The organism is Butyrivibrio sp. M55 (assembly GCF_900116865.1).
Lineage (GTDB): Bacteria > Bacillota > Clostridia > Lachnospirales > Lachnospiraceae > Butyrivibrio.
This window is the reverse complement of record NZ_FPCD01000011.1, coordinates 1-101,867: the sequence shown is the minus strand read 5'-3', so window position 1 is coordinate 101,867 and position 101,867 is coordinate 1. Positions and strand designations below refer to the sequence as shown.

The 101,867-nt window shown below is 41.5% G+C and carries 90 protein-coding genes and 1 tRNA gene; 8 read left to right on the top strand and 83 right to left on the bottom strand.

All coding sequences use genetic code 11. From position 1 onward, the window contains the following. The coding region (locus BM398_RS12265) for a transposase domain-containing protein (RefSeq protein WP_027209126.1) at positions 1–219 on the top strand (219 nt) is incomplete at its 5' end. A 96-nt stretch (positions 220–315) separates the two neighbouring features. Here BM398_RS12265 and BM398_RS17655 read toward each other — a convergent pair. From BM398_RS17655 to BM398_RS12220, 9 genes are all read right to left on the bottom strand, one after another. Further along, the gene (locus BM398_RS17655) at positions 316–756 is read right to left on the bottom strand and encodes an IS3 family transposase (RefSeq protein ID WP_442857306.1); all 441 of its coding nucleotides are present in this window, start codon (positions 754–756) and stop codon (positions 316–318) included. Positions 757–878: 122 nt separating this feature from the next. Continuing rightward, positions 879–1,322 carry an HTH domain-containing protein gene (locus tag BM398_RS12255; protein WP_092337918.1) on the bottom strand — a complete coding sequence of 148 codons (444 nt, stop codon included), beginning with the start codon at positions 1,320–1,322 and terminating at the stop codon, positions 879–881. A 728-nt stretch (positions 1,323–2,050) separates the two neighbouring features. Then, complete coding sequence (locus tag BM398_RS12250) at positions 2,051–3,742, bottom strand: recombinase family protein (RefSeq protein ID WP_092337917.1); 1,692 nt, start codon at positions 3,740–3,742, stop codon at positions 2,051–2,053. Then, a complete protein-coding gene (locus tag BM398_RS12245; protein ID WP_092337921.1) occupies positions 3,729–4,601 on the bottom strand; it encodes a KilA-N domain-containing protein in 873 nt (290 codons plus the stop codon). Before BM398_RS12245 ends, BM398_RS12250 begins: the two co-directional genes overlap by 14 nt. A 34-nt stretch (positions 4,602–4,635) precedes the next feature. Then, complete coding sequence (locus tag BM398_RS12240; RefSeq protein WP_092337916.1) at positions 4,636–4,989, bottom strand: helix-turn-helix domain-containing protein; 354 nt, start codon at positions 4,987–4,989, stop codon at positions 4,636–4,638. 53 nt (positions 4,990–5,042) lie between these two features. Beyond that, positions 5,043–5,282 carry a hypothetical protein gene (locus tag BM398_RS12235; protein WP_092337915.1) on the bottom strand — a complete coding sequence of 80 codons (240 nt, stop codon included), beginning with the start codon at positions 5,280–5,282 and terminating at the stop codon, positions 5,043–5,045. Positions 5,283–5,425: 143 nt separating this feature from the next. Then, positions 5,426–6,877, bottom strand: coding sequence for a virulence-associated E family protein (locus tag BM398_RS12230; RefSeq protein ID WP_092337914.1), 1,452 nt, complete (start codon positions 6,875–6,877; stop codon positions 5,426–5,428). After that, a complete protein-coding gene (locus BM398_RS12225; protein ID WP_092337913.1) occupies positions 6,849–7,460 on the bottom strand; it encodes a CHC2 zinc finger domain-containing protein in 612 nt (203 codons plus the stop codon). Before BM398_RS12225 ends, BM398_RS12230 begins: the two co-directional genes overlap by 29 nt. Before the next feature lie 16 nt (positions 7,461–7,476). Beyond that, positions 7,477–8,787, bottom strand: a complete 1,311-nt coding sequence (locus BM398_RS12220; RefSeq protein WP_092337912.1) for a plasmid recombination protein — start codon at positions 8,785–8,787, stop codon at positions 7,477–7,479. A 589-nt stretch (positions 8,788–9,376) separates the two neighbouring features. Between BM398_RS12220 and BM398_RS12215 the strand changes: the two genes are divergently transcribed. Further along, positions 9,377–10,222: a helix-turn-helix domain-containing protein gene (locus tag BM398_RS12215; protein WP_092337911.1), complete on the top strand. Its 846-nt coding sequence runs from the start codon at positions 9,377–9,379 to the stop codon at positions 10,220–10,222. 407 nt (positions 10,223–10,629) lie between these two features. Here BM398_RS12215 and BM398_RS12210 read toward each other — a convergent pair whose 3' ends face one another. The 4 genes from BM398_RS12210 to BM398_RS12195 form a co-directional block, all read right to left on the bottom strand. Next, positions 10,630–11,142 (bottom strand): hypothetical protein, encoded by a 513-nt coding sequence (locus tag BM398_RS12210; RefSeq protein ID WP_092337910.1) that lies wholly within the window; start codon positions 11,140–11,142, stop codon positions 10,630–10,632. Positions 11,143–11,222: 80 nt separating this feature from the next. Then, positions 11,223–11,765: a hypothetical protein gene (locus tag BM398_RS12205; RefSeq protein ID WP_092337909.1), complete on the bottom strand. Its 543-nt coding sequence runs from the start codon at positions 11,763–11,765 to the stop codon at positions 11,223–11,225. Between the two features lie 299 nt (positions 11,766–12,064). After that, positions 12,065–13,057 carry a CPBP family intramembrane glutamic endopeptidase gene (locus BM398_RS12200; protein ID WP_092337908.1) on the bottom strand — a complete coding sequence of 331 codons (993 nt, stop codon included), beginning with the start codon at positions 13,055–13,057 and terminating at the stop codon, positions 12,065–12,067. A 113-nt stretch (positions 13,058–13,170) separates the two neighbouring features. Continuing rightward, entirely contained in the window at positions 13,171–13,887 is a 717-nt protein-coding gene (locus BM398_RS12195; RefSeq protein WP_092337907.1) for a hypothetical protein, read from the bottom strand. Positions 13,888–14,040: 153 nt separating this feature from the next. Between BM398_RS12195 and BM398_RS12190 the strand changes: the two genes are divergently transcribed. Together BM398_RS12190 and BM398_RS17185 are read left to right on the top strand one after the other, a co-directional pair. Further along, positions 14,041–14,277 (top strand): hypothetical protein, encoded by a 237-nt coding sequence (locus tag BM398_RS12190; RefSeq protein WP_139233818.1) that lies wholly within the window; start codon positions 14,041–14,043, stop codon positions 14,275–14,277. Then, positions 14,268–14,420 carry a hypothetical protein gene (locus tag BM398_RS17185; protein WP_175531932.1) on the top strand — a complete coding sequence of 51 codons (153 nt, stop codon included), beginning with the start codon at positions 14,268–14,270 and terminating at the stop codon, positions 14,418–14,420. The genes BM398_RS12190 and BM398_RS17185 overlap by 10 nt, the downstream gene beginning before the upstream one ends. 344 nt (positions 14,421–14,764) lie before the next feature. On the opposite strand, the gene rlmD is transcribed toward BM398_RS17185, so the two are convergent. The 53 genes from rlmD to glpK all read right to left on the bottom strand — a co-directional run bounded on the left by rlmD (position 14,765) and on the right by glpK (position 75,489). Then, on the bottom strand, positions 14,765–16,441 hold the full coding sequence (gene rlmD / locus BM398_RS12185; protein ID WP_092337905.1) for a 23S rRNA (uracil(1939)-C(5))-methyltransferase RlmD: 1,677 nt from the start codon (positions 16,439–16,441) through the stop codon (positions 14,765–14,767). 9 nt (positions 16,442–16,450) lie between these two features. Further along, positions 16,451–16,717, bottom strand: a complete 267-nt coding sequence (locus BM398_RS12180; RefSeq protein ID WP_051625188.1) for a hypothetical protein — start codon at positions 16,715–16,717, stop codon at positions 16,451–16,453. A 51-nt stretch (positions 16,718–16,768) separates the two neighbouring features. Then, positions 16,769–19,207 carry an ATP-dependent helicase gene (locus tag BM398_RS12175; RefSeq protein WP_092337904.1) on the bottom strand — a complete coding sequence of 813 codons (2,439 nt, stop codon included), beginning with the start codon at positions 19,205–19,207 and terminating at the stop codon, positions 16,769–16,771. 14 nt (positions 19,208–19,221) lie between these two features. Next, positions 19,222–19,866 (bottom strand): DUF1836 domain-containing protein, encoded by a 645-nt coding sequence (locus tag BM398_RS12170; RefSeq protein WP_092337903.1) that lies wholly within the window; start codon positions 19,864–19,866, stop codon positions 19,222–19,224. A 10-nt stretch (positions 19,867–19,876) separates the two neighbouring features. Next, positions 19,877–21,577 (bottom strand): DNA repair protein RecN, encoded by a 1,701-nt coding sequence (gene recN, locus BM398_RS12165; protein ID WP_092337902.1) that lies wholly within the window; start codon positions 21,575–21,577, stop codon positions 19,877–19,879. Positions 21,578–21,593: 16 nt separating this feature from the next. Then, positions 21,594–22,046 (bottom strand): arginine repressor, encoded by a 453-nt coding sequence (gene argR / locus BM398_RS12160; protein ID WP_092337901.1) that lies wholly within the window; start codon positions 22,044–22,046, stop codon positions 21,594–21,596. Between the two features lie 33 nt (positions 22,047–22,079). Continuing rightward, positions 22,080–22,931, bottom strand: coding sequence for an NAD(+)/NADH kinase (locus BM398_RS12155; RefSeq protein ID WP_092337900.1), 852 nt, complete (start codon positions 22,929–22,931; stop codon positions 22,080–22,082). A 28-nt stretch (positions 22,932–22,959) separates the two neighbouring features. After that, the gene (locus tag BM398_RS12150) at positions 22,960–23,862 is read right to left on the bottom strand and encodes a TlyA family RNA methyltransferase (protein ID WP_092337899.1); all 903 of its coding nucleotides are present in this window, start codon (positions 23,860–23,862) and stop codon (positions 22,960–22,962) included. A gap of 6 nt (positions 23,863–23,868) precedes the next feature. After that, positions 23,869–25,719, bottom strand: a complete 1,851-nt coding sequence (gene dxs / locus BM398_RS12145; RefSeq protein WP_092337898.1) for a 1-deoxy-D-xylulose-5-phosphate synthase — start codon at positions 25,717–25,719, stop codon at positions 23,869–23,871. A 6-nt stretch (positions 25,720–25,725) separates the two neighbouring features. Next, complete coding sequence (locus tag BM398_RS12140) at positions 25,726–26,670, bottom strand: polyprenyl synthetase family protein (protein WP_092337897.1); 945 nt, start codon at positions 26,668–26,670, stop codon at positions 25,726–25,728. Further along, entirely contained in the window at positions 26,670–26,903 is a 234-nt protein-coding gene (gene xseB / locus BM398_RS12135; protein WP_092337896.1) for an exodeoxyribonuclease VII small subunit, read from the bottom strand. Before xseB ends, BM398_RS12140 begins: the two co-directional genes overlap by 1 nt. Before the next feature lie 14 nt (positions 26,904–26,917). Next, a complete protein-coding gene (gene xseA / locus BM398_RS12130) occupies positions 26,918–28,138 on the bottom strand; it encodes an exodeoxyribonuclease VII large subunit (protein WP_092337895.1) in 1,221 nt (406 codons plus the stop codon). Further along, entirely contained in the window at positions 28,128–28,529 is a 402-nt protein-coding gene (gene nusB / locus BM398_RS12125; RefSeq protein WP_026514247.1) for a transcription antitermination factor NusB, read from the bottom strand. Before nusB ends, xseA begins: the two co-directional genes overlap by 11 nt. Positions 28,530–28,554: 25 nt before the next feature. Beyond that, positions 28,555–28,908, bottom strand: a complete 354-nt coding sequence (locus tag BM398_RS12120; protein ID WP_026655171.1) for an Asp23/Gls24 family envelope stress response protein — start codon at positions 28,906–28,908, stop codon at positions 28,555–28,557. A gap of 146 nt (positions 28,909–29,054) precedes the next feature. After that, positions 29,055–30,497: a transglutaminase domain-containing protein gene (locus BM398_RS12115; protein WP_092337894.1), complete on the bottom strand. Its 1,443-nt coding sequence runs from the start codon at positions 30,495–30,497 to the stop codon at positions 29,055–29,057. A 33-nt stretch (positions 30,498–30,530) separates the two neighbouring features. Then, a complete protein-coding gene (locus BM398_RS12110) occupies positions 30,531–32,408 on the bottom strand; it encodes a transglutaminase domain-containing protein (protein WP_092337893.1) in 1,878 nt (625 codons plus the stop codon). A gap of 31 nt (positions 32,409–32,439) precedes the next feature. Beyond that, positions 32,440–34,044 (bottom strand): peptide chain release factor 3, encoded by a 1,605-nt coding sequence (locus BM398_RS12105; RefSeq protein WP_026655174.1) that lies wholly within the window; start codon positions 34,042–34,044, stop codon positions 32,440–32,442. A gap of 90 nt (positions 34,045–34,134) precedes the next feature. Then, a complete protein-coding gene (locus tag BM398_RS12100; protein WP_092337892.1) occupies positions 34,135–36,219 on the bottom strand; it encodes a polyribonucleotide nucleotidyltransferase in 2,085 nt (694 codons plus the stop codon). Positions 36,220–36,414: 195 nt separating this feature from the next. Next, positions 36,415–36,681, bottom strand: a complete 267-nt coding sequence (gene rpsO / locus BM398_RS12095) for a 30S ribosomal protein S15 (protein WP_024864377.1) — start codon at positions 36,679–36,681, stop codon at positions 36,415–36,417. A 160-nt stretch (positions 36,682–36,841) separates the two neighbouring features. Beyond that, entirely contained in the window at positions 36,842–38,401 is a 1,560-nt protein-coding gene (locus tag BM398_RS12090; protein ID WP_027208251.1) for an ABC-F family ATP-binding cassette domain-containing protein, read from the bottom strand. Then, positions 38,402–39,316: a bifunctional riboflavin kinase/FAD synthetase gene (locus BM398_RS12085; protein WP_092337891.1), complete on the bottom strand. Its 915-nt coding sequence runs from the start codon at positions 39,314–39,316 to the stop codon at positions 38,402–38,404. It lies immediately after the preceding gene. Between the two features lie 22 nt (positions 39,317–39,338). Continuing rightward, positions 39,339–40,298, bottom strand: coding sequence for a tRNA pseudouridine(55) synthase TruB (gene truB / locus BM398_RS12080; RefSeq protein ID WP_092337890.1), 960 nt, complete (start codon positions 40,296–40,298; stop codon positions 39,339–39,341). A 76-nt stretch (positions 40,299–40,374) separates the two neighbouring features. Then, positions 40,375–41,325 (bottom strand): DHH family phosphoesterase, encoded by a 951-nt coding sequence (locus tag BM398_RS12075; protein ID WP_092337889.1) that lies wholly within the window; start codon positions 41,323–41,325, stop codon positions 40,375–40,377. Continuing rightward, complete coding sequence (gene rbfA, locus BM398_RS12070; RefSeq protein WP_026514257.1) at positions 41,315–41,710, bottom strand: 30S ribosome-binding factor RbfA; 396 nt, start codon at positions 41,708–41,710, stop codon at positions 41,315–41,317. The genes BM398_RS12075 and rbfA overlap by 11 nt, the downstream gene beginning before the upstream one ends. An 11-nt stretch (positions 41,711–41,721) precedes the next feature. Next, a complete protein-coding gene (gene infB, locus BM398_RS12065) occupies positions 41,722–44,601 on the bottom strand; it encodes a translation initiation factor IF-2 (protein ID WP_092337888.1) in 2,880 nt (959 codons plus the stop codon). A gap of 15 nt (positions 44,602–44,616) precedes the next feature. Beyond that, positions 44,617–44,928, bottom strand: a complete 312-nt coding sequence (locus BM398_RS12060; RefSeq protein WP_092337887.1) for a L7Ae/L30e/S12e/Gadd45 family ribosomal protein — start codon at positions 44,926–44,928, stop codon at positions 44,617–44,619. A 1-nt stretch (position 44,929) separates the two neighbouring features. Then, a complete protein-coding gene (gene rnpM / locus BM398_RS12055) occupies positions 44,930–45,190 on the bottom strand; it encodes an RNase P modulator RnpM (protein ID WP_026655182.1) in 261 nt (86 codons plus the stop codon). A gap of 1 nt (position 45,191) precedes the next feature. After that, a complete protein-coding gene (gene nusA / locus BM398_RS12050) occupies positions 45,192–46,403 on the bottom strand; it encodes a transcription termination factor NusA (protein ID WP_092337886.1) in 1,212 nt (403 codons plus the stop codon). A 26-nt stretch (positions 46,404–46,429) separates the two neighbouring features. Then, complete coding sequence (gene rimP, locus BM398_RS12045; RefSeq protein WP_092337885.1) at positions 46,430–46,894, bottom strand: ribosome maturation factor RimP; 465 nt, start codon at positions 46,892–46,894, stop codon at positions 46,430–46,432. Between the two features lie 225 nt (positions 46,895–47,119). Next, positions 47,120–47,191, bottom strand: a tRNA-Glu gene (locus tag BM398_RS12040). A gap of 160 nt (positions 47,192–47,351) precedes the next feature. After that, entirely contained in the window at positions 47,352–51,881 is a 4,530-nt protein-coding gene (locus BM398_RS12035; protein ID WP_092337884.1) for a PolC-type DNA polymerase III, read from the bottom strand. Between the two features lie 54 nt (positions 51,882–51,935). Next, complete coding sequence (gene ispG / locus BM398_RS12030; protein ID WP_026655187.1) at positions 51,936–52,994, bottom strand: flavodoxin-dependent (E)-4-hydroxy-3-methylbut-2-enyl-diphosphate synthase; 1,059 nt, start codon at positions 52,992–52,994, stop codon at positions 51,936–51,938. A 20-nt stretch (positions 52,995–53,014) separates the two neighbouring features. Continuing rightward, positions 53,015–54,067: an RIP metalloprotease RseP gene (gene rseP, locus BM398_RS12025; RefSeq protein ID WP_092337883.1), complete on the bottom strand. Its 1,053-nt coding sequence runs from the start codon at positions 54,065–54,067 to the stop codon at positions 53,015–53,017. A 9-nt stretch (positions 54,068–54,076) separates the two neighbouring features. Continuing rightward, positions 54,077–55,228 carry a 1-deoxy-D-xylulose-5-phosphate reductoisomerase gene (locus BM398_RS12020; protein ID WP_092337882.1) on the bottom strand — a complete coding sequence of 384 codons (1,152 nt, stop codon included), beginning with the start codon at positions 55,226–55,228 and terminating at the stop codon, positions 54,077–54,079. 104 nt (positions 55,229–55,332) lie between these two features. Next, on the bottom strand, positions 55,333–56,160 hold the full coding sequence (locus tag BM398_RS12015) for a phosphatidate cytidylyltransferase (RefSeq protein WP_092337881.1): 828 nt from the start codon (positions 56,158–56,160) through the stop codon (positions 55,333–55,335). Positions 56,161–56,212: 52 nt separating this feature from the next. Further along, entirely contained in the window at positions 56,213–56,938 is a 726-nt protein-coding gene (locus BM398_RS12010) for an isoprenyl transferase (protein ID WP_026655192.1), read from the bottom strand. Positions 56,939–56,963: 25 nt separating this feature from the next. Next, on the bottom strand, positions 56,964–57,515 hold the full coding sequence (gene frr / locus BM398_RS12005; RefSeq protein ID WP_026655193.1) for a ribosome recycling factor: 552 nt from the start codon (positions 57,513–57,515) through the stop codon (positions 56,964–56,966). 33 nt (positions 57,516–57,548) lie between these two features. Further along, positions 57,549–58,241 (bottom strand): UMP kinase, encoded by a 693-nt coding sequence (gene pyrH, locus BM398_RS12000; protein WP_092337880.1) that lies wholly within the window; start codon positions 58,239–58,241, stop codon positions 57,549–57,551. Between the two features lie 24 nt (positions 58,242–58,265). After that, positions 58,266–59,258, bottom strand: coding sequence for a polymer-forming cytoskeletal protein (locus BM398_RS11995; protein WP_242949809.1), 993 nt, complete (start codon positions 59,256–59,258; stop codon positions 58,266–58,268). Positions 59,259–59,294: 36 nt separating this feature from the next. Continuing rightward, complete coding sequence (locus BM398_RS11990) at positions 59,295–60,248, bottom strand: polysaccharide deacetylase family protein (RefSeq protein WP_092337879.1); 954 nt, start codon at positions 60,246–60,248, stop codon at positions 59,295–59,297. A gap of 116 nt (positions 60,249–60,364) precedes the next feature. After that, positions 60,365–61,570: an NADP-dependent isocitrate dehydrogenase gene (locus BM398_RS11985; RefSeq protein WP_026655197.1), complete on the bottom strand. Its 1,206-nt coding sequence runs from the start codon at positions 61,568–61,570 to the stop codon at positions 60,365–60,367. 27 nt (positions 61,571–61,597) lie between these two features. Continuing rightward, positions 61,598–62,278 carry a GntR family transcriptional regulator gene (locus BM398_RS11980; protein WP_092337878.1) on the bottom strand — a complete coding sequence of 227 codons (681 nt, stop codon included), beginning with the start codon at positions 62,276–62,278 and terminating at the stop codon, positions 61,598–61,600. 11 nt (positions 62,279–62,289) lie between these two features. Next, complete coding sequence (locus BM398_RS11975) at positions 62,290–63,726, bottom strand: 2-isopropylmalate synthase (RefSeq protein WP_092337877.1); 1,437 nt, start codon at positions 63,724–63,726, stop codon at positions 62,290–62,292. A 130-nt stretch (positions 63,727–63,856) separates the two neighbouring features. After that, a complete protein-coding gene (locus BM398_RS11970) occupies positions 63,857–64,792 on the bottom strand; it encodes a TIGR03943 family putative permease subunit (RefSeq protein WP_092337876.1) in 936 nt (311 codons plus the stop codon). Positions 64,793–64,825: 33 nt separating this feature from the next. Continuing rightward, a complete protein-coding gene (locus tag BM398_RS11965) occupies positions 64,826–65,344 on the bottom strand; it encodes a cysteine hydrolase family protein (protein WP_092337875.1) in 519 nt (172 codons plus the stop codon). Between the two features lie 27 nt (positions 65,345–65,371). Beyond that, complete coding sequence (locus tag BM398_RS11960) at positions 65,372–65,737, bottom strand: DUF1667 domain-containing protein (RefSeq protein ID WP_092337874.1); 366 nt, start codon at positions 65,735–65,737, stop codon at positions 65,372–65,374. 80 nt (positions 65,738–65,817) lie between these two features. After that, positions 65,818–67,281, bottom strand: a complete 1,464-nt coding sequence (locus BM398_RS11955) for a methyl-accepting chemotaxis protein (RefSeq protein ID WP_092337873.1) — start codon at positions 67,279–67,281, stop codon at positions 65,818–65,820. A gap of 100 nt (positions 67,282–67,381) precedes the next feature. Next, positions 67,382–69,439: an ABC transporter permease subunit/CPBP intramembrane protease gene (locus BM398_RS11950; protein ID WP_092337872.1), complete on the bottom strand. Its 2,058-nt coding sequence runs from the start codon at positions 69,437–69,439 to the stop codon at positions 67,382–67,384. Next, on the bottom strand, positions 69,432–70,202 hold the full coding sequence (locus BM398_RS11945) for an ABC transporter ATP-binding protein (protein WP_092337871.1): 771 nt from the start codon (positions 70,200–70,202) through the stop codon (positions 69,432–69,434). The genes BM398_RS11950 and BM398_RS11945 overlap by 8 nt, the downstream gene beginning before the upstream one ends. Before the next feature lie 36 nt (positions 70,203–70,238). Next, positions 70,239–71,102, bottom strand: coding sequence for a CPBP family intramembrane glutamic endopeptidase (locus BM398_RS11940; RefSeq protein WP_175531931.1), 864 nt, complete (start codon positions 71,100–71,102; stop codon positions 70,239–70,241). 146 nt (positions 71,103–71,248) lie between these two features. After that, positions 71,249–72,517: an NAD(P)/FAD-dependent oxidoreductase gene (locus tag BM398_RS11935; protein WP_092337869.1), complete on the bottom strand. Its 1,269-nt coding sequence runs from the start codon at positions 72,515–72,517 to the stop codon at positions 71,249–71,251. Further along, entirely contained in the window at positions 72,514–73,962 is a 1,449-nt protein-coding gene (locus tag BM398_RS11930; protein ID WP_092337868.1) for an NAD(P)/FAD-dependent oxidoreductase, read from the bottom strand. The genes BM398_RS11935 and BM398_RS11930 overlap by 4 nt, the downstream gene beginning before the upstream one ends. A 24-nt stretch (positions 73,963–73,986) precedes the next feature. After that, a complete protein-coding gene (gene glpK, locus BM398_RS11925) occupies positions 73,987–75,489 on the bottom strand; it encodes a glycerol kinase GlpK (protein ID WP_092337867.1) in 1,503 nt (500 codons plus the stop codon). 180 nt (positions 75,490–75,669) lie between these two features. On the opposite strand from glpK, the gene BM398_RS11920 reads away from it, so the two are divergent. After that, a complete protein-coding gene (locus BM398_RS11920; RefSeq protein WP_026655213.1) occupies positions 75,670–75,963 on the top strand; it encodes a hypothetical protein in 294 nt (97 codons plus the stop codon). A 48-nt stretch (positions 75,964–76,011) separates the two neighbouring features. Here BM398_RS11920 and BM398_RS11915 read toward each other — a convergent pair whose 3' ends face one another. The 6 genes from BM398_RS11915 to BM398_RS11890 all read right to left on the bottom strand — a co-directional run bounded on the left by BM398_RS11915 (position 76,012) and on the right by BM398_RS11890 (position 86,101). Then, complete coding sequence (locus tag BM398_RS11915) at positions 76,012–78,624, bottom strand: hypothetical protein (protein WP_092337866.1); 2,613 nt, start codon at positions 78,622–78,624, stop codon at positions 76,012–76,014. A gap of 198 nt (positions 78,625–78,822) precedes the next feature. Beyond that, the gene (locus tag BM398_RS11910; RefSeq protein WP_092337865.1) at positions 78,823–79,623 is read right to left on the bottom strand and encodes a hypothetical protein; all 801 of its coding nucleotides are present in this window, start codon (positions 79,621–79,623) and stop codon (positions 78,823–78,825) included. Further along, complete coding sequence (locus BM398_RS11905) at positions 79,613–83,542, bottom strand: S8 family serine peptidase (RefSeq protein ID WP_092337864.1); 3,930 nt, start codon at positions 83,540–83,542, stop codon at positions 79,613–79,615. Before BM398_RS11905 ends, BM398_RS11910 begins: the two co-directional genes overlap by 11 nt. A 197-nt stretch (positions 83,543–83,739) precedes the next feature. Further along, positions 83,740–84,186, bottom strand: a complete 447-nt coding sequence (locus BM398_RS11900; protein ID WP_092337863.1) for a helix-turn-helix domain-containing protein — start codon at positions 84,184–84,186, stop codon at positions 83,740–83,742. Positions 84,187–84,288: 102 nt separating this feature from the next. Beyond that, positions 84,289–84,861 carry an SGNH/GDSL hydrolase family protein gene (locus tag BM398_RS11895; protein ID WP_175531930.1) on the bottom strand — a complete coding sequence of 191 codons (573 nt, stop codon included), beginning with the start codon at positions 84,859–84,861 and terminating at the stop codon, positions 84,289–84,291. Between the two features lie 49 nt (positions 84,862–84,910). After that, positions 84,911–86,101 (bottom strand): hypothetical protein, encoded by a 1,191-nt coding sequence (locus BM398_RS11890; protein ID WP_092337861.1) that lies wholly within the window; start codon positions 86,099–86,101, stop codon positions 84,911–84,913. A gap of 154 nt (positions 86,102–86,255) precedes the next feature. Between BM398_RS11890 and BM398_RS17180 the strand changes: the two genes are divergently transcribed. Continuing rightward, positions 86,256–86,426, top strand: coding sequence for a hypothetical protein (locus tag BM398_RS17180; RefSeq protein ID WP_175531929.1), 171 nt, complete (start codon positions 86,256–86,258; stop codon positions 86,424–86,426). Positions 86,427–86,606: 180 nt separating this feature from the next. Next, positions 86,607–87,959, top strand: a complete 1,353-nt coding sequence (locus BM398_RS11885; protein WP_092337860.1) for a right-handed parallel beta-helix repeat-containing protein — start codon at positions 86,607–86,609, stop codon at positions 87,957–87,959. A gap of 76 nt (positions 87,960–88,035) precedes the next feature. Here BM398_RS11885 and BM398_RS11880 read toward each other — a convergent pair whose 3' ends face one another. From BM398_RS11880 to BM398_RS11835, 10 genes are all read right to left on the bottom strand, one after another. Then, on the bottom strand, positions 88,036–88,560 hold the full coding sequence (locus BM398_RS11880) for a hypothetical protein (RefSeq protein WP_092337859.1): 525 nt from the start codon (positions 88,558–88,560) through the stop codon (positions 88,036–88,038). 201 nt (positions 88,561–88,761) lie between these two features. Then, positions 88,762–89,943: a pectin acetylesterase-family hydrolase gene (locus BM398_RS11875; protein ID WP_092337858.1), complete on the bottom strand. Its 1,182-nt coding sequence runs from the start codon at positions 89,941–89,943 to the stop codon at positions 88,762–88,764. A 219-nt stretch (positions 89,944–90,162) separates the two neighbouring features. Then, on the bottom strand, positions 90,163–90,834 hold the full coding sequence (locus tag BM398_RS11870) for a DUF6320 domain-containing protein (RefSeq protein WP_092337857.1): 672 nt from the start codon (positions 90,832–90,834) through the stop codon (positions 90,163–90,165). A 5-nt stretch (positions 90,835–90,839) separates the two neighbouring features. Further along, the gene (locus tag BM398_RS11865; RefSeq protein ID WP_092337856.1) at positions 90,840–92,108 is read right to left on the bottom strand and encodes a hypothetical protein; all 1,269 of its coding nucleotides are present in this window, start codon (positions 92,106–92,108) and stop codon (positions 90,840–90,842) included. 27 nt (positions 92,109–92,135) lie between these two features. Continuing rightward, the gene (locus BM398_RS11860) at positions 92,136–94,745 is read right to left on the bottom strand and encodes a right-handed parallel beta-helix repeat-containing protein (protein ID WP_092337855.1); all 2,610 of its coding nucleotides are present in this window, start codon (positions 94,743–94,745) and stop codon (positions 92,136–92,138) included. Positions 94,746–94,940: 195 nt separating this feature from the next. Next, the gene (locus BM398_RS11855) at positions 94,941–96,092 is read right to left on the bottom strand and encodes a GGDEF domain-containing protein (protein ID WP_175531928.1); all 1,152 of its coding nucleotides are present in this window, start codon (positions 96,090–96,092) and stop codon (positions 94,941–94,943) included. Between the two features lie 147 nt (positions 96,093–96,239). Next, complete coding sequence (locus tag BM398_RS17175; protein WP_175531927.1) at positions 96,240–96,377, bottom strand: hypothetical protein; 138 nt, start codon at positions 96,375–96,377, stop codon at positions 96,240–96,242. Between the two features lie 176 nt (positions 96,378–96,553). Then, positions 96,554–98,191 (bottom strand): EAL domain-containing protein, encoded by a 1,638-nt coding sequence (locus BM398_RS11845; protein ID WP_242949810.1) that lies wholly within the window; start codon positions 98,189–98,191, stop codon positions 96,554–96,556. A gap of 118 nt (positions 98,192–98,309) precedes the next feature. Next, positions 98,310–99,716: a glycoside hydrolase family 5 protein gene (locus BM398_RS11840; RefSeq protein WP_092337852.1), complete on the bottom strand. Its 1,407-nt coding sequence runs from the start codon at positions 99,714–99,716 to the stop codon at positions 98,310–98,312. 88 nt (positions 99,717–99,804) lie between these two features. Further along, on the bottom strand, positions 99,805–100,689 hold the full coding sequence (locus BM398_RS11835; protein ID WP_092337851.1) for a PilZ domain-containing protein: 885 nt from the start codon (positions 100,687–100,689) through the stop codon (positions 99,805–99,807). 145 nt (positions 100,690–100,834) lie between these two features. Between BM398_RS11835 and BM398_RS11830 the strand changes: the two genes are divergently transcribed. After that, positions 100,835–101,536 (top strand): YggS family pyridoxal phosphate-dependent enzyme, encoded by a 702-nt coding sequence (locus BM398_RS11830; protein WP_092337850.1) that lies wholly within the window; start codon positions 100,835–100,837, stop codon positions 101,534–101,536. A gap of 96 nt (positions 101,537–101,632) precedes the next feature. Here BM398_RS11830 and BM398_RS17170 read toward each other — a convergent pair. Further along, on the bottom strand, positions 101,633–101,867 hold a 235-nt coding region (locus BM398_RS17170), incomplete at its 5' end, for a hypothetical protein (RefSeq protein ID WP_175531926.1).

Here is a 101,867-nt window from a genome sequence, read left to right as displayed (position 1 = left end):
GGCGCTGATGCAAGTGCACTCACTTATTCCATGGTCGAAACTGCCAAGGCTTGCGGAGTAGATGTTTACTACTATCTCAAGTATCTGTTGATCAAATGTCCATCATCTCAGATGAGCGACGAGGAGCTTGAAAAGCTATCTCCATGGAATCCAGAATGCAAAGAAGCTCTTGATGAGCTGTTCAGGAAGCATCAAGATGCCATCTTTGATGCGATGTAATCTTTATCATATGTGAATTGTCAAGGTACTCCGGGTTCATAAGAACTCGGGGTATATTTTATGGGCAAAAGCCCTTGTACCCGATAACAATGGTGGTTATTTTACAACCCACCGGATTATTGCGCGCTTACGCTGAAAAGCCAGTACTTGCATTGTGTAAGCATCAATAATCACTGATAGATAGCAGAAAGCGTCATTTAACCTAATGTAGGTTATATCTGTTAGTAGCACCTGTCGTGGTCCATGGCTCTTGAATTGACGTTGTACATGGTTCGGAGCAACAGCATTTGTCTTGAGCGCTTTTGCCATGCGCCTGTAGGGATTCGCTTTTCGAATAGGACATTTTAAGCCATACTTTCGCATAAGCCTGATGACTTTCTTGTGATTCATGGGCGTGCCCATTCTGACAAGCCTAATGCATATGCTTCGATATCCTTTGGCGTATCCTCTAAAGTCATATGCTTGTTTTATAAGAGCAAAATCCCGAAGATCACTAGCTTCACTCTGGAGACGGTGTTGTGAAGCAACCTCTGATATGTAGCGATAATACCCGGAGCGCGATACACCTGCGAGTTCGCAGAGTTCCTTTACATCCAGACAACTGTCATTAGAGCTGACTTCTCTTTGGATGGCTTTAAATATATATTCCTTCTGATGAACTAGTTTCCCGGAGGATGAAGATATATATTTTGAATTTTTTTAAAAAACTCAACCTGCTGTTCAAGATGTACGATCCTTTGTTGCATCTCCTTAATGGATGTTGAAGTTCTCTGAGCATCAAGATTCTTTTTGGCAAAGGCCTCAGTGCGCTCGGCTTGTGATAATCCTCTTGGTGCTTTTAATCCTTCAGGAGAAGCTGCTTCTGCAAGAATTCGTCTGCGTATGTTATCAATAGCAGCTCTTGAGAACAGAGTAGGATCATATCCAGCAGCCTTAAGGATCTTTATTGTAGAAAGTCCATGGTGCCTCACTTGATCAACAAAAAACTCTTTAAACTCAAGCGTAAATGTTACTTTATTAGGCATAGCAACATGCGTATAAGGATTCTGAGAAAGAATTTTGACTTGTTCATCTGTGTAGCTTGGTTTCTTTTTTGGATTCATGAGATGTCCCCCTTTGCTAATTATATCAGCAAAGACAGCTGAATCCGTGTCCACTTCTTGGAATCTCTTCATTTTTTACATAAATGTACCGCCAGATTCGTGTCCACATGTCGGATTCATTGCTTAAAAATCCTGCCAAAATGATTTTTCATTGTGTCCACTTCTTGGGGTCTATTTTAATCCTTTCCGCCTGTCGAAATTATTGATTATACAATAACCAACAGGTAGATTTTAGCCTTCTGCACTGTTGGTATTATCGTTTTCGCAATAATCAACAGGTAGATTACGCCCTTTTGTACTGTTGGGATTATTACTTTTACAATAACCAACAGATAGACTCTGACTTTTTGCACTGTTGGTATTAACGTTTTCACAATAATCAACAGGTAAATACTACATTTTCTCACTGTTGAAAAGTCTAGAAAAAAGCATTTCAACAGGTTTCAGCCTATATAAATCCCAAAAATTTGATCAAACTAACTTGTATTTTATTCAAAATTGAAAAAATCCGATTCCAGCAGCAATGTACTACCGGAGTATGGACTAGATGTGCGGCCGTACCAGACGGCCGACACAAATAGAATAATTATAGATATAAATTTAATAATAGCATTCAGCTCTCGCATGAACCATGGCTTCACACAACGTTTTCACAAGGAAGTTCCGCTCTTGCCCCAAAATGCGGGGCTCGCCGGAACAACAGTCTTCTGTAAACTCAATCTGCGCTTTCAGCTTGATTTCGTTAACAGACAGACAGTTTCGACATGATTTTCTTTGTCCAAACCTATCGATATATCCTCCGCAATAAGCGGAAGATTAAATTTTATGGACTTGAGCCACTGACCTTCCGATGTCCTTTCCTCAAAAATATTTACTTCACTAATAATCTGCTCAATAAAATCTCTGCGTTCCTGTGAATCCATCTTATCCCAGAAACGGTCTATATAGACAATCGTTTTATAAATATTTTCTGTAGACATTTTCTCCGAGATAGCCGCTTTACGCTTGGCTCTTGCATCCATTATAAGATCTTCCAGCTCTTCAATATGATCATATAATCTGTAAAGGCTATTCTCAAGATCGGTTTTTCTTCTCTTATAATGCTTATCATCCACATCTAAGCTATCTATATCACTAATAATGATATCTCTCTTGCTATTACACTGCCTAAGCTGTTTACCATATGCTTCTATTTCAGCATCCATATCCGAAACATCTACTTTACTGTCAATTTTACTCTTCATGAATTTTGCAGACCTGTCATCCTGAACAAGCTGCGTTATTGCCTCTATTACAGCCGCATCAAGAAGTTCTTCATTGATTTGACGTTTATAATCGCATCTATGTCCTCTGTCGCTCCTTCGATGCTTGCAACCATAATAATAGAAGTGCTTGTAAAACGTTCCATCTTTTTTACGCTTTGTACATTTGTTGGCATACATCCCAGCACCGCAAATAGGGCATTTTACAATGCCTGAAAGAAGATGGATTGTTTCATCTTCCACACGATTGTATCGCTTATATTTCTCGGCATTTCCATTACGAATTATCTGTGCCTGCTCCCATAGTTCCTCAGAAATAAGCGGTTCATGCTTACCATCAACCAAGATATAATCATCCTTATTTACCAGATGATAGTCATTTCTGGTACCACGGACTTTTTCTATTCTGCGGCGACCATATGCAATCTTACCACAGTAAACCGGATTCTTTATAATTCTCTTAATTAGAGAAGCACTAAAAAGAGGGGTCTTTCCATTCTGTCTTGGCATCTTCACAATACCATGATTTTCAAGATATCTGGCTATACCAGCTGCCCCCATTCCTTGATTTACATTAAGATCATATATAGTCCTAATTGCATCAGCCTCTTCTTCATTTACAACTAGCGCTCCATCAACCAGCTTATAGCCATACGGTGCAAAACCTCCATTCCACTTACCTTCGCGTGCCTTCTGCATACGCCCTTCCATGGTCTGCACTCGGATATTTTCACGTTCAATCTCAGCTACAGCTGAGAGAACTGAGATCATAAGCTTTCCTGCATCCTTAGATGAATCAATTCCATCTTCAACACAGATCAGATTAACATCAAAATCCTGCATTGTCTGTAATGCACTAAGTGTATCTGCTGCATTTCTGCCAAAACGTGATAGCTTGAAAACAAGCACATATGACACGTTATCTTTCCCATTTTTTATATCATCCATCATCTGGTTAAAAGCTATTCTGTTTTCTATTGATTTACCGGAAATACCTGCATCTTCATATTCTCCGACAATTTCATAATCGTTATACTCACAAAAAGCCTTCATTTTAGCTTTCTGCGCATCAAGGGAATAACCATCAACTTGAACGGCAGTCGATACACGAGTATAAAGATAAACTTTTGTCATCATTGAAGTATTAGTCTTTGTCATTATTCTCCTCTATCTTCTCATCAATTATGGAAGCAGTCTCAATCATTGTTGCTTCATCCAAAATATTCATCTGATACTTCGCTATATCCTTTAGTATCTCAAACCTTGTAGCTTTGTCCCGTCCTTCACGTATCATCTGCGAATTATGAGTTTCAAGATTTGAAAGTACAGTCAGCTCGTTAATTGTTGCATAATCCCTGACATTGCTCTTTTTGGCAAGTTCAGGATTTGCATCACGCCATGCTTTTGCCGTGAATCCAAAGAGCGCAACATTAAGAAGATCTGCTTCCTCAGCATATGCCAGCCATTCAATGTTATCTCTGTAATTACCTGTCGGAATTAAGTATTTCTTGATTGCATCAGTTTGTATCAGATAGTTATTCTTTGATAAAAACCTCTTTGCGGACCACTCCAGACTTTTAATATCATTTTCCTCATCTTTGAGCCTTTGAAACTCTTTGATAAGATATAATTTGAATACTGGACTTATAGCTGAAGCAAATTCGAATGCAATGTCTTTATGGGCATAAGTACCGCCATATTTTCCTCTTTTAACATACAAACCAATCGCGTTTGTCTTATCTACCCAATCAGAAACACTTGGAGTAAACGTTACAAGCCCTGCCTCTTTTTTAAAGTGTTCAGATTCGAACACTTTAAAATCAGGGTTGTAAATATATTCCCACGTTGATAAAAATTCAAGCGTAGACCTATTTCTTAACCAGTTTCTTATAACATCTGCTGCTCGTGAGCCTTTTGCCTTTGCAGCTGCCATATCTGTAATACAGATATAATCATCAATGTCTTCTACTGACACTGTAATTGGTATATCCTGCACTGTTATTATTCTGTTTTTCATATAACAATCCTTTCCCTTATCATAATTCACAAATTCAGATATTCTCCAAGTCCTCAAGCTTTTTTAAAGCCTTAAGGTATGCCTTAAGCCTTTTTTGCTGCTCCTGAGCAAGATTATGATACTCAACAAGCATCTCCCTATCCTCAAAGCTAATCTCCATATCAGTGTGCTTGGTATAGTCATCATCTATACCATTCCCTGTAAGAAGTTGCTCCGGAGTAATATCCAGAACTGCACATATATCCATAATCTTATCCGCTGAAGGGTTAGTCTTTTTTGTCTTCCAGTCGCTGACTGTGCTGCCTGACAAACCTACCATCTTGCAAAAAGACGTCTGTGAAATATCTCTTTCCTTAAGTATTTTGAATATTCTTTCGCTTATTGTCATTTTCATTCTCCGTATATACGAATATTTCTCTCTTCGTTACTACGACAATAATATCACCAGCAGAAACCATATTCAATATCGTTATGCGCCCGTCTACATTTTTCTCTGTTAACATGCCTCATGTATGCTTTATACATTTTCATGACTTTATTCCTGTAAAAGAGCACCTCTGGATCAGGTAGGTCATCCAAGCCTACCTCATCAGCATATTTGGCGTATATGCCCGCCATAAACTCGCTAAATTTACTCCATTCATCACGTTTATCTAATACCACGATATTCTTATTTTTCATCTTATTCCTCCCAATAATAAAACCGGCAAGGAATCAGTTATAAACCAACTCCGTAAACCGGCTCTAAAAAACTTTTTTATTACTATAGTTACATAAATACTTTTTTATTTTGTCGGTTTAATGGTTTATCGGTTTATAATCCATCAAACAAACGGGCAATCCATCTGTTCCGTCACAGATACGAAACCATTTGGATCCACTTCACATTCTAGGTTCTCTTCCCTTACCCATGCTTTCTGCGTGCCATAATCGGGAAAATTATGAGTCGAAATCCTTTTCCAACCGGAGATATGGTCAACAATCTGTGAAATCTGGTTTGCCTCATATTTTTTTGCTATATCAAAATCCTTATTGTGTCCCAAAGCTTCAAAGAAAAGCATCTTCACACAAACATAGTTCTCCTTTGTGGAATCCAAGAAATCTCTGATTTCTGTTTCTATCGGATCTTCCGGTACAAAATCTTCCTGTAGGGCTTCCAATTCTTCCTGCAATTCTTTACTGAGTGTCAGAGAATAGTCGCCGCTTTTGTAAACCGCCATCATCTCAGCCCACATCTGCTCGATATACTTCCTTGATTCTTCCTCATTTTCAAGAATATGAACCTCAGCAAGATCAGCGTGGCATTCAATAGGAATAAACCTTCTGTTTCCCGATTTATCCGGCGGAAGGAACTGTCTCTTGTTGGAAGTTCCAGCAAAAACACACTTTCTTGGATGCTCCGTGGCATATTTGTCATATCGGATTCGATATACATCCACCTGTCTTGTGATGAAGGATTTTATCTCCTCTGCATTTGCTGCTCTTATTGCTGCCAACATCTCAGCCATTTCTATGATCAGATGACCTTGAAGCTTTTCAAAAACATCCTCCCCATCAAGCTTTTTCACATCATCCGTGAAATATCTGTCCGATATTGCCAGAAATCGTAAGAATGTTGATTTACCGGCACCCTGACCGCCCACAAGACAGAGCATATAGTCAAACTTATGACCTGGATCATATACTCTTTCTATTGCCCCAAGCATGAACATCTTTAGTGCCTGATAATTAAGCTCCGATACATCTGCTCCCAGAAAATGATGTAGTCCAAACTTAACTCTGGGATGTCCATCCCACACCAGCGATTCCCAATAGGTCTTGATGGGATGATAAGGATTATCAAAAGACACTGTTTTAATCGCCCTTTCTATCATCCTGTCAACCTTTAGACTGTAGTGTTTTTCAAGATAGGTTATAAGATTTGCCACATCTACATCCGTCAGAACTTCCGATGTTCTTCTCCAAGGCATTGCCTTTATGATGTCTACTCTTTCATTAAGTTCATTAAACCTGATTGCATCCTTTAACACCGGATCTTCCCTGAGCGCTATCTTACAGTTATTGTTTGTCTGCTTGGTTATTCCCTTTGCATCTGTTTCAAGCATCATCCTCACTCGCTGTCTTTCTTCATAAAGCTCGTCTGCTTCCCCCATAGAATTCTGTCCTTTATCATCAGAAATCTGCTTTGTCATCTGCTCCATAAATCCGGATGTGAAAAGAATACTTGCCATCTTTTCCATTTCCTCTTTAGTTAAAGTTTTTAATTCGTTCCCCAATAGCTTTTATCTCCTCCCCATAAATCTCCATGATCTCAAGTTGCTTTTCTCTGTCTCCAAATATAAGGTCATCAAGGAGTTCGTTAATAAATTCCAGTTTTTCCAGTGATTCCACGAAAAAAGGATGCCAGTCGGCATCCCCTTCGCTTGGTCCATATTCTTTTCTCCAATACCACAACAGACTATGATACTTCGACAGGATATTTATTGCATCCCTCCTCATGATATCAAAGGCTCTTTCAACTTCTCGACTTATGCACTGTTCCCTTTCAAGTCTCAACTGTTCTTCTGACTTGATGTCGTTTCCGCTAAAGTTTTTGAATGCAATTCCCAGATTGAAGTCTTCGTTGATTTTCTTTGCTGCTTTGATTACCGGTAATCCAAAATAATTTGATACAAAGTCAATCGCATCTCCATCAGCTCCGCAGCCAAAGCAATGATAACGACTATCAACCTTCATGCTGGGATTCTTATCATCGTGAAACGGACAGCAACACATTCCTTTATTGTTAATCTTTATCCCATAGTGGCTAACTGCATCATAAGCTGTCACCCTTTTCTTAACCTCATCAAATATCCCCACGTATCATCCCTCCTTTTTAACACCGATCATGGCTTCTTTTCTTTGACGGAACATCAAGGCTTCTTTCTTTTTTGCTGTTTATGGCTTCTTTCTTCCTCTTAATATTTTCTATAATGCTTGGTCTGAGTTCATTCTCTATCTTTCTGAGAAGCTGATTCTTTTTTGATTCTGAAGAAAAAGTCCTCTTTACACTTTCCACAACTCTGCTCTTAATACCCGTAAACCTCCGTTGAAGTTTTGTTAGCTGTTCAACCGCAAATCCTCCAAGAACCTTTGTCTTTAAATCTGTAGAGCCATTGATCTCATTCTTTAGCTTCGTGATTTCTTTGTCCGATTCTTTCCTCACATTCTCGGTAACTTCATCTATCATATCCTCACAGGCTTTGTGATAAGCCACTGCTGTTATATCGCTGATAAATGATTCCACATCATCAAGTTCAAGCTCTTTCTTCGTTTTTTCATCATCCAGCTTGCCAATATCATTCTCCAGTCCTGCTTTCTGTTCTGTCAGCAGACTGTTATCAATGATAAGCTTACTGTTTTCATTTCGAAGATTATCGAGTTTTTCGGATATCTGACCGGCGATAAACTCCTGCTTTTCCATATATTTCTTTCCTCCGTAGATTGGTACTTCCTCAATCATAAGCCCGTGTTCCTTACAGATATCCACCAGAAGCTTTCTACATTCTGCGTCATAACTCATCTTACGATTGTTATATTTACCTTCCTTCTTCGAAGTATCAGGAAGCTCAAATCCCATCTCTTTTAGTGCCTGTTCCTGCTTAGGTTGTCGTTCACCATATCTGTTTGTCACATCAAAAACATGCCTCTCATGAATGTGCGGTGTGTTCTCATCAAGATGGAGCGCCCAGTCAAGAGTGTGAACATGGTCACCATACCTTCGATTGATCTCATCAAAAAATTCGGTAGTGATGGATGCCAGAACATCCGGATCAGCATGCATGTTCATATCCCCTATCTGATAAATTGTTTCCTCAGGACAAGTCTTGCCATTTGCCCTAAGATCATCTGTCGTCCTACATCTTTCCCTGTGACCTGCTTTAATATTACGTTCATTCTGTCCATCGACATAATCCTTATAGACTAGGTCATAAAAACCTTTTTCAACATCTGTAAAGGAAATGTTGTTTTCACCAAGTTCCTCGTGACGGATTATCTCCCTGTCGATGCAATTCCAATACAGATTGTTTTTGGTGTACTCTCTTTTTAGTTCTTCTGCTTTTTCCAGTTCGAACTCTCTATCATTGTGTTTGGGATTATAAGTTCCATGTGCTCCCGATCTACCATTATGTCTTGAAACTCTCATATCACTTTTATCCTCCATAAAATACGCGATAGTCATAATAGTTGTTTTAAAAAATTTGTTCGGCCGAAAAGCACCGTCTTCAAGGGCTATAAAGGCCCGAGTCGACAAAAAATACCCAGTATGGTATGTCGATTCCAACATACCTACTGGGCGGGGTTTCACCCTCGACCTGACAAAGGAGCTTCGCCCCCTTGACCCCTTTTCAGTGAAAATGGCTGCACCATTTTCTCCGAAAATTGCTTTCCGCAACCACTCGCTTTCTATTCTTTAGCAGTAATCTTTTTGCTTAAGTTGCCGTCTCCCCTCCTGAGTTCCTAACAAGTATCCTCTAAGATCATGTTAGCCATTTAGACTGTTTTGGGCTTTGTCGTTTGCTGCACCTTGGCTCGCTCTGTCCATCAGACGTCTTCGCTTAGCTTTCCCCGGGTTGAGTATTCATTCGGAACGGTCATTCGCTTTTTCTATCTTTATTAAAAAGAAAAAACGACCCACTCCTTCCTATACACGAAACGTCGTGATTGCAAATCAAAAAGATATAAAAACGACATATCGGTGTGATATCATATTTTTAATATGAGAGGTATTTTTTATGGAATCAGTAAATGTACGCTTAAAAGATTTAAGATATTTGAACGGTGAGGCAAAGCTCACTCAGAAAGACGTTGCCGACAAGCTAGGCATAGCTGCGACCTCAATTGCTGATTACGAAAAAGAAGGTCACTATGTTCCAAGTAACGTACTGATAAAATATTGCAATGCTTTTCATGTTTCTGCTGATTATCTTCTGGGACTTACCAATACCCTCAAGCAGCCACATTATGAGATACATGAACTTGGACTTACTGATGGTGCTCTTGATAAACTTAGAAGTGAAGAAGTAGATTCCGCTCTTTTGTCTGAAATAATCGAGCATAAAAACTTTGACAATATGCTTTTGGACGCAGCCATCTATGTTAACGGATTTGTGGATGAATCAATTCAGAAATTTAATGATACTGTTCAAATCGAACGCATAAAACAAGAAGGTGCCGATATTAAATCAAGAGAAGTTCAGAAGAAACTTCTTGAAGCTGACTATGTCAGAATGAATCAGGATTATCTTTTCTCCGGCAGGATGGCAAATGCATTACTCTCCATTCTTCGAGACATAAAGTTCAATCATAAAAATGATTCTTCAACCTCAGATTATCAGGATGGTTATTCTGATCAAAAGGCATTGATGAAGATAATATTTGATGAATATAACAAAGAAAAAGAGAAGATGTCTTTTGGTAAGCTGATTCACAAGAGCCTGCTTCACATACTTGGCGTAAAAATAAGCGACTCCGAGCTAGACAGAGTCGCTAAAAGTAATGATCCAACCGAACTTGGAAATATGATGGAACAATCTCCACTTATAGAGCCTGATGCAAGAAAGCGAAGAAGGAAAAAGTAGCACAGGATTTCCCATGCTATTTGATTCATTATGTACAATATTAAGCTTCTTTTCGAAAGAATAACTCTCTTTTTTCCGAGATCGTTTTAGACCTTCATCGCCTAACATATTATAGTTATTTACCCATTCTAGAATATGATGTGAACTAGCTACACTGTACTTTTTTGCTAAATAGTCCTTTCCACCTTCTCCTTTGAGGTATGCTAAGACTACCTTTTTCTTAAAATCAAAATCATATTTTGCCATAAAAATACCGACCTCCCAAAAGTTAGATTTTTGGTCTAACTTTTTGGGGTCGGTACACTTTGATCACTTTAGCGAGGTCCTTTTTTTGTGTAGAGCGTAAAGGTATTCTATTGCTTCACAATACAGCTCGTGCGCAAGCATTTCGTAAACGTAAATGCTATTTACTTGTCTATATAATCCCACACATTTATGGATAAGCCGGTATCCTCTTCTTCATCAATTATTCCGGGCACAAACTGCGTAGAATGTGTATCTCCCGTGGCACGGTCGATGTAAAAATACTCGTGCGAACCGGTATATGATCTAAAATCAATCCTTATCTCATCTGCGCCTTCCTCAGAGCTGACAACGCAATAAACGGAAGCTTCTCCGTCATACTCCTCCAGACTCGGGTTTTCTTCAGTACAGATATACTTCCATACCGCATCACGGGCCTGCTCATCGGTAAGCACCTTGGTGCCGGATTCACCTGAATCTCCTGCTGCACCTTCCTGCTCTGCTGCCACATCTGTGCTCTCATCGACAGCGTTAGTATCCGCAGCTTCACTATCTCCTGCTGCCGATTGAGATTCCACAGCAGACGGCGCATCAGTTATCTCAACATCATTTTTCTTTTCACATCCCACAACAATCAAACTCATTGCCACGATTGGCACAAGTATTCTCATCTTCATACATAAATCTCCTCGTAAAATAAAACTCTCTCGCATTTGCATCAGTTTTATCAGTTTTTTCCATTACAATCCATAATTCTTTAAGCTTCATTATCTTTGTAAAGCATTCCAGCATCATTGATTTTTTCATAAACAGTAATCAATTCATCTAACCCATCCAAATTTGTTTCAGTATAACCATTATGTTTTAAAACACAAACTATCAGTTCCAATAGTTTTTTCCATTCATTCAAAAACTGTTCAATTGGCATTTTTATCGAATTATTGTTATTCAATAAATCCTCCAAATCTCCCACAGTACAATCCCAATGTGATAATATATTTATTTCTCCTGCACTCCATTCTATTTTCCAATCACATCGAAATGTATCAGGAAGCCAACATATATTTAAACTTCCCTTTTCACTCTCCATAATTTTCTTTAAAATTTTAACAAGATCTTCTATCATATAGCTAATATCATATTTATAAGATAATGGTACATAAATATGGTTCCAAACCAAAAAGGCATCTTCTGTATTTAAGGGAAAACTATCCTCGACAGCATCCGATAAGCTTTCGATACATTCATCATTAGTTCTATTTAAGTATTTTGGGTTACTAACCTGTATAAAAAAATTCATTTCATTTTCTCCTCGTATTTGTATTATAAAAACTCTTATCACTCCATTGGATAACCATGCCACGTTCCAGTTCCATTATTCCTAATCCACATTTTACTTGCTGGTTTCGTTGTTCCATACATTCACACAGACCAAACATCGCCTACATTAAACCCTTTATCGATTTTTCATATTATAAAATTTTTCCTGCAAAGATTGCAATATAAAAGCAGCCTTCCGGAATGAGCCTAATTCCCTGCCCAAACCAAAAGGCTGCATATTTGCTGTGTTAAACACTCCGATTTATATGTAAAACTGAATTAAGCAGCTTTTTCTTGTATTACATTCTCAGCATCAATAATTGGCTGCAATTTGCTGTCTCTGATAAGATAAAGTCCAAGAATTACAGATACTACACAAATAAGGATTGATTTGATAATAATGCCGTTTCCAAGCCATTCGCCAATGAGAACATCCATATCACTTCTGTTTGCGAAGACCATTGGATAGATCATAAGGCTTATATCAAACAAATAGTGAAGTACCATATTGCCCCAAAGATTTCCTGTTCTAATATAAAGTGCAGCAAGGAAAAAACCTATTCCAACAGCATAGATTATCTGTGCATAGATGGGCGTAGGATCAACTGCCCCATCCAAATTAGTAAAATGCAATGCTCCAAAGAATATCGAAGATAATGCCATAGCAACAATATAAGAAGCTTTATTGTTTCCAAAAGCGTTTCTTAGGAATGTAAATAAAAAACCTCTAGCGATAAGTTCTTCACTAATTCCAGCTCCTATAAACATGGTAATAAAAAACGATACCACCAATTTGCTATCCATAAGCGGTGTTCCGTACTCAGTAAATGATTTATACAAGTTGGTGATAAGGTAAAAAGCTGTAACCGCCGTCATCACACCACCAATCACAAATGTATCCTTAAAACTCTTAAACGAAAAAGCAAAAACCTCTTTATGTCCAAAAATAATTACAGATAATACAAGAATTAGTATCAGCGCTATCCTACCAAATATACCAGGTATATATGCAGACGCAACCAAAGCGAGTGCTATAGTCACTATTATTCCCAATAAATATTTTACAGTTTTCATTTTGTTCTCCTCTTGTGTTACTATTACAGTCATACTATGTCTAACATAGTATGTTATACTACGGCTAACATGGTATGTCAACATGACTTTTGCATAAATATAAAACAGCCTTCCAGATGAGCTTAACTCCCTGCTCATTCCGTAAGGCTGCCTATTTGCTACATTATTTTCTTTATCTTCTTTTCTTAGCTCTTCCATACACTTTAGTCTCAAAACGTGTCAGAACTGCACCGGTAATAAGACCAACAGTCCGATTCTTTACTCGGTTTGCAAATCTGTATGAAACAAGAGACGCCCCGGTCGCAATATCCTTAATCCCATGCAGACTTAAGCGTAGACCTATCCAGAGGCTTATAGGTATTCAGATATTTCTCATATTCCTGCATTGTGATTTCTTTGTCATTAAGAAGGAACATACTGTTCTCATCGTAGTTATCCTTATCCGGATAACCGGCTGAAATCTCGAAACTCTCTACTTTCTCCCCATTTGAGCCATATAATGCAAATTCAATATTTTGTCTTCCAACATGCCCAAAATCTGTGTGAACCACGTATGCCTTGCCCTCGCCTGCATAGATATCGCAAATAGTTGCTATTCCGCCGCCGCAATCAAGACATGTAAATTCACCATTAATGACATCATAAATATCGAAACCGTAATATGGTCCTACAACCAAAAGCTCGTCTTCACCGTCACTATCTACATCATAGTAATATGCCTCCGGTTTCTCACCTAAATCGTCAAAAGACTCTGCATATATCTCTAAGAAAGTCTGCCCATCAACAGAAAGATCGTCACTTAAAAATAACTGATATGGTGTAAAATCGTCATCTGCTGCAGTTGCCTGCTCGCTTGCAGCTTCTGCCGCCTGTGCCTCATCTCCGGCAGATGTTGTTTCAAGTTCATTGGAAGCAGCATCGTTTGCTCCTCCGATGTTTTCCGAATCTTGAGCTTTATCATTCCCAACGCATCCAACCATACCTATAATCATAAGACAAGTTAATACTAACGCTATATTTCTTTTCATGTTAAATAAATCTCCTTTAAAAAATCAAACACAACCACTTATATTTATAATAGCATGATGATGCCAGATTCGGAATTGCATTTGTTGCAAAAACACACTTATAATCTTTATTATCGAATGAAGGGTTGTAAAGATGGTGATATTTGGGGCGCGATGACTGAGTATAATATTGGTGTTGAAGATGGCTCAATAAATGGCTCCAAAGAATTTTTGGAACATTTTGGTAAAGGTGATGCGGAAAAAGGCATGGAAAAGTTAAAAAAAGAACTTGATAAAGAAACTCCGATAACTAATATTCTTAGTAGAAATACAACGCCACAAGCAGTCGAAATCCAAAAAGCAGATTTTTTGGATTATGTGTCTGACCAAAGTGGAGTTGATTGGGAATAACAATTGATAATTTCTTACCGGATGCTGAGCAAAACGCATTAGATTCCTATAGCAATGTTATGGAAGCTACAAATGCAGATGCTCTCAAGGAGCGCTATAATAAAGCGCTTTCTATATGTGATGAGCTCAATGAAGGATTATAATGGTTATTTTTACGTTTGATATATCATAATGCGATGGTTCAACCAGATTAAAAAGAAATTTGGTTGAACCATTTTTATGTATACTTGTCAAACTAAATGCAACACCAAACACCTGTCAGAGTAACTGCAATTCAAATTGCAGTTACCTTGAAAAATAACTTCTTCCAAATTTATTTAATGTGCTTTTGCAAGAAAATGCATAAAGCAATATAATGTGCCGTTATTGCTCTAAATTGTAAGAAAACACCCCATCTTAATAAACAAACTTATTAAGATGGAGTGCCACAAAACTTAAATTTGAATTATCTAATTTACAGGCACCTGTCCAGGATACCTCTTATTACTTAAATCATCTTAAAATGCTTAAGTGCTTCCTCAATAGCCTTTTCCTTATCAGGTGGACACTGAGGCTGTTTTCCGTCCGAATTTCCTGTCTGATTATAATTCTCATGTTCGAGTATTCCGTGTTTTCTCTTTACTTGTGCGATATAGAGATTAGGTACACTAAATTGATAATTATTCTCAACCCATTCTCTGATTTTATTATAAGTGGCCTTTGCCTCTGCACTTGTAATGTTAAGATCCTTTGAAGCTACTTCCACTTCTATGTGTTGTTCAGCACTTTTGAGTTTGGACAATAAACATACCGTCTCAACATGGCTCGTCCATGGGAACTGATCATGAGCGACAGCTCTGGTCATGACATAGCCGTTCTCCTGAAATATTTCGAGGTCGCGGGCAAGGCTTGTGGGCTTGCACGAAACGTAGATAATATATGGCACGCCGTAGCTGATAATCTTGGTGAGTGCCTTAGGATTGATTCCATCGCGGGGCGGATCGAGAATAATAAGATCTGGCTTTTCTTCAATCTCATCAAGGACTTTGAGCACATCACCTGCGATAAAGTGGCAATTGTCCAGATGGTTGAGCCGCGCGTTCTCTTTAGCGGCCTCGACAGCTTCATCGACAATCTCGACACCGATAACCTTGTTGGCAACGGGTGCAAGAAGCTGGGCAATTGTGCCGGTTCCGGAGTACAGATCAAAGATAACCCCGTCGTTTCCAATCTTGCCCTGATCGTACAGGCTCTTTATATATCCGCGTACAGTCTTGTACAGGACTTCCGCACTCAGACTATTCGTCTGAAAGAACGAAAACGGACTGATCTTGAATTTAAGTCCCAAAAGATACTCATAGAAATAATCCTGACCGAAAAGAATCTCGGTACCCTCGTCTATAACCGCATCCGCAAGACTGTCATTCTTAGTATGCAGAATGCCCACAATCCTACCGCTTAAGCTAAGATTAAGAAGCGCGTCCTTAAATCCCTCAAGATTGTGTTCTTCCTTTGTCGTAGTAATAAGATCGACAAGAATATCTCCCGTCTTTACGGCACGTCTTACAAGCAGGTGTCTCAAATAGCCTTCCTGCTTCATTCTGTGATAAAAAGATATTTCCTTCCTCTCATACATGGGAGTGAAATAATCAAGCGTAGCGCTCAGAATTGCCTTGTAATCATCATCAACAATACGGCATCCCGAGACAGTCACGATGTCATAAAAACTTCCTTTTTTGTGCATACCAAGACAAAGAGGTCCGCCTACGACTTCATCACCGAAGCTGAACTCCATCTTATTTCTGTATGCAAATTTTACGGGGCTGGTCTTTATGCCTTCCCATGTAACTTTTGAGCTCTGTCTCTCAATAGCAGGCTTAAGTATACTTCTGACCTGCTGTTCCTTGAGCCCGAGCTGCTTTACGTAAGGCATGGTAAGATAACTACAGCCTCCGCATTTTCCGAAATGGATGCAGGGGCTTTCAACGTAGTCCGGAGATTCTTCCAAAACTTCGAGAAGTCTTCCCTCAGCTCTGTCTTTTCTCACTTTTTGAATTTGTACAGAGACCTTCTGATCGGGAAGGACGCCCTTAACGACGACCTTTCCCTCCGAAGTCTCAATTATTCCCTTATTGGGAAATTCCACTCTTTTAACTGTTCCTGATATAACTTCTTTTTTCTTCACGGCCTGTTCTTAGCTTTCTCTCATAAATTCTTCGTCATCGAAATCATCGTCGAAGTCATCAAAATCATCATCATAGAAATCATCTTCGTAAGCCGGTGTCATGTAGCGGTATACCATATAAGCAATGATGGCAACTGCCGATACAGAGCCGATAACCGCAAGCACCCACAGAATCACGTTGGAAGGCTTCTTTGCATTTGCAGCCGCTCTCTTATCGAGAAGTTCGTTAATTCGTGTCATTTCAATAATATCGTCAATCTTAGATTTTACTTCCATATGTGACCCCTTTCTCATAAAAAAATATATGAATAGTATAGCACACCTTATTCAGATTTTCTTCAACTTGGCGAATGCAGCGTACATAATCTTCTGTCCGCATTCATCAAAATTAACGGTAACCTTATAGTCTCTTGGTCCCTGTTCAAGCGAAGTTACAACGCCTACGCCATACTTTATATGGCTTACCTTGTCTCCTACGCCGTATTCAGGCTTTCCGCCCGTTGTGGGCATTCCCTTGGAAAGGCCTGCAAGAGAACCTCTGGCATAAGTCTTTGCGGCGGATGCAATGTAGGGCTTTTCTGAAGGAACAGCTCTCTTTTCCTTCTTAGGTGGCTTAGGTACAGCCTTGATCCTGTATGTATTTGCAAGTTCAGATCTTCCGGCAACGTTCTTGTTACCATAAGAACTTGCACCAAATCCCTTTGAATTTGAATACGCCGACTTTATTCCCGAATTTGAACTTCCGAAAGTATCTTCAACACTCTCATAATCATCGATCGTATCGCCGTCATCAAAAAGAAATGCCGGCTTACTCTCAGCACCCGATCTTTCGATCATCGTATAAGGAATCTCGGAAATAAATCTGCTGAGACGGTTAAACTGCGTCTCTCCGCGAACCATTCTTCTCTTAGCTGCAGTGAGTGTCAAATGCCTCTTGGCTCTTGTAATTCCAACATAGCAAAGTCTTCTCTCTTCCTCGATACCCTCAGGATCCGCATCCTCGGTAGCAAGTGCCATATATGAAGGGAAAACTCCCTCTTCCATTCCGGCAAGATATACGTGCTCAAACTCAAGTCCCTTGGCACTGTGAAGAGTCATAAGAAGGACTTTCTCATTATCCTCGCCTATTCTGTCTATATCCGCAACAAGGGCAACTTCTTCAAGGAATCCCGAAAGAGTAGGCTCGTCTTCCTCCATGTTTTCCTCATACGCAGCGATCTTGGAAATAAGTTCGTCCACGTTCTGCGCCCTGTCATTGTCTTCATTCTCATCGTCATCCAAAGTCTTAAGATAATCCATATATCCTATGACATCGATGACATCCTTTAAGAGCTCCTCAAGCGAATAAGTCTTCATCTTGGTTCTGAACGCTCTTATCATTGTAACAAAGTCACTAAGCTTACTTACGCTCCTCGAAACAGCCATTATCTGATCCGCTTCGCAAAGAGCATCATAAAAGCTTATCTGCCTCTCATCGGCATAAGCCTGGACATAATCCACAGTGGTCTGACCGATGCCCCTCTTGGGAACATTGATAATTCTTCTTACCGCAACATCATCAAGACCGTTATCAATTGTCTTAAGATATGCCAAAAGATCTTTTATCTCGCGTCTTGCATAGAAATTCGTTCCGCCTACGATATCGTAAGGAATTCCTTCAACGACAAAACGCTCTTCTATAAGTCGCGACTGGGCATTTGTCCTATACAGGATTGCCGTATCACTGTAGTTAAGCTTCCCGTTTCTCTTAAGCTTACCTATGTCGCTGGCAATAAATTCAGCTTCATCATAAGCTGTATCAAACTGCTTTAATTTAACGATATCGCCGTCTTTAACTTCAGTCCAAAGAGCTTTCTCCTTGCGGCCTCCGTTATTGCTGATAACCGCATTTGCCGCATCAAGGATCTGCTGCGTCGATCTGTAGTTCTGCTCTAATTTAATGACAACGGCGTCTTTATAAACCTTCTCAAAATCAAGAATATTCCTGATATTAGCACCTCTGAAGCGATAGATACTCTGGTCGTCGTCACCTACAACGCAAAGGTTTCTGTACTTATCGGCAAGTACACGGATAAGCTCAAACTGTGCATTGTTCGTATCCTGATACTCATCGACCATTATGTACTTAAAGCGCTCCTGATAACTGTCAAGAACATCCGGATTTGTCTTAAAGAGTTCGACCGTCTTCATGATAAGATCGTCAAAATCCATCGCATTGTTCTTTTTAAGAGCGTTTTGGTACTCAGTGTATGCCTTGGATATCCTGACTTTAATAAAGTCATTCTGCGTATTGAGAGCGTATTCCTCGGGCGTAACAAGATTGTCCTTGCACGTGGATATGCTTCCCATGATCCTCTTAAGCTTAAGCTGAGTGGTCTCAAGCTGATACTTCTTGCAGATATCCTTCATAAGGCTCTTGGAATCATCCGTATCATAGATTGTAAAATTGTTCCCGAAGCCGATTCTGTCAGCGTATCTTCTGAGTATCTTAACGCAGCTTGAATGGAAAGTTGAAACCCAGATACTCTCTGCGCCAAAGCCGACAATCTTATCGACCCTTTCTCTCATCTCTCCCGCTGCCTTATTTGTAAATGTGATTGCCATGATATTCCAGGGATTTACTCCGCACTCATCAATAAGATAAGCAACCCTGTGAGTCAAAACCCTGGTCTTACCCGATCCTGCTCCCGCAAGAATAAGCACAGGGCCGTCTGTCTGAAGAACAGCCTTTTTCTGCTGTGAATTAAGTGTATCGTATATTCCCATCTATAAATAAATCCTTACTTCTTTTTCTTTTCCTTTGCAGGCTTCTCTTTATCCTTGGATTCTTTGTCCATGGTGTTGTCTATTATCTTCTCGATCAGAAGCTTTTTTACATAGACATCGTATGAAAGAAGAACGATAAAAGAAAACATCTGCATCCTTTTCTTTTCTTCTTCGGAAAGCCCTGCATCATCAAATGTCTCAAGCGATCTCTCGTACTTTTTCTTAAGATCTTCTATAACAGGTTCAAGTTCCTCTTCCTGAAGCGCAAAAGCACGCTCATAGATACTTCCAAGATTAAGCTCATCATCGCTTACATGAAATCTTTCTTTTAAAGGTTCAAGCAAAGTCTGTATGTCGCTTATCGACAAGATATTTTTAAGATAATAAATAAAAATAAGCAAAATGATATGATCTTTTGAATACTTCTTCCTAATGGGAGGCGGCAAAAGATCGTTCTTTGCATAGTTATTTATCATTGTCTTAGTAAGTATCTTATCCGTGTCGGGATGACGCGTTGACCTCTTAAGGCGCTCATCCATGAAAGTGGTGAGCTGATCCATATACAGGTCAATATTGGGGATGTCATCCAGCGAAATAGCATTTATTCTGCCAAGTGACGCTATCACACTGTTGATAAGGTCGTCATTATCTATAGTCATTATTTGTTCCTCATGCCTTTAATAAAGCTTTTTTCTCAAGAGCCATCTGTTTCATTTCACGTGCATTTAAAAGAGTCGCCTCGGTGAGTTCATCACCTCCGAGAAGCCTTCCAAGTTCCTTCTCCGACAGCTTTTCGGAAAGAGCGTAAATAGATGTAACCGTCCTTCCACCGTCAAGTCCCTTTTCAATCATATAATGCGTATCCGCCATTGCCGCGATCTGCGGAAGATGCGTGATACAGATTATCTGATGATTTGCTGAAAGTTCTCCGAGCTTTTGTGACACCTTCCATGCCGTTCTTCCGCTTATACCCGCGTCAATCTCATCAAAGATGAGCGTGCTGATATCATCTCTATCCGCAACAACGGTCTTAAGCGCAAGCATGATCCTCGAAAGCTCACCGCCGCTCGCTATCTGATCAAGCGGTCTGAGCGCTTCTCCGGGATTGGTCGAAATCATGAATTGAGCCTCATCATAGCCCTTTGAAGTAATCTTATCCTCACTGCTGTCTATATCTATCTCAAATTTCACATCAAGGAAATTGAGGTCTATAAGCGCATCCTTAAGCTTCTCCTGAAGACTCTTTGCACCGTTCTTTCTGACATCCGAGATTTTCTCGCAAAGCTCTTTTACCTTCTCAAAACTCTCGTCATAGTTCTTTTTAAGCCCCGCTCTGTGCGCATCAAGATCGGATATGGCCTTAAGCCTCTCCTCTTTTTCCTCAAGGCTCTTTAATACCTGCTCAATGCTTCCGCCGTATTTATCCTTAAGATGATTTATAACATTCAATCTGTCTTCCGTAGTCCTGAACTCTTCATCATCAAATTCAAGGCCGTCAATATAGCCTGAAAGCGCATGATTAAAGTCGGTCAAAAGATTCTCCACATCCGAAAGCTGTGACAAAAGCCCCTCAAGCTCGCTGTCGTACGACACAACGGATGTAAGCTCTCTTACGGCTCTTCCAACAGCATCCGAAGCGCTCTCTTCCATCTCGCCCGATCCGGTAAGATTAAGCGCGATATTTGCTGCTTCCGATATCTTGCGCCCGTTCACCATTTTCCTATAAGCAGTCTCAAGCTGTTCATCCTCGCCGATAACAGGCTCGGCATCCGATATCTCTTTTACCTCATACTCAAGAAGTTCGGTCTCACGAAGCCTTGTATTCTCATCGATATCAGTCTCTGAGAGCTTTTTCTCAAGTTCCTTCATCTTGGCATATTCATCTGAAAGAAGCTCAAAAAGGCCGCTCAGATCGTCCTGGCAATAATTATCAAGTATCTCTATATGCTTTTTCTTGTGAAGTAGTTCCTGATGGTCGTTTTGCCCGTGAATGTTTATTAGAATATTTGAAATATCTTTGAGCTGCTTGGCTGTGACTGTTTCGCCCGATACTTTTGAAGTGCTCCTGCCCTGCATGATCTTTCTCTGGATAACAAGAGTCCCGTCTTCTTCCACGGGAATATCAAGGTCACTGAGCATTTTCCTCTGCAGGTCGTTCTCAACGCCAAATACAAGCTCAACAAGTGCGTATTCTTCGCCTGTTCTTATAAGTGAAGGATCCGCCTTTGCTCCGAGAGCAAGATTCACAGATCCGATAACAACAGACTTACCGGCACCTGTTTCTCCGGTCAAAATATTAAGCCCTTTGGAAAACTCGATTTCCTGTTCTTTTATAAGGGCAAGGTTTTTTACATGTAAACTATATAACATATTTCCCCACTCTGTATTATTGCTGCATCATTTCACGAAGCTTACTCATAACTTCCTTAGCTTCTTCTTTGCTCTTAATAGCTATCATAATGGTGTCGTCACCCGCAATACATCCGACAACTTCTTTGAACTCCAATGAATCAATTGCGGTAGCAAGCGCCATTGCCATTCCGGAAACAGTCTTTACAACAAGAAGATTCTCCGCAACATCCATGCTCACAAATCCGGCTTTCAAAACGCTGACATACTTACTCTGCATTACCTCGGGGCCGGCGGTTGTGTAAACATACTTAGAGATTCCCTCTTCGTTCACCTGCTTGGTAAGCTTAAGTTTTCTGATGTCCCTTGAGACGGTGGCCTGCGTAACCTTGTATCCCTCTTCATTCAAAAGAGCTACAAGCTGTTCCTGCGTCTCTACCACGTTTTTAGCAATGACTTCGATGATCTTATCTTGTCTGTTCTTTTTCATTGTCGGATATTTCTCCCCCAATCTATTTTTCTCTTACATACTGAATTTTTTACCCAGAATTTCCAAAAAGCTTACTCTGTTAAATTTAACGATCTTGGTTATCTTCTTTGATTTATTGATCACCATCTTATCTCCGGCATTCAGCTCAATTGCCCCGCTGCCGTCATAAGCGGCGACAACCTTGGGATTGCGTTTGCCGCGTCCCGGAAGGAGTTCAACTTCAATCTTTGCATCTGCCGAAAGCACCATGCTTCTCGAATTGAGCGTATGCGGACATATTGGTGTTAAAAGAATCATATTAGCCGAGGGCTCCACAATAGGGCCTCCTGCTGACATATTATATCCTGTAGAACCGGTCGGAGTCGAGATGATAATTCCATCGGCATGGTAGCTGTAAAGCAAAAGGTCGTTTACATAAATATTGTAATCTATGGCCTGTATGTCCGAAGCCCTGCTTATTACAATGTCATTCAGAGCATAATCTTTTCTGTCTCCTATGACACCGCGAAGCATCATCCTGTCTTCAACATAATAATCACCTGCCAAAAAACGTGACATAGCCTCGTCAATGCCGCTCTTTTCGACTTCGGCAAGATATCCCAAAGTTCCGAGATTGACACCCAGAAGCGGTATATCCTGAAACGCAACGCTTCGCGCCGCCTGGAGCATGGTTCCGTCTCCTCCGAGAACGATACAGCAATCCGTATCTTCAGGAATATAACTCATAAATTCTCTGCCGATGGCATTTGATTCTTTTGAAAGCCCGGTGGCACAATCCGCTACAACGCACTGTTTACCGTGGCTAATAAGATAGTCCTTGATATGACCGGTAACTTCAAGGTTCAGGTCTTTACTCTTATTTGTGACAATACAAAACCGTTCCATATCTTCTCCCGCCGCATAACTTGATGACTTAATTGTCTAATTTGCCATGCGCCCTCATGACAGTCTCGGAAATAAGTTTCTCCATCTCAGGAGTATGTGAGAATCCATCTCCTCTTTCTTCTGTCTCTTTTAAGATTTTTTCACCCTCTGCCTCCGTAAGTTCCATTACTCTCTCATCGGCATCGGGATTTTTTCTTATATGTATAAGATACTCAATATTTCCCTCAGGTCCCTTAATAGGGGAATAATCGAGATGCAAAACTTCAAATCCCGCTATATCCACAAAGTCCGTGATCCTGTGAACCACTTCTTCGTGCACCTTGGGCTCTCTTACAACGCCCTTTTTACCAACTTTTTCCTTGCCTGCTTCAAACTGGGGCTTAATAAGGCATACCATTTCGCCTCCGTCTTTCAGAAGCTTTCTGGCAGGAAGAAGTATCTTTGTAAGTGAGATAAAAGAAACATCACATGACGCAAAATCAAGATTGTCATCGATATCATCCCTTACCATATATCTGAAATTGGTCTTCTCCATGCAAACGACTCTGTCATCGCTTCTAAGCTTCCAGTCAAGCTGTCCGTGTCCGACATCTACGGAATACACCTTGCTTGCGCCGTTCTGGAGCATGCAATCCGTAAAGCCGCCTGTAGAAGCACCTATATCCATGCAGATCTTCTTTTCCAAAGAAAATCCGAAATTATTGACTGCTTTCTCAAGCTTCAGGCCGCCTCTGCTGACGTAAGGAAGAGTATCGCCCTTTACTTCAAGGGTCTTTATCTTGCTCTCCTCGAAGGTTGTTCCGGGCTTATCCTCCCTCTGTCCGTTTACAAAAACGTCACCTGCCATTATAAGTGTTTTTGCTTTTTCTCTGGAAACGGCAAGTCCTCTGTTTACAAGAAGGACATCCAGTCTTTCCTTTTCTTTTGCCATATATCATTACCTGTGCAATTCATTCATAATTCTTTCTGCGATAGAATCTGCATCTATCTTAAGCTCACTTCTGAGCTTGTCGACACTTCCGTGTGTGACGAACTGATCGGGAATCGCAATACTAAGCACGCTCGCATCAATTCTGTTTGTATCGACATATTCTCTGACTTTCTCGCCAAAGCCGCCTGTAAGGACATTCTCTTCCATTGTGACAAAGAGCTTGTGACTATGTGAAGCCGCCTTGATGTAATCAGTATCTATAGGCTTGTAAAAACGTGCATTTACAAGGCTGCAGTTAAGTCCTCTGTCTTTAAGGATCTTACGCACTTCCTCGCCTATCTTTACCATAGGTCCGAGTGCAAGAAGACAGATGTCTTTCTCTTCATAAAGCGGTTCGCACTTTCCAAGCTTTACGGGTGCCCTGAAATCTTTGAGCCCGTCGTAAGCATTTCCTCTCGGGTATCTGACTGCGATTGGCATATCAAAATCCACCGCAAACTTAAGCATATCCGATAGCTCCCATTTATTCTTGGGCGCCATTATGTGCATATTCGGCATCGATGAAAGGAATGCTACATCAAAAATACCCTGGTGAGTCTCTCCGTCACTTCCGACAAGTCCCGCTCTGTCAATCGCAAAGACAACGGGGAGTTTCTGAAGACATACATCCTCAAGTATCTGGTCATACGCTCTCTGAAGGAATGATGAATAAACCGCAAATACAGGCTTATATCCTCCTGCTGCCATTCCTGCCGCAAATGTTACCGCATGTTCCTCTGCAATTCCCGCATCGATAAATCTGTCGGGATACATATTTCTAAATCTCTTAAGTCCGGTTCCGTCCGCCATTGCCGCAGTGATCGCTGCAACCTTGGCATTTCTCGCACCGAGCTTACACATTACCGTACTGAAAATATCCTGATAGTTGGCTGTGGTTCTGGGATTTCTCGGAAGTCCGTTTTCAACGATAAACGGTTCTGTTCCGTGGAATCTTGCAGGATGTCTCTCTGCAGGACCGTATCCCATGCCTTTCTTGGTCATAACGTGTATCATAACCGCCTTTTTGACCTTTTTAGCCTCTTTTATGGTCTTCTCAAGGCTTGCGACGTTATGTCCGTCTACGGGGCCCAGATACGTAATTCCAAGGTTCTCAAATACCATTCCCGGTACAAAGAGCTGTTTGAAACTGTTCTTAGCCCTTCTGATACCGTTTACAACCTTGTGATTACTGCTAAGCTGCGCATAAATATCCTCTTTGAGGTTAAGATATCCGTCTGCCGTACGAACGCTGTTGAGGTATTTCTTCATTCCTCCGACGCTCTCAGAAATGGACATCTCATTGTCATTTAAGATAATGATAAAGTTTGTCTCAAGTTTTGATGCGTTATTGAGCGCTTCGTAAGCAAGTCCGCCCGTAAGCGATCCGTCACCGATAACAGACACAACGGTATAATCTTCTCCCATAAGGTCTCTTGCCTTTACCATACCAAGTCCGGCCGATATGGAAGTCGAACTGTGTCCCGTATCAAAACAGTCCGTGCTGCTCTCACATCTTTTGGGAAATCCGCTGAGTCCCCCAAACTGCCTGAGTGTATCAAATTTATCTTTTCTACCGGTAAGAATCTTATGTGTATATGCCTGATGACCTACATCCCATATAATCTTGTCCTTTGGAAGGTCAAGTGCCAAATGAAGTGCCATTGTAAGTTCGACCGCACCCAGATTGGACGCAAGATGTCCACCTGTTTTTGAGATGCTCTCGATCAAAAAATGGCGTATTTCCCCTGCAAGTTCCTGATATTTCTGCTGGGGTATTTTCTTTATATCACCGGTTTTATTTATTAGTTCAAGTAACATAACATATCATTTCCTTCTGTAGATCAGAGAATCAAACAGATTACCCAAAAAAGAATCCTCAAATCCCTGTTTTTTCAAAATCTCCTCTGCCATTTCAGACAGCTCTTTTACCTTTGCAGATGCAGCCTCCATGCCGTTAAGGCTGACATAGGTACTCTTGTTGTTCTTCTCATCGGAGCCGACAGGCTTTCCGATCTCATCCTGATCCCCGACTATATCAAGAATGTCGTCCTGAATCTGGAATGCTATTCCGACACAACTTCCGGCTTTCTCCATAGCTGCGACGGAATCCTTTGACGCTCCGCCCAGTATCGCGCCGATCATAAGACTACTCTCAATAAGCGCTGCCGTTTTGTTTTCGTCTATATATGAAAGTATATCACTCATCTTGTCTTTTGGAACATCGGTCGCATTTTCAGCCATTATATCTGCGCACTGACCTCCAACCATTCCGTATATTCCGGCCTTTTTTGACAGAACTTTAAGTGCCGCAAAATATCTGTTGTCCGTATCTCCGTCATAAGAACCGAGCTTATTTCCCGAAACCGCACCGTTTATCGCAGTCTCAAAAGCAAAATTCAAAAGCGCATCACCCGCAAGTGTTGCCATTCCTGCACCATATACGGCGTGTGTTGTCTTTCTTCCTCTTCTGTACTCATCGTTATCCATTGCGGGAAGATCGTCATGTACAAGAGAATAAGTATGTATCATCTCCATTGCCGCCATGAAAGGCTCAACTACCGCCTCATCGGCATCTTCACCCGCAAAAAGTTTATATGATTCAAGCATCATGACAGGCCTGAGTCTCTTTCCGCCCGCCAAAAGACTGTAATTCATAGCCTCGATTACTGTCTTTGCATATCCTTCTTCTTTCGGAAGAAACTTCTTTAATATTTCTTCCACATGCTCAGCTCTCTTTGAAAGCCCGGCATTAAAATCATTTTGTGACATTACTCAAAATCCTCCAGACTGCCATCCGTTGCAATTTTCTGTACTTTTTTCTCTACGCTCTCGATCATCTCATGACACTGCTTTAAAAGTGTCATTCCTTCCTGATATTCTTTAAAAGAATCATCAAGAGATATATCATCTTTTTCAAGCGCCTGTATCTTTTCTTCTATCTTGGAAAAAGCTTCCTCGACAGATATGTTGTTTTTTTCTTTCTGTTCCTTTTTGGCAGCCATATAGCATCTCCCTGTTATATGTTACTTCTGTCTATAGCGGTAGTCTCTGTAGCCTCCGCCTTTATAACTCCGTCGGTTACATATATTGATAATTTATCGCCTTTTTTTACCTGCTTTATGCTGCGGACATTCTTGCCGGTTTCATCCGCTGTGTACGAATATCCTCCCATAAGCCTCTCAAGCGGCGACAAACCCTTTAATTTCTGTGCATCAACCATGAATCTGTTACGTGCTTCCATGATCTTTCTGTCCATGAGAGTCTGGATCGCATCCTGCAATTTATCCATTTTGAGAAGCTTTTCCTTTATTCTGCCCATTGGACTTAAGTGTCTTAAACTGTCGGCGTACTTTGCCTCTTTTAGCTTAAGTGTACCGATCACCCTGTTCATGCTCTTTTGCAGCGTATAAGAATAGTCTTCGAGATCCTGCACAAATCTTTTGTACTCAAACACCGCAATCTCAGCCGCCGCTGAAGGTGTAGGTGCTCTTCTGTCCGCCACGTAATCGGCTATTGTTGTATCAGTTTCATGTCCGACTGCTGAAATGATTGGAACAGGGCAATTAAATATTGCTTCCGCAACAATTTCTTCATTAAAAGCCCATAAATCTTCGATAGAACCTCCGCCACGTCCGACAATGATAACATCAGTCTGCATTTCTGATAAAGTCTCGATTCCTCTGACTATGCTCTCGGCAGCCTGATCTCCCTGTACGATGGCAGGATAAAGAATAATCTGAATATGTGGATTTCTGCGGGTGGCAACATTGATAATATCCCGCACAGCCGCTCCCGTAGAAGCAGTAACTACGCCAAGAGTTTTTATATATGTCGGAATGGGCTGCTTGTACTCATCAGCAAACATTCCGGATTCCGCCAATCTCTTCTTTAACTCTTCATATTTCTCAAAAAGAGCTCCTTCGCCGTCAAGTTCGATATTTCTGGCATAGAGCTGATATTTGCCATCTCTTTCATATACATCAACAGTTCCGGAAACTTTGACCTGCTGCCCTTCCTTCATCTGAAACTTAAGGCCGCCCCTGTCTCTGTCTCCGCGAAACATTACACAAGAAATGGCACCACCCGAATCCTTCATCGTAAAATAGATGTGGCCCGAAGAGTGGTACCTGCAATTACTGATCTCCCCTTTGACTGTGATCGATCTCAAAAGGAAATCCTGAGTAAACATGTTCTTTATATAGGCATTAACTTGTGTGACTGTATACTCACTCCGCAAATTTCGCTAACACTCCATTCACAAAGGCGGGTGAACCGTCCTGTCCAAATTTCTTTGCAAGTTCAACTGCCTCATTGATAGCAACTCCGGTAGGAACAGAATCATCGTGCTTAATCTCATATACGGCAAGTCTTATTATTGTAAGTTCAACCTTGGCCATACGATCTGTGTCCCAGCCCTTTGTCTTCTCATTGATAGCCTTGTCGATATCATCGAGCTTCTCGGCTATCTTCTCATATTTTTCTCTGATATAATCAGCATCTTGTTTGGAAAAATCGTCGTCACTTGTTGAGGTAAAAAGTTCCTCCTGTTCAGGCATTTCTTCCATAGGGTTAAATTCAACACGAAAGAGCAGTTTAAATACCTGCTCTCTCAGTAAGCTTCTGTTCATCATTCTTCTCTCACTCTGATATTTTTTATGCTTTTGGCATTGTAATGCCGGCAATCCTAACATTTACGTCAGTAACTTCAAGACCTGTCATGTTCTCAATAGCTGTCTGAACACGAGTCTGAGCCTGCTGACATGTAGCAGGAATATTGTATCCGTAAGACATCATAAGAGAAAGATCAACTTTCACCTGAGTCTGTCCCACTACAACCTTGGCTCCCTTCGCAAGATTCTTGCGACTTACCTTTTCAAGTACATCGCTTGTATAATTACCTGCCATGGCGGATACACCGTCAACTTCAAGAGCTGCAAGGGCTGCTATTCTGGCTAAAACGTCATCGGCAATCTTTACTGCTCCGATTTCCGCAAGTTCTTTTCCCATATTACTTCACCTCATATTAAGTCTTTCTACATAGTATACCACACTTCTCAGTTAAATAAATAATTTCCTACGATATTAAAGCACAGAAAAACATTGTTGGCATTAACGATATTACCGCTAAAACCAACAATGTTATAGTTTACCTGTCACAACCAGAAAATAATGGTCTTGGTTTCTTCAAATGTCGTATAACGAACATTTTTCTTGTTATCTTTGTCGTAGCCGCCTCTGAGATAATCAAATACAGCTCCTTTCGATACCAATTTATCCAATAACGAATTATATACATCTTCCGTTGCGCATTTTATCGTAACATTTTCGCTTCCTTCACTGTAGCGTCTGTCAAACAGTTCTCTGACATGTTCAAGATCGTCATTCTTAAAATAAGCACCTTCTCTCACATAGTAGTTGTCCGCCATGCTGTTACATTCAGGAAGTGCAATAACATCCGAAAACTTATGATTACTCAATATATTCTCTGTTGTAACACAAAGATATTCGTAATTAACTCTCGGAAGGTTCGTTGCATTTTCACTATCGCTGCTTACCGTCTGATACGAAGAATCACCCCATGTAGTGTCAATATAATAATACTTTCCATTACATTTCACCAGATTCCACGAGTGTTTTGCATCTGAAGTTGTTCTTGTATCTACCGTTCCCGAAACAGTTATGCACTCAATACCAAGTTTATTCAGCAAATACTGCGTAGCCTTGGCATATCCGCTACATACACTCTCTCCTCCGATAAATACAGAGCAAATATTCTGGTTATCAGGCGCTCCGGACACATAGTCCGTTCTCGCGATAATATACTCATAAATATACTTGATCTTAAAATAATCATCGCCGGATGAAGGTGCACCCGAAATGCACTCATTCACGTATTTATCAATCTTTTTCTTTCTTTGGGCAACTTCTTTAAGGTCATAGGTATATTGACCCGAAAAAGCCATTTTCTCAGTGACATCACCAACAGTATACTTTTTAAAAGAATAGCCTTCCACCCAGAATATTTCGGGATGGTCGATCATCAGATAATTAAAAACTATATCTATTGCCTGTTCACTTGTTGTGGAAACATATACCTCTTCGGACTCTTTTGTAAGAACCAGATACAGTTCAGCGTAAAGAGTTCTGCCCGCCTCGGTAAGCTTGTCATAAGCATAGTTTCCTTCCTGCTCTTTCATGACCTTTTTCAAATTTTCATCGGTAAGTCCCGCCGCTTCACGAACTTTTTTTACATCACCGTCCGCGTCCGTATCAAAGAACTTTTTGTAGAATGATGAAAAATCGAAGTTTTCAGGGTCTTTTATCTTACTGGATATCCCTGAATCCAAAGAATCACTACCTTCTTCCGCTGCTTCGTCGGCGGCCTCTTTATCCTCTGAAGCAGTTTCATCTGACTCTAGAAATGTCGAATCGTCATAATCGTAATCCGACAGATCAAATGTTTTCAGTAATTCATCAATGTCAAAATACTCACAGCCACACAAAAATGTAGATGCTATAGCAACCGTGGCAATAACCACAACCATTCTTGCATGTATACCTTTAAACTTTATCTTATTAACCAAGATATTTTTCAAAATGTCCCCTCATCTATGCCATATTATTCTGCTTTAATTAAGCCAGATGGCAATAGTGTTACTATCTTCGTAAAGTGTATATGAAAGCTTCTTATCACCCTGAAGATAATCATATACAGCTCCGTCCTTTATAAGCTGTTCATACAGCGAATTATATGTGTCTTTCGATTCACATTTTAGTGTAACATTATCATTTCCGGATCCATATTCCTGAGCAAAGATTTCTTCTACCTGCGTAAGATTAGGACTTTCCATATATCTCTTTTCTCTTACATAGTAGCTGTCCTTTGTGCTTGTACATTCAGGATAATCAATTCTGTCAGAAAGTTTATGATTAACACTCATTGCATCTTCTGTAGCATTAAGATAATCGTAATTAATTCTCGGTTTTCCATCGAATGTAGTTACACCTGTATCGCCCCAAGTCGTATCCATATAATAATAATCACCGTTACATCTTACAAGGTTCCACGCATGAAGTCCAGCGCTTTCAGATCCGTTGTCAGCCATTCCTGTAACATATGTGCATTTGATTCCAAGTTTATTAAGCAAATACTGTGTTGCTCTTGCATATCCACTACAAACAGTTTTTCCGTTAAGGAATACAGAGCAAATATTCTGATTGTCAGGAGCCCTGAGATCATACTCAGTATTAGCTATCAAATAGTCATAAATATATTTTACGACGAAATATTCATCATCAGTTGAAGGTGCACCGGCAAGACATGTATCGATATATTCTTGCATCTTTGCCTGTCTGCTTGCAACTTCATTTAAATCATATGTATAAACTCCTGTAAAAGCAAGCTTATCAATTCCTCCGTTATTTGTAAAATGCTTTACATAACGGTAGCCGTTCACCCAGAATATCTCGGGATGATCCATCATGAGATAATCAAAAGCGAGCTGCATAGCATTTGGATCTCTTGTAGAAACAAATATTTCATTTGCCTCTTTGTTGATAATCTGAAGAAGTTCAACATAAAGAGTCTTTCCCGCATCACTTAATCTGCTGTATGCATAATACCCTTCCTGCTGCTTCTTAAGTTCTTCAATACTTGCATCGGTAATTCCTGCAGACTCACGATTCTTTCTTGTATAATCATCGTCGAAGCCTCTGTATGAAGCTTCATAAGCTGCATCCATTTTAGGTCTTCCGTCATCCGGAAGCGGTTCGCCACCATTCTGGTCGCTGACATTGCCCTTGGAATCGTCAGGCTTATCTGAGCTATCCTCTTTGTTTGCACTGTCAGTGTCTTCTTTATTGGCCTCGTCATTATTATCAGTGTCTTGTACACTGTCAGTGTTTTCTGTAGAATCTCTGTTCGGATCGCAATCCTTATTTTGATCGGTATCTTTCTTCCGATCGTCGCCGGTATCTTTTTCTTTATCTTTGTCACATTCTGTGCTCTGATCACCGGCTTCATCTTTGTTACAATCTTTGTCTTTGTTGCAGTCTCTGTCTTTATCACAGGTACTGCCGTCATTGCAATCATTGTTATTGCAATCTTTGTCTTTGTTGCAGTCAAAATTAAGATCTAAATCGGAAAACTTATCATCATCAGAATCATCTTTCTTCCCCTCGTCAGAATTATCTTTTGATGAATCGTCGAGCTGATCCAGGATATCACTTATATCTTGCAGATCCTCCTTAGATATATCGTGATCATCAAGAATCTTTGAAATATCAATATCTTCATCGGAGTCTAAATCCTCAAGTATGTCATAATACTCTTCAATATCGTCATAATTACATCCGCATAAAGACATTGATGTTGCTGCTACAATTCCGAACACTGTTGCGTATCTTAATAATTTGCAACTTATTTCTTTCGTCCATATTAAGTTTTTCTTAACTATTAAATCATAATTTTCCTCATTTTTTCTCTTTCCTCTTAAGCGTATCCTCAATAAATTACCCCCGTTGTGTTGCTTGTACTACTTAGTTTCTCTTAAATTCTGAAAGTTTTAATCCCTCATTTCTTTCCATTGTCATTCCAACGCTCCATTCGTTAACAAATAAAAGGAGTGGTCTGTCATGCATATCTTTTATCTTTTTCATGTCAGAAGTGCCGATAATAGAGGCCATATCTATGTTATCGTTGTCCACCCATCTGATATGTTCGTATGGAAGATTTTCTAGAATGATATCTACATTGTACTCGCTTTGTAACCTAAATTTCAAGACATCAAATTGAAGAATTCCTACAACTCCAACAATTATTTCTTCCAAACCCGTGTTAAACTCTTGAAATATCTGGATTGCACCCTCTTGAGCAATTTGTGAAATTCCTTTAACAAATTGTTTACGTTTCATTGTGTCGACCTGACGAACTCGTGCAAAATGTTCCGGAGCGAATGTTGGGATACCCTGATAAACAACATTATCCTTAGGCATGCAAACAGTATCTCCGATAGCAAATATACCCGGATCGAATACGCCCATGATATCTCCGGCATATGCCTCGCTAAGAATTTTTCTCTCGTCAGCCATAAGCTGCTGAGGCTGTGAAAGGCGCATAACCTTTCCACTCTGGACATGCTTAACTTCCTTATTTGCATCATATCTTCCCGAACAGATTCTCATAAATGCCACTCTGTCTCTGTGAGCTTTATTCATGTTGGCCTGAATCTTAAATACAAATGCAGTAAAGTCTCTTTCAAGCGGATCGATCATTTCGCCATCTGCAGACGAACGTCCCATAGGAGGTGTAGCCATCTTAAGGAAATGATGCAAAAAGAGTTCAACACCGAAGTTCTGAAGAGCAGATCCGAAGAATACGGGGGTAAGTTCTCCCTTTCTGACTCTCTCAAGGTCATATTCAGCTCCTGCCCCATCCAAAAGCTCAATCTCACCCTGAAGTTTCTCAAATGCATCGTTTCCGACAAGTGATTCTATTCCTGCCTTATCGGTAAGATCTATAATTGTCTCCTTACCTTCTTTGGTACCCTTCTGGGTATCTGAGAAAGTAACGATATGTCCTTCTCTTCTGTCATATATTCCCTTGAAGTTCTTACCTGAACCGATTGGCCAGTTCATAGGGCAAGTTGCGATTCCAAGGTTGTTCTCGATATCATCGAGAAGATCGAATGTATCCATTGCATCACGGTCAAGCTTGTTGATAAAAGTAAAGATTGGAATATGGCTCATAGCGCAGACTTTGAAAAGCTTTCTTGTCTGTGCCTCAACACCCTTACTTGCATCAATTACCATGACAGCAGAATCCGCAGCCATAAGTGTTCTGTATGTATCCTCAGAGAAATCCTGGTGACCCGGTGTATCAAGAATGTTTATGCAACATCCCTCATAGTTAAACTGAAGTACGGAAGAAGTAACCGAAATACCACGCTGTTTCTCAATTTCCATCCAGTCAGATACGGCATGTCTTGCAGTTGCTTTTCCCTTAACACTTCCCGCCATATTGATCGCACCACCGTAGAGAAGGAATTTCTCCGTAAGTGTTGTCTTACCTGCGTCAGGGTGGGAAATAATCGCAAATGTACGTCTCTTATTTATCTCATTGATTGTTTCTTTTGTATTGCTCATCTTTTCCTCTACTCAACATGAGGCCGGCATGAATTAACATCCCGACCTCATAAATCTGTTTATTTTTGATGGTTACTTTCTGCAAGAAGCTCAGTGAGCGTCTTTGATTGAGAAGCTGATTCTTCCCATCTTATCCTTGCCAAGGCATACAACCTTAACTGTATCACCAAGTGTAAGAACATCCTCTACGCGGTCGATTCTCTCCTTTGAAATCTTGCTGATATGAACCATACCCTCTTTTCCGGGAGCGAACTCAACGAATGCACCAAACTCTTTAATGCTGATTACCTTTCCTGTAAAGGTCTGACCTTTCTCGAAGTCAGTAACAATGATATTTACCATATCGATTGCCTGCTGAAGCTTCTCCTGATCTTCTCCGCATACAGAAACCTTACCGTCATCGGTAATATCAATCTTAACGCCTGTGCGCGCAATAATCTCGTTGATTGTCTTTCCTCTCTGTCCGACAACATCACCGATCTTCTCGGGATCGATCTGAACAGATACGATCTTGGGAGCATACTTTGATACTTCCTTACGAGGCTCAGCAATAGCCTTGCTCATGCACTCATCCATGATGAAGAATCTTGCCTCGCGGCACTGCTCGATAGCTGTCTCAACGATAGGCTTTGTAAGACCGTGAATCTTGATATCCATCTGGATAGCTGTGATACCGTCTTTTGTACCTGTTACCTTGAAGTCCATATCTCCGAAGAAGTCTTCAAGTCCCTGGATATCTGTAAGCACGATGAAATCATCGTCTGTATCGCCTGTTACAAGACCGCAGCTGATACCTGCAACCATCTTCTTGATGGGAACACCTGCAGCCATAAGTGACATACATGATGCGCAAGTTGAAGCCATTGATGTAGATCCGTTTGACTCAAATGTCTCTGATACGCAACGGATTGCATAAGGGAACTCTTCAGGACTTGGAAGAACAGGAAGAAGTGCTCTCTCTGCAAGTGCACCATGTCCGATCTCTCTACGTCCGGGTCCTCTTGAAACCTTTGTCTCACCTACTGAATAAGCAGGGAAGTTGTACTGGTGTACATATCTCTTATCTGATGCGAACTCATCAAGTCCCTCAACCTTCTGTGCCTCTGAAAGAGGTGCAAGTGTTGTAACGTCACAGATCTGTGTCTGTCCACGAGTGAACATAGCACTTCCGTGTACTCTGGGGATGATATCAACCTCAGCTGCAAGAGGTCTGATCTGCTTGATATCACGTCCGTCAGGTCTCTTGTGATCCTTGAGGATCATCTTACGAACTGTCTTCTTCTCATACTGGTAAATAGCCTCACCGAGAATTGCAAGCCACTCTTCGTTCTCTGCAAACTTCTCTGTAAGCTTATCTGTAATCTCTGCGATATTGTTCTCTCTTGTCTGCTTGTCGTCTGTAAATACAGCCTTTTCCATCTCCTCGGGAGGAACAACCTCTTTGATTGCGGCAAAGAGCTCTTCGGGAACAGCACAGCTTGTATACTCGTGCTTAGGCTTACCGATCTCTGCAACGATTCCCTTGAAGAATTCGATAATCTGAAGGTTTACATCATGAGCCTTGTAGATGGCTTCCTTCATCTTCTCTTCAGGAATCTCGTTTGCTCCGGCCTCGATCATGATAACCTTCTGTCCTACTGATGCAACAGTAAGCTTAAGGTCACCTGTGTTCCACTGCTCCTGTGTAGGGTTGATGATAAGCTCACCGTCAACCATACCAACCTGTGTCATAGCGCAAGGGCCGTCGAAAGGAATATCTGAAATTGATACAGATACAGATGCACCGAGCATAGCTACAAGCTCAGGTCTGCACTGATTGTCAACTGCCATTACCATAGTCTCGATCGTAACGTCGTTTCTGTAATCCTTAGGGAAAAGAGGACGCATAGGACGGTCGATAACACGGCTTGTAAGGATAGCATTCTCAGAAGGCTTACCCTCTCTCTTGTTATATCCGCCGGGGAACTTGCCCACTGCGTAGAATTTCTCACTGTATTCAACACTCAGAGGGAAGAAATCGATTCCTTCTCTGGGCTTTGCAGATGCTGTAGCTGTACAAAGAACTGTTGTGTCACCATACTGCATAAATGCGCATCCATTAGCTTGTTTACCTACTTTGCCGATCTCTACTTTAAGAGTACGTCCGGCAAGATCCATTGTGTAAGTCTTAACCATTTTAATCTCCTTCACTCACATTAAATAATAATATGATACGTGGGTTTCAAGGTCATAATATGCGCCTCGCAAGAATCGAACCGTATATTATAACTTTGAAAGCCCTAGATCATATTACAACGCATGTACCAAACATTAATAAAGACGGAATAAGCCGATTTGCATCAGCCTCATCCCGCCTTTTTGTTTTACAGATTACTTTCTCAAACCAAGATCTGCGATAAGCTTACGGTAAGCTTCGATGTCCTTCTTCTTAAGGTATCCAAGAAGGCTACGTCTCTGACCAACCATCTTAAGAAGACCTCTTCTTGAGTGGTGATCCTTAGGGTTCTTCTGAAGGTGAGCGTTGAGCTCCTGAATTCTCTCTGTAAGAATTGCAACCTGAACTTCCGGTGAACCTGTATCTCCGGCTTTTCTCGCAAACTTGTTGATAACTTCTGTTTTCTTCTCTTTTGTGATCATTTTTTCACTCCTTAAAATATTTTATGAATCCGCCCGATACACAGACAAGGGTTGGAGTATCCCATATCCGAGTATAGGTAGTTCTGTTGCTGTGCCTAAGATTGGTAGGCAACTAAGTTATATTAGCATATATATTCTTTTATGTAAAGTCATTATCGGATTACAGACGAGTTGTCCACTTTGAACAGTCTAAAACTTCCGTGGCAAGCCCATCGTAAAAATCAGGCTCATGGCATACCATTAAAATGCTGCCCTTGTACTCCGAAAGTGCTCTCTTAAGCTCAGTCTTTGCATCAACATCAAGATGGTTCGTAGGCTCGTCGAGAACAAGAAGATTTGATTCCCTGTTTATGAGCTTACAAAGTCTTACTTTAGCCTGCTCTCCTCCGGAAAGTACCTTACACTTACTTTCTATATGCTTGGTCGTAAGCCCGCATTTTGCAAGAGCCGAGCGAACCTCATACTGCGAAAATCCCGGAAATTCGTTCCAGATTTCCTGCATACATGTAGTTTCGATATCAGGTGACATTTCCTGCTCAAAATAGCCTATCTCAACGTTTTCTCCAAGTTCTACGGAGCCTTCAAGCGCAGGAATAAGACCGAGAATACTCTTTAAAAGAGTTGTCTTTCCGATTCCGTTTGCACCCGTAAGAACAATCTTTGAATTGCGCTCCATAGTTATGTTAAGAGGCGATGAAAGAGGATCGTCATAGCCTATAACAAGGTCTTTTGTCTCAAATATAACTTTACCCGGTGTCCTTGCAACCTTGAAATTAAACTCAGGCTTCGGCTTTTCTTTTACCATCTCGATTATATCCATGTTATCGAGCTTCTTCTGCCTTGCCATCGCCATATTTCTGGTAGCGACTCTTGCTTTGTTTCTCGCAACAAAGTCCTTGAGGTCGGCAATCTCCTGCTGCTGTCTGTTATATGCGGCTTCTCTCTGAGCTTTTTTCATCTCATAGACTTCCATAAACTTGTCGTAATCGCCCACGTATCTGTCAAGAGAATGTGTCTGACCGTCCATGTGATAAATTATGTTTACCACGCTGTTAAGGAACGGTATGTCATGGGATATGAGGATAAAAGCGTTCTCATAGTCCTGAAGATATCTTGTAAGCCATACGATATGTTCTGCATCAAGATAGTTGGTAGGCTCGTCAAGAAGGAGGATATCTGGCTTTTCAAGAAGGAGCTTGGCAAGAAGGATCTTTGTCCTCTGTCCTCCCGAAAGTTCCGTTACATCCCTGTCAAGACCAAGGTCAAGAAAGCCAAGTGCCCTTGATACCTCTTCTATCTTGGAATCTATCAGGTAAAAATCATGATTTGTAAGAAGATCCTGAATTGTTCCAAGCTCTTCCATATACTCTTCAAGTGTCTTTTCATCCGCTTCAGCCATTGCATCGCAGATCTCATTCATTCTGCGCTCCATCTCATAAAGCGGCTCATATGCGGAAGCGAGAACGTCACGTATGGTCATTCCCTGCTTTAACTCCGCGTGCTGGTCAAGATAACCTACTTTCACATTTTTTGCCCAATCTATCTTTCCGGCATCAGGCATAAGTTTTCCGATAATAATATTCATAAAGGTGGACTTTCCCTCGCCGTTTGCTCCGACAAGTCCAATGTGCTCACCCTTTAACAATCTGAAAGACACATCATCAAAAATGGCTCTGTCTCCGAAGCCATGTGTGAGATGCTCAACATTTAAAATACTCACTTAAAAACTCCTCACTGCATTTTTTATATCTTGCTGAATCTGTAATTTCAGTTGCTCCATATTTTCAAACTTTATCTCGGGTCTTACGAAGCTGTGGAGCACAACTTCTATATATTCCCCGTACACATCGCGATCAAAATCATATATATATGTCTCAACGCCAACCTTTTCTTTTTCCGAAACCGTTGGCTTACGACCTATATTTGTCATTCCTTTGAACTCATTCTTCCCTATCTTGACCGTACTTGAATACACTCCGTAGGGAGGAAGAAGTTTCATTGAAGGAGGAAGGATATTCACCGTAGGCACGCCAATCGTATGTCCCAGATGATTTCCGTGTTCAACGATTCCCGAGATCGAATACTTCGTTCCAAGAAGCCTCTCGGTAAGATCCATATCCCCGTCAGATACGGCATTTCTGACTCTTGTAGAGCTCACTTCTTCGTCGTCGATCTTTACCTTATCGATAATGCAAAGCTCATACGAAAGCTCTTTTCCAAGTCGCTCAAGGAGCTTACTGTCGCCTTTTCCCTTATCGCCAAAAGAGACATCACTTCCCGCCGCGATAAAACCGGCATTAAGCTCATCCACAAGTATTCTTCTGACAAACTCCTCAGGATCCGTCGCAGCCGTCTCATCATTTAGCGGAAACATCACAAGAATGTCCACTCCAAGCTCCTGAAACGCCTTAAGCTTTTCTTCGCGTGTAAAAAGCTGAGGTACGGAGTGCCCTACAAAAAACTCCTCGGGAGAAGGATCAAATGTAAACACAGTTGCCTTAAGCCCATCCTTCTTCTTTTCAAGAATCTTGGAAAGAAGCTCCTTGTGTCCCACATGTATACCGTCAAATTTTCCTATTGCGACCGCAGTTTTTTCGCGGATATTCAATTTATCAAGTTCAGTTATTATCTTCATTACGATTCGATATCCGTTCCGATTATTTTTCAAAAAAGAATTTATCTACGTTAAACATACCTGTCTTGGCACTGAATGTATATATCCCAAAGAAAACATCGTCCTCCGAATATACTCTGAACTTATTGCCCTCGGAGAACATCTCTTTTTCAAATTCTTTGTCATTTACGCCCTCGGGATCTTCATTTACTATATTATTCCTTCTGAAGCTGTTTCCGTTCTCTAAAAGCGTTCTGGCGGCGTTTTTCACATGTATTTTATCAAGGTCCCTGAAAATATATTCAGGCGACTGTATGATCTCAGGAAGCGTTCCCTCATCCCTCATATTTTCAATCTGAGAAAGGGTCACAGCGGTATCAAGAGTAAATGCTCCCACTCTCGTTCTTGTAAGATGCTGCATTGCCGCACCGCATCCGAGTCTGAGGCCGATGTCATGGCAAAGAGTCCTTATATATGTTCCCTTGCTGCACTTAACTTCTATTGTGAAAAGACCGTCCGAATCAATATGCGAATCATCAAGAACCGATATCGCGGATATGTGGACTTTTCTAGGTTTACGTTCAACCTCAATGCCTTCTCTCGCAAGCTCATAAAGCTTTCTTCCGTCTTTCTTGATAGCGGAATACATGGGAGGAATCTGATCGTAATCGCCGATAAAAGCCTTTACCGCTTCGTGTACCTGCTCTTTTGTAACTTTGACATCCGATGTCTCCAAGATGTTTCCTGACATATCCTGGGTATCAGTGGTTACTCCGAGCCTGCAGACGGCAATGTACTCCTTGTCATGATCTGTAAGCATCTCGACAAGCTTGGTGCCCGTTCCGAGGCATACAACAAGAACGCCCACCGCATCAGGATCAAGAGTCCCCGTATGGCCGATCTTTTTTTGCTTAAGTATTCCTCTTAACTTTGCAACCACGTCATTTGAAGTAAATCCGGGTTCTTTATAGATATTTATAAGTCCGTTGTAATTACTTTTCATATTCTCCCGTGCTCTCAAAAAGGTACCCCTAAATGTAATCTTTATGGGTACCTTTTTCGTTAAATACAATATGTTCTCACTCTTCAAGCTGATGCTGAACATATTTCATTATATTGTTTATTACATCATGATAAGTTCCGTTTACGCTGCATCCTGCCGCTCTCTGATGGCCACCGCCGCCAAATATCGCTGCAACCTTGGCTACATCGACAGCGCCGTTACTGCGAAGGCTGACCTTATATTCCAAAGGAGCCAGCTCGTAAGCAAAAATCGAACAATCAACTCCGATGGTAAGAAGCATCTGACTTACTATACCGTCAAGATCGCTTGATTCAGCACCGTAGAAATCCATTGTCTGCTTAGAGATAACAGATACGATACATCTTCCGTCAAGAAGACGAATACTCTCTAAAAGTGCTCTTCCAAGTATCTGGTTCTGAAGATAAGTCTTTTCATAAAAAACATGGTCGATAAGACTTCCGAAATCAAAACCGTAAGCTATGAGTTTCGCGGCAATCTCCATTGTCTTCGGAGATGTGTTTGAATATTTGAAGACTCCCGTGTCAGTAACCATTCCGGTATAAATAGCCTTAGCTATCTCAACATCCATGCGCTCTTTATCAAGAACGTCATAAACAAGCTCACAAGCAGAACTTGCTGTAGGAACAACATAATTTGCATCACCTGTTCCCGGATTGCTGATGTGATGATCTATATTTACCGTCTTTTTTGCAGCATCAAAAAACTTCTCCGCTCCACCTGTGCGCTCTTTTCCGCAATCAAGCGCAATAAACAGATCGTAGCTTTCAACTTCCGAAACAAAATCACTGTTTATCTTGTCGGAATCTTTGATAAATGTAAGCTCCTGAGGTATTTTCTCAAGAAAAACATCCACCTTGATATTCGGATAATTCTTTCTGAGGTAAAGATACATACTCATACATGACCCAACACAGTCTCCGTCAGGTCTCACATGTCCGCTGATTCCAACTGTACCGACATTAGTCAAATAATCATCAATCCTCATCGATTTCCTCTCCGCGAGCAATCTTTGCTTCATTATCCTTTGCTGTTACTTCATCAATCTTCTTGGACATATTGATTGCATATTCAATGGAGTCATCCATGATAAAGCGAAGTTCGGGCGTATATCTCATATTGAGCTCTTTTGCCAGAGTACTTCTGATATATCCCGCTGCGCTTTTAAGTCCGGCTTCGGTTCTCTCCCTGTCCTCATCATTTCCCATTACGGTTACCCAGACCTTACATGTCTTAAGGTCCGGAGCAACTTCAACATCCATTACGGATGTCATGGGGCTGATTCTGGGATCTTTGCTATATCTGATAGCTTCGGATATAACTTTCTGAACCTCACCGTTTATTCTTTTATTTTTATTGCTGTTCTTTCGCATTTTTACCTTTCTTAGGTTCTGGGTACTTCCACCATCTCGTAAGCTTCTACAAGATCACCTTCGTGAATCTGATCAAAGCCGTCAAATACAAGACCGCACTCGAAGCCTTCCTTAACTTCCTTGACATCGTCCTTGAATCTCTTAAGGGATGCAAGATCACCTTCGAAGATCTGCTCACCCTCTCTGGAAATACGAACCTTGCAATTTTTCTTAATGATACCGTCCTTAACGAAGGAACCTGCGATATTTCCAACCTTAGAAGCCTTGAATATCTGTCTGACTTCGGCATGTCCGGTAACTCTCTCTTCGAAGATAGGCGCAAGCATACCCTTCATAGCAAATTCAATCTCTTCGATTGCCTGGTAGATAACCTTGTAAAGCTTGATCTCTACGCCTTCGTGCTCTGCCATGCTCTTTGCTGTCGCATCGGGACGAACGTCAAATCCGATGATAATAGCACTTGAAGCTGCAGCAAGAGTTACGTCAGACTCATTGATGGCACCAACACCGCCGTGAATAACCTTAACGACAACTTCCTCATTTGAAAGCTTAAGGAGACTCTGCTTAAGTGCCTCTACGCTACCCTGAACGTCTGCCTTGATGATGATATTGAGTTCCTGAAGTCTGCCTTCCTCAATCTTTGAATACAGATCATCAAGTGACATCTTAGCCTTTGTCTCTTCAATGAGGTCTTTCTTGTGCTGCTGAAGGTATGTGTTGGCATACTGCTTAGCCTGCTTGTCAGTCTCATGTCCGAGGAATACTTCACCTGCGTTGGGAACATCTGAAAGACCAAGGATCTCAACAGGCTGTGAAGGAAGTGCTTCCTTGAGCTTGTTGCCCTTATCGTCAACCATCGCTCTAACCTTACCTGAGCTTGCACCGGCTGAAATAAAGTCCCCAACATGAAGTGTACCCTTCTGAACAAGTACGTTTGCAACAGGTCCGCGACCCTTATCAAGTCTTGCCTCAAGTACGAGACCTCTTGCTTCTCTGTCAGGATTAGCCTTGAGCTCGAGAATATCCGCTGTAAGAATGATAGTCTCAAGAAGTGTCTCAATTCCCTCTCCGGACTTGGCTGAAACAGGAACAAATTCTGTTGTTCCGCCCCAATCTGTTGAGATAAGGCCATATTCAGTCATTTCCTGCTTAACCTTATCGATATTTGCATTAGGCTTATCTATCTTATTAACTGCTACAATAATCTCAACTTCGGCTGCCTTGGCATGGTTGATAGCCTCAACAGTCTGTGGCATTACACCGTCATCGGCAGCAACTACAAGAACTGCGATATCTGTTGATGTAGCACCTCTCATACGCATTGCAGTGAATGCTTCGTGACCGGGAGTATCAAGGAATGTGATCTTCTGATCATTTACAGATACAGTGTAAGCACCGATTCTCTGTGTGATACCGCCTGCCTCTCTATCTGTAACGCTTGTCTTACGAATAGCATCAAGAAGTGAAGTCTTACCATGGTCAACGTGACCCATTACGCAGACAACAGGAGGTCTCTTCTTAAGTGTCTCTTCTGCGTCCTCATCCTCTTTAAGAAGCTCCTCGATAATATCAACGGGAATCTCCTTCTCACAAATGATGTCATATTCGATAGCTATATTCTCAGCCTCTTCATAAGTAAGCTCTGTATTAACGGTAGAAATCTGACCTGCCATAAAGAGCTTCTTGATGATTACTGAAGGCTGCATCTTCATCTTCTCGGCAAGTTCCTTGATGGAAACCTTCTCGGGAATTGAGATAACCTTGATCTGCTCTTCAGGCTCTTCAACCTTCTTAACTTCAGGCTTGATGAATCTGCCGACTCTCTTACTTCTCGGCATCATCTCTTCCTGCTCGTAAGCAAGATCCTTCTTATTTCTCTTATCCTTTTCCTGACCGATTCTTCTTCTCTCGTCGTCTCTGCGACCTGAATTTTCTTTCTGAGGTGCATCGGCAAATCCGCCTCTTGCGCCCTTATCAAACTTATTTCCGGCAAACTTATTGTTGTCGCCCTTGCCCCTGAACTTACCGTTCTGAGCATTGTTTCCGTTATTGTTGTCCCTGCGTGGACCGTTACCCTGAGCATTGTTGTTTCTGGGTCCGCCCTGAGCACCGTTTCTGTTCTGGAATGAGTTTCTGTCTCCGTTCTGACGAGGACCTCTGTTATCTCTTCCGAAATCGTTGCCGTTTCTGTTATCTCTTCTGTCGGCACCGTTTCTGTTATTGTTCTGTGCAGGAGCCACATTTCTCTCTGCGGGTCTTTCTGTTTTCTCCTTAACGGGTGCCTTTACCGGCTGCTTATTCTCAACAGCAGTCTCCTTAGGCTTAACAGCCTGTGTCTCCTGCTTTGCGGGAGCTTCCTGCTTGGCAGATGCCTGCTTCTGAACCGGAGTCTTGGGAATAGAACTGTTTCCGTAGCTCTCAAGCTGAGAAGGTGCAGTTAAAGGCTTGATGGGATGATAAACATTCTGTGACTGAGCAAAAGTTCCTCTTCTGTTGTTCTGATTGCCGGAATTTCTGTTGTCACGTCTCTGGTTGTTATTTCCCGCATTATTGTTATTCTGGTTCTGATAGCCGCCCATCTTGGAATTTCCGGCATTTGTAACCATTATGATCTTTTTCTTTTTCTTAGGTGCATCACCTGAAGCACTCTGATCGGACGCTCCTTTTGCAGATGCGTCTGTCTTAGCAGGCTTAGCTTCCTTATTGGCATTGGAGGGTGCATCATTTGCACTCTTTTTGCCGAAATGCTTTCTTGCAATTTCCGCCTCATTGTCATCAATCGAGCTGTTCGAACGCTTCGCCTCTATTCCCTTTTCCTGCAAAAAGCTAAGCAGTGCTTTTCCTTCACACCCAAGCTCTGTTGCAAGTTCAGATATCTTAATTTTTGCCATTCACATTTCCTCCAACTAATCTTCTTGTAGTAAGTTCTTTAAAAGCGATTGCGCCAGCCCTTTGTCGGTGATGACAAGGCTTGTTCGAACTCCTTTACCAACTGCATGCCCGAGGCTCTCCATGTCTCCAAAAAAAGCAATAGGCACATTATAATAACTACATTTATCTTTGAACTGCTTCTTTGTGTTATCAGAAGCATCTTCACTCACTATCACGGCACATGCTTTGCCGCTGCGGATCGCATCCAATACGGAAAACTCTCCGCTCTTTAATTTCCCGGCCCTTGCACTAAGGCCAAGCAAAGAATAAATCTTTTTACTATCCAATTTACTCTCCGAGCTCCTTATTCATCTGCTCAAGTATGTCTCCGGGAATCTGAGCTTTCAAAGATTTCTCAAGTCCCCTGTTCTTAACTGCTTTTTTTAGACATTCGGCACTGTTACATATATATGCGCCTCTTCCATTCGCCCTGCCTGTGACATCAAGACATATCTCACCTTCGGGGGTCTTGATAACTCTTATCATGTCCTTCTTGTCACGCATCTCTCCGCAGCCTACACACTTTCTTGTTGGAATTTTCTTCTGCATCTTATTCCTCTGCGTCAGTGTCCTCTTCTACTTCAATTTCAGCATCTTCTGCTTCTTCAATATCGGCGTCGTCTACTTCTTCGATCTCGCCTTCTTCATACTCCTCATCGTAATCTTCTTCATCATCAAGATAATCTTCCATACGGAATCCGGGAGCATCCTTAGCCTGTGTTTCGCTCTTTATATCGATCTTGTAACCTGTAAGTCTTGCTGCAAGTCTTGCATTCTGACCTTCCTTACCGATTGCAAGTGAAAGCTGATAATCGGGAACGACTACCTTAGCACTCTTCTCATCGGGATCGGCAAATACGGCAACGATCTTTGCGGGTGAAAGAGCATTCTGAATGAGGTTACCGGGGTTCTCGTCCCAGTTGATAACATCTATCTTCTCGCCGTTAAGCTCATCTACGATAAGATTGACTCTTGCTCCGTTGACACCTACGCAAGCACCTACAGCATCAACATTCGGATTGTTTGAGTATACGGCGATCTTTGTACGGCTTCCTGCTTCTCTTGCGATACTCTTGATCTCTACTGTTCCATCCTGAATCTCTGCAACTTCCTGCTCAAAAAGTCTCTTTACAAGATCGGGATGAGTTCTTGAAACAAGAATTCTGGGTCCCTTTGAACCATTCTTAACTTCGAGGACATAAAGTCTGATTCTTGATGTAGGTTTGTAGAAACCTGATTTAGCCTCGCTCTCAACCTGCTCGTTCTCATTGAGAATAGCATCCGCACGACCAAGATTGATGCTGATATTCTTTCCGACATATCTCTGAATAACACCGGTAACGATATCATGCTCTTTCTTGTAATACTCGTTATATATAGCACCACGCTCTTCTTCACGGATCTTCTGAAGAATTACGTTCTTGGCATTCTGAGTAGCAATACGGCCGAACTCTTTGGAATTGAGCGGAACATTGACAATATCATCAACCTTGCTCTTCTTGCTGATCTTCTTGGCATCATCAAGAGAGATTTCAAGCATAGGATCCATAACATCATCTGCAGTTTCAACAACTGTTTTCTCAGCATAGCACTTGAAATCACAGTTCTCTCTGTCAACTTCTACCCTGATGTTCTCAGCCTTTCCGAAATTATTCTTGCAGGCTGTGACAAGAGAATTCTCAATAGCATCAAACAGAGAATCCTTGCTGATGTTCTTCTCCTTCTCCAAGAGGTCAAGGGCATCCATTAATTCTTTACTCATCGTAGTCTCCTTCTTTTTCGCCCGGATCAAAAATCCAGAGCAAGCTTAATAACTGATATTTCTTTTCTCAAAAAAGTTTCGTCTTTGTCATTTATAGTTACGGTAACCGAAGTGCTATCGTAGCTCTTAAGTATACCGGCAAACTCTTTTACTCCGTCAATTGCCTTGTAAAGCTTAAGCTCAACTTCCTTACCGAGACTGTTTTCAAAATGTCTGTCCTTCTTAAGCTGTCTTCCCAGTCCCGGACTGCTGACTTCAAGTGTATATGCATCCTCAATGAAGTCATCCACATCGAGCGCATCGGATAAAGCATGATTTACATTGACGCAATCGTTGATGTTAACTCCTTCGTCCTTGTCAATATATGCTCTGAGGTACCACTCTCCGGCTTCCTTCACATATTCGACATCATAAATCCTTACGCCGTTCGCCTCCGCAATAGGTGCAAGCAGTTCTTCTGTTTTCTTCTCGATATCTTCTTTCCTGGACATTCAATCTCCTTAAATTCAGATATTTCAAATTTCACTTCTTTATTTTTGCTGTCAATGAAATATGAAAAAATCCAAAACATGCAAAAAGTGGACTCGCGAAAGTCCACTCCTAAAATCAACTACATTATAACTTGCGTTGCGCTGTTTGTAAACAGCTACTTCAAAGAAAAAATCAAGTCGCAAAGGACTTGATCTCGGGTTGGGCTGTTATAATTCAACAGTCAGTACCTCGTAGCGGAATCGAACCGCTGATTCTGCCGTGAGAGGGCAGCGTCTTAACCGCTTGACCAACGAGGCTTAGTAGCTTTGTGTCAGCCGCTGTATCGCGGCGACTTGTTTATATTATCTCATAGTTTGAAATAATGCAAGCATTTTTTTTAATTTTTTCAAAAAAATTGAAAAAAAGTTTTGCAAGAGGCTGTATCAGCCGCACAGCCTCTTGCATTTTCCGCACTTTTTACCCCTTCATCAGATCGAAAATACTGATCTGGTTTGAATCGGGAATATCGCCCAGAAGTCCCATGTCAGCCATCTTGTCGATAACCGCCTGAGGGCACTTTGTTCTTTGTTTAAAGTCGTCCTTTGAAAGGAACGGGCCGTCCTTAGCTGCTTCGACAATCTGGTCCGCAGCTTTTTCACCCATTCCGTCTATACTGTTAAGAGCAGGCATGATCTTATCGCCGATTACCTGAAACTCTCTTGATTTAGCTTTAAAGATGTCTATCGGAAGGAATTCGATTCCTCTCTCGTACATCTCCTCAACAAGTCTCATGTCGCCGTATTCAGCCTGCTGAGCGTTGGTAAGCTCATCTTTCCTGTTGTTGTAATCACGCATAATACTGTGAAGGTGATTTTCACCCTGGCACATATGCTCATAGTTAAAGGCTTTCGCCCTTATACTGAACCACGCAGCATAGAACGCCTGCGGAACATAAACTTTAAAATACGCGATTCTCCACGCCATCATAACGTATGCGGCCGCATGCGCCTTAGGGAACATGTACTTGATCTTCTTACACGACCAGATGTACCAGTCCGGCACTCCTGCCGCAACCATGGCTTCTTCCATCTCGGGCTTAAGGCCTTTTCCCTTACGCACGGACTCCATAGTCTTGAAGGAAAGAGACTTATCCATGCCCTTCTGAATGAGATAGATCATGATATCGTCTCGACAGCAGATACATGTATCGATCGTCGCCTTACCTTCCTGAATAAGCGTCTGGGCATTTCCGAGCCAAACGTCCGTACCGTGTGAAAGTCCCGAAATCCTTATAAGATGGGACAATGACGTAGGTTTGGCATCGATAACCATCTGCATGGCAAAGTCTGTACCGAACTCGGGAAGTCCAAGGCATCCGAGCTTTGTTCCTCCGAGCTGCTCAGGCGTAACGCCAAGCGCGGTCGTATTCATAAACAGACTCATTACGTTTTTATCATCCAAAGGAACCAGCTTAGGATCAAGTCCCGTACAATCCTGCAAAAATCTTATCATCGTAGGATCATCGTGTCCCAGAATATCGAGCTTAAGCAGGTTGTGGTCGATCGAGTGGTAGTCGTAATGTGTCGTTATCGTTGCGGTTGTCATATCATTCGCGGGATGCTGCACAGGACAAAATGAGTTGATATCCTCTCCTACCGGCAAAACTATGATTCCACCGGGGTGCTGACCTGTACCTCTTCTGATACCCGTACATCCCTGAACAATTCTGTTAATCTCGCATTTTCTCTTACTTGAACCGATACCGTCGTAATATTTCTTTACGAAACCGTAAGCCGTCTTATCCGCAAGAGACGCGATTGTTCCGGCTCTGAAAGTCTGTCCGTAGCCAAAGATAACCTCTGTGTACTTGTGAGCCTTTGACTGATACTCACCGGAGAAGTTAAGGTCGATATCGGGCTCCTTGTCTCCCTTGAATCCAAGGAATGTCTCAAACGGAATATCAAATCCGTCCTTGTACAAAAGAGCTCCGCACTTGGGACATCTTTTATCAGGCATATCACAGCCCGAATTACCGCCGTATTTAAGCACTTCTTCCGAGTCAAAATCGCTGTATTTGCACTTAGGACACACATAATGCGGACTAAGCGAATTAACTTCCGTAATTCCCGATGTAAATGCAACGAAGGAAGATCCTACAGATCCACGGGATCCAACGAGATATCCGTCCTCATTTGACTTCCAAACGAGCTTCTGCGCGATAATATACATAACCGCGAAACCGTTCTTGATAATGGAATTAAGCTCTCTTTCAAGACGCTCCTGAACTATCTCTGGAAGATCGTCTCCGTAGATCTCATGAGCCTTGTCATAACAGATCTTGGTAAGGATCTCATCACTGTTCTCGATGACGGGCGCGCACTTATCGGGTCGTACCGGCGATATGCTGTCACACATATCAAGGATCATCCTGGTATTGTCTATTACGATCTCTTTTGCCTTGTCACCGCCCAGATAATCGAACTCAGCCATCATCTCGTCGGTTGTTCTAAGGTAAAGAGGCGATTCTTCCTCGTCGTTCATTCCCTTTCCGGCCATGATGATGGTTCTGTATATCTCATCCTCGGGATTAAGGAAATGCGCATCACAGGTAGCTACAACAGGCTTATTAAACTGTTCTCCGAGCCTTACTATCTCTTTATTTATATTCTTGATATCATCTTCGCTGTTTATATCTTCATATCTCTCGGAGTCGATCATAAAGCGGTTGTTTGCGACAGGCTGAATCTCAAGATAATCATAGAAATCAACAAGCCTTGCTATCTCTTCGGGAGGTCTTCCCTCTACAACCGCGCCGTAAAGTTCGCCCGCGCAGCAGGCACTTCCGACAATAAGACCTTCCCTGTGCTTTATAAGCTCGCTCTTTGGCACAAGCGGAAATCTTCTGAAATAGTCTACGTGCGACTCACTTACAAGTGTGTAAAGATTAACCCTTCCAAGCGTATTCTTCGCAAGGATAATGCAATGATTGGGGCGAAGGTGCCTGATCATCTCCTTTGTGGGCTTTCCGAGAATATTTACATCCGTAAGTGTCTCTGCCTTCTGCTCTTTTAGCATAGGCACGAATTTATTGAATATAAGCGCCGTACACTCGGCATCATCGACCGCTCTGTGGTGGTGTTCAAGAACAACTCCCAGAGTCTTTGCGACAGCATCAAGCGTATGCTTTGCCTGAAGCGGGAAAAAGTATCTTGAAAGCCACAAAGTATCGACTGTCGTGTAATCTGCGTCTATTCCCAGCTCTTTGCAGTTCTGATTGATGAAACTTATATCAAATCCTACATTGTGTCCTACAAGCACCGCATCCTTACAAAATTCAACAAATCGCGGTATTATAACCTCTCTTGTGGGAGCATCGATAACCATGTCATCCGTGATACTTGTAAGCTTGGTGATCCTGTACGGAATCGGAACCTCGGGATTTATAAACTCCGAGAATCTCTCAAGTATCTCGCCGTTTCTTACCTTTACGGCACCGATCTCGATTATCTTATTCTTAATGGGCGAAAAACCTGTCGTCTCAATATCAAATACAACAAAGGTTGTATCCTCGATAGGCTGTCCCTTGTCATTTACAACTATCTCCTTAAGGTCGTCAACGACATAAGCCTCAACTCCAAGGATCAGTTTAAAGAAATCCTGTCTCTCGATAGGCGGCTCTCCGGCCTCTTTTCTTCTCTTTTTCTCAGCAGAATAAAGATCTTCCCAGACATGATTTGCATCCGTAAGTGCCTGAACAACACCGTGGTCTGTAATGGCAATTCCGGGCATTCCCCATTTATAGGCCTGTTTAACTATATCTTTAACTTCGGAAACACCGTCCATATCGCTCATCTTGGTATGGCAGTGAAGTTCAACTCTCTTTACATCCGCTCTGTCGACACGTTTACTTGTAAAGTCAGGAATCTTCTTAACTCCCGCAACAGACTGAATGGAAAGCTCATGGTCAAACTTATCGACCGCCGCGATTCCCTTAAGCTTAATGAATGCGCCCATCTTGATATCTTTGGTTATCTCGGGAACATCCTCAGTCCTCACGAACATCTTTACAGTGATCGAATCAGTAAAGTCGGTTATATCAAAGATAAGAATACTCTTCTCGTTTCTGATATCTCTCTTATCAAAAAGAATTACCTTACCGTGAACACATACTTCTCCAAGTTCTCCGACAAGATCCGAAAGTTTCATCGTCTCATCATCAAAGTCTCTTCCGAAAATAACATCAGGATTATCCGACCTCTTGAAGCTTCCGCCAAAGTCTCTTTTTCCGCTCCATTTGCCCTTGGAGAATCCGCCTTCTTTTCCGGCAGGCTTTCCTGCGGGCTTTTCGACAGCAGCCTTCTTAGCAGAAGCCGCAGCCTCTTTTGCCGCCTCCTGCTCTTCTTTCTGCTTCTTCTTTTCCTCAGATCTTTGCTCAGCAGCCTCAAGTTTCTTGGCCATCTTAGCAGATTCCGCAGAATAATCCGGTTCTTCGGTTTCTTTTACGACCTCTATAAATTCGGGAGTTATGGACGCAGAAAGTCCGCATCTTTCATTGATGATCTTAGAAAGAACTCTCACAAGATCGGGCGCTTTTTTCTGTCCAACGACGCTGTCTTCAAGCTGAATGACGATATTTCCGTCCTCAGGATAAAGAAACTGCGCAGAACGAAAAAGACTATATTCCATATGGTCATAGTCTTTTAACTCAAGCTCGATACTGTCTTTGTAAATATCGATAAGATTCTTTGGCGTATACTGCGCCGAGAGAGAAAACTTCTCGTAAATCTTGACCGTAAGATCCTGATTTCCGAAAAACTGCTTCTTAATTCCCGTCTCGGCCTTTAAAATATCCGCCTTATCTATCAGATTTTTGCTCGATATATATACTCTTATAAAATCCTGCTTCCTTGTTGTCGAGACCTTATCAACCACGGTCTGTTCCATGATTTCTTTGGTCTTGGCATCAAGTTTAAGCGTAGGAAAAACCTCAAAAAAACTTTTTGACATCTACTCCCTCGCACGGTTATTACCGGTTCCCCAAAAAACTTCTTTTTATCCGAATCACTTCCAGTTATCAAGCTCTTCCTTGAGAACGGCAAGAAGTTCATCTTCTTTGACTTTCTTAATGATCTCGCCCTTCTTTATAAGGAGTCCCTCTCCTATTCCGCCTGCTATTCCAAGATCGGCTTCTTTAGCTTCTCCGGGGCCGTTTACGGGACATCCCATAACAGCGACCTTGATGTTAAGATTGGGATAGTTCTGAACAAGTGTCTCTGTCTGATTTGCAAGTGAAATAAGATCTATCTTGGTTCTTCCGCATGTAGGGCATGAAATAACTTCTATTCCGCCCTCTCTTATGCCGAGAGTTCTGAGAATTGCCTTTGCCGTCTTGATCTCTTCTACGGGATTACCCGAAAGCGATACTCTTATGGTATCTCCGATTCCCTGATTAAGGATTATTCCAAGTCCAACTGAAGACTTGATATTTCCGCCCCACAAAGTTCCGGCTTCAGTAATTCCAACATGAAGAGGATATCTGCATCTTTCCGCGAGAAGCTCATGTGCCTTTGCACACAGCATAACGTTTGATGACTTGATACTTACAACCATGTTGTCATAACCAAGTTCTTCGATTATACCGATCTTATCAAGAGCGCTCTCTACAAGCCCCTCTGCTGTTACACCGTGATATTTTTCTACAAGATCTTTTTCCAAAGAGCCGCTGTTAACGCCTACTCTTATGGGAATATTTCTCTCTTTTGCACATGAAACAACAGCAGCAATGCGGTCTTTTGAACCGATATTTCCGGGATTGATCCTTATCTTGTCAGCTCCGTTTTCCATGGCCGCAATAGCCATCTTGTAATCAAAATGAATATCTGCGACAAGAGGAATGCTTATCTGCTTCTTGATCTCTTTTACAGCATCTGCGGCTTCCTGTGTGGGAACGGTACATCTTATGATGTCACATCCCGCAGCTTCAAGCTCATGAATCTGGGCAACGGTCGCCTTAACATCCTCTGTTCTTGTATTTGTCATTGACTGGATGAGAATAGGATTGCCTCCTCCTATTACTCTGTCTCCGATCTTTATTACTTTAGTATTATCTCTGTATGCCATAATAAGTCTCCTAACAATAATTATCTGGTGAACTTAGTTATATCGTTAAATAACACAAATACCATAAGTGCAATAAGAAGCATCATTCCAACCATGTGAACAATACCTTCTTTCTCGGGTGGAACGGGCTTTCCAAATATAACCTCGATAAACTGGAATACAAGTCTTCCACCGTCAAGTGCAGGAAAAGGAAGAAGATTCATAATTCCGAGGTTTACGGAAAGAAGCACCGTAAGCGACAGCATCACGACAAAAACAGCCGATACGCCGTATGGCTTAACTTCTTCATAAGTTTCGTCGACTATCTTGACCATTCCGACAGGTCCCGAAACATCATCTTTTGAGAGCTTACCCCTAACCAAAAGTGCAAGACTTCTGTAAGTTGCCTTAAAATTATATCTTACCGTGTACCATGCATACTTAAGAGATTCAGGTCCCTTAACGTCTTTATATTCACCGAGATACACGCCCATATAATAGCGCTTATTTTCATCGCTGTACTTAGGAGTGAGCACAGTCTTCTTAACTTCGCCGTTTCTGTCATATACGATGTCCATAGGTGACCCTTCGGCAAACTGGGAAATAAGCATTACTTCAGATGACATGTAAACCTTCTCGCCATCAATACTTATAATCCTGTCACCTGCTTCCATTCCGGCTTCCTGAGCTGCCGAATCTTCAGTGAGTGCCTTTACCGTAGGCAGATCCCACGGAGATAAGTTCACCAAAACAACCGCAAGGATATAAGCAATTATAAAGTTTGCAAACGGTCCTCCGAACAAAGTAGCAATTCTGCGCCACACAGGTGCGTGTAAAAAAGAATGTTCATCATATCCTTCTTTTTCTTCTTCAACGGGATCCATACCGTCAAATACACACGCCCCGCCTATAGGAAGAAGCTTTATGCTGTAAAGAGTATCTCCTTTTTGTTTCTTCCAAATTGTCGGTCCCATCCCGATAAAGAATTCATTTACACGAATTCCTCCGGACTTAGCGATTATAAAATGTCCAAATTCGTGAGATGTCACCAAAACTCCGAATATTATAAAAAATATTATTATACTTGCTATCATTATCTATCCTCAAATTCCGTATTTTGTACCGAGGAAGTCATATGTTTCTTTCTCGGCATCAAGTATTGCCGCCACATCGGGATTCTCGATCTTGTTGTGATGTGTCATGGCTTCTTCTATCATATCGTATATTTCAAGGTATCTGATATCACCCTTTAAAAATCTGCGAACTGCCATCTCATTTGCCGCATTAAATACAGTCGGCATGCTGCCTCCCGCATATGCGGAATCAAACGCAAGCTTAAGCCCCCTGAAAGTATCCGTATCGGGCTTTTCAAAAGTAAGGCTACCAAGTTCAAAAAGATCAAGCCTCTTTTCCGCCATAGGACGTCTGTCCGGGTAAAAAAGCGCATATTGAATCGGGAGTCTCATATCAGGAACTCCGAGTTGCGCAATAACAGCACCGTCTACATACTGAACAGCACTGTGAACTATGCTCTGGGGATGAACCAGAACTTCGATATTATCAAGACTCACATCAAAAAGCCATCTTGCTTCCATGACTTCTAGTCCCTTATTTACAAGAGACGATGAATCTATTGTTACCTTGGGTCCCATATCCCAGTTGGGATGTTTCAAGGCATCTGCTGCAGTCATTGCAGCAAGTTCTTCTCTCTTCTTTCCTCTGAAAGGGCCACCGCTTGCGGTAAGAAGGATTTTCTCAACCTTATCTTTCGGCTGTCCTACAAGAGACTGGAATATAGCGCTGTGCTCGCTGTCTACGGGAAGAATCTGTACATTTTTCTCCTTGGCAAGCGGCATAATGATATGTCCTGCGCATACCAAAGTCTCCTTGTTTGCAAGTGCAATATCCTTGCCGCATTCAATCGCCTTTATAGTGGGTCTTATTCCGATCATTCCTACAACTGCCGTAAGAACAGTATCTGCTTCGGGAACGGAAACCATCTCAAGAAGTCCGTCCATTCCCGACATAACCTTAATTCCTGTATCCGCAATCTTCTCAGCAAGCTCTTTGGCCGCTTCGGGATCAAACATGCAGACATACTTAGGGTTAAATTCCCTCACCTGCTGCTCTACTTCATTAACTCTCTTATTTGCCGCAAGTCCCACAACTTTAAGTTCATCTTTATTATTTCTTACAACATCAAGAGTCTGTGTTCCTATAGATCCTGTAGATCCAAGTAATACTATACTACGCATTTTTTCTCCTAATATAAACGAATGGATTTTATCGCATTAAATCAAACATTTTCTATCAACGAACAAAGAGCCGCTTTGATTTACTGCGACTCTCTGATGTCTTCTTATTCAATAAGCGGCACTAATACTGCGGCCAAAAAATATACACAAGGTATTACGAATATTACACTGTCAAAACGATCCATAATACCGCCGTGTCCCGGAATAACATTTCCGTAATCCTTGATCTTATGATCTCTCTTTATTCCGGATGCAAGAAGGTCGCCCAACTGCCCGATTATACTTCCGACAAAAGTGATGATTATCATCACAAAAAGGAATTCGATACTATATATCTTTCTAAGATAAATTACAAAACCAATAACGAATCCAACAACAACCGAGCCGACAACGCCACCTATAGCGCCTTCAACCGTCTTCTTAGGTGAAAGCTCGGGTGCAAGCTTGTGCTTACCAAATGCTCTTCCTGAAAAATATGCACATGTATCGCACACCCAGGCAATAAAAGGAACCCAGGCAAAAATCCATCCATAATCGGGACGAATTCTCAAAAGAAATACAAAAGACATATTTACAGGAGAATAAACAAAGCTAAAAAATGCCGACATTGCCTGCGTTGATGTAAACCTTGGGAATGTCAGAACATAACATGCCATTATTAAGAAAAAAGCAAACATCAAAGAAAAAATATAATACCTGTAATCTCTTATCATTATCATTTGAAGATAATGCACTACTATCGATATGTATCCGCATATCTCAAGCGGATTATATTTGGTTCCGCAGTCATGGACTCCGGTAGCTTTTGTAAGTTCGTTATAACTGATAAGTGAAACAGCAAACAAAACTGCTGCCAGAAAATACCCCCCGGAAATTAGAACCGCTGCCAGCACGACGGCAATAACGATTCCGCTAATCACTCTCGTTTTCAATACACTAACCCCGCCTATTCATTCAATTCCATTGGGATCACAGTACACTGTACTAAATCTGATCCTGCTTGAGACCTCCGAATTTACGGTTTCTGTTTCCATATGCTTCTACTGCTTTTTCAAGCTCTGCCTTGTTAAAATCAGGCCATGCCACAGGAGTAAAATAGAACTCCGTGTAAGCGAGCTGCCACAATAAGAAGTTTGATACTCTCTGCTCGTTGCAGGTCCTTATCAAAAGATCCGGATCAGGCATATACTCGGTATCAAGATTGGAAGCTATCATTTCTTCTGTAATATCAGAGGGATCAAGTTCTCCATTTTTTACCTTGTCTGCAAGTTTGATAAAGGATCTTCTGATCTCGTCTCTGCTTCCGTAATTGATAGCAATTGTAAATGTAAGTCCGGTATTTTCTGCGGTTGTCTTCTCAAGATTCTCGATTGCCTCGATGATATCCTTTGCGAGAAGACTTCTGTCGCCGATAACACGACATCTCACATTATTTTTCATTGACTTCTTTATACTTGTCTTAAGGTAATTACGAAGGAGCATCATGAGGGCAGAAACCTCTGCCTCAGGACGACTCCAGTTTTCTGTTGAAAAAGCATAAACCGTAAGGTACTTGATGCCCATATCCTTGGCATCATACAAAATATCCTCAACAGCCTTTGCTCCCTGCAAATGTCCGGCATTTCTGGGAAGCCCCTTTGCCTTGGCCCATCTTCCGTTTCCGTCCAGAATTATCGCAACATGTGCAGGTATATTTTTATTTTCTTCCATAACTAAATTTCCTATTTACGGGAAATCACACTGTCATGACTTCCTTGTTCTTATCTTCTACAGCAGCATCAATATCCTTGATAAACTTATCTGTTACTTTCTGAAGTTCATCATTAAGATCGTTGATCTCATCCTCAGATACATCTGAGCCCTTAAGCTTCTTAAGAGCATCATTGCCGTCACGTCTTACGTTTCTGACTGCAACCTTGGCATCTTCACCCTTCTTACGGATATCCTTTGCAAGCTGTTTTCTTCTCTCCTCTGTAAGCTCAGGGAAAACAAGTCTGATAACAGCACCATCGTTGCTTGGAGTAATTCCAAGATCCGATGTCATGATTGCTTTCTCGATATCCTTAATAAGTGTCTTGTCCCAGGGTGCGATCTGAATGATACGCGCTTCCGGAACTGATACGTTACCAACCTGCTGAAGAGGTGTAGGTGTTCCGTAATAATCAACCTTTATCTTGTCAAGCACGTGGGGATTGGCTCTTCCGGCACGGATAGAAGCCAGCTCCTCCTTGAGAAAATCATAAGATTTCTGCATCTTGTCACTATATTCTTTAATTCTTTCGTTCATATTATGCCTCCGTTATTTCATTAGACCAAAACGTCAAACAGTAACAGTTGTACCGTTAAAGTTGCCGCTGGCGGCGTTTACAATACTTTTTTCCTCCTGAAGAGCAAATACTCTCATAGGAATCTTGTTATCTCTTACCATTATCGAAGCTGTCATATCAACAACCTGCAGATTCTGGGCAATAACTTCATCGATAGAAATCTCGTCATATCTCTTTGCATTCGGATTCTTGGCAGGATCGCTGTCATATACACCGTCAATGGCCTTGGCGAGTAATATATAATCTGCTTCTACCTCGATCGCACGAAGTGCGACACCTGTATCCGTTGAGAAATAGGGATGTCCCGTACCTCCGGCAAAGAATACCACCATTCCCTTTGCGAAATATTTGTTTGCTCTGTCTTTAGAAAAGAGCTTGGTAAATGAGCCACATTCAAAAGGAGTCAGTATATTTGTCATCATTCCTTCACTTCTGAAAATCTCAGAAACATAGATGCAGTTCATTATGGTTGCAAGCATACCGATCTGATCCGCTTTTACACGGTCGATATTTTCGCTGGTTCTTCCTCTCCAGAAATTACCGCCTCCGATAACGATTCCAACCTCTGTTCCTTTCTCGGTAAGTTCTTTAACCTGAAGAGCAACCTTTCTGACAGTTTCCTCGTCAAATCCTGTCTTCTTGTCGCCTGCGAGTGCTTCACCACTAAGTTTTAATAATATTCTCATAATCTCTCCATATGCTTTTATTACTTATCTGTTTTTAAGTCCCTCGAAGAACTCTGAAGGATTAACATCAGCATATGCCTGTGAGCACATACCTTCAATAACGGCTCCGTTATTGATCTGCACTGACTGAGACTTGATGTTACCCATAACAATTGCAGTTGTATCAAGAACAACCGGTCCGTGAACGTCGATATCGCCCTTAACAGCGCCTGCGATAACAGCACTTGAACCGAAGATGTTTCCTACGATAACAGTACTCTGTCCAACCTTTACGCTACCTTTACTCTTAACCTCACCTGTAATTCTTGCTGACTCTGCATAGATCTCAGCTGCATCGGAATCACCTGTGATCTCACCTGTAACATTGAGCTTTCCAAGGCACTTTACATTACCGTTGATCTTACCGACAAGATCAAGAGATCCTGTTGTCTGCAAATCTCCTGTAAGCACCATTCCTTCTGTAATGCTGGCTGTTTCATCTGTAGGTGTCTGCTGATCAAATTCCATAGTTTCTTCTCCCCCGTTATTAGTATTTTTATCTGTAGCATTGCTCTCTGCAATGTACTCGTCGATATTAGAATTATTGATAGCCTCAAGCGCGCTCATCGGCTCACCCTCTTTTACCTCTGACGCCGTCTGTGCTTCGATAAGCTGTTCAAGAGCACGCTCTTCGCTTATCTCCTCAGTCTGTTCCTCAGAAGTCCCTTCATTTAAATTTTCGTTATCGGCAGTTTCAGCACCGGAAGTCTCTTCCTCCGTTGCCTCTCCCGTTTCTTCAGAATTATCAAGAGTCTGCTCCGACTCTTCAGATAAACCTTCTTCCTTGTTCACCACATCATCAAGCTTGATTTCATCAAGACGATCAAGCATACTGTCAAGATCGACATCTTCCGGTCTTACAGTTCCCCCATCAACACTTTCCTTATCAAGAACCCTTGTTTCGTCAGCCTTATCATCAGGCATGAGTGTGTTAACTGCTTGGGATAAATCGCTCTTTAGCTCAGAAAAAAATCCCATTGTTTCTCCTCCGTTCACTTTTTCTTGTTAATACTTTTATTTGATATGTTGAACCGGTAACGTATTATCTGTTATCGGAACTATCACGGTATCATCCATAGCCTTGATATCTCTTATGATATCAGGCAAAGCGTCAACGGTACTACGCTTGTCTGCAGCGTCATGCATTAACACGATGCAGTGTTTGAATTTTGGGACATTATCTACTATATTAGCATAAATCGACTCTTTGGTGTTGCCCGCTTTGTCATCTTTCGCAGAAATATTCCAGTCATAGAAAGTGGCATCGGTTCCTTCCAAAAAATTCTCAAGCTCCTTGATATCAACCTTACTGACAGCATTGGAACTTCCTCCGGGAAATCTGTAATACTTGGCCCAGACACCCGTGGTCTCGTATAAAAATATTCTTAGTTTGTCAAAATCCTCTTTAAATGAATCCAGGGATGAGTAAATCTCACCATATTTGTGGCTGTAAGAATGCATCCCCAGCGTATGCCCTTCATCGACTATCCTCTTATAGGCGTCAACATACTTGGCATCGGGTTTTCCGCACACAAAAAAAGTGGCCTTTACATCATTCTCTTTTAAAATATCCAATATCTCTTCGGTATAAATACTGGGACCGTCATCGAAAGTAAGATATACATATCTTGTACCCTCGATATCCTCGGGATTAAGAGCTCCGCTGGTATCTACATCGGCATAATCCTGCTCAAAGCCTCCCGCCTCGGCATCCGGAACATTATCTTCATTAACATCCGGTTGCACGGCCGAAAGTATTGAAAGCTCGCTTCCATACCTCTGTCTGTACCATTCAAGATCTGCAGTGCTCTGTTTATACTTGGCATTTAACCTGTCATACCTTACTGAAAGAATAACACAGATACACGTGGGAATCAGACACGCCGCTACAACGGTTATCACAATCCCCCTGCGAAGACGTTTTATCTTTTTACTATATACTTTCTTTTTACGACTCCTATCCAACATCCGTGTGTGTCTCTTTCATACCGTAAATGTATAACCAGTGAATAGTATAGCATATAAACGCCGCTGCAAAAAGAGAAAAAATAAGAGCCTTCCAATAAATGAAAGGCTCTTTGCTATCATATTTTATTAAATTCTTCCGCGATCGCGTCAAGGAATTCTTCGCTTCCAAGTTTTACAGGATTGGGAAGTGATGTTATAAGCGCCAGATCGCCTGTCATGCGGCCGGACTCGATAACTGAAAGTGTTGCCTTCTCCATCTTGTCAGCCCATGCCATAAGCTCAGCGATTCCATCAAGTTCTCCTCTCTTACGAAGAGCACCTGTCCATGCAAAAATTGTAGCAACAGGGTTTGTTGATGTAGGCTCACCCTTTAAGTACTTGTAGTAATGTCTCTGTACAGTTCCGTGAGCAGCCTCATACTCATATACACCTGTAGGTGATACGAGAACAGATGTCATCATTGCAAGTGAACCGAACGCAGATGATACCATATCACTCATAACGTCTCCGTCATAGTTCTTACATGCCCAGATGAATCCACCCTTAGACTTCATAACACGTGCAACCGCATCATCGATAAGTGTGTAGAAATATGTTATACCGGCCTTTTCGAAATCAGCCTTAAACTCATTTTCAAATATCTCATCAAAGATTTCTCTGAATCTTCTGTCGTAAGTCTTGCTAATAGTATCCTTTGTACCGAGCCAGAGTTCTTTCTTCTCGGCAAGTGCATACTTAAAGCAGGCTCTTGCAAAGCTTCTGATAGAAGCATCTTTATTGTGAATCCCCTGGATGATTCCGGGCTCGTTAAACTCGTGAATTGTCTCTCTGATCTCTTTTCCGTCGGCACCCGTAAATACAAGTTCTGCTTTACCTGCACCGGGAACTCTTATCTCAACGTTCTTGTAAACATCGCCGTAAGCGTGTCTTGCAAGTGTGATGGGCTGCTCCCATGTTCTTACGTTGGGCTCGATTCCCTTAACCATGATAGGTGTACGGAAAACTGTTCCGTCGAGGATTGCTCTGATTGTTCCGTTAGGGCTCTTCCACATCTTCTTGAGCTTATACTCAGTCATTCTCTCGTTATTGGGAGTTATTGTAGCGCACTTAACGGCAACACCGTATTTAAGTGTAGCATTTGCACTGTCTACAGTAACCTGATCGTCAGTCTCATCTCTATATTCAAGTCCAAGATCGTAATATTCGCTCTTAAGATCTATATATGGAAGGATAAGCTTATCCTTGATCATCTTCCATAAAACTCTGGTCATCTCATCGCCGTCCATCTCAACGATGGGGGTAGTCATCTGAATTTTTGCCATGTTCGCCTTTCCTTTCAATCAATTTAATTATTCAAACATTTCAAGAAGTCCCTTGTCCACCATATTCTCATATGCATTGATCATATGCTGGTTAGCAAGTTCCTCCGCTTTATCAGGATTATTTTCCTTAATGGCTTCCATTATATATTTGTGCTCAACATTGGAAACCGCACCTCTGCTGCTTGAAAGAGTCTTCTGTCTGACTCTCCATACATACTGGTGATAATCCTTAAGAAGATGCTCAAGCATCTTTGAATTGCATGCTTCATATAAAATATTGTGGAAACGGTTGTCTAGTTCAGCCATCTGCTCCATATGACCTCTTGCAGCATGGAACTCCGCAAGGTATATGTTCTCTTCCATTTCCTCAAGCTGTTCTTTTGTGATATTCTCACAAGCCCATCTGGCGCAGAGTCCTTCGAGCTTTGATCTTATCATGTAGATATCTTCTATATCCTTGACTTTTATTCCCGTAACATAAGCGCCCCTGTTGGGAATTATCTGAATAAGTCCCTCAAGTTCAAGCTGTCTGAAAGCCTCTCTTACGGGGGTTCTGCTGACGCCAAGTTCCTGACCGATGGCAACTTCCTTAAGTTCCTCATGGTCCTTATACTTTCCGTTCAGAATGTCCTCACGAATTCTGTGAAACACTCTTCCTCTCAGGGAATACTTGTCCGTAACTTCATGTTTTAAGTCTTGATTTTCCATATTTTCCCTCATTATTTGGAGATTTCGGTAATCTCTCCATCCTTGATAACAACGCCAAGCTCATCACTTACTTTGCCAATTTCTCTTACAAGCTCATCATCGGTCATAACTGTAACTCTGCCGCCCGCATACTCGCTGTCAACCCACTCCTTGATCTTGGTAACGATGGGTGAAGTCTTAGAAAGAGCATGCTCTTCTTTAAGCTTGTAATGTATATTGATCCAGTGAGCAATTCCTGCAAGTCCCGATGTATTGGAAACCGCACTTACAGGCGGTCTGTTAAGGAACTTATCCGTATCAAAGATGTTGTAGATCTCCTCGTTTTTCAAAAGGCCGTCCGCATGGATACCTGCTCTTGTAACATTAAAGTTCTTTCCTACAAAAGGTGTATTTGCAGGAACCGTAAATCCGATCTCTTTTTCATAATACTCAGCAAGTTCTGTTATTACCTGAGTATTCATGCCGTTGAGTGTGCCCTTGAGCTGTGCATACTCAAATACCATAGCTTCAAGAGGTGTATTACCTGTTCTCTCACCGATTCCGAAAAGAGACGTATTAACGGATGAACATCCGTAGAGCCATGCTGTTGTTGAATTGGTAACAGCCTTATAGAAATCGTTGTGTCCGTGCCACTCAATGAGTTCGCAGGGAACTCCGGCATTAGTATTTATTGCGTAAATGATTCCCTGTACACTTCTGGGAATAACCGCACCGGAGAAGTTAACTCCGTATCCCATTGTATCGCAGGCGCGGATCTTAACGGGAATTCCGTACTCGTCCTTGAGCTTCATAAGCTCTACACAGAACGGAACAACAAATCCGTAAATATCTGCTCTTGTAATATCTTCAAGATGGCATCTGGGGCTGATTCCCGCCTCAAGACACGATCTTACTACACTGAGATAATGATCGAGTGCCTGTCTCCTTGTCATCTTAAGCTTTAAGAAAATGTGATAATCCGAGCAAGAAACGAGAATTCCCGTTTCCTTCATTCCTATCTCTTTTACAAGCTTAAAATCTTCTTCGCTTGCTCTGATCCAGCTGGTAACTTCAGGGAATTTGTAGCCTCTCTCCATACACTTATAAACCGCATCACGGTCGCTCTTACTGTATAAAAAGAACTCACTCTGCCTGATCATTCCGTTCGGACCGCCAAGCTCGTGAAGCTTATCATATATGGTAACAATCTGCTCTGTGGTATACGGTGCCCTTGACTGCTGCCCGTCACGGAAAGTAGTATCCGTTATCCATATATCCTTTGGCATATTATGAGGAACAATCCTGTCATTGAAAGGAATCTTGGGAATCTCCTCATAAGGAAACATATTTCTGAAAACATTTGGCTTTTCCACGTCATCAAGAATATACATATGCTCTTCAATCTGGAGCAAATTATTCTTGTCATTCATGGTGACCGGTCTGTTCTGAAATGCACTTGTATCGTTCATAGTAAAGTAAACCTCTCTCATATAAACAAATAGCTAACCTCGTATAATTGTATACAATCATACGAGGAGTGTCAAGGCGCGTATTTAAGCAGATTTTTTCATTCCGGTTGATGTTTTTTCATCAATAATCTTATATGACAGAAATAACTTCTCTCTTTGGTTTGTCACATGGACGTATGCTTTCGACAATGCATACAGGGAATTCAACATCGTACTGTTTGACATATTCTTTATCAACGGTTCCGGTTATTTCCACCCAGTCATCGTTTTCGACAGAATCGGTTCCGCTGTGGTGACAGATTATTCCAAACAAAGAAATATCCTGTTCACAGCATGTCATTGCAAATCTGCCGGCAAGGAATATGTCTTTTCCCTCTTCTTTTGCCTTCATTATCTGAGCCGTAAATACTATCTTTTTACCAAGATATCTGTCGAGATTATCCAGACTGTCCAGATAAAAAACAGAGAATTTGTCGTCCCTTACATCGATGACCTCATCATCAAGCGAATAAGGAAGATCGTCTTCGAATTTCTGAAGGATGTCCTCTCCGTGCTTATCCTTGCAAACTATATTAAGGCTCGGATTTACAGCCTTAACGCTACGTCTGTATGATGCCATCTTGTCCATAACATCATCGCAGTTATTGAAAATCGTAAGATACGCTTTTCTAACGTGCTCAGACATGAACGATTTCATGTTTGCCGCAAAAATCTCAAACGTAGAAGCATCTATTATTACAATTTCCATGATATCGTCCCAGTGTTCCGGAAATACAAGGTTCTTGCGATCCCACATTCCGTTAAACTCAACGATTATTCTTTCGGGCATGACTTCTATTTCAAATTCCACGATATGCTCGGTACCAAAGTCTTCCTCATTCTCAATCTTCTTTACAGTAACTTTCAGATGATTCAAAAGATAATCATCATACTCAACTTCGCCTTCTTCGCATTGAATAAGAAGTGTTTTTCCTTTTATCTCAAAATAGTCTTCCTCAAGAAGGTCTTGTATGAAGGTTGTTTTTCCTGCATCCAGAAATCCGTTTACGAAATATACTTTTCCCAATTTTTTATCCGCCTTATTATTATGTCTTTTTTATTAGCAATATATCTGGCAAGAACGCATAGTCTCAAGCGCCGCAAGGTGCTTTTCAACAGTTACCCCCGCACAGCACTCCTTATCTACGCTGATCTTAAGCTCAGGCATATTTGCCTTAAGTAAAAGAGCATTTGAAACAACGCATATATCGGTGCAAAGTCCGATAAGCTCTACTTCAATCTCCTCTTTTTCATATATATCTTTTATTGCCTTCACAAGGTCAACAGAACCGAAAGTAGGCTTATTTATAAATGTTGCGCCCTCAACTTCTGCGGCAACGGTCTTATCAAGCTCCCATCCTTCGGTATTTTCGATACAATGAACTACGGGAAGATTCTTTCCTTCCTGAGTGTCCATGTAATTCTCCTGATGAGTATCTCTTGTGACAAAGATATCCTTTTTGTCGTATTTCCTTATCTTCTCAACAACAGCGGGAACTATTGCTACCGCTTCCTTTGATCCGAGCGCCCCATCGACAAAATCCTTTTGCATGTCAACAACAACGAGTATTTTTCTCATATCAATTTCCTCTTTTCCTTTAAAACACTATATAGTCCCGGCATTTGAGGTCGCGACAATATCGCTCCCCGTATCCGCAACATTTTTTATTATAACATCTCCGATTGAAACAGGGGCATTTGCATGACTTTTATTGATTTCATCCATAACGGCAAAAATCTTGTCCTTTGGAATATCACTGTTTGTCTTAACAGAAACTCTGCTCTTGTCTCCACCTGTAACCTTCACGGTACTTGTAACTATCCTTGTGGGATTTACGACTTCTTTCCTTGCGTAAATATCACCTTTTTGGCAGGTGTTTCCGGACACAGAAACAGCTTCACCGTTCTCAAGCTCTACAGTCAGAAAACATCCCATGGGACAGCCTATACATGTCAGTTCTCTTTTCTCCATAGTCATAGCCTCCGTATTATTTTAATGAAAAAAGCCTCCTTGTAATTATTATACAAGGAGGCGTCAATATTTTGATTGTTTTATTCCGTTTGCATATCTTTAAGCTTATTTGCCTGCATGAATATTTCGCCCAGAATTCCCTTAAACTCGTCGAATTTCTCTACTGCATCATCTGAAGACTGAACGCCCTGATTTGAAAGAGATGCAACTTCTTCACTGGTTGCGGACAGATTCGAGATGGAGTCGTTGATCTCCGTGGTAGAAGCCGCGATTGACTTCATTCCCTCGCCGATTTCCTCGAATCTCGAAAGCATTTCGGTTACATTTACATTGATGCTGTCGAAATTTTCGCCCACAGTGCGGATCATCTCATTCTGCTCCGATACGCTGTTTACCGTATCGTCAATGCTTGCCATTGCTTTCTGAACATCCTCGACAAGCTCGGTAATAATTCCTTTTATCTCATTTGAAGCCGTATTTGTTTCTTCCGCAAGTTCACGGACATCGTTTGCAACAACCGCAAATCCTTTACCGGCATCTCCTGCCCTTGCCGCCTCTATGCTCGCGTTAAGAGCAAGTAAGTTTGTCTGCTTTGAAATAGACATGATCGATCCGACAATTTTCTGCACTTCCTGAACCTTGTTGATAACGGCCTGAGTTGCTTCAACAGTAACTTTACTTGCATTTTCAACATTGGCCGATTTTTCTTTTAACTCGGAAATGACCTGTACACCTTCCTTGACAGTCTTCTGTGTGCTCTCGGAAGCCTCGGTCATCTCTTTCCTGTGCGCCTCTGTTGTCTCGGTCTCTTCCTGAATCTGCTGAACCTTCTGTGCCTGCTTGGTCACGGACTGAGCCGTGCTTTCCATACTGCTTGCGATATCCTGCATTCCCGAATGCTGGGCATCCATTATATTCTGAAGATCAACCATATCCCCCTGGGATTTATTAAAAAGATCCGTGATCGCGTTTGCAATCTCTGCCATCGCATTACCCGTCTCAAGAGTTTTCTCGGCATTCTTGGTAATCTTGGCATTGTTCTCTTCATTAAACATCGTAAGAAGTGTAACTGTACACAAGCTGGCAATAAAGGCCAGTCCCAACGTGATACCTGCAGGAATAAGTTCAAGATTAAAACTTCCTGTCGTCATGACATTTTTTATACAGGTAATGATAAAAGAGATGATTATTGCACTTATTCCGAATTTACAAAGTCGAACATTCAGATAAGTGATACTGCATATAAGAATAGGAAGACCAAACGCGAAATATATAAGCGACTCCTCCGCAATCAGGATTACGAAATAGAATATGGTCGCTCCACCCATTATCAATATGGCACCTTTCTTTTCAGACGCATGTTTAAAATTCCCTAAGGCACATATTCCCACGCATAAAAAAGCACTGATGATAATGGTTATCCGCCCTGCAGTCGCCCCATATTGAAACAACGAAAAAACTGTGAGCAAAAGTCCGCTGAGCATTATGATGATTGTTACGTAAAAACCGTTATTATTAGCTCTCTTATACTGTTCTGCATTCATAAATAATCCCTTTCACATACAATCTCATTGTTTTAGTCGATACACTAAAATTGTAACATGAAAGGGATTTGAATAACGTTATTTCGAATATTAAATTATTCTAAAAAGAACTTTTCTTATTTGAATTCTTCACAATAAATAATCCGATAACCACAAGCCCAAATCCGATAATACCGAATATAGGCTCATTTAATGTATTAATCATCTGCTCAGTTGCATACTTTGCCATAATAACCGAAATAGAATTCACCATAAAATGTGCAAGCATCGAAGGGAATATGCTTCCGCCAAAATACACTGTAAGGCAAAGAATTGCTCCAAGAGCTCCTGTCGTAAAGAACTTAAGCAGATCCATATGGAACAGTCCAAACAACACCGAAACAATCAATACCGAACAAACAGGTTTTACCTTATCTTTTAATGCACTGAACACAATTCCCCTAAACAACATCTCTTCCGCTATTGCAGGAGTAAGCGCCACGCATAAAACCGCCGCGATCACATTATGCGAAAAGAATCCCGTAAGCGTATCGGAAAGCCCTTCATTAACCGTTATTCCGGTCACCTTCATAATAATATCTCCAAGAATTGCCGCCACAAAAAATGCGCCGATTCCTGTAATTACACCACCAACCAAACTAAGCGGCTTGCACTTATTAAAGCTGTACACCTTCTTTATATCTTTCTTTGCATATACAAAGAAGGCAAGCGGTATACCTACCAGTATCAAAAACTGGCTTATAGGAAGTCCCACCAATTCATATTTTGCCTGAATCAGTGTTCCAAACAAAAGGTAGACCAATATAACAAAGGGATAAATAAAGCATGCATCACCGATTGTTACAGACATGCCTTTCTTTATATTGCTTCTCTTTTCAAAAAGAGAAATTGCATTTTTTCCGTCACCAAACAAAAGATTCTCGCTGTTATATGCTTTGGACAGAAACAGTATCGCCAAAACCGAATACAATACCATGCTGCACAGAACCAAAAGAAGAATCGCATAATCAAGCTTAAAATTCAGTGCATCCCTCAAAAGGATAGATACGTTAAGTACCGGAACAACCGCAACATATTGGTTGAGTTCAACGGTAGGTATCATAGAACCGTAGGCAAGAAACATAAGCACCATCATTACAGGTGACATATAGCTGTTTGCTTCTTTGTATGATTTTGCAAAACATGTAAAACACATGAAGATCGCACTCATAAACAATGCAGTTACGATTATAACGGGAAACGTAAGTAACATTGCCGAAATGAAAGATGAAAAATCTATATTTACCCCGTCCATCATTCCGGACGCCTTGAGCTGCTCAAACATAACACCGAAGACAACAGACATCGACAATATATTAAGGATTGCCGTAACCACTCCGCACAATGCCGCTGTGAGAGTTTTTGCCATAACTATATATTTGCCCGAAACAGGGAGCATCAAAAGAGTCTCAAGAGTTCCTCTCTCTTTTTCACCGGCAGTCAGATCTATACTCGGATGCATGACACTTATAAGTATTGATAAAACTATCATCATCGGCAATATCATTCCGAGTATTTGTCCTGCAATCTGTTCACTGCTGGAAAGTCCCTTTTTCTCAAAAGAGATGGGATTCAAAAAACTGTCTGTATCAAGCCCTGCTTTTTCTACATTCTCTTCAACAATTCCGTCAGAGATGTCATCAACGGCTCTTCTGACCTTGTCCATTGCCTCTGAAGACTCATTTACGGATTCCATGTAAAAAGCTTTAACCTCTACTTTTTCGCCGTTATCGGCAATTTCAAGATATACATCGAGATTCTTATCACCTATCATGTCTTTACATTGATCTTCGCTTATCTTCGTATCTGATACATTAAAGACCACATTGTATAACTGCTCTTTGCTACCGTCTTCTTCATTCGTTTCAACGGCATTTTCTTTTAAGATATTTTCAAGATTCCTGGCATCAAGTCCGGTACTCTCATTATATACGGTAATGTCGTATGTCGTATCTTTGTCATCCGCAAGAATATTCGTTACCATAAGCGATCCCAGCACAATAAGCGGATATACGACCACGGGAACCAGAACCATCATCATTATCGCCTTTTTATCTCTTAGAACATCACGTAATTCTTTTAAAAACAGTGTTTTAAAAATCTTCAGTTTATTATTCATTTGCCGCACTCTCCATCTTGTTTTCTATCAGCTTTCTAAACACTTCTCTTAAATTCTGTGATCCTGTTTCCTTCTTTAGATTATCGGGCGAATCATTACATACAACCTTTCCCTCGTGTATCATGACTATCCTGTCGCACAGATATTCCGCTTCTTCCATGTAATGTGTCGAATAAATTACCGTCTTGCCCTTTTCTTTTTCCGCCAACATAAAATCTATGATCGCGGATGAGCTGAGTATATCAAGTCCCAGTGTAGGCTCATCGAATATATATATTTCGGGGTCATGAATAAGGCACCTGGAAATGGAAGTTCTCTGCACCTGACCTGTAGAGAGCCTGTCAATCCTGTTGTCGGCAAACTTACCCATATTCAAAACTTTTATTATCTCATCTGTTCGTCTGTCTATATCCGCATCTTCCATCCCGTAGACCTGTCCGTAAAACTTAAGGATCTCTCTTGCAGAAAATCTTCCATAGAGCTTTGTATTGGCTGACATATAACCGATATGCCTTTTAAGCTCTTCATTTCCTGTTATCTCACCGCTTCCTGCCGTAACAGATACTTCTCCGCCCGTTGGAGTCATAAGACCCGCGAGCATCCTAAGAAGCGTAGTCTTTCCTGCACCGTTCGGTCCGAGAAGCCCCACTATCTCTCCTTTTTCAGCCTCAAAGGAAATACCGTCAACCGCATTAAACTCAACCTTTTTATTCTTCTGAACTGTTTTGGTAAATGTTTTTACAAGATTTTTTGCTCTGATCATATTTGCCCCTTCTGTCTTCTTTTAAGTAAAATATTCTTAAGCAGCACTGTCATTAACTGCTTCAACATCATTTCCTTCACGCTTTGCAATTGCTTTGATAATAATTCTTGTAAGGAAAAAAGATCCGCCAGACAAAATACCTGTCACAATAATGAGCGTGATCATCTGTTTACTGTCAGACCTCGCGCTCTCCGCAACCTCTGCAAACTCCTTCCCCTGACTCTTGTAAAAAGCATTTTGAATATACAGCATAACGCCACCAAAAGAATTAACGACAAAATGCATGGTCATCGATGTAAAAATACTTCCGCTTGCCCTGTTAACATAAGCAAAAATTATTCCCAATACCCACGCATAGCAGAACTGGTTGATATTAAGATGAAACACTCCAAACCAAAATCCTGACAAAATTGCCGCAGCCGTGAAAGGAACAAACTTCTTTAATCTGTTATGAAAAAATCCTCTAAGCAAAATTTCTTCACAGACAGGAGCCAGTATTGCCATCGCAATCATGTAAAGCACCGGTGTATCACCAATCATAGCATCAGTAGCCTGCGCCATTGTATTCTTGGTAAAAAGCTGTGAAAAAACATTTGTAAACATTACCATAGGATAAGCAACAACTGTAAGTAGAATTGTAAGAAAAAACGTACTTACCTTAATCTTATTAAATCCACATTCCTTCCATAAATTATCGCCCTTTTTGCGCAAATATAAGAATGCGATTGCAATCATCGGAATGTAAAGTGCCAACGAATAAACTATAAACGGAGCAGAAATACCTGCAGTTGCCGCAACTACCCCAACACCTATATCCAAGCCATATCCTACGATCAGCATGACTATCAATACCCCCATCAGTTTAAGCGCATTTTTCTTATCAATTGTCTTATTTGTCATTTTGTTTTCCCCTTTCTCCATGTAAATAGCCTGTATCGAACAAACACAATTTACTATTATAAAGCATTAAAGCAACAAAATCATCAAGAAATCCCATAAAGAAAGAACAAGCGGTGATTCTCCGCCTGTTCTTTTTTGTGGCATCCTTATTCACTTTCAATCCGTACAGTTATTCTCTTTAGATTACTTCTTTTAATCAGCTCATCTTTTTTTAGAACAATCTGCTCCATCTCACCCGGAGACATTATGCGCTTTTTATTGTGAACGACTCTTTCATCGTCAAAATATACCGACACATAAGAATCTTTGTACACATCTCCCACTCTGAATCTTACGGTCAAAATATCTTCCATTCTGCCAAAATCTATGGTCTTGGGTACGGTATATCTCGCTCCGCTTTCCGCAACGATTTCAATATCTCCGGCTGTATTTCCGGCTCTGCAGCCTTCATTTATATATTTAACCGCATTCTGCCCCGCTCTCATCGCTTCTTCCGAAACATAATCAACAAGGTCGTGCACATGAAGCACATTACCGCAAGCAAAGATTCCGGGGATGTTTGTCTCAAGCGACTCATTAACTACGGGCCCTCCGGTCACAGGGCTCATCTCTATTCCCGCAGAAACAGACAGCTCATTTTCGGGTATAAGCCCGCACGATAAAAGAAGTGTATCGCATGTATATCTCTCTTCCGTTCCGGGAATCGGTTTTCTGTCAGGTCCCACCTTTGCTATAGTGACCGCCTTAATATGCTCTTTTCCCTCAATATCAACGACCGTGTGCGAGAGCTTAAGCGGAATCCCATAGTCATCAAGACACTGCACGATATTTCTCTTAAGGCCACCCGAATATGGCATGAGTTCTGCTACAACCTTGACCTTCGCTCCTTCGAGCGTCATTCTTCTGGCCATGATAAGTCCGATATCGCCCGATCCGAGGATGACAACTTCTTTTCCCGGCATATATCCTTCAATATTTACAAGGCGCTGCGCGCATCCTGCCGAAAAGATCCCCGCAGGACGGAATCCGGGTATATTAAGCGCTCCTCTTGCTCTCTCCCTGCATCCCATAGCCAGGATAACCGCCTTTGCATGTATCGTAAACATACCGTCTTCTCTGTTCAAGGCAGTAACGGTTCTGTCGCGGTCTATATTCATGACCATGGTTCCAAGTTTATAGTCTATTCCTAGGTCTGATACTTTCTTCTTGAACCTGTCGGCATACTCAGGGCCTGTAAGTTCCTCCCTGAAGGTGTGCAGACCAAATCCGTTGTGAATGCACTGATTCAAGATACCCCCAAGTTCTTTGTCTCTTTCAAGGATCAGGATATTATCATTTCCCGCTTCTTTAGCGGCTACTGCTGCGGCAAGACCTGCAGGGCCGCCTCCGACAATAACTATATCGTATGACTTCATGGTCTTTTCACCTCCCCCTTGGTTCTCGCAGCCACAATGTTCGAATCACCTCCGGACTTTGTGATATCTTCATACGAAAGTCCCAGTTCTCTTGCGAGTATCTCCATGGTCCTCGGCATACAAAATCCGGCCTGACATCTTCCCATTCCGGCTCTTGTCCTTCTCTTTATTCCATCGAGAGTCCGTGCGCCAAGCGGCCTGTGTATGGCATCAATTATCTCGCCCTCCGTTATGGATTCGCATCTGCATATCACATTGCCGTAAGCGGGATTTTCCTTTATAAGAGCATTCATCTCTTCTGTGGAAAGACTTTCTGTCCTTCTTACGCCTTTTCTCTTGGTGATAATATTTTCTTTTTTCTTGAAATTCATAAGCTCCTTTAAGATATCGCAGACTGTCTCGCCTATTGCGGGACAGCTTGTAAGCCCGGGAGACTCTATGCCTGCACAATCTATAAATCCCGGAACATCGCTTACCTCTTCAATAATAAAATCATTGTTGTCTTCATGCGCACGAAGGCCTGCAAAAGACGTTATGACTTTATTCATCGGAATATTTTTTACATGATTTCCTGCTTTTTGCGTAAGTTCACTGATTCCTTGCGCTGTCGTCGCAGTTCCTTCTTTATCTTCCGTCTCAATTGCTGTCGGTCCGACAATCAGATTGCCATGAACCGTAGGCGCAACAAGTACGCCTTTTCCAAGTTCTGTGGGCTGGGGGAAAATAACATGATTTACATGTGCTCCCGCCTGCTTATCAAGAAGGCAATAGTCCCCACGCCTCTGAGTTATGTGCATTTTCTTGGAACTTACCATGTTGTGAATAACGTCGGCGTACACTCCGGCTGCGTTTACCACATATCTTGCCTTGTACTCTCCGTTATTTGTAAAAATCCGGAAATTGCCGTCACTGTCTTTTTTGATATCCTGAACTTCCGTATTTAGCTTAAACTCTACTCCGTTCATCGAAGCAATCTCTGCCATTGCGATATTAAGCTCAAAAGGGCAGATTATCCCCGCACTCGGGGCAAAAAGCGCTCCCTGCGTCTCATCTGATAGATTCGGTTCTGTCAAAAAAGCTTCTTCTCTTGATAGTAGCTTTAGGCCTTTTACTCCGTTTTTTTCACCTCTCTCACAAAGCTCTTTAAGCCCCGGCAATGCATCCTTGTAAATGCATACAACCAGAGAACCTATGCGTTTAAAAGGAATATCCAGATCCTCGCAAAGCTCATCCATCATCTCATTTCCTCTTACATTGAGCTTTGCCTTTAAAGAGCCCGGTTCAGCATCATAGCCGGCGTGTATTATAGCCGAATTGGCTTTAGATGTACCTTCGCACACGTCACTGCACTTTTCCAAAGCGCAAGTTTTTATATCGTATTCTGCAAGTTTCCATGCAACAGCGGCTCCGGTCACGCCTGCACCTATTATCACCACATCGTACATAGCCATTCTCCTTTTTGCAAAGAATCATTCTTCCTTATCCCACAAAAGAGTTGCTTTAACCGCTTTATGCCAGCCTTTAAGCTCTTTTTCTCTTTTTTCCGAAGAAATCTTTGAAGTAAATGCTTTATCTATAGATCTGTTCTTAATGACGTCATCTTTGCTCTTCCAATATCCAACTGCAAGTCCCGCAAGATATGCGGCACCCATTGCCGTCGTCTCAACGCAGGATGGCCTGAGTACATTTGCATCAAGAATATCGGCCTGAAACTGCATCAGGAAATTGTTATTCGATGCACCTCCGTCAACATTAAGCGACGTTATCTTTTTACCCGTATCAAGCTCCATTGCGTGCAAAACGTCGTAAGTCTGAAATGCCAGCGACTCAAGCGTTGCCCTGACAATGTGATATTTATTAACACCTCGTGTAAGCCCCATGATGGCGCCCCTTGCATACGGATCCCAATACGGAGCACCAAGACCCGTAAATGCCGGAACGACATAGCAGCCGTTCGTATCGTCAACTCTCGTTGCAAGATACTCCGAATCCGGCGACGAATCTATGATCTTAAGTTCATCCCTAAGCCACTGAATCGCGGCACCTGCCACAAATACCGAGCCTTCGAGCGCATATTCGACTTTGCCGTCTATTCCCCATGCTATAGTTGTCAGCAGATCGTTTTTGGAAAAAATGGGCTTATCTCCCGTATTCATCAGCATAAAGCAACCTGTTCCGTAGGTGTTCTTAGCATCGCCTTCCTTAAAGCAAGTCTGTCCAAACAGTGCCGCCTGCTGATCTCCCGCAGCTCCCGCAATCTTTATCGGACCTCCGAAGAACTCGGTATCTGTCTCTGCGTATATGCAGCTTGACGGCTTGACTTCGGGAAGCATAGACATAGGAACTTCAAGGATATTGCACAGTTCTTCATCCCACTTAAGGGTATTTATATTAAAAAGAAGTGTTCTTGATGCGTTTGAATAGTCAGTGACATGAACTCTTCCCTTTGTGAGTTTATAGATAAGCCATGAATCAATCGTTCCAAAACACAGTTCGCCGTTCTCGGCCCGTCTTCTTGCCCCGACAACATTTTCAAGTATCCATCTTATCTTGGTTCCGGAAAAATACGGATCGAACTTTAGTCCCGTTTTCTCCTGAAATTTCTTTACAATCTGCGGATCTTCCTTCATTTTTTGTGCCGCATAGTCCGCAGTACGTCTGCACTGCCAGACAATTGCATGATTTATGGGCTGTCCCGTCTTTTTATCCCATACAACAACCGTCTCACGCTGATTGGTTATTCCTATCGCCGCTATATCTTCAAAAGTCGCTCCGACATTTTGCATTGCCGTTCGCGCCACGGATAGCTGTGTCTGCCATATTTCGTTGGCATCATGTTCCACCCATCCGGGCTTTGGAAAAAGCTGAGTAAATTCCTTTTGAGAAACACTGCACATCTCCCCTTCTTCATTAAAAAGTATGCATCTGTTACTGGTAGTTCCCGCATCCAGCGCCATAATATATTTAGCCACGCGTCATTCCTCCTTATGTGCAATCTCAATTATCAACATATATTCCTGTTTTTTTGATAACTATATCATTGTAAAAATCTATTAATTCAATTATACTTAAAAAGCTGCGGTATTGTGTAAATACTGTTAAATAAGATATAATTTAGAAAGGAACAAACGAATATGGGGAGGGCGAGTATTATGGCAAACGAAAGAGAAGATCTCATTCATTCACTTGCAAAGTCCATGGGCGTTGGCGATGCACAAAAAGCACGTGGTACATCCGGCAAATATAATGCAGAAACCGGAACAATGTACTGTAACGGCCACATTATTTCCCGTACCACCATTGAACAGGCAAGCGCTTACTTCAATTCACAATACAGACGCCTTGCCGAAATTGACGACGAGAATGTAAAACAGATGGCTTCGATTTATGAAGTCGCAAAAGAAGCAATAAACATGATAGTTGCTCCGACAGATATGACAGAATAAGCGGATCCCTAAGGACCCGCTTTTTTATATTTCATATTTGAATTTGTTTTATGCTGCTCTCAACTCCTGAACCTTCTTCTGGTGCTCATCGCGAATCTTCTTGTCTGTTATAAGAAGGATTGCGATAATAAGAAGCCATAACCAGTTGATCTTTATTCCGCTCTCTGTATCCATCTCAGCAAGAGCCTTTAAATTCTTTACAGCTCCGATTCCTGCAAAAGCTGCCTGATTGTTCTCCATTCCAACAATTCCACTTGTGAATTCCTCAAATGCCTTGTTGTACTTGTTGTATCTCTTTGCTCCGAGAATCTGTCCGATCATATCCTCTGAAGCTACATTAACCTGCTCTGCGATCTGCTCTACGTTTGCCTGTGTTGCAGCACCATTTCTCTCTGTTACAACGTTCTGTGCTGCGTTCTCGCTTGTTGTATTCTCTTCTGATGTGATAGCTGTTTCTACAGGTGCAACTATGTTCTCAAAAATCTCTGCAAGTGTTGCAACTACTGTCTCAACTGCGTTCTCTACGATTGTCTCTTTTGCAACTGTCTCTGTGTCGTATCTCTTTCCTTCGATGTTCTGCTCTACTGTGTTGTTAAGAACAGCGGGTACAACTACTGTGGGAACTGCTGCAACTGCAGGAACTTCTGCTACTTCTGCGATCTCTGCTGTCTCAACTACTTCTGCAGCCTCAACTACCTCTTCAGCCTCAGCTACTTCTGCGATTTCCTCGATTGCAACTGCCTCTTCAGCAATCTCTGCAACTACCTCTTCCTCTGTGTTCTCTGCAAGAACTTCCTCTTCCTGAACACTTAAGCTCTCTCTGATCTCTTCGCGCTTCTCGATGAGCTCATCAAGCTCTGCTGCCGCATTATCAAGATCCTCTTTTGCATTTGCAAGGATTCCTTCAAGAACCTCTACAGCCTTCTTTGTTGATCCTGCGTTAAGAACTCTCTCAATTTCCTCTTCGCTTACATAATTTCTAAGCTCTGCAACGATATCTGCTGAAATTCTTACTCTGTTATCTTCGATTTCATCGATAGCGTCCTTTAAAACCTCAACCTTATCTGCTGCCACTTCGATCTTATCCTGTGTATCAGCTATGATCTCTCCGTACTTCTCATACTTCTCAACAAGCTTTGAAGCATTTTCGATAAATGCCTTAAGTCCTGCATCATCCTTTGTTGAAATTCTGATTCCTTTTGCATTTCCACTTGTTGTCTGAACGATCTTGCGAGCTGCTGTGCCGTTCATGTAGTAAACACCGTCTACTAACTCGATCTCTCCGTTCTCTACTCCGGCCTTAAGCTCGTCGATGCACTTGTACTCGTTTGTTCCGTCAGCATAATCAAATGAATATACATCATACATTCCGGAATTAACTTCTGCCTTAAACTGGCTTGTTACGTTCTTATTTCCGAAGTGATTCTTCTGATATACTGAAGATGTGATATCCTCTTCAGGCTTCTCGTACACTACGATTTCTCTTGAACTTCCAAGTCTGTACCACTGATCGTTTTCCTTGAACTGTCTGTCTGTTCTGTCGATGTTGAAATAACGCTTTACTGTGTTGTTGTCCTTATCCAAATATGTAACAACAGTATATGAACTGTTCTGGCGATCAAATCCTCTAAGCATCTCTGTGTACTTGATATTTGTTGCATCCTTGTCGATAAAGTTGGGAATGATATATCCGCTTATAATGCTCTCCATGAGCTTGTCCTGTGTCTTCCAGTCTTTGTTCTTGTCTGAAATTTCTTTCTTAGCAAGAATATCTTCAACTGCTGCCTGCTCTTTCTCAAGATCCTCTTTTGCATTATCGCAAGCCTCTGAAAGAACTTCTACATTCTTCTTAGCTTCCTCGAGCTTTTCTGCTGCTCTGTTTACGCTGCTGTCGCTGCTCTTAAGGTTCTTTACTGTCTCTTCATATACTTTCTGTGCACCCTCAAGCTGTCTCTTTGCCATCTCGAACTTTTCGCTAAGTGCTTCGAAAGTAGCTTTCTTTGCCTCAACATTTCCTTTTGCATCTTCTGTGATCTGATCAAGCTTGTCCATAGCCTCGCTTACCTGCTCAGCATCTGCATCTTCACTTGAGATTATATCGATAAGGCTGTTTGCCTGCTCTTTTGTCTCTTCAACTGTATTAACTACGCTGTTAGCAATTTCCTGAGCTGCTGTTGCAGTTTCAACCGTCTCTTTTGCGCTCTCATCTGCTGCGCGGTCTGCTTCGTCAACCTTTTCAAGCTCTTCTGTAACTGCCTGAAGCTCTACAACAGCTTCGCCAAGGTTTTCTGCTACATTAAGATTTTCTGCTGCTTCTGCAAAAGCTTCAACGCTTTCCTGTGCAACTGCTCCACCGTCTGTAACATCTACTGCCTCGATTCCGGCCTCTTCATTTCCTTCTACGATTGACTCAACCACTTCGTAAGAAACTTCTGCCGTCTCAACTGCCTCTTCAGCGACTGTCTCTGCTTCAACTGCCTCGCTTACTGCTTCGTTGTATACTTCTTCGTTTGTAACTTCTTCGTTTGTATCTTCCTGATTGTTCTCTATATTCTCAAATACTTCGCCGTCCATGGCTCTTACGTTTACAGTTACTGTTGTTGCTGTGATCATTGTTGCAAGTGCAATTCTGATTACTTTTAAAACTGTATTCTTCTTCATTCTTTACCTCCAAAGTCATATTCGGCGTTTTTTAAAATTCATTTCTCTCTCACACACTATTTTTATCGGTGCAGAATTTTTTTTCTTAAACGAAATTTTCTAAAATAAAAATAAACACCTTAAAACCCGCTTGTTTTAAGGTGTTTACGTTGTTTATTCAGTATATGGTCCTAGGGGACGGGGTTTATGGCTCATACATCAGTCAAACAGGCCCCAGAACTTTTTGACAGTCACAGACTTAGGCGCTGACTCATCGGAAAGGTCTTGTTTATCTCCGCTTCCTCTGTATGCAACCAGCTTATAGTAGTAGGTCTGCCTGTTCTCAACCGAAAGATCCAGATATGTTGTAAGAAGACTTAGTTTCGCAACCTGTACGTACTCTCCCTTCTCTGACGTACTGCGGTACAGATAATATCCGTCAGCATCACCGTCTTTTTTCCATGATACATAAACACCAAGTATAGACTGCGTAATATCTGAGATCTCAGGCTTTTTTAGCTTTGATTTTCCTGCTGAAAAAGTATCTGACAGTGAAGTATTTCCAAGAACTTCCTCGTCTTCATTGTTGATGCTTATAATCTGCGTATCAATAGCTGTATCTTGCCTAAACACTTCATCCTTAACCTTGAATTTAAGTGTAATAAGCGTGCCGCCCGCAGACTTCTTTTCATCATTGACAAAAGCATATGAGAACAGCTCTTTTCCGTTTTCTTTTTTCGTATTTATATCTTCCTCGCTAAAACCTATTCCCTGTGAATCATTCTCAAGCTCCAGGATATCTCCGTTATATCCTATCACCACTCGTCCATCCGTCACTTCAGTCTTATCAAGAGTAAGCTTATAGGTTATATACTGGTTTCCGCCCTTTTTGGAAGTATCAATGTTTGTATGAACAGGTTCCGCGTCAGCTGCTTTAACACTGATTGTCGGAACAAATATAAACGCAAGAACCGTCATTATGCTTATTATAAAAAAGTGCCTTAAAAATTTAGTCGTCATACTTTCCTCCTGCCTCAACTTCTTTGGAAGTTTCTTTTGATGCCACATCATCCGCTATGCCCGCCGTTGCTTCATCGCTCGATGAATCTGCTGTTTTCTTGGCATCTGATGTTTTTGCCACTTCCAGATCACCTGAATTATCCTCAGATGATTCATCACTTGATGAATCCGATGCCGCATCATCCGACTTATCAGCCGTCGCATCATCCGATACTTCTGTAGAAGCACTGTCAGACATATCTGAAGAAGCTACAGAAGCCGCATCACTCGACATATCTGCCGCACTCTCTTCACCTATAGACTTGGCCGTTCTGTCATATTCATAGACTCTGTTGTTGTCTGCATAATCCACAAGCGCAACATAAGAGAATTCTTTATCAAGGTCCACTTCCATTTCGACGTCATCTCCGGCCTTGGTCTGATTTACCGCATATAAGCCTACAACATCAGCATCTTCGTTTAAAAGAATCACTGCTGCCGTATATCTGTTGTCATGCATCTTGATCTTTAATTTATTGTCTTTCGTCTCACTGCTTATGATAGAAGGCTTTTCATTATCGATCACAAAAGGTGTTCTTATAAACATTCCGTCAGCATTAAGCTCAGACACATCTTCAACATTGTTGTAGTAGCTTGGAATAGCCTGAAGAACGACTTCCACTTTGGTTCCGGTAGGCAAAGGATTGCCGTCTGCATCGGTTCCTGCCCAGTTAAGCTCAATTTCTCCTTTTGTATTCATCCATTCGCCGACTTTAACATGGTAATATTCCGCCAAGGCATCCTTATCGATCTTTTCAAAATATTTCTCGCCGGTATCAACATCTCTTATGGTCAGGATCAGCCTTCCGGCGTTTCTTATAAGGCTGTAATACTGTTTTGCAATATAAGTTCCGTTTTCAGAACTGAGTGCATTTCTGTCCGCAATATACTCATCCTCTTTTACATATTTGTTCGGAACATACATTTTTTCTTCATTGGTTCCAAAAAGACTTGTAGACAGCCAGTTGGTCTTATCAACGCCCGAGTATGTAACTACATTGTCTGCATAGTCGCTGTCATATACGGCTTTCATATAGTCATAGTCTTCAAACATCGGAGAATCCATCCAGTTTCCGTAAAAAGCAAGGAAAGGAACTGACATTGGTACGAGGCCGTTTACGTAGATATATCCGTCGACATACATTCCGTTCTCGTAGCCTTCAAGGTATTTCCTGTCGCTGTCTGAAAGAGTGATCTTTACGTTTACCTTCGTGCTGTCTTTTACTTCAACCACGCAAAGCGCAAGATCTGCAACTTCCGCTTTGCCTTTTAGTTGTCTTGAAAGAAGGTATACATCTTTTGTACTTATTACTCCGTCTTTATTAAAGTCGTAGTACTCATAATTTCTTTCAATCAAAGGAACCGATCTTGAACCGTTCACATACTGCAATAATATTTTCCTGTCCTTACCGTTTACTTTTCCGTCGTCGTTAAGGTCATAAACAAGTTTGGTATCATCTGCCTTAAACTCCACCGAAGGACTGAGCCTGTAAGATTTACCCATAAAATACTTAAGCCCGCCCGCACTCATCAGTTCTTCCGTAAGGACTGATGAATCAAGCACATAATACTGAGGATCCACATCCATGTTATATATATCAAACGAAAATTCATAGCAGCCTGACTTTTCGGGATTGTCTCCAAGGACTGCTTTGACCATACCGTCGTTATTTTCTTTATTGCCCAAAAGAATGTATGCAGGCGACGATATTGCATTTTGAACATTGGAAAGTCCTGCTCCCTGAACACGAGGAGTATACTCCGGATTTTCCGGATTGTTGTTTCCCTTAAGCGGCATAGCTGTACTCATCATAAGTGACTGAGAAAGCGTCCTTACCGAAATGTCATTTTTGTCCGCAAGATTATTCTCTTTTATATACTGCTGAACAAGTGCACTCTGACCGGAAATTGACGGTGCCGCCATTGACGTTCCGCTTGAAAGACCGTATTTACCGTCATTAAGCGTCGAATACACATTGCTTCCCGGTGATGTGATCTCAGGTTTTAAGTCAAGACTGTCCGGAACTCCGAATGAAGAGAAGCTGCTTATTGTGTATCCATCATCAGTATTTTTATGCACTTCGGGAATTGAATGCACAGTTATCTTTCCCTCATATAACCCATCGCTTCTTTGAGTGCTCTTTTCCTTGATTGCCTCTGCTTCTGCCAACGTTATCGCACATGCCGGAATCTTGGCGTCATTTCCGCCCATTGACATGATGATTGTTCCCAATGTGTTATTGTAGACTACAATCGCTATTGCCCCTGCTTCCTGTGCATTTAACTGTTTCTCAGAAAAAGACAACACTCCTCTTGATACGAATACGACCTTGCCCTTAACATCAATATTCTCATAATCCCCGGCTGCACCGAGCGAATCCAGAAATACATAGTCATATTCTGTTCCGTCGCCCCCGTTTGTTTTATCAAACGTTTCAAACTTCGGTGCCTCTGTTCCTGTTGGATCCGTATAGAACACCTTTTTATCGTTGTCAAATGTGAAAAAACATGAGACAATGCCGCTGTTTACAACGCTTGCTACCGTAAATGCTTTTTCATAAGAGCCCGGAGTCCCTATCGTATCCATATTTACATTTCCGCTTAAATTTGCGCCAATCAGGCTGTTTTCACTCCAGCGACCTGAATTGCCGGCAGCCACAGATACAACTGTACTTGTTCCCTGAAGCTTGTCAAAAATCTCATTTACATACTCTTCGGAATCATATGTATTTCCTGCCTCCGGAGAACCCAGGCTCATATTTATGGTATCGACCTTAAGAAGAATCGCATCTTCTATTGCAGCCATATAATCATCGGTAAATGGCGAACCGTTTTTACCAAATACTTTCATTGTAAGAAGCTGCGCATCAGGCGCTATTCCGACAACTCCCTGCGCCTGAGGCGCATAGCCGTCCTCCGCATTTGAATCCGGCACATAATAGTTTGCCGTTGCTATACCCGACACATGAGTCCCGTGATCTCCCTCCTCATCATTGTCATGCGTAATATCCATATCTTTGTCTATATAATTAAATGCATATGGGATTTTTTCATTCTGATAAAGATCGTCTGCGCTTACGTTTTCATCATCTTTAAAAGCATTTAGATGAGGAAGGACATTCTGAATCTCAGACTCATCCAATAAGCCGTATTCTGAAATCTCCTTACTCGAATCTTCCGCAGTCTCCTTTAAATGAGCCATATACGCACCCGCATCAAAAGAAGGATGGTCCACGTCTATACCGGTATCAATTACAGCAATACGCTGTCCCGCCCCCGTATATCCCGTTGCCCATGTCTGATAGCTTCCAACCATCTCGCCTGAAGATACTGTTGCCGGATTGGCCATCTCAACAGGTTCGTGTCGCCTTGCTTTGTAAACAGCCTCAACTCCGTCCACCTTCTCTATGGCTTCTATATCCTTAAACGTAACATCAGCAGATATGGCATTTGCAATAATGGAAAAAGAATAATTGACCTTAAGCTCATTTCCTTCAAGAGCTTCCTCTGATATCTTCTCAACAGTCGTTTCCTGCTCGGATTCGATTTTGTCCACCTCGCGAATCGCAGACGAACTGTCAGCAATTTCTACGGTGTCATATCCTTTATCAAGGACACTTTCACCCTCCATTACAATGATTACCCTGACTTCTTCATCAGGATCATTTTCTTCTTCAAGCTTTTCGCTCTCATTATCGATTTCAACGCCAAGATCGTTTAGATCCTCATCGATAAGCTTAACTCTGCCCGAAGAAGCCGGCATAGAGCCATCAGTTTGTATCTCAACCGGTGTGGCTGATATTGTAATAATCTGAAAAAAAACAATAGATAAAGAAAGAATTACAGAAAGAACATGTTTGTACCGCAAGATTTTTTTCATTGAGTTATACCTGTTCAGAAGTGATCTTCATAAGAAAATCACAACCCCTTTTCTTTTGTTTTTTTGATGAAAATAATTTTGAAAATAAGAACTTTAAAAGACTTTAAAAGAAATAAAAGATGAGCAGACTTTGCACATTTCGCTAATATCTGCCTGTAAATAGCAATATCTAATTGCACCTCCTCCCCTGATTTGACTTAATTCATACCTTCCTCTCCGTCTGCGGGCTCATCGAGCTCTATACTCTCAATGCGCTCCGTAGTGGTATGCGAAACAGTAGTAAATGCAAAAAAGCTTACTACCATCAGCACAATATATAGAGCCACAATAACAAGTATTGTGATTCCAATCGTTTTCCAGAGCTTCTTACTGCGCCTGTTCTTTATGGCCAGCTGCTCGCTTATCTTGGCAAGTTGCTCCGCAATCTCGTTTTTATCAACCGCTTCGTTTATTTTTTCTCCAAGGAGCCTGCTTACAGGTGTTTCCAACACATCCGATATCATAGCCAAAAGATCTGCATCAGGAACCGACAATCCCTTTTCCCACTTGCTGACTGTCTGCCTTACCACATTTAACTTTATCGCAAGCTCCTCCTGAGTATAACCTTTTTCTTTTCGCATTGCTCTTAAATTTTCGCTGAACATAGTTGTGTCCTCCTCGTGTGTTATAGTATCAGCCTAGTAAAATGTATTCATTGCATCAAGCAACGCAGATTAACATTGTGATTATTCCTACAATTCTAAGTTTTATAGATTACTTTCGCGTAAAAGCATCTTCGCAAACTGCTTATGCCCTTCAATAGTAAAATGAACACCATCATATCCCATCTCTATGTTCCATTTAGACGCATCAATAGCTTTAATGCCAAACTCTTTTGCAAGCTCCATAAAACACTTATTCATTTCAATACTCGCATCGTTGTAAATCTGAAGTTCGTGACTTTTAGCCTCAATATATGGAGGTGCGATCATAATAAACGTGCCGTTACAGTTGTCTTTTACATAAGCCAGAACATCTCTCATCTTTGAAGTAGCTTGCTCAACTACCGGGTTGTAGGTAAGAAGAATATCATTTGTACCGAGCATCATAAAAAAGGCATCTTCACCTGTTAATCCGGAAAGCATGTCAGTAAAATATCTATCCTCAACATAAGGAAGCTGCCTTCCGTTCATACCCTCCTCTATCACCTCATATGAATCAGCCAATGCCTTTCTGACAATCGTAGCCCACCTGGCCTCCTCAGGATATCTTCCTCCCATGAGTCCACGCGGATCATAGCCATATGTGTTTGAATCACCGAAAAGAATTAGTTTTCTCATAATCATCCACCCATCCAAACTTCACAATTATAAATTGGCAACATCAAGCCTATTCTTTACCATCGACGGCTTCGTAGGCGGTATAGTAGGTCTCAATCCTGTCAAACTTGTAATAAGCGTCACCGGTTACGGTTCCGACGCTCGCAGGCTCTACATATACATTGCTGTTGCTCCCCGGTATCAGCCAGATGCAGTCCACAAGCTCGTTTCCGTCAAAAAATAAAACGAAAGCATCAACTTTCACTTTTTTATCGCAGGTATTCTCTGCTGCAAGAAACACTGAGTTTCCCTCTGTCTTTGAATAAACGGCGACATCGTCGAGCCTGTCCTTTTCATAGGGATCACGCTTGGTGACGGAAAACTCGTACATTGACGGAAGTTTTCCTTTTAAGTCCTTCTTGTCAAACCGTCCCTCAAAGACGAACTTTGCATCATTATGAACCACTTCTACAGTCTTCTCGGAAACCGCAAGCTCGTTGCCGTCATCGTCCCTTGCGATAAACTTACACTCATATCTGCACAGTTTTCCTGACTTATTCTGCAGAACAAGTACCGGATTACAGTTATGGTCATCTTCCCTGAAGTACCTGGCTATTAGTAGCGTCCCTACAGGAAGCCCTCCGTAGCAGGACATATTGTCATCCGATGCTCCAACCTCAGTACTGGTCGGTTTATGCTTATGTGTATGCATCTCATCATCGATTACATCTATAATATCAAGCTCATACTCATCATCAAGGCTTTTGGTATTCTTCGAAGATTCCAATTTTCCCTTACTATCGCTATCACCTTGTTTTTCATCATCACTTGCAATCACATCTTTTCTATCAATATCACCGGATGTTGCCTCTTTGCCACCGCTTTCCGCCAAATCTTCATGGCTCTCTACCTGCTCTGCATCCTCAAAAACATCAAAATCAAGTTCTTCCACCTTGTCCTTGACCATCCACTCCATATTAAGGCCGAGATTAGTATAGTTATCGTAAATAATCTGTGGTAAAAAAGAAAGCCCTGCGCTCTTTTCGTATGGTAAAGAAAACCCGAAACTGTTAAAGTACATGATAAAAGGCAATAGAACTCCTACAACAGAAATAGCAAGCGCTCTTGCCCCGTTTATGGATTTCTTTTCCAAAAACCATTTCAAACTGAGCACAAATCCAGCAATTGACGGTATTATTCCCACTACCGCAAAAGAAGAGATCAGTCCCAGCAACGATAAAACAACAGATGCAATCTTCATTGAACCAAGCTCCTATAAATCTCCATTTTTTTGAAAATGTCAATACTTGTATCTGTTTTTTTTTGAGCTACAATATGTTGTAGGATATAATATATTATAACAAAATTATGTGACTATATGTTATATTCTATTGTTCAAAGAGGAGGGTATGATTATGAATAACGCCGCATCTATGGAGGCTTCTGATTCTCGTGTCATTCGCAGCATTCTTCGCTCGATGGTAAACGAACATTGGTCTGTTGCCGAGGCTTTGGATGAGTATGACATTCCGGGGGATCTTCGCGACTCCTATGAGGCACAGATTGCGGAATTTTTTGTAGACTGAATGATAATATGCTTAAGTAAGACCTATTGCACTGCAATAGGTCTTTTTTGTTTGAGGAAACAGAATTTTCACAATTATATGTTACAGTTTCTTAAACAGAAAATTTAAATTTACATTGTTCTGTGCTAAACAACCTTAGCGCATTGACACAATAGTACCAGACAACAGAAAGGTGATAGCATGAAAAGAAAATCAAATTTTATTGTTGCAGGAATGTTAATTTCACTTGCAATGTCCAATACTCTCCCGGTTTTATCAATTGATATACACGCGGCAGACGACTCAAAACAAGGCGCAGTTATCGTAGGTAAGGAAGATAAAAAATACCAAACCATCTCAGAAGCCGTAAAAAAAGCTTCCGCAAACGATACGATCAAAGTTTATCCCGGAATTTATCCAGAAAAAATAGATATTACAAAGAATAATCTTAAGATCGTCGGCGAAGATGGTGCCATAATCGGAAACGCCGAAAACAAACAGACCGTAAAACCAGATGAAGACGGCGAAGCACTTTTACAGATAAAGGGTAAAAACATAGAAATCTCAAATCTTGAATTTGCCAATTATAAACTCAAAGGACCTTCGGATTCGGTTTGTCCAAAAGCGATTGATATTGACGGACCATCAGATCACATTACAATTTCAAATTGTAAGATTCATGACGTAGGCGTTGTGTACACTGACGGCAGCGAAGAATATAACGCACACGGAATCATTGCAGGCGCAAGTCCAAGTAAACCTATTACAGATATAACAATAACAGGATGCGAATTGTACAATCTTACTTTAGGACAAAGTGAAGCTCTTGTTGTAAACGGAAATGTAGATAAATTCAATATAACCAAAAACTACATTCATGACTGCGACAACATCGCAATCGACGCGATCGGTTATGAGCGTGATAAGAATAATGAAAAAGACAGAGCTCACAATGGTGAGATCAGCGAAAATACTGTTATAAACATTTCCTCAAAAAACAACGCTGCATACGGCGGTGATATAAGCGCAGGCGGAATCTATGTTGACGGCGGATATGACATAAATATTCATGACAACTACGTTCAAGGAGCTGACATCGGTATTGAAGTCTCATCCGAGCATCGCAAAAAAACCGTCACAGGTGTTAAAGTACACGACAATGTCCTTGTAAATAACGACGGATGGGCAGGTATCTGCATTGGCGGTTCCGATCCCAGTGAAAACGGAGATGCTGCAAACAACCAGATCTACAACAACACAGTTTATAATACAAAAAATGCATGCTTACGTATTCAGAACGCACACAATAACCAAAATCTGATCCAGAAGAACATCTTTATTGCTACAGACTCTGCAAAGGCATATTCTGAAGAATGTGGCAAAAACAGTAGCGGCAATACAGTAAATCAGAACATTTCAAACGTTAAGATGAGCCCAAGCGGTAATTCAACGTTCAAACTCAAAGCTGCATCTACAACAAACATGACTCTTGAAGTTGCATCATCTGATGACCTTAGTGGTTATGGTGCTTCACGAACAAAGTTTGTAAAATAACTTTTTATACATAATAATCAAAAAATAAGCAGTCGCTGCAAATTTGCAGTGACTGCTTATTCTCTGCCTTCAAGTTTTAGATATCTCCCAGTTCATTGACTTCGAAGATATCATCAGCGTTTACGCCGTCAATATATGCATCAAACATGTATTCGCCTTTTTTCAATTCATATGTTATAAAACCTACCGTTTCGCCGTTTTCAAGTGAAAATTCCATCGTATTCCCACTTAACTTTATGTTGTCAAGATCTTCAAACGGATAATTGCCCTTACTTGGTACCAACGCCTGTCCGGCTTCCAGTTTTTTAATAACCTTTCCCGACTCATCACAGAAAGATACCAGCTTCTTTAAAACCATATTTCCGCTAAAAGTCATTTCAATATCATATAGTTTGTCCGATGCAGAAAATCCGGTACTGCCATATGAAAAATAATTATAAAATTGCAAAGAACAAATAACCTTTTGGCATCTGACAACCCTAATCTTGTCTGCGGATATTTCAGCAACAGTTATATCTTTTTCACTGTCATAATCTCCTGTCACCATGGCATCATCAATCTTATCCACTTCAGTAAGATCACCGTTTTCACATTTATACAACGTTACGCCTTCTCCAAATCCGGTTGGCGAAATTTTGCTGGAAACAAAGAAATCCCCGTCCGATCTGTGTATAAGTTTTGTTAATAAGCTCACTGAAATCATTTGCACTGCATGCAACGCAAAAAAACATAGTAAGCGGTAATACTAAACCCACAAATCTTTTTTTCATACTATTCTCTCTTTCCTTTACTCTTTAATTGCTCAATTTAACAGTTCCATCCCCACATCATAAATCTTACCGTCAACTGCATCTTTAAGCCACTGTGCCATTGTAATTCCATCCTGTACAAAGGTGGCAAACTGAATGTCACGCACGCTTGTGTGTACTGTTCCGCCCTGCGTGATAAGCGGAAGTTTCCAGTTATTTATAAAGATTCCAAATGACGGATTAAGCTCTTTTAACTCATGGACCATCTCTATCAGTTGTCTTCTGTACTCTTCCTGAACCTGCTGATCGGTCTTATACTGTTTGTTTATTATATCATTGTAATAGGCACTGAGAAGGAAATCCCTGTCAGAGCTCGAATACAAATATCTGAATCTGTCGCCATACTTAGCGTACAGTGCCCTATACCAGTCAAGGGTAATATTCTCGGTGCTTATGCTCTGCCATATCTCATCCTTGGTCTTCCAGATGTTCTTCGCAGTCTTTTTCCACTTGTTGTAAAGAAGCTGTCCGCTGTCTGAAAAAAGAGTTATATCCTTTGCATCGGGATAGTAATCATCCACGATCTCACCCGAAAGAGCCGGAATTGCAAAAGCACCGGCAGAATTCCCCGCAATAAGGATATCTTCCGGTGACGGAAAAAGTTTTTTTGCCACTTTCATGCTCTCGTGAAAATTGGTGTATCCGTGGAAATGAAGGATTTCGTCTTTGCCATCCTCTGAGACATACGGATATTCATTGTTTCCGACGTGAAAATCTCCCGTTGCATAAGTCACAACGACAAAACTCCAGTCTCTAAAAGGATTCTCCTGCGAGACATCTGTTATTCCGACATTTATATTTTTTAACTGGGTAACAGGTCTAAGATTGTTCCAATAATAGTTTGGAAGACCCGCGGCGAGCTTGCCTATTGTTGAAGGTCTTGCAGCCGTATACTGATTCCAGGCAACTCCTCCACCCGAAAAGAAAATGCAGAGTTTATCGGGATCTCCTACTTTAACATAAATGTAGTATTCAGATCCGTCTCCTGAGATTCCGTTCTCCAAAGAAACTCTGTACCACTTAAGTTTCTCAGGATTTTCGGGTAGTTCTTCCGCCAGGCGATTTCTCTGAACGATCGCCTTCTCGAGAGAATTTTCTACAAAATCACCGAATTTGGTTGCGAATACAACGCCGTGCCTTATGTTCTTTTTAGTAGTTCTGTCTAGTACGCCCATAGTTTACCTGTGTCTAGAATGAATGAAAAGGTATTGAATATATACAATTAAGTTGTAGTGATATACGAATTGCTACGCGACTTTCGTCGCTCTCGCAATTCTACAGACATTCGGAATCCGCACTATCGTGCTACTTCCTCATGCCTGTTCGATTTCTAAGGTCACAAACCGCTTTACATGCAAGCATGTACGCGGCTTGGACTTTAGAAATCTATATCACTACATGTTAAACATCTTTTCTGAAGCCTTCTTCAGATCGCGGAATCTGAATATCAAGACGCCTGCCAGAAGGATCATGTAAAGCATAATGCTGATTCCGGTGGGCCAGAAATTCTTTGTGATTCCCTTTGTAACGCATATGATCTGTAAAACCGCCATAATAAGATCAAAGAGAAGGTAAAAGATATATTCATCAAATCTAAGCTTAATTGAAATTGCAATGATGAATGTAAAAACGCCGAGCGCCATAAGCGTCAGCGGCACTACCCAGTCTATACTCCAACCGTAAAAACCGGTGTAATAATCGATATAGATGTCCGCTATAATCGCAACTATGGCTTCCCACGTTATAAGTTTCAAAATATTGTTTCTAAAATAAACCGTCGCAAGAACCGCTATCCATGCGCCCAGAATTCCAAGGAATAACGGTCCCAAAAATGGAAGTGCATCTCCCATCATAATATTCAACGTTATCAAAATTATCTCAAGCACAGCACAAACAAAGGTTGTCATCTTCATTATTGTGATGTGACTCATCTTTTTCTTTTTAAGAGTTGGAAAAGAAGCCGTTACATTCTCCCCGCCTTCAACTTCCTTTAAAGTTCCCTGGCACATGGGACAACACGTCTTTTTTCCTCTTATCTTTATCTTACATTTCTGACAATACTGCATATAAATCACTGCTCCTCATCGTAGTCGTTGGTTCCAAGTTCTACTTCCATTCCCATTTCCGTAAGTAACCTGAAGAAATTAAGCATTACCTTGTGTGTCTTAAAGGGAGAAACCTCTCCGAATACCATCTTGTCGTTATATGAGCAGACCGTGATCTGTTGTGACTGTGCAGTCATAAATGCGCTGAATCTGTCTATATAATCCGCAACCGCATCAGGCATCTTGATCTGACCGAGGTTCGACATTGAGCTCGTGATACCTCGCTTCGCATTTTTGTCAAAAAATCCTATTCCTATATTCTTGATCGGAAGCGGAATAACCTTTATTCCTATGTTATGCTCCAATGCAGAGTAGGAATTCATGGTTTTTTCAATGCTTTCCGGCGAGAGCTTTTCTTTGAAATTCTTATCAACGAAATTGATGATTGTTTCAAGCTCACCGTCGTATTCAACAGGATTGTAATCGATGCTTATAACACCGAAAAAGTTTCTTGCCGTTCCGCTCTTAAAAAAGTTTCTTAAGTTAACAGGGACGCTGACCACTATGTGCTTTTTCTTCTGACTTCTGTTCATTCCCATCAGAACAGCCTTTATATAAGCTGCAACACACATAACTCCCACAGTTGTGTTGTGACTCTTTGCCGCCTCATAAAATTTGGATGCGGAAACAGTACCCTCCACGAGGTGCGGAAGAAGATCGTCGTCAATCTCTCCGCTAAGCTGATATGCCTTTACGGAAGACATCTCTTTTAACTGCTTAAGACCTTTTTGCTTGCTGTAAAAATCTCCGAAAGCGTCCACATTCTTTTCTTCAAGAGAAAACTCATCTACAGGCTTAATATCGGCATCAATTCCATGCTTTTCCTGAATATATCTTATGATGAGGTTTCTAAAGAACATAAACGCCCCTGTTCCATCCGCAAGCACATGGAACATCTCAAGGTTAATTCTCTTTTTGAAATAATTTACTCTGTATAAAAGATTTTTTCTGCCCGGATAATAAAGAGGCATGCAGGCGGGAGTCTTCTCTTCCTCCACAACCGCCTTAAGATCGCTATCTTCAAGGTAGTACCAAAAAAGACCTCTGTGAAGCACACAATTAAAAAATGGAAACTCTTCAATCGTCTCATCCAGCACTCTCTGAAGTATCTCTCCGTCAATATTCTCTTTTAACTCACAAGTTATTCTAAATACTCGTGTATTTGCTCCACGTGCGGTTGACGGAACAATTTTCGCCGCATTGTCGAGCTTATACCAGTTGCTGCTTTTATTCATGTAAAAATTCTATCCTCAAAATTTAAGTTAATTAAGGTGCTCGATCCGCTCAGTAACAACTTCCATGGTACCCCTGCTAATCCTGTAAAGAACATCTTCAAGAGAGATAAATTTCTTCCCCCTAATGAACTTAAGGTTTTTGGGAGTAAATCTCATGCTGATGCCCTTGTCACCAAGGCCGTCATTCACCTTATTCTGAATGGTTTCGCAAGTATCTGCCGCATCGTGCGCAAGACTCTTATTGAGTATGCAAAGAAGCGTACCTGCTGTTCTTGCAAGCCCTTCGGCATTTGCATCCTCGCTCATATCAAGAGACTGCAATGCACCAATGGACCATTTCTTGATATTATGATAAATTCCGTACTCACAGTCAAGTTCTACCAGTTTGTCAGCCAAACTGTCGTAGAGCCAGACCTCATTTCCCTTAACAAACATATCGCTCACTTTGAAGAGCTCTCCGTCAAACGGGAAGCTTATTACGGCATTCATTCCGCCCGTGAGCACAATATTTGCGTTGATCTCACTCACATCAGATTCTTCTTTGGTATTGTCAAGATCTGCTTTCCACTTATCCTCAATTCTTATCTTTTCATCATGACCGATCTTGGACGACGCATCATCGGGAGTCTGAACGGTAAATCTGTCTGTTCCGCACTCCTCAAAAGGTCCCGAAACAGGGAATCTTCCCCTCTTTCTTCCAAAATAGTCTCTGTCAAAAGAAATACTGCTGCCGTCAGGATTCTCAAAGCGCTGCTCAGGCTCAAACGCAAGCCCCAGCACCTCAGAATTAACAGGCATGGCAAGTCCCCTTGGAAGGAACTCGTAAAGGTTTGTGTGTATGGTATATCTTCCGTCACCTTCATCAATATAAAGGCTGATCTTATGATCTTTGTCAACGTGAGCTGCAGGCTCGTGGTCACAGGCCCTCGCACCGTTATAATATGCATTTCCTCCGAAATATACAGGAAGATGATCGTAATAAGGATCTGTTGAACCGTATTGTCTGATGACATTCTTCCCAAAGCGTGAGAAATACTCCGGAGCCAGCGGATAATCGTTGTAAGGAATCGTACCGCAGATAAAGTTGTTCTTATCCATGGTATCGGAATTCTGTGCAACGCAGTAATCCACGAGATCTCTTCGCACTTCTTTCTGGATGAAAATGTTGTTAAAAAATCTCGCATCGCCGTGAAGAATCGTCATAAATCCCGCAATCTTGGTAGAATGCGGAACATGATACGGCGTAAATCTCGGTGAAGGGAATTTTTTACTCATATCACCGCAGCCCTCTCCCACATAGGTAAAAGAGCCTGCGATAAGGTTATGAACAAACGCTATTCCCTGCGTCGATATCCTTGCTGCAATATCTGACAAAAAGAGATTGTGATCAAGGAGCGTCGGTCCATGTGAGACCTCAACAAAAATATCTTCTCCCAAAGCCAATCCATTTTCTATTATAGTACCTTTCGGCGGAACATTGTCATGCAAAAAATTCTGCGACACTCTTGTTCCCTGAGCCTCCCAGTCAAGCCAGATTCCTCTTGTGCAGTGATCGATGTGATTCCTTCTGATGCAGGTATCTATCGCAGCATGAAGCTTGATTCCGGCAATCTCGGCTCCCGCAAGGTTGTGCTTTATATTGATATGATGGATGTGATTATCCTCGATAATACTGAAAGCACCGCCCATATGACCAACGATTCCCGTCTGTCCGCAGTCATGAATATCACAGCGTCTTACAATATGCGAGCCGACCGTCTCTTTGTCCCAGCCTTCATTTACCGCCTGACACACGGTATCTCTCTGAGTCTGCGATCCCAGCTTCAAATTATAAGTTGACCACTTGTTGTTATTGCCTCTCTGGAAGTACTTACCGAGACTGATTCCGCAGCACTTTGACTCCGAGATCTCACAATCTTCGATTATCCAACCCTTAGCCCAGTTAGGTCCCACCATTCCTTCCTGAAAAGCGGTCGGAGGTGCCCACTGAGTAGCTGCCCTGGTTATGCAAAATCCCCTTAAGGTAATGTAATTTATACCTGGTTCCTCAGGGAAAAAGCATGATCTTCTCACAGAGATCTCAACATTTTCATAATTGGGGTCTTTGCCCATAAAGTTCGCATAGATAACGGTAAAGTTATCCTCCTGCGCCGTATACCATACATATTCTGTAAAGTCCGGCTCCCATGACCTGTTGTCTTTTTGCGGATGCATGCAAAAAGAAAGGTCGAATACCTCAAGCATGGACCTCTTGTTTAAATATATCTCTCCTGTGTGTGATGGATTCTTGGGATCTTCGATAAACCAATCCCCGTGAACTAACGTTGTGAACGGATTATAATCTCCGAAATAGCTGTTTGGTATTCTGACACGCCAGACGTTCTCGAAAGCCTCCCAGCCCTTTATTTCCTCAGAGCCCGTGATAACGGCTCCGCCATGTTCTGTACTTAAATATGTTATTCGCTTATCTTCCGTTCCTGAATAACGGGGTTTAACCCACTCTCTGTATACTCCGGGGGCAACCACAACCGTATCTCCGGGACGTGCCTTATCGGCAGCCTCTGAAATAGTCATGAACGGATGGTCAAGCGACCCATCCCCACTTCTGGACACATTACCGGCAACGTAAATCTTCATACTCCCTCCAATCCTGAATTGATATTCAGATGTACATGTCATTTCGGTTGTATCCTCAAAAAAGATACAATATAATTATAGCATGATTAATTAAAAGGAGTATGCCATGGCAAGAATGAAATTTATTTATGCAATCGCCATTTTGGCAGGATTTGTCCTCGCCGGTCTTGCAATCAACTTTATTTCCTCGCTCTTTTAAAGATTATTCAATTTTCTCTGCTTGTACAGATCTGAATCTGCCCTTGCAATAAATGACTGAATAGATATAGGAGCTTCGTAGTCGTATTGAGCAATTCCTACACTTACCGAGAGGTCATAAGCACATCCGGTAAGTTCGGGAATTTTTTTTACGTTATTCTTTATCTGATCGGCAAGCCAGCTTGCTTCTGCTCTGTATGCCATCTCAGCAACAACCACGAACTCATCTCCGCCGTATCTTGATATAAAAAATCTGCTTCTCGGACCCTGACATGCATCCTTAACGGCATTTGCAACTCTGACAAGGATCTTGTCACCTTCGCTGTAACCATAGGTATCGTTTATGGACTTAAATCTGTCTATGTCGATTATCAGCATAAAAAGAGAAAGTCCGGGATTTTGATTTCTCATCTTCTGCACAAGATATTTATACATCTGATTCTTGTTATTGATCTGCGTCAAAGGATCTATGGACACAAGATTATCCATGTAAGTTATGTATACATACAAAACCGCAGCAAGACTGCCGTAGCACACAAACGGTACTCTCCAGTACATTGCCTGCAGGATTCCAAGCAAAATAGGTGTGATCGGGAATATTCCAATCATGAAATAAATATATCTCTCCGCATATCTGTCCTTACTGAATGCGCGTGATAAAGCTTTTATCGATGCCGCAAGAAGATATCCGAAAGGCACAATTATAAGTATCAGATAAAGCTTACCTCCGGTGAGATTACCGTTGTCATCAAGATAATAAACAAGCCCTGTTCTGTACGCAGTAACACATAAAAGAGCCGATATCCAAACGGGTACGCTTATAAATACCCTTGTAAGATCGCTCTCAATATACTTCTCCTTCTGCATTATCTCCGACAAAATATACCAAATATATGCAGCTACATTTATTAAAAGATATGTGAAAACATTAGATAAATATAACAGAGTCTTGGATGAGCCCAAAAAACCGCCATCCACCAGTGCCCAAAAGATTTCCGCAAAGCAATATGCTATCAGTACCAATATCAGATTACCGAGATAAATCTGTGAAAGTTGCTTATTTACACCTTTTCTGATTTTGAACAGCAGAAATGCCATCAGAAAAATGCATGCAAGATGCGCTTCAACGTAATAATAGACGTATGTCAAAACCAGACCTCCAATCATCGTACATAGAAGTAATTTTATCACGAAATCCTCAAAAATGCCCACGAAATTACACTTTTTTATACAATCTTAATAAATGAAGTCCTTAAGCTGTCGAAAGCGGAAGTCTCACTCTAAGACTTCCGCTCATTATCCTCTGTCCGCTATAGCTTTCAGCGCATCAAACTCCGATTCGTACACTCCTCCCATTGCCTCAAGATCATCCCACGTATACCATGCTCCGCTAAGTTGTATCCCCTTAAGCGATATATCCGTAACTATAACCATAAACGGTTTCTGGTTAACCACAATATACGCAGTTCGGTTCAAAGCGAAAGGTGTAATAAAAATATGCCCTGTATCAGCGAGATGATTTAATTGATCCAACGATAAACTCTTTGATAGAGGTACTGTTCTCATCATAAGCTTCGCCCACTTCTGTCCAAATACTTACAACAGTAACATTACTTTTGAATCAGCTTTACAAATTCATCGATCACAACCGGCTTGGAATACAGATATCCTTGGAAAGATGTGGCACCGTAATTCTTCATTATCTCTTTCATGCTCACGGTCTCTATTCCCTCGATCGTCGAGCTTATATTCATATTCCTTGCGCAAGCAAGAATCGCATCAACTACATACTGCTTCTCTTTTATATTCTCGATATCCATGACAAAAGATCTGTCTATCTTGATCGCATCTATAGGCAAAGTTATAAGAAGCTCGAGTGCCGAAAAACCTGTTCCGAAATCATCAAGTGCCACCTTGATTCCCTTTGACTTAAGGAATATCATCTCATTTCTCAAGAATGATTCGTCAAGGAGCTTACATCTCTCTGTAAGCTCAAGACACAGATTTTTCGGAGGGTATCCGACTTCATCGATTATCCTTAGAAGATCTGTCCTGAAGTTCTGTCTTTCAAGCTGCATATATGAGAGATTTATGTTAAGAAGGAAATCCGGCATAAGCGGCAATACCTTCTCTTTTATCGCGCTCATCGATGTTTTCATGATCCAGTAACTAAGATCATAGAAAAGAGGGTCGTTTTCAAGCCACGCAACAAAATCTCCGGGAGAAATGCTTCCAAAAGGCTCCATACTCCATCTTACAAGCGTCTCTGCTCCCACCAGCTTCTCGGTATTAGCATTGACGATCGGCTGATAGCACATATAGAATCCCTTACAGCCGTCATTTATGCAGTTTCTGAGCGTATTTATGACAACAATCCTGTCATGGTTATTTACATAATTGTCGTTTCCAAATTTAACGAGTTCTCCGTGTCTTTCATGAATCGATTCATCAAGTCCAAGGAGCACGCCCGTTAATATCGTATGTACATCAACGTCAAAGTTTCGTACTTCCGAAAGACTTCCGCCGATATTTATCGCAACTTTGCTGTCTTCTATCTCAATCGAATTTCTGGCATATTCAGAAAGTTCTTTGTATATGGCAGCCATTTTTTCCTCGGTGAAAACAGACGATACTATCGCAAACTTTGTTCCTCCCGCATGGAAAACAAAGGCTCCGTTAAGATAATCAAGAAGCTTCTCCGCAAAGTTCTTAAGCACTTTATTTCCGACTTCATAGCCGTAAATATTGTTGATCTCATGGAAGTTACACAGTCCCACCATAAGGATCATGTACTTCTCTTTTCTCTCCTGATATTCTCTAAGATCGTTAAGAAGCTTATATCTGGTATATAAATTGGTTATGGGATCGTATTCGGTTGCAATTCCGTGATTATCGATCGTACCGGCAAAATACACTGGATGACCTTCATCATCATCAATAAGAAATCCCTTGCACGAACAAACTACGTACTCTCCCGTCTTATCAAGAGCTCTGTAACTCATATCGTGAATCTTGGTATTACCGGTGATCAGATCCTGTAAAGATTTCTGAAATCTGAACCTGTCGGCAGGATTAATTATAGAAGCCCAGACCTCTCCGGCATTATCTACATACTCGCCGGGAAGTCCAAATCTATCGACGCAACTCTGGGAAAATCTACAGACATTCTTTTCGACATCAAACAAAAATACATATCTGCTCTCCGAAGAGTTCGCAAACGCTTCAAAAACCTTACTTAAAAGTCCCATCTTATCCAATATATTACCCTCTCAGAAAAGCTGAATCGTATAAAATTATTATACTATTCCCCGATATTCGTGTAAATTCGTTTATATATATTTAATATTTCCACAAATGTCAATTGAATTAATATGGGCTGTCATTCTTCATGTTTTCACGCATATAGTTCCAATATTCATCGTCTCTGTCAAAATCTGAATATTTTTCAAGTTTCCAAACTATATAGCTTATATTGTATTTCTCAACGATCGGCATCCACTGCTGAATCGTCTCCATATCATAATAATCTTCCTGTTCGGCGTCCGTTCCGGCAACCTCTGTCATAAATACGGGAAGATGTGCTTCCATCGCTTTATCTATCTGCTCTATCTCGCTCTGAAATTTACTGTTATGCCCTGTATACTCATGAAAAACATACATAATGTTGTCGTATTCAAGCGGATCGTTCATGGGCGCATAAAGATCTGCCGAAAAATCAGGTGTTCCGACAAGTATAAGTGAATCCGGATCGTTGTTTCTGATAAGAGGTACGATCACGGAGCAATACTCCTTAACATTATCCCATGTTGCCTCACCGTTTGGTTCATTGCAGATCTCGTAGATAATATGCTTGTCGTCCTTGTATGTCGAAGAAACATATTCAAAAAACTGCTTCGCATACTCTATCTCAGCCAAAGGATTCTTTTCTTCAAGCACAACCCACTCAACTATCGCATACATGCCCGTTTCTCTCGCCGCCGCGATTGCCTTATCAAGAGTGGCCGTAATCCTTGCTCTGTCTTCATCAGAACCCGATGCATATCCTTTCTCGGGTGTCCCCCAGAACGATGTATCGACGTTAACGGGAAGTCGCAGTACATTTGCTCCCCACTCATCTTTCATTCTCTTAAACACGCTCTTTCGTGCAAGCTGAGGCTGGACGCTCAAGTAAAAGTTTGCAAGGCCCTTTAACTGAATAGGATTCCCCGCTTCATTTACAAGTTTTCCGTCAGATACATGTAAAAGACCGTTTTCTTCAGTAAAGAGCGGCTCCGAGCTCTCGGTTTCCTCTATAATTTCGCCGGTAATCTCCACTTTATCAACGAGCACGTTATGACCGTACAGATATACGAATCCCTCATTAATAATACTCTTTCTCTGTTCATCCGAAACATCAAAAGAAATACTGTCTTTTCCTTCTTTTACTTTGCGGTTATCGCCGAGTGACTTATCGTCCCAGTTAAGTCTGAGTCCGATCTCATGAGTCGTATCCTCTGTATAATTATTGGTCTCGTAATAAGCCGTAACAACCACGTCGCCGTTAAAGCGCTCAAATTCTTCAGCCGAAAGCTCTGCATCTCCAAGATTATCCCAGCGAAGCTGAGCTCCTCCGAGATCAATAGTAACCTTCCCGTTGCCTACATCGACCGTACTCTCAACAGCCACATCCCCCTCTTCGGAACCATGGCCCGCTTTTTTGCCACTCTTTCCGCCACATGCGGTAACGACCAAAGAAATGACAAGCATAAGCGTCAATACACTTCTCTTTTTCACAATTTTTATCCCCTATATTTTTTTGCTGTAAACAGCATAAAGAGCAGTTATTTTATTAAACAACTGCTCCGTCTTTCCTTTAATAAATTTAGATATTCCTAAGATCAAGAAGGCTCTCAATCTCGCGCCTTTCATCGGCCATCTTCTTTTCTTTATTCTTTCGGAGAATTGCCATATCATCTGAATCCGCACTCTCTTCCATGTCTTTAAGATTCATCTGTTTTCCCGACCTTATGGTAATGGTCGCGGGTCTCTCCGGAATGATATCCTTTGCAACGTCCTCTTCAACTTCCAGAATCTGCTGCTGTTCGGTTATCTTAGGATTGAGATCTGTCGCAGGAGCTTCATCGAGTTTCGTCTGTTTCTCATTTTTCTTTGAACTCAACAGTCCGATGAGATCGATATTAAGATTCGATATACTGCATCCTACGGCATTCTTTTTGCCAAGTTTAAAATTTCTTACTACTACAGTGCTTAATTCATAATTATGTAGTGTTGCCCCGTATCTGAACATTACGTCAATCTTGTCTCCGGGTACACACTCTGTGTCGTCATCTACAACAAGAGAGATTCCTCTCATAGATATATCATGGACAAGGCAGTTTCTAAGCTGCATGTTATTTCCGTTAACGGAAATGAGACCGAGCTTCTCAATATAGAAGCGCTCTGCTCTTCTTGAGTTTTCAGGTTCCAGCATAGATGAGCACCTGATCAAATGAAAATTCCCGTACCTTGTCTTTACGGGTGAAATTGCTGTAGACATGAACTTGTATACGCGTCCGTCACGCTTGTTCCTGATCTGAACATTGGATGGTTCTAAAAACTGAATGTACTTACCGAAATACTCCATCGGTCTTACCAGAAGTCCAACATTCACACCAAAAATAGCCTCAGTCATAATCACAACTGAGTGTCCGTTAATGGCCGCATAAATCTTTACCTCTGATCCGTTTGCGATCTCGCTAACCTTCATATTCTTTTTTCCCCACTTGAATCGTGTTACACCACCACATCATATGATATACTATTAAGGGCAAAAAATAAAGAAAAACACGGTAAATGAGTTATTATCGGGCAAAAGCCCCATACAATTGCAAATGACATTAAAGGAGCGACAGATGATAAAGGAAAACCTTGAATTTGTAGAAGAGAACATAAAAAAAGCCTGCGAAAGAGCCGGAAGAAAAAGAGAAGACGTAACTCTCATCGCAGTAAGTAAGACAAAACCCGTAAGTGACATCCGCGAAGCAATGGCCTGCGGCATCACGGTATTCGGAGAAAATAAAGTTCAGGAAATAAGAGATAAGACAGCAGAGATAACAGAGCCTCTTTCATGGCACATGATAGGTCACCTTCAGGCAAACAAAGTAAAGTACCTTCCCGGAGTTGCCTGCATGATCCATTCCGTAGATAACAGAAAGCTTGCCGATGAGATTGAAAAACAGGCAGCAAAGCACGACCTTGTGATGGATGTACTTATAGAAGTAAACATGGCTCACGAAGATACGAAGTTTGGCTTATCTCCAGACGAAGCAATCGATTTTGTAAAAGAGATCAGCGCTCTTCCACACCTTAACATCCGCGGTTTCATGACAATCGCCCCCTACACGGAGGATCCCGAGTCAAACCGCGTGTACTTCAAAGGTCTTCGTGAATTAAAAGATAAAGTAAACGAGCTCAATATCCCCAATGTCAAAATGGACTGCCTTTCAATGGGAATGACCGGCGACTACGAAGTAGCCATCGAAGAAGGCGCTACATTTGTCAGAGTCGGAACCGGAATCTTCGGAGAGCGCGATTACAGCAAACACACGGTGTGAGAGAGTGTCAAGTTAAGTGTGTAAGTTTTTTACTTTTATTAAAATCGGTGGTCGCAATGACCACCGATTTTTGCGGTAGTAATGGTGTCTGTAATCTTATCTAAAAGGTAGTTCCGCTTCAATTTCACTGATGAACTGTTTATCAAGTATATAGCCCGATTCATTGGGAATAGGCTCTGAGTCCTGAGCAGGATCGTCATCCCAGCCATAATAACTAAGGGCAAATTTACGAGCTTCATCAGGTGACATGTTCTTAGTGTGAATACGGATGTATTCTTCATCTCGGTAAACTTCAAGAAATGGGATAGGAACACCTCCGTCATACCATCCA

Excerpts from the sequence above, each read along its gene's own strand:
- BM398_RS12255 (WP_092337918.1), bottom strand. The coding sequence starts at position 1,322 with ATGAATCCAAAAAAGAAACCAAGCTACACAGATGAACAAGTCAAAATT.
- BM398_RS12250 (WP_092337917.1), bottom strand. The coding sequence starts at position 3,742 with ATGACAAAGACTAATACTTCAATGATGACAAAAGTTTATCTTTATACT.
- BM398_RS12245 (WP_092337921.1), bottom strand. The coding sequence starts at position 4,601 with ATGAAAAACAGAATAATAACAGTGCAGGATATACCAATTACAGTGTCA.
- BM398_RS12240 (WP_092337916.1), bottom strand. The coding sequence starts at position 4,989 with ATGACAATAAGCGAAAGAATATTCAAAATACTTAAGGAAAGAGATATT.
- BM398_RS12235 (WP_092337915.1), bottom strand. The coding sequence starts at position 5,282 with ATGAAAAATAAGAATATCGTGGTATTAGATAAACGTGATGAATGGAGT.
- BM398_RS12220 (WP_092337912.1), bottom strand. The coding sequence starts at position 8,787 with ATGAGAGTTTCAAGACATAATGGTAGATCGGGAGCACATGGAACTTAT.
- BM398_RS12215 (WP_092337911.1), top strand. The coding sequence starts at position 9,377 with ATGGAATCAGTAAATGTACGCTTAAAAGATTTAAGATATTTGAACGGT.
- BM398_RS12210 (WP_092337910.1), bottom strand. The coding sequence starts at position 11,142 with ATGAAGATGAGAATACTTGTGCCAATCGTGGCAATGAGTTTGATTGTT.
- BM398_RS12205 (WP_092337909.1), bottom strand. The coding sequence starts at position 11,765 with ATGAATTTTTTTATACAGGTTAGTAACCCAAAATACTTAAATAGAACT.
- BM398_RS12200 (WP_092337908.1), bottom strand. The coding sequence starts at position 13,057 with ATGGAAGAGCTAAGAAAAGAAGATAAAGAAAATAATGTAGCAAATAGG.
- BM398_RS12195 (WP_092337907.1), bottom strand. The coding sequence starts at position 13,887 with ATGAAAAGAAATATAGCGTTAGTATTAACTTGTCTTATGATTATAGGT.
- BM398_RS12190 (WP_139233818.1), top strand. The coding sequence starts at position 14,041 with ATGACTGAGTATAATATTGGTGTTGAAGATGGCTCAATAAATGGCTCC.
- BM398_RS12180 (WP_051625188.1), bottom strand. The coding sequence starts at position 16,717 with ATGGAAGTAAAATCTAAGATTGACGATATTATTGAAATGACACGAATT.
- BM398_RS12175 (WP_092337904.1), bottom strand. The coding sequence starts at position 19,207 with ATGGGAATATACGATACACTTAATTCACAGCAGAAAAAGGCTGTTCTT.
- BM398_RS12170 (WP_092337903.1), bottom strand. The coding sequence starts at position 19,866 with ATGACTATAGATAATGACGACCTTATCAACAGTGTGATAGCGTCACTT.
- recN (WP_092337902.1), bottom strand. The coding sequence starts at position 21,577 with ATGTTATATAGTTTACATGTAAAAAACCTTGCCCTTATAAAAGAACAG.
- argR (WP_092337901.1), bottom strand. The coding sequence starts at position 22,046 with ATGAAAAAGAACAGACAAGATAAGATCATCGAAGTCATTGCTAAAAAC.
- BM398_RS12155 (WP_092337900.1), bottom strand. The coding sequence starts at position 22,931 with ATGGAACGGTTTTGTATTGTCACAAATAAGAGTAAAGACCTGAACCTT.
- BM398_RS12150 (WP_092337899.1), bottom strand. The coding sequence starts at position 23,862 with ATGGCAAAAGAAAAGGAAAGACTGGATGTCCTTCTTGTAAACAGAGGA.
- dxs (WP_092337898.1), bottom strand. The coding sequence starts at position 25,719 with ATGTTACTTGAACTAATAAATAAAACCGGTGATATAAAGAAAATACCC.
- BM398_RS12140 (WP_092337897.1), bottom strand. The coding sequence starts at position 26,670 with ATGTCACAAAATGATTTTAATGCCGGGCTTTCAAAGAGAGCTGAGCAT.
- xseB (WP_092337896.1), bottom strand. The coding sequence starts at position 26,903 with ATGGCTGCCAAAAAGGAACAGAAAGAAAAAAACAACATATCTGTCGAG.
- nusB (WP_026514247.1), bottom strand. The coding sequence starts at position 28,529 with ATGAACAGAAGCTTACTGAGAGAGCAGGTATTTAAACTGCTCTTTCGT.
- BM398_RS12120 (WP_026655171.1), bottom strand. The coding sequence starts at position 28,908 with ATGGGAAAAGAACTTGCGGAAATCGGAGCAGTAAAGATTGCCGATGAC.
- BM398_RS12105 (WP_026655174.1), bottom strand. The coding sequence starts at position 34,044 with ATGAGCAATACAAAAGAAACAATCAATGAGATAAATAAGAGACGTACA.
- BM398_RS12100 (WP_092337892.1), bottom strand. The coding sequence starts at position 36,219 with ATGGTTAAGACTTACACAATGGATCTTGCCGGACGTACTCTTAAAGTA.
- rpsO (WP_024864377.1), bottom strand. The coding sequence starts at position 36,681 with ATGATCACAAAAGAGAAGAAAACAGAAGTTATCAACAAGTTTGCGAGA.
- BM398_RS12085 (WP_092337891.1), bottom strand. The coding sequence starts at position 39,316 with ATGAAGATAATAACTGAACTTGATAAATTGAATATCCGCGAAAAAACT.
- truB (WP_092337890.1), bottom strand. The coding sequence starts at position 40,298 with ATGAAAAGTAATTACAACGGACTTATAAATATCTATAAAGAACCCGGA.
- BM398_RS12075 (WP_092337889.1), bottom strand. The coding sequence starts at position 41,325 with ATGAGGATTGATGATTATTTGACTAATGTCGGTACAGTTGGAATCAGC.
- rbfA (WP_026514257.1), bottom strand. The coding sequence starts at position 41,710 with ATGCGAAAGAACAGCAATAAAAATAAAAGAATAAACGGTGAGGTTCAG.
- infB (WP_092337888.1), bottom strand. The coding sequence starts at position 44,601 with ATGGCAAAAATTAAGATATCTGAACTTGCAACAGAGCTTGGGTGTGAA.
- rnpM (WP_026655182.1), bottom strand. The coding sequence starts at position 45,190 with ATGCAGAAGAAAATTCCAACAAGAAAGTGTGTAGGCTGCGGAGAGATG.
- nusA (WP_092337886.1), bottom strand. The coding sequence starts at position 46,403 with ATGAGTAAAGAATTAATGGATGCCCTTGACCTCTTGGAGAAGGAGAAG.
- rimP (WP_092337885.1), bottom strand. The coding sequence starts at position 46,894 with ATGTCCAGGAAAGAAGATATCGAGAAGAAAACAGAAGAACTGCTTGCA.
- BM398_RS12035 (WP_092337884.1), bottom strand. The coding sequence starts at position 51,881 with ATGTCAAAAAGTTTTTTTGAGGTTTTTCCTACGCTTAAACTTGATGCC.
- ispG (WP_026655187.1), bottom strand. The coding sequence starts at position 52,994 with ATGGCATACAGAGATAATACTAAAGTAATAAAGATCGGAGACAGAGTA.
- rseP (WP_092337883.1), bottom strand. The coding sequence starts at position 54,067 with ATGATAGCAAGTATAATAATATTTTTTATAATATTCGGAGTTTTGGTG.
- BM398_RS12020 (WP_092337882.1), bottom strand. The coding sequence starts at position 55,228 with ATGCGTAGTATAGTATTACTTGGATCTACAGGATCTATAGGAACACAG.
- BM398_RS12010 (WP_026655192.1), bottom strand. The coding sequence starts at position 56,938 with ATGGAAGAAAATAAAAATATACCTGCACATGTTGCGATAATTCTGGAC.
- frr (WP_026655193.1), bottom strand. The coding sequence starts at position 57,515 with ATGAACGAAAGAATTAAAGAATATAGTGACAAGATGCAGAAATCTTAT.
- pyrH (WP_092337880.1), bottom strand. The coding sequence starts at position 58,241 with ATGAGAATATTATTAAAACTTAGTGGTGAAGCACTCGCAGGCGACAAG.
- BM398_RS11995 (WP_242949809.1), bottom strand. The coding sequence starts at position 59,258 with ATGGGATTTTTTTCTGAGCTAAAGAGCGATTTATCCCAAGCAGTTAAC.
- BM398_RS11990 (WP_092337879.1), bottom strand. The coding sequence starts at position 60,248 with ATGTTGGATAGGAGTCGTAAAAAGAAAGTATATAGTAAAAAGATAAAA.
- BM398_RS11985 (WP_026655197.1), bottom strand. The coding sequence starts at position 61,570 with ATGGCAAAAATTCAGATGACTACCCCCATCGTTGAGATGGACGGCGAT.
- BM398_RS11980 (WP_092337878.1), bottom strand. The coding sequence starts at position 62,278 with ATGGAAAATCAAGACTTAAAACATGAAGTTACGGACAAGTATTCCCTG.
- BM398_RS11975 (WP_092337877.1), bottom strand. The coding sequence starts at position 63,726 with ATGAACGATACAAGTGCATTTCAGAACAGACCGGTCACCATGAATGAC.
- BM398_RS11965 (WP_092337875.1), bottom strand. The coding sequence starts at position 65,344 with ATGAGAAAAATACTCGTTGTTGTTGACATGCAAAAGGATTTTGTCGAT.
- BM398_RS11960 (WP_092337874.1), bottom strand. The coding sequence starts at position 65,737 with ATGGAGAAAAGAGAACTGACATGTATAGGCTGTCCCATGGGATGTTTT.
- BM398_RS11955 (WP_092337873.1), bottom strand. The coding sequence starts at position 67,281 with ATGAATGCAGAACAGTATAAGAGAGCTAATAATAACGGTTTTTACGTA.
- BM398_RS11950 (WP_092337872.1), bottom strand. The coding sequence starts at position 69,439 with ATGAATAATAAACTGAAGATTTTTAAAACACTGTTTTTAAAAGAATTA.
- BM398_RS11945 (WP_092337871.1), bottom strand. The coding sequence starts at position 70,202 with ATGATCAGAGCAAAAAATCTTGTAAAAACATTTACCAAAACAGTTCAG.
- BM398_RS11940 (WP_175531931.1), bottom strand. The coding sequence starts at position 71,102 with ATGACAAATAAGACAATTGATAAGAAAAATGCGCTTAAACTGATGGGG.
- BM398_RS11935 (WP_092337869.1), bottom strand. The coding sequence starts at position 72,517 with ATGAAGTCATACGATATAGTTATTGTCGGAGGCGGCCCTGCAGGTCTT.
- BM398_RS11930 (WP_092337868.1), bottom strand. The coding sequence starts at position 73,962 with ATGTACGATGTGGTGATAATAGGTGCAGGCGTGACCGGAGCCGCTGTT.
- BM398_RS11920 (WP_026655213.1), top strand. The coding sequence starts at position 75,670 with ATGGCAAACGAAAGAGAAGATCTCATTCATTCACTTGCAAAGTCCATG.
- BM398_RS11915 (WP_092337866.1), bottom strand. The coding sequence starts at position 78,624 with ATGAAGAAGAATACAGTTTTAAAAGTAATCAGAATTGCACTTGCAACA.
- BM398_RS11910 (WP_092337865.1), bottom strand. The coding sequence starts at position 79,623 with ATGACGACTAAATTTTTAAGGCACTTTTTTATAATAAGCATAATGACG.
- BM398_RS11905 (WP_092337864.1), bottom strand. The coding sequence starts at position 83,542 with ATGAAAAAAATCTTGCGGTACAAACATGTTCTTTCTGTAATTCTTTCT.
- BM398_RS11900 (WP_092337863.1), bottom strand. The coding sequence starts at position 84,186 with ATGTTCAGCGAAAATTTAAGAGCAATGCGAAAAGAAAAAGGTTATACT.
- BM398_RS11895 (WP_175531930.1), bottom strand. The coding sequence starts at position 84,861 with ATGAGAAAACTAATTCTTTTCGGTGATTCAAACACATATGGCTATGAT.
- BM398_RS11890 (WP_092337861.1), bottom strand. The coding sequence starts at position 86,101 with ATGAAGATTGCATCTGTTGTTTTATCGTTGCTGGGACTGATCTCTTCT.
- BM398_RS17180 (WP_175531929.1), top strand. The coding sequence starts at position 86,256 with ATGAATAACGCCGCATCTATGGAGGCTTCTGATTCTCGTGTCATTCGC.
- BM398_RS11885 (WP_092337860.1), top strand. The coding sequence starts at position 86,607 with ATGAAAAGAAAATCAAATTTTATTGTTGCAGGAATGTTAATTTCACTT.
- BM398_RS11875 (WP_092337858.1), bottom strand. The coding sequence starts at position 89,943 with ATGGGCGTACTAGACAGAACTACTAAAAAGAACATAAGGCACGGCGTT.
- BM398_RS11870 (WP_092337857.1), bottom strand. The coding sequence starts at position 90,834 with ATGCAGTATTGTCAGAAATGTAAGATAAAGATAAGAGGAAAAAAGACG.
- BM398_RS11865 (WP_092337856.1), bottom strand. The coding sequence starts at position 92,108 with ATGAATAAAAGCAGCAACTGGTATAAGCTCGACAATGCGGCGAAAATT.
- BM398_RS11860 (WP_092337855.1), bottom strand. The coding sequence starts at position 94,745 with ATGAAGATTTACGTTGCCGGTAATGTGTCCAGAAGTGGGGATGGGTCG.
- BM398_RS17175 (WP_175531927.1), bottom strand. The coding sequence starts at position 96,377 with ATGGTTATAGTTACGGATATATCGCTTAAGGGGATACAACTTAGCGGA.
- BM398_RS11845 (WP_242949810.1), bottom strand. The coding sequence starts at position 98,191 with ATGGGACTTTTAAGTAAGGTTTTTGAAGCGTTTGCGAACTCTTCGGAG.
- BM398_RS11835 (WP_092337851.1), bottom strand. The coding sequence starts at position 100,689 with ATGAAGGTTAGCGAGATCGCAAACGGATCAGAGGTAAAGATTTATGCG.
- BM398_RS11830 (WP_092337850.1), top strand. The coding sequence starts at position 100,835 with ATGATAAAGGAAAACCTTGAATTTGTAGAAGAGAACATAAAAAAAGCC.